Here is an 89,768-nt window from a genome sequence, read left to right on the forward strand (position 1 = left end):
GCAACAGGTGGTGCAAAGGTACCTAGGAAATTTTTTTTTCCTTGGTGGTTGATACTATTTTTTACACCGACACCAGAATCATTTTGGGAAAGCACCGTAGTGGGTATGCGAACCAATCGAATTCCACGGTGAGACACAGCAGCTACATATCCAACCAAATCAAGGATGGCCCCTCCTCCAATGGCAATGATATAAGAATGTCGATCAATGCCATAAGTATCCACAGCATTCACTAACGATTCCCAAAGTTTCGGATTATTTTTACACTCTTCCCCACCAGGAATAACCATTATATCACCCGTTAGCTGGACGATAGAACTCAATCCTTGGAAGTATTTTTTTATTTCTGCAATTAGATTTGGATAGTGTAAAGTAAGTCCCTCATCAAGAACTACCAACGCTTTTTTGATAATTCCCTCTTTCCGTTCGGAAATCAAAAAATTTTGTAAGCTAGTGTTCGTTAGTTGAAATATCCCCTTAGTAAATTGGACTGTATATCGGTAGGGGACTTGAAACTCAGAGGAAAGAGGAGGTAAAGAATCTTCAATCATAATATAACTTTAGGTAACAGAAAAGGTTTTTGCTAAAATCAAAGAAAGAGGTAACAAACAAAGGATGACAAACGCTATGGATAAAAATCCAAAACTTGCCGCAAACGAAGCATTTAGAAGGATTAGAGTAATTACAGCCATCTTCACCGCCTTACCAATCATAGGTCCTATCGGATTCTGGTAAGCACGATATAAAGGGGGAAACACCATTCCCAGATGCAGAAAAACAAAAGGGATACTCTGGAGTATATTTCCCAAACGAAATGATAAAAATGACATACAAAGGAATACTGTCAGATAAAAAAAACCGGCGAGTAAAAGGGGAGTTTTTTTCCCACCATGAACTTCATCCCGACTGATCATTGTTATGGCAGCTATATATAAAATCGGTAGAAAAGCAAGGGAAAGTTCGGAAATTTTGATTTCAGAAACCAAACTCATCCCAAGTATCAAATTACCACCACGGCACATCCCCATCACGATTGGCCCAAAAACAGAATGATGCTTCGCCAAACGATTGTAAGCAAGGATTAGGATAACAATTCCAGTGGCAATCCATCCACTTTCTATTTGGTATAAAAATGCAAAACCCATCCCTAACCCTAATAACAAACTCCCAAAAACCAAAGCAGATAGTTTGGATACTTTTCCACTGGGGATCGGACGTTCCGGTCTTTCTTTTAAATCAATAGAGACATCAAAAAAATCATTTAGAACGACACCTCCGCCATACAAACCGATAGTGGAGAGTAAAAGAAAAATGGGAGTATTGTCTTTCCAAACAAAACCAACGATAGCCATGCCGGCAAGAATATCAGCAAGGGCTGTCACTACATTTGCAGGTCGAAATAAAGTAATGTATGCTTTTACATTCATCTATTGGATCAGGAGAGAATTTTTGTTAATCACTGGTTGTTGGCCACCGCGAAGGATGGAGTTGCCATGAAACTTGGCATTCGGATCTGGTTGGGATTCTGTTTCAAAGTCAGTTACATCGATTTGTCCACTTTTTGCAAAGGCATCAATTGCATTTTGGTAAGTGACCATTCGAATCACTTCTGAAGGAATCCCTCTTTGTTTCATAAGCGCTGCTGTTTTTGGAATCGCAAGTGGATCTGAGATTCCCCAATCGGCACTCGAATTGATCATGATCCTTTCCGAACCGTATTTTTCCACAACGGCCACCATCCTCTCATTTCCCATCTTGGTAAATGGATAAATCGTAAAAGCTGCCCAAAAACCTTGGTCTAACACTGATTTCATGGTCTCTTCGTTATTATGATCCACAACAACAAAGGAAGGATCAAGCCCATGTTCCAAAGCTATGGACATACTCCTTTCAGTTCCTCTTTTTTTATCTCGATGTGGTGTATGGATTTGTACAGGTAATTTTGCATTTTTTGCAAGTTCCAGTTGCAAACGGTAGTATTTTTCTTCTAAGGGAGTTTGGTCATCAAATCCAATCTCACCAATGCCAACGACACCTTCTTTATAAGCAAATAAAGGTAAAATCTCCATTACCTCTTCCGCAAGACGTTCGTTATTTGCTTCTCTTGAATTTAAACCCATGGTGCAATAATGTTTAATTCCAAATTGGGAAGATCTGAACCTCTCCCAACCCACAAGACTACTGTAATAGTCCTTAAAGCTGGCAAGTCCCGTCCTAGGTTGCCCCACCCAAAAAGCAGGTTCTATGATTGCGACAATCCCTGCTTTTGCCATCATCTGGTAGTCGTCCGTGGTTCTTGATACCATGTGGATATGTGGATCGAAGAATCGCAGACCTTGGATTAGGTTTTGGTAGTCCTCCCACAACAAATCTCTGTGAGTCGGTAAATTTTCAGATGAATGGATGGATTCAAAATGTGAGGGATTCTTTGATGGTTCGTTTGGGTTTTGGCACATAGAAATTTTATTCAGGAATGGACTCTAGTTTAGACCAATCCAACTCTCCATTTTGTATCGATAATTCTAAGTCTGGGTATTTCAATAATAACGAATGAACCTGGGGATTTGTAGATTCAAAACAGACAAGTGCTGCCACTTCCCTTTCAGCTTTCAGTTCAGAGGTAAATAAAGTAATAAGTTTTGGGGATATTGATTCGTTCGCAAAGGGAGAGACAAGTCTCCAAATTTGCAGAGGAACTTTTCGGCCCGCAGCCAAACGTTCACTGATAAAATCAGAAACAGCTTCTGCGAGCTCTTTGTTTTTTCGCCTATCGATTCCGTAAATCCAATGGATTGGTTTTCCATTAAAAATGGTTTTTAATACCAGTTGGTTCCAAGCAAGTTCTGGAAAATAAAGTTCTGGATAAGGATTTAAAAGTGCAATGGCATCAAATACAAATCCCATATTGGAGCGTACTGCATCGGTAGCCCTTGGTAACCATTCCCAAGGATAGGGAAGAAGTGGCAATGCAGAATACAAAGCAACGAGTTCGTTTAACTCTGCTGTGTCAAATAAGGTCTCTATATTTTTAATAAATTGTTCTTTGGGTTCCGTAGGCAAATGCAACAACAACCAAACACGCGATAATCGAACTAAATTCCAACCGTCTACTTGAAATCCAACCTGGTGAGGGATCAAACATCCTTTGGATTTAGAATCATAGGAAACGATCTTTTTTGACAAAAATCGTGGTGCCGCCACAAATGCGGTCATCAAATCCAAAACATTCGATTTGACTTTCTCTTCTAACCATTCACGTTCTTTTTCTGTGGTTTGTTCAAAAAGGAATTGAGTTAAATTTTTTGGAATGTCTATCATAAGAAACTAATAATTGAAAACTTCTGACGTAGACGCCACTTCGTAAATCAAATATTCGGTTCCCAACTCTCTTTCCAAAACAATTGTCAAATTTTAATGATGATTTCCTGAAAATAAAACTCGAAGGTCCATAACTTAGATTACATTCGTTTCCATTCAATGAATATTGGTAATTCGGCATATTTCGAAAACAAAAAGGAAATTCTCTGAATGTCCACAGAAAGAGCGTTAACAAACGAAGAAGAAATTCTATTCAAAACCAAAGAATGGGTTTTGAAATCTGTGATTGGACTCAATCTTTGTCCTTTTGCAAAGCCAACATACCAAGCGAATACGATTCGTTATATTGTCAGTGGTTCAAAAACAAAAAAAGATTTACTTATCCACCTTGAATCTGAATTACAATTTCTGAAAGAGACCGACCCTCTCGTTACAGAAACCACCCTCCTTATCCATCCTTATGTTTTGGAGATTTTTCTTGACCAAAATGACTTTTTAGACGATGCTGATTTTCTCTTAAATCGATTGGATTTAGATGGCATTATTCAAATTGCAAATTTCCATCCACAGTTTCAGTTTGCTGGGAAAAATATAGATGACATAACCAACTTCGTTGGCAGATCTCCTTTTCCAATCTTACATTTGTTACGTGAAGATAACATCAGCCGAATTGTTGACTCTCATCCAAATATTGACAGTATATACGAAAACAATAGAAAAACAATGAGGAAACTAGGATATGACGGATGGAAAAAATTAGGGTTATAATATCTTTTACAATCCTCATCAGGAAATCTATTTCCTTTCATAAAAACCTAGGATTCCCACTAACTAATAAATATAAGATTTGAATGTTGTAACAATCTGTATCCACTGGCTCAAACATAGGTGGTATCAAATGTACGCTCGCAATCATCGAATCATTATTGGCCTTGTTTCACTAGGGATTTTCCTATCGCCTTTGGCAGCAGAATTGGACGCACAGTTCATCACTCCTGTTAAAAAGGAAGTTCCGCAAGAAACACCTCCTCCGCCCCCCACTCCACCACCGCCGCCACCTCCACCTGAAGAACCGACTGAATATGTGAGTCCACTGAAAGGCAATCTAACAGGGGAATATTTAAAAAGCCTTCAAGTCACCGCCAAACAAAGAAAGGCGCTTCAAGAGAATACAAACCTTTGGTTTGCTGATCGTTTTCGGGTTGGTTTTGGAATTCGACCTAAAGCAGATTCACTTTACAATACTGACTTCGATAAGTCGACACCTGACAATCGCAATACGGTAAGTAACCAAACACAGTTTTATTTAATTGGAGATTTATCTCCGAATGTTGCATTCAAACTTTCATTTCAAGATGTAAGACTTTGGGGAGGTGAAATTGTAAACGGATCTTCTGACCAAAAATTAGCTGTAATTCCCAATTCAGGAAATACAATCGATACCACCAAACAAAGAGAAGTTCCTCTCAATAACTATACAGGCTTTCGGGAAGCATTTTTAGATTTAAAAACAACCAACCAAATGTTTCGAGTAAGAACGGGACGCCAAATCCTAGACTATGGAGACGGAAGGATTGTAGGTTCCAGAAATGATAGTTTAAATGGGAATTCATTTGATGCCATTCGAACTACCATTACCATTCAAAAACAAAGTTTAGATTTTTTTGGTGCCATCATCGGATCGGAAAACAATTCCAATAGTATGGTTTCCAACAATTCTACTCGTGTTGGCGGAACTGGAAATGCTTCGTATTATGGCGCTCATTATGGATTCAAACCTTGGGAATGGTTAGGTATTGAAGTATATAACTTCACACTTTATAAACAAAAACAAAAAGCCACAAATACAACAGTCAATTATGGTTCGGACATTTATTACCGGGGACCAGACCAACTCAACACTTCAGGATTTCGCCTAACAAATCGAACGAAAGGGAATATGATCGCAAGCGAAACCGGGATTGACTGGATGGTCGAAGCCGCTTGGCAAACTGGATTTACAGGCGAACGAGTCTCACCTGATTGGCTAAACCAAACCGGCACCTACTCAACCGATAAAAAAACAGGACAAACACCACCTCATTCTTCACCTGTCCAATATAAATCAAACATTGTAGCTGTCCAGTTAGGATACACACCTGTGAAGGAGTTTCGAATTGGAGTCCAATATGTCCAGGCATCTGGAGATCCCAATCGAAATGATGGAAGTGTAGGTACTTACAATCCGCTATTTGCCACAAGAAGGATGGCCGGTGGGGGACTACCTTTCGCCGGTAACGGTAACTCAGGAATGGTTTTCTGGCAAAACATTAAAGACTATTCAATCAACATAAAATATGAATCTGCAAAATGGGGAACTTTTATTCTCAACCCACATTGGTATTATAAAGTTAAACTTCAAGATGGCTATTACGATAACAACAATTATGTTGCAGGGAGCAAAGCCACAGGTGAAACTGCTTCTACAGAAGACTATTATAACACGGAAGCTTATAATCCTAATCGGCCCAAACTAGGGAGGCATGTAGCAACAGAAATTAACTTTATTTATATTGTAACACCTTTTGAAAATGTTTCATTCTGGTTTGGCGCCAGTTCCATTTATGCAGGAGAAGCCATTCGAAACCAAAAGAACAATCCGTATGAAACTGATCCATACCATAGATACGACCTAAAGCCTAACTCTAGTTATTTTACAATTCAGAGTGTGTTTGCCATTTAACTTTTTTAAAAAATCTTGTAATGCTTCTTAAAAACCAGAGTGCCGCATACCATTCTGGTTTTCTTTGTTTCTCTCTTTATGTTTCAAGTTTAACTGCGAAAATAGGTGCTGCCATTATCTCCACAGTTTTGACCGGTGGTGCTGACCAAACCGATAGTTCTGGTTATGCAGGCTTTAAAGAAATCAACCAAACCGCAGAAATGATTGAGGAAACACGGTGGTCCTCAATTCCAATTCAATAAATAATCAGTATAACCTCTGTTCATTTTGTTAAGTGCGGAGGTTTATCTAGGCCATCTAAAATCAGATCCAAACCAAAATCAAACTTATGGAGCCCATTGTATTTTCCTGATACCACCTCTTTGGTTAAATTGCTAAGAAATGGATAGGGACTTGACTCCAAAATTGGCATAAACCCTTCTGCTTTTTCCGCATACTCATCAGGTTGAAATGGAAAATTCAATTCTTGTAATATAAATCCATAAGTATGGCTATCGATTGTATTGATGATGTGGTCGGCTGCTTGTAGTGAAAATCCAGCGGAATGTAGACATCCGAGTGTTGTATCAAAATAAGATAACATGGCTTTCCCCGTGTTGACTCGTGAGACAATTAATAGAGTGACCCAGGGATGTAAAATCAAGATATCACGAGCAGATCTTGCTCTTTTTTTCATTTCCTTTTTCCAATCACCACCTATCTTTGGTAATGTGATCTTTGAAACCACTAAATCTACCATTTCAGCCAAAAGTTCATCTTTGTTTTTAAGATGATTGTATAAAGACATTGCTTCGACACCCAATTGGAGTGCCAAATTTCGCATCGACAACTCTTCCAATCCAAACTCATCGGCCAGTTGGATTGCCACCTTCAAAACAAGTTCTTTTGAAAGAGTTTTTCTTCTTTTTTCAACAGTTTTTTTCCGACCTTTGCTTGGTTTAGTGCTCTTCTTTTTTTCCATATTACTCGGCATCTTTCTTATATCATAAAATCCACTATAAATCTATTCTAAAAAACAAAACAGATGAGAAATAAATTTCATTGACAGACTTACAGCGTAAGTATGAATATTCGTCAGGAGCCTAAGCATTGAAAGTCATCGCTGCAAGAAATTATGGTACACCAGAAGTACTTCGATTAGAAGAATGGGAAACACCTTCGCCCAAAAAAAATGAAATCAGAATCAAAATTTATAATACTTCCGTAAATTCGGGGGATTGGCGCATTCGTAAACCCGATCCCAAACTCGTTCGATTGTTTTTTGGGATCACAAAACCAAAACAACCGATTCTAGGAATATCACTTTCGGGTGTGGTTGATGGCATTGGTGCAAACGTTACAAAATTCAAAATCGGAGATAGAGTTTTTGGATCCACCGGAATGCAGATGGGGGCTTATGCAGAATACACCTGCTTACCAGAATCAGCGGTAATCATGATTCTTCCAAAAGAAATTTCCTTTCCAGAAGGAGCCGCCTTATCCTTTGGAAGTTTAACCGCCCTCGACTTCATTCAAAAATGTAATCTGCAAAAAAATCAAACCATCCTCATTTATGGTGCCTCCAGTTCTGTGGGTACTGCTGCCATCCAATTGGCAAAACATTTTGGTTCCCTCGTAACAGCTGTTTGCAGCATTGGAAATTTTGAATTAGTCAAATCTCTCGGCGCGGATTTTGTTATGGATTATGAAGGGTTTCATGAAGAATCACATAACAAAACTTATGATGTTGTCTTTGAATGCGTAGGTAAATCTTCCATTTCCTCCAACCTTCAGCATCTTACAAAAGGAGGAGTTTTGGTTTTAGTGGGGGCCTCATTTAAAGATATGTTTCAAGCAGTATTGATTTCCTTAACCAAGAAAATCAATATCAAATTTGGGCCAATTGCCGAGACGTTGAAAAATTTGCAATTTTTAGTGGAGTTAATCAAAATTGGAAAATTTAAAGTGGTGATTGATAAGTCTTATCCTTTAGAAGAAATGGCGGAAGCTCATCGGTACGTAGAAGCTGGGCATAAAAAGGGGAATGTAGTAATCAACATTGCCAGCTAATTAAAATTATACTATGACAAGGTAAAAATCCTACCGCAAACCATTACGGTAGGTCATCACAAATGGATTAATTGATTTTTTTGATTTTGTTTTGTTTTGCTGTTTCTATAAAGGTTAGGTCATTATAAGAATGATCCACTTTACAAACCTTTACATTGGCTGCAGTTGAACAAGAAGCTGTACCTGAAATTTTACAGCCTTTTGCTTCGCAGGCCTTTCTGTCCTTTCCCCTACACTGTTCACAACCGTTGGTACTTCCGTTTCCACAAAGAAAACAATCTTCTGCTACCAATGCGGTAGAAGCCAAAACCGTCATCAGCATAAAGCTAATCGTGACCAATGTTCTCATATTATCTCCTTCTTATCTGCTCGAAAAAACAGTAAGAGGATGAATTCTATAGGAAGCCAATGAATTCACAAACCAATTTTTCTTATTTCGGAATGGGTGGTAATACGTAAAATAGAATTGCAAAAAAATGACAAAGGCTTCCACTCAGGACAAATAAATGCCAAATCGCATGATTGAAAGGCAACCTATCCCATAGGTAAAAGATTACACCGACCGTATAACTAAGTCCACCCGCTACTAACCAAGAAATCCCCCCAACTCCAATTGCTGTTCGAATGTCTTTCACGACAAAAATGGCAAGCCATCCCATTAAGATATAAACAACAACTCGAGCTCCACTGTATTTGCCCGGAAACAATAACAATAGGAGAACGCCGGCAAAGGCAAGGATCCATACAATAAGAAATAGAGTCCAACCCCACTCCGAATGTTCACGCAAACTAACAAGCGTAAACGGAGTATACGTTCCTGCGATTAGCAGATAGATTGATGCGTGGTCAATCACCTTAAAAATACGTTTTGTAGCCGAATGGTAGATCCCATGATAAAGAGTGGAGGCAAGGTATAAAAGAATGAGTGTGGCACCATAAATGGCAGAACTAACAATATGCCAAACATTACCATACAGAACGGCCATCGTCAATAGAAGAGAAAGTCCGGCTATACTCAAACCCCCACCAATTCCATGTGTGACGGCATTCGCAATTTCGTGACCGATAGAATATTCGTGAATGGTGTCGATGAGTTCGGTCACGGATGGATTCGATTCCATAACCAAAGCTGGATTTAAATCAGATGAGGTTTGTTTGGCTATTTTTTTTGATTCGGATTTAGTAATTTGTTTGTTTACCGGTTTTGTAGTGCGGACCGATTTTTTTGCGGGTTTGGTTTTTGACTTTTTCGCTTTCATATACTTTAGTTAGATTAATCAAGATCGTATTTTTTTTACCCGTCAATCGAAAGAAATAATAAGGCTTGAAGTTGGGGGAAAGGGGAGCAAAGTTTTATAGAATGTACAGAATACATTCTGTTCTTATTTGAGGCGTAACATGCAATCCATTCCCAACAAGTCCTCTTGGTGGCAAAAATCATTAATTGAAACTTTAGACTCCTTATCAGTAAAATCTACAGGACTAAAAACAGAAGAAGTGGCAATACGCCTCAAACAATTTGGTGCCAATCGATTTATTGACCGCAAAGAAAAACCAATATGGCGCCAACTCTTATTAAGATTTAGAAATCCTCTAATTCTACTTCTACTCTTCGCAAGTGTTATCTCCGCATTTATGGGTGAAATATCAAATTTCATCATCATTTCAGTCCTAGTTTTATTCAGTGTTCTTTTGGACTTTATTCAAGAGCACAAAGCAGGAAAAGCCGCAGATAGTTTGCGACATTCCGTTTCCGTTCAAGCAACCGTAGTCCGCGATGGGCATGCCATAAGCATTCCTGTTTCGCAAGTAGTTCCTGGTGATCTTGTGTTATTGTCCGCAGGTGATATGGTTCCGGCTGATGGTAGAATATTAGAAGCCAAAGATTTTTTTGTCAAACAAGCACTCCTCACTGGTGAAACTTATCCTGTCGAAAAACATCCAGGAGAACTCGATGTTCTTTCTAACGATATCACTGAGGCATCCAATGCAGTATTTATGGGAACCACAATCATTAGTGGCAGTGCCAAGGTTCTAGTTGTAAACACGGGTGCCAATACGGCGATGGGTGCCATTGCAGATAGCTTAACTATAACACCACCAGCTAACTCCTTTGAGCTGGGAACGCAAAAGTTCGGTATTCTCATTCTGCGTATGACCGTTTTACTTGTATTATTTGTTCTCTTAGTAAATGCAATTTTACATAAACCATGGCTTGATTCATTTTTATTTGCAGTTGCTTTGGCGGTAGGATTAACACCAGAACTGTTACCGATGGTAATTTCCGTAACTCTCTCGCGTGGTGCTCTATTGATGGCCAAAAAAAGAGTAATTGTGAAACAGCTTTCCTCGATCCAAAATCTAGGATCAATGGATACACTCTGTACAGATAAAACAGGAACTCTCACGGAAGCAAAAATCAAATTAGAGAGACATATAAATCTTTCCGGGCAAATAAGTGAACGGGTATTAGAATTAGCTTACTTAAATAGCTTTTTTGAAACAGGATTAAAAAGTCCTCTGGATGAGGCAATTTTGGATCATGGAGAGATTGATATAAGCCTTTGGAGTAAAGTAGATGAAGTGCCCTTCGACTTTGAACGAAGGAGAGTATCTGTTTTATTAGACCATTCAGAAAAGAAAAATCGAACTCTTGTAGTGAAGGGGGCACCGGAGGAAATTATTCGGCTCTGCACAAATTACGAAACAGAAAAAGGTACCATTCAAACCATAGACATAGAAGCTATAGAAAAAATCCATTCAGTTTATACTTCCTTAGAGAAGGAAGGTTTTCGTGTCCTCGGTATTGCATGGCGAGAGGAATCGATGGATCATACACATGCGGTTGTGAGTGATGAATCAGAATTAATACTTTCTGGGTTTGCAGCATTTTTAGATCCACCCAAAGAAAGTGCGAAACTCGCCTTATCTTCGCTAAACGAAATAGGAATTACCGTTAAAATTATCACAGGTGATAGTGAACTAGTGACTGAACATGTTTGTTCTGAATTGAATATTCCAATTCTAGGAGTTCTCACAGGCAAAGAGATCGACAGTATAGACGATTCGGCACTGAGAATCAAAGTTGAATCTACAAATCTATTTTGCCGAATGAATCCTTCCCAAAAAAACAGAATTATTTTAGCTCTAAAACAAAGAGGTCATGTGGTTGGATATTTAGGTGATGGAGTCAACGATGCTCCTTCATTACATTCTGCTGATGTTGGACTTTCGGTGGACTCTGGTGTGGACGTAGCTAAAGAAGCAGCAGATATGATTTTATTAGATCATGATTTGTTTGTTTTGTATGAAGGGGTTATGGAAGGAAGACGGACTTTTGGAAATATAATGAAATATATCATGATGGGAACAAGTTCCAATTTTGGTAATATGTTCAGCATGGCAGGTGCCGCTTTGTTTTTACCATTTCTACCTATGTTACCCACTCAAATTCTTCTCAATAATTTTTTGTATGATATCTCCGAAATTCCCATACCTCTCGATGAAGTAGATAAGGAAGAACTAAAGGTTCCTCGAGTTTTGGATATAAATTTTATCCGAAACTTTATGTTAACAATAGGACCGATTAGTTCTGCATTCGATTTTCTAACCTTTTATGTGATGTTAGTTGTGCTAAAGGCAAACGAAGCCTTATTCCAAACAGGATGGTTTGTAGAGTCCCTTTGTACTCAAGTACTAGTTATCTTCATCATAAGAACCCGAGGCAATCCAATCAAAAGTAGGCCACATAGATTACTTGCTATTGTTTCAATAAGTGTCGCTGCCGTTGGAGCCTTTTTGCCATTTACACAATTAGGAACTTATTTCGGACTTGTACCTCCACCGATGGAGTTTTATGCAATTTTGGCGTCTATGGTTGTCATTTATCTTTTGGTAGTAGAAACTGCGAAAAGAATTTTTTATCGTTTTCAAAGCAGAAAGTAAAATCCAAGCGCCAGGGATCGAAGTGGAAATCCTTTGCACGATGTGCAAAGATTGGAACGGAGAGCCCGGTCGGATCCTCATTCAATTTATGATGAACCAACCAATGCGAGGCGCCCCAATCCTAATAGATGTTATTCGGAAGTTTTCTTATTCTTCTCGTCTTTTTTCTTTTTGGCTTCTTTAACCTTTTCTTTCATCGCCTCTTTTTTCTCTTCTCGTTTTTCCTTATGAGCCGCTTTCATCTCTTCTAAAGTTACAGATCCATCAGCATCTTTATCGATTTCGGTAAAAAAGCCATCATGGAATTTTTGCCATTCTTCTTTAGAGACTTTGTTGTCGCTGTTCGCATCCATTTTTTTGAAATGATCCCCTGCCATTGCATTTTTTCCATGGCCGTCGTGGTCGTGTGCAAAAACGGATGTTGCAATGATGAAAGCAACACTTGTAAAGATAGTTAGAATTTTTTTCATAAAAAACCTCGGCTTGAATTTAGAGGAGATTTTTTTTTCGTCAAGACCTTAGTTTACAATTTTTGACAAAATCAAACTGCAAAGGAAGAGACATAGGCAAAATACATATTTCCGAGCTTTACAAAAAATTTTGCCAACGGCATTCTTCTTTTTTTAGAACCATTGAGTTTTTTGTATCCTAACTTTGGATCTATGTTTATCATTTATAAATTCGATTTTGTGGATGAAACCATTGAAACAAAACATTTATTTCACCCTCGTATCCCTTCTCCTGTTTTTTTGGATTACCTTTTCGCTAAAGGCAACTCCCTTAACTACAGAAGATTGCCCCACACCTATAAATGACCATGATTGGCAAATTAGTAATTCTATGGATTTGGAATTTGATAAGAAGAAATTTTGTCACTTAGTGAGAGATATGGGATCGGAGGAAAGCGAACTTCATTCCTTTGTAATCGAACGCCATGGGAAATTAGTCACCGAGGTTTATAACACAAGGAAGGACAAACCATTTAACAAACGCTACGGTCTCAGATTCCCCTTCGATGGGGAAACAACTTTTGACTCGAACACCTTACATGATGTTCGTTCCGTGAGTAAATCGGTAACCTCTTTACTTTTTGGAATTGCTATTGATAAAAAAATAATAGATGGTTTGGACTCTTCTGTTTTATCCTACTATCCAGAATTGTCCATCTCCTATGACGACCCTAGACAAAAAATCACATGGAAACACCTCCTAACTATGAGTAGTGGATTAGATTGGGAAGAATGGAGGTATGGGTTTTATTCAGCGACGAAACTAGGCTCCTCTGGAAAAAGGATATTGCTCATTTTGTTTTAGACAGGGAGGTTTTAACAAAACCAGGAAGTAAATTCAAATACAATGGTGGAGGAACATCGCTACTTTCTGATATTTTAATAAAGAAAACAGGTAAACCTCTTACCATTTTAGCAAAGGAATGGTTGTTTGATCCCCTAGAAATCCAGAACTTTGAATGGGTGGAAGATAGAAATGGAAGAGCACTTGCTCACGCCGGACTCCGACTAAGACCAAGAGACATGCTAAAATTAGGCCGATTGGTTTTGAATCAAGGAATTTGGAAAGGAAAACAAATTGTTCCCAAACAGTGGTTAGATGAATCATTATTCCGGCAGATGGATTCCGAGGTTACCCTATTCCGCAAAGATGGGAAATCCTTAAGTTATGGTTACCAGTGGTGGCTCGGCGAAACCGTTTTAGGTAATAAAAGAATTCCCTGGTCTTTGGCACTTGGGAATGGAGGGCAACTCATCTTTGTGATTCCCACTTTTGATATGACGATAGTCACTACAGCCGGTGGTTATGGAGATCCGACACAGATCCAAAAGTCAATCGATTTAGTAGAGAATCTCCTAACAACCGTAAAGTGAATGAAGTATGATATTTACAGGGAACGACAGAAAAATGTGTTCCCTTATTAGCTCCAAAACTTAATAAATTTAATGCCCATATCCTTCAGGAGCAGGAATCCCTTTTTCAGCAGAACGACTTAAAGTCTCCCAATGTTTCCAAGTTTGAATTCTTTCGTTATATGTCTGTAATGCGATATCAAATACTTTACTTCCCAGAACCAATCGCAAAGGGGGTTCCTCTAAATTCACAAGTTTCAAAATAGTTTCTGCTGCAATCACAACATCCCCGGCAGCTAACGCAACAGTGGTGAATGCATACCCTAGTCCTTTACTCGCACCTGTAATCAGCCAGACTCTTTTATTTTCTCTGGATATATTAATCCCCTATCCAAAATTCTGAATTCGATACAAACAAGACTGAGCAATCGCTGCACTGTCGATGACATAGGCAAGACAATCTTTTTGCCAAACTTCCTTTGTATTAGAATCGGTGATTTTTGGAATCGCTTTTTCGTATAAAAGACTGCCTATGTACCGACACATTTGGATCATTAAATTTTCTGCAACAGTTTCCTTTCTTGTTTCCTCTTGGATGCCGCGCATTTCACGAATGGATTCTTCTAAAACACGTTCTTGTTCTAAGAGAAATTGCGAAGGCGTGGGAATCTCTGCTTTTAGTGAATTTAAGTACTTTCTGAAATTTCCATCCCCGGCCATACCCGCAAGGATGGCTCCTGTGGCAATACGAACATGGATTTGGCTTGTTCCTTCGTAAATGGTATTGATCCTTGAATCACGAAACATGCGAGAGATATCATAGTCTTCTGTGTAACCTGCACCACCAAACACTTGCACGGCGAGATTTGTACATTTATGTCCTTCCTCGGAACTATAGTACTTTGCCATAGGAGTGAGAGTGGAGGCAAGTGTTGACCAATACTTTACTTTTTCATCTTTTCTGATTTCTCTATCTTCTAAATTTGCTTTTTCCATTCGGATTTGGTGGTGTTGGTACATATCAATCACACGAGCCGTTTCGAGAGTAAGTAGTCTCATTGCATTGGTCTCTCGTTTGATTTTATGGATCATTTCTGCTACGGCAGGAATTTCACCAATAGGTTTTCCAAATTGTTTTCTTTCGTTTGCATACTTCACACATTCATAATATGCAGCAGCTCCCCCACCACAACCTCCAGAAGCACTGACAAGTCGCATAAAGTTTGTCATCCCTGCTGTATAACGAGTGAGTCCAAGTCCCTCTTCACCAAGGATTTCTCCATAAGTATTTTCATAGACAATCTCACAAGTAGGTGAGGCATGAATCCCCATCTTCTTCTCAATCCCTGCCACAAATACATCTTGGCTTTTCACAATAAAAACAGACAATCCCCGCGCCCCACCCTCAGATTTTCCTGTGCGAGCTAATGTAAGTAGGAGTGCGGGGTTCTCACCTAATCCACAACCTTGAGAAATAAATCGTTTGGTTCCGGTTAGGCGATAACTTCCATCTTCCTGTTTTACGGCAACAGTCCTTACATTATTAAGGTCGGATCCATAATCGGGTTCGGTGAGAGACATAGCAAACAAACATTCGCCTGTGGCAGCTTTGGTAGCATAGGTTTCAATCTGTTCAGGTGTTCCAAACCTAGCTACAATTTGAGCTAAGTTCAGTAAGGTGGTGGTCATACAAAAAGAGACATCGCCCCTTGCCATAAGCATCGCATATAAGGCTCCTACTGTTGCTGGGAAGGCGAGCCCCCCTGCCTCTCTTGAAATCGAATAGGGCATAAGGCCGGTGTTTCTAAATTTTTCATATATCTCTATAGTTTCTTTAGGAAAAATAACTTTTCCATTAGAATATTTTAATTCATTGCGATCCATGGTTTGGGATTTTTGAGACACATCTTTCCCAAAAAAATCTCCCATCGCATCTAAACTCGAAGTGTATAATTCCAAGGCTTCTTCTTTTGTAGAAGGTGCCATTTCAAATCTTGGGTTTTTTGTTTTAAGGAATGTTTGGTGGTCAATAAACCCTTCCCCTTCTGTTTCCCTTATGATTGAATCCCAATCGAGAAGTTGGTTAAAGATTACCTGTAAATCGACATCCTCTGAAAAATAATTATTTGCGATCATGTTTTTGTTCTCCTAATTAATGCTATATGCAGCTTCTAAACCTTCAGAAAAGGCTCGTTTGGCGTCGACGTTCTTAGAATCCTTTGCTCCACCAATGACTATGGTTGGTTTGTTAGGATATTTGTTTTGGAATTCCTCTAAAAGTGAAGTTTCTTTTTCCTGACCCACACATAAGATGATGGAATCACAAGGATACAAAAATTCTTCTCCATTTTTTAATTCAACTTTGAGTCCGTCTTTTGTCACTTCCTTGTAAGTCAGTCCGTGAAAGAACTCGACTCCTACCGATTCTAACTCTTGTTTGAGTGCCCAAAACGTTGTAGGCCCAAGCCCTGCTCCATGTTTTCCATTTCGACGAAACACTGCCACATCCCTTTTGGCTTTTTCTTTTTGTACACCTGCATCCGTAAACGAACTGATATTATACTTTTTATCATAAGAGGCAAGGGTCGGATCCTCTTCTTCTGTCAATCTATGTGCCACGTCCACACCAATCCCTCCTCCACCGATCACCGCCACTCGTTTGCCTGGTTGGAATTTTCCAGTAAGATACTCAGTATAATTTCCTGAGGGAAGATTTTCTAGTCCTTTTAAAGAAAACTCTCTAGGTTTCACACCACTGGCAAAAATTGTTACATCTGGATTTTCTGTTTCTAACAATGTTAGCGTTGCCGTTGTATTCAAACGTATTTCGACACCTAATGCGGGGAGTTCATTCGAAAAATAACGAATGGTTTCTTTAAACTCCGACTTACCAGGAATATGCGATGCCAATTGAAATTGTCCTCCAAGAACATTTGCTTTTTCGATTAAAATAACTTTGTGACCAAGACTGGCACTGGCACGGGCTGCTTCGAGTCCAGCAGGACCTGTCCCAATGATTAAAACTTTTTTTGGATCTTTTACTTTTGGTTTTTGGTATTCTAACTCATTGACCGCTTCCGGATTTACGATACAAGAAACGGATTTTTCTTGGAACGCATGGTCAAGACAAGCCTGGTTACAAGCTACACAAGTATTGATTCGATTGGACATACCCAATTGAAATTTTTTGACAATGAATGGGTCAGCCAAAAATGGCCTTGCCATAGAAATGATATCTGCTCTATTCTCATCAAACACTTGTTGCATGGTAATGGGATCATTCACTCGGTTGGAAGCAATGATAGGAACACCTGGAGTATTTTCTTTAATCCGGCTAGCGATAGAAACCCATGCCCCTCTTGGAACGAGTTGACTTATGGTTGGAATTCGTGATTCATGCCATCCGATGCCAATGTTGAGTGCAGAAACTTTTTCATCGCGCAGAGTTTGTGCAAGTCCCACTACTTCTTCAAATGCTGGATTTCCAGGAATGAGATCAATTCCAGACATTCGAAAGATCACAGGGAATCCTTCGGGTAATTGTTTTTTTACCGCACGTAAAACTTCTATAGAAAGGTTCATTCTCCTTTTAGTGTCCCCACCAAAATAATCATTTCGTTTGTTTGTCACTCCAGAAAAGAATTGGTTTAAAAGATACCCTTCACTACCCATAATTTCCACAGCTCCAAAACCTACTTCTCTTGCAAGTCGCGCTGCCTTTCCAAAATCTTCGACCGTATTCCAACATTCATCCTCGGAGAGTTCCTTTGGAACATAACGATTGATTGGTGCTCGAATGGCGGATGGGGCCACACAAGACCTGTTCGCCGCATACCTTCCCGCATGGAACAACTGGGCGCACATTGTCCCTTTTCCCTTTAGAAGTGAGTTCATTTGTTCTAACTCTTTGGCATGTTCTGTATTTTGGATGTTAAAAAAAGTATGAGAACCCTTTCCGATTTCATTCACACTGATCCCACCGGTGACAATGAGGCCCACTCCCCCTTCGAAACGTTTGCCATAGAACGCAGCCATTCGTTCGGCAGTACCCGTCTCTCCTTCTACACCGAGGTGCATAGATCCCATAATGAACCGATTGGGAAGAGTAAAATTGCCGAGAGATATGGGGGAAAAAGCTGTATTCATTCTGAAAAAATCCTCGCTTGAATTAATTTACCATTGGTAATATTTCGAAAAATTTGGGCAAGCCATAAATTACCATCGGTAAATAACTACTGGCAATCTAAAGCATAACAGCTAAAGATGGGGAAATGGTGGCTTCGAAAAAAAAATCCTCGCAAAAGAAACCCATGGGGGTGGGCCGACCTTCCAAAGAAAATGGGATGAACGTTAGAGAAGCTCTGATCCAAGCGGGAGTGGAACTTTTAGAAAACACAACACTGGAAGATATTTCTCTTCGCAAAGTGGCGGCAAAAGCCGGTGTTAGCCATGTCGCCAGTTACCATCATTTTGAAAATAAACATGCCCTTTTTGCTGCAATAGCAGAAATCGGATTTCAAAAGTATTTTGAAACCTACCAAAAAGAATTAGAAAAAACAGACCAAGACTTCAAAGGAAGATACAGAGCTCTGGGTTGGACCTACTTCCAATTCATTATGACAAACAGACAGTTCGCAAGAATCATGTTTGGTGGGACCGGAGTGGATGTGAAAACACACCCCACTCTTTTGGCTGTCTCCCGAAGAACCTACCGTCAGTTACATGAAATCATTCGTATGGGCCAAAATCTAGGACATTTAGAAAAAGGAAACACAAGGGAGAAAACCCTAGCTTCTTGGGCGATGATTCATGGAATTGCGATGTTGTTTTTAGAAGGTCGTTTGCAGATGAAAAACGATCTTGGTGAGATGGAAAAATTCATCCAAACAGTGACAGAATATGCCTACAATGGAATGAAATAAACGTCCGAGCAGAGTCACAAAACAAACATTAGCGGAAATAATGAAACTGGGAATTATGTCTCTTAACTAAGACCAACAAACAATGAACATTCGTTACTGTATGGAATGTTCGCAAAAAACAAAGGAAATTCATTGCTCATTGGATAAAAAAAGATATACTGACCTTCTTCGGTTATTATATGCGAAACAGAAATCGTTTTTTCAAAATCCCTCAACTACTCACCCTCTTCTTGATTATAATACAGTTCCATTGTTTATTAAACCCCATAGTGAGAGAGATTTTGGAATTAGATAGATCGAAAAAAGAAAACCAACTTCAAAATCTTTGGCTCCTATTAGGTAATCTTCCTGGCCCAGAGGCCACAATCACTCCATCGGTAGGAAATGTAATTCTTTCGAATGCACAAATCCGTGTTGTATTCAACAGGTCCATGGATACGGGTTCACTTTCCGCAACTCTGGGAATCCAACTAACACCGACTTGGTCAGATACAGTTACCGTCAATGATACAGTGACTCTTTCCGGCTCCATACCCACAGGAACCACCCCCTTCCGGTTGGATGCAATGGACACTTCGGGGATTCGGCTAACAACAATTAATGGTTTTTATACTGTCCTTTCCTCTAATACAAATTTATATTATGTGAGCACCAAAGGTAACGATGGAAATTCGGGAACCTCAATAGGAAGTCCTAAACTCACTATCGCTTCCGCCATTACAGGAGCAACAGCACCAGCAGCAATTTTAGTATCTGTTGGAAATTATTTCATCACTAAACCCGCAATGCCGAGTATTGTACTTACTGAAACCGTTTCCCTCTATGGAGGACTTAGTGACGACTTTTTAAACCGCGATCCAACTCAATACACTACTATGGTGGCCACAATCGATTCAAACTTTATCACTGATACTTATACAATAATTGCTGGAGCATCCATTACCCCAAACACGGTCATCGATGGATTTACGATACGAGGGCCATCCAATCCCAATGCTAGTGGAATGTCCATGGGGATTTCCTGTTCTTCTGGATCTCCGACCATCACAAACAACCGAGTCGAAGGTGGGGCAGTGAATCCAGCCTTCTCCATAGCCATCTTAGTTTCAGCATCCTCTGCATTGATTGCTAACAATCTCATTGCGGGAGGATCCTCGGTGGCTTCTTCTTCATTCGGAGTTTATATCCAAAATATCTCCTCTCCGAGTATTTTTGCTAATACCATCCTTGGAGGGAATGCACCTCTTGCTTCCTCACATGGAATCTACAATGCTCAGCAATCAAATACTCCCATCATCTTAGGGAATACTCTTTTTGGCGGAACGGGACTTATATCCTATGCACTGAATACAAGTCCACCTTCCAATCCAACTGTGATGAACAATAGTATGGATGGAGGAGCAGGTATTACCAGTAGAGCACTCTATTTTCCAGTAGGTGGAGGGATCTTCGGCAATTACCAAAATAATACACTCTTTACTACCGGCGGAACCAACCGGTATTGTGTGTATGAAGAAATAGGAGGAACCAATCCCTTGATTTTTAGTGGAAACCGTCTCTTTGATTGTCCGACGGCTCTCTACTTAGACGATGGTGCGACTGCCATAAACAATATCGGAACTATCAATGGTTGGACTGGCGGCGGCTCCACATATTCTGGTAATTACTGATCTTTACTTAGGCTCGCAAACTTCGGGTAGATAATTCTTCAGATAAGAAATGGTCGCTTTTTTAGTTTCTCCTACCATCCAAGGAGTGAAGTCTCCGTAGGTTCTGTAGGAATGTTTGAGTAGTGAATCTGCAATGGAAAAGGCAACTCCAAAGATTTGGTCAGCCTGTTCCAATTCCGGTAAAACAAACCGATCCATAAGACCTAACTTTGCTAAGTTGGCAAGTTTCGCATCCAACTCTTGGCCTACTTGGCGCATCTCTGGATTACTCATTCGGTATCCATAAATCAAACGTGGGAAAGCAATTTCTTTATTCGTCACTTCCACTGCTACGTCGATAGAACGTTCGATGTAACTCTCCCAACTAACAAACGTTTCTCTTCTCAGCAAAATTGATTTTTCAATAAGACTTTCTGAGTGTAATAATCGAATTCCATGGAAAATGGCTTCTACATTGGGGAAAAAATGGTATGCTGAGGGCCTGGGGATATTTGCTTCTTTGCAGATGTCCGCAAAACTAATCTCCTCGGGGGATTTTTCCCTGAGAAATTCCAAAGCAATTGTTAACAATTGCGTGCGTCTGTTTCTCCCTTGTTTGCTTGTAAATTTAAAAGGCCGAGAAGCAAGGTCAGGAGATAAGGATGCGTCTACCAATTTATCCATAGTACGAGCCTTACGTAGAATCTTACCTAGTCAATCCCGTTGTGAAAGAAAAATACCTGACCGTCTCCCGGTCAGGAAAGTGATTGTTCAGATATTACTGCACCGTGAAATTGTTTGTAACTCCTTGGTAGGCACTGATCGCTCCTGTCCATCCCGACTTCCAGTGTCCACGATGGCGGATACGGTAGGTCCCTTGCGGGAAGGAACTAGTCTTCCAGGAAACATTGATTTTGGAATTGGCAACTCCATCCCTTTGCCATCTGTAGGTGGTGGATGGATCATAATCCCGCGCCACAACAGTCCAAGTGGATCCATTTTGTTTTTCTATATCCACAAAGCTACTTCCGATAAGCATATTGTTTTTTGGATGCCCACCCCAGAATACGGCACTGACGGTAGCGCCACTACTATAAGACGCGGAGGGTTGAGTGACTACACTTCCAAAACTTTTAAAGAGAGGAACATCATCAAAAACCACTCCTGTTTGGAAAGTAGCTTGGTTGTTTGTTAGATCCGCTGGTGTTGGGCCTGCCGGAGAAGCACTTCCATTTCGCAAAGCAGTTGCTAGTTTCCCAAATTCTTGTTCATATCCATAAAGTGTGTTGGGTCCAAACTGAGTGGAAGCTCCTTCATACTGTTGGGAGGAGTATTCTTCTCTCGTAGTTAAATAGGAAGTATAGGAATTAGAAAGCCCTGCAATCACAGTGTATTCGTTTTCTAACACATTTTTCACAAGAGATCGAAGCCTGCGTCCAGCCATTGTTGACACTTCTGCCGGAATCGCAAGGATCGCTAAGTTACCAATTTTAATGATCTGCATGGGGATCACCGGTGGTGTCCAAGGATTTCCATCGAAACTAGCAACCCCTGTCGGAATGAGAACTGGTTTTTCTGCATGGCAAAGTTTGTAAGCTTCACTTGTAGATGCAGGCCAAAGAACACCAAGAAAACCTCCAAGGAAACTAGACTTAAAGGCATCAGCAGTGTTTGTATTCCAATCCAAAGAATCAACTGTCGTTCCTTCATCAAAAAAGTCCATAGAGACTGCATTGTCTTCCACACTACCGGCAGAAAAGGAAGCACCCATTCCCGCAGGACAAGTTGTGGTTCCTATACTACTCACATAAAGATTGGAAAAGTTAACATACGTATGGCGAAAGTCCACAGAACCCGTCAATTGTGTATTGGCACTTGAATAAAGCGATTGTGCTTTGTTGAATTGTTTTTCTCCAATGATGTTTTGTCTCGCATAGTCATTCACACCATCTGCTGGACCCCAGAGGTTAGGAGTTACATCTCCCGCATTGGACTGAGCGAAGGCAGCCACAAAGGTTTGGTTTGCCGAATAGTTAGCTCCTTTCGCCTTTTCAAATAAATAAGAAGCATAACCTTTGTTATCCCCTCCAATCAATTTGTTTGTAGGACCTACGTTTGTTGGGTGGACCGCAAACCAGTTTACCATTCCAAGTTCCCGACCATCGGCCGCTACCAGTTTCAATAGAGTCATAGTTTGGTCTACATTCGAAGAATAGTAACTTCTTTCTGCTGCAGGGTTTTTATCATAAGCAACCGCAGATCGGTTTTGGCTCGCATCAGTCAAATTCCCTTGGTTGATGTACACATTTCCTGGAACCAAATTTTGGTGGGCCAACTTAATGGAACGATAGATTCCATCTACAATGACATCAAAGTTTTCTTTGATAAAACCAGCGGTTGTGGCGTTGTATAAAAAATAATGTGAGTATCCACCGGGACCACTATGCGTATGAGTTGCAGAGAGGAGAACATTGGCCTGGTTGTAATAAGGAGATAGTTCCGAATCCAAAGCAATCTTTCGACTGACAGCTTGTTTGATGGATTGAAAAACCATTCCTAAGTCGGCACTCACAAACACCACTCGTTTGGATGCATCTCCAATGATATAAGCTCTGGACCAAAGTCGCATATAGATCCCTTCTGTTTTTTGCGCTGATTCGGCAAAACCCATCATCCCCACTTCAGCGGCAGGACCTGTGATGTCATAAATCCCAGCACCAACAAGATAGGGCGACGAACCAAGCGATGGCGCCACGGCACGACTGACTCCAGATGTGCCCACCGAATCAGAACCAACGGTGTCAGAAGCTGCAGAGTTTACCAAGCCGAGGATTGGTGATGGGGACGATTTTTGGTCTGAACAAGTCAAAACCAGAAAACAACAAACAATGGTTAAACCCAAGTGCACTCGGGAATCTCTTTTGGAATTCATATATTCTCTCTCCGAATCTAAATTTCTAAATGAAATCTTTTTCGCATCTATCCCTGGGCCGGAGGGACTCAATTCAGGCCAAATCCGGGTATGAGTCTAAACGATGTTAAAAATATGGCAACAAAAACAATCGACAACTGTCGGTTTTTATAGACCAGTGTTCAGAATTTTGCTACAAAGGAAGCGTAACTACCCTAAAGAATTCCACAGATTCTGACAGAAAGAACCTTTTTTCTCGGCAGGAGTGACGAAAAATCGCATCCTTAAGTCAGAACAAGGCAGGTCCTCACCCCCTTCCGAAACGATGATCCACATTTATGGTAATTTGATGGCATTTTTTTAATCGACGATTGTCGACCATTGTGCCCCAAGTGACCAGAGTCCCATTCCCCAAGGAATGCGAAAGAGAGGATCTATGAAATCAAAATGGAAAATCCAAACCGTCTGGTGGGCCGCAACCACAGTCTTATTGTCTGCAATGGCTTGTGCACCGACTAAGGATTCGCAAACACAGGCACTTGCCCTTCTTTTACCGGAGGTTAACCATCTGGCAGAGGCGAGTGGTTCGGGAACGAGTCTTTCCACAAGGACTCTCGCGACAGCCAGTTCTCTCCATAGTTTGGATTATAGTCTTACCTCAAACGAAAGAGAGATTTTGATTTCTGAAAAAACAAGTAACCAATTCACAGACCAAATCTTTGTGGATGGGCTCGGACGCGAAGTTTCGTTCCGAGGTTTTAATATCTCAGGAAATATGAAACTCGCGCAACATGGGTTCAAACCTTTTGCCAATGATTCTGATGCCGAGATTGCTTTTACAAGGCTTGGGAAAACCACAGGATCCAATCTCATCCGTTTTACAATCGCATGGGAAGGAGTTCATCCTGGTGTCGATACTATTGATTATTCATATCTTGATGCAGTCATCACTCAAATGAAAAAAGCGACCGCCAAACGAATGTACATCCTTCTGGACTACCACCAAGATTTGTTCTCTCGCCATCTCTTTAATAAAAACTCTTGGCATACAGGGAATGGCGCTCCTGCGTGGATCACAAAAGGAGGAAGTTATCCTACAGAGTACTGCGGAATTATTTGTGCGAGTTGGAGCCAAAACAATCTCACGAATGAAGCGGTTCGTAGGGCCTTTCGTAACTTTTGGAACAATGCTCCTCTTTCGACAACACAAGGAACTAGGAATATGCAAACAGAATTCCTTTGGCAAATCGCAAAAGCGACTTCCTACATTCGAGAAAAATTAACAGCTGAAGAATTTTCTTATGTTTTGGGCCTTGATCCTTTCAATGAACCCGTGGATGGAGGAATGGAAGGTCTAACACCGGCAGAGTGGGACAATCAAAAACTTTGGCCTATGTATAAAAAGATACGAACCATACTCAACCAAAATGGTTGGGAAAACAAATGGGTTTTTGCAGAACCTTTGGTGTTTTGGAATACTAACATTGGTTCGGCGATTGCTCCAGCCACCGGTGGTGGTCACTTGCTCACAACGCCGGGTCCTGGTTTTGTTTTCAATTCTCACTTCTATGATGCAGGACGGATGGGAACGGACTTAACAGGAATTGATAACGCCACTTATTTCAAGTACTTAGATGAAATCAGAAAGGAATCTAGATTTTTGAAAATCCCAGTTTTCTTAAGTGAATTTGGAATGTGGCTAAAAGGTACTGGTGCTAAAGACACAGCACGAATGATTAGCGCTGTTTACCAAGCCATGGAAGTATCCGATGGAAACCAAAGTTCAAAATCTAGGTTTGCTGATTTTTACAATCCTATTGTTTCGGGAACACAGTGGCATTGGGATTATTATTACAACAACCATGCTGAGTACATGAATGGAAATCCTTCAAAACTTGTCACAACGAAGGATGCATGGAATGAAGAAGACTTCTCCGTTGTGAAAAATTATGGAACTAGTTTCAATTTAGATGAACGTGTGGTGGGCCGGGCTTACTTTCGAAAGTCACAAGGCCGTGTCATGAGTAGCCATTACAATACAGTCGGCTCGGATACTTGGAATCAAGTTTTTTCTTGGGCGGCCATCAAACCGGGCAATACGGAAACCAAATACTTTGCAGGGAAAAAATTCCAACTTCTCATTTGGAAAGGAAGATTTTCCGATGCCCCTTCAGAAGTTTATCTACCTTCCCATTTTGATCCGACAAAGACCATCGTGATTTCTGAGAAAAGAATTTATAACCAAGGTCTACCGACTACACCTAACCAAGAACTAAACGAAGCTATTGTGATTCCAGATCGTGGCCGTGAGATTGGTTCTGGAAATATCGTACATATTTGGGATGATTTGGACTTAGAGGAAAATCCAAACTCGTCTTACCATTATGTTTTGATTGTAGATGGTAACGGTAGTTCCTACTCAACACAAACCCTCCAAGAGATCCAATCCAAACTGAACACACGAATTCTTTTAGAACAAAAGAGTCCGATTTATTTTACAGGAAAAATGACCTATAGTGGATATCCCACCGAACAGTAATTAACGATGGATGGATTGGGGTAACTGGATCCAATGATGAGTGTAAATGCTTTCATACAGCAAGAATACAATCCCAGGAAATCCATCCGCATAAAATGGAAGGCTCTAAAGGAAAAATAGATTTAGATCCACTAGAGTCCTTAGACTGCAATTTTTGATCTTTAGTAAAATTTTTCATAGAGGAATCTTAATTCTTTTTACTTCCAACATAACAGGCGTATGTATTTTTTAAATATAAATCGTGAATTTAAATTTTTACAAATTTACAGTGGAGAGGTGAAAAAGGGAATGTGTTCTTTATGGTGCCATTATCAATTCTCGATCTAGTTTTTATCAACGAAGGAAACAATCCAAGTATCGCTCTAGCCAATTCTGTCCGAGTCGCAAAGGAAGCAGAAGCTTTAGGTTACCACCGGATTTGGGTAGCAGAACATCATAACTTTCCCTCCATTGCCAGTGCCGCCACATCTGTAGTGATAGGTCATTTGGCTTCGCATACCAAATCCATTCGGATTGGTGCTGGTGGGATCATGTTGCCGAACCATTCCCCTCTTGTCATTGCAGAACAATTCGGAACCTTAGAAAGTTTGTATCCGGGAAGGATTGATTTGGGACTGGGAAGAGCTCCTGGAACCGATCAACTCACCTTACGAGCATTACGACGTGATCCCATGAGTTCACAACATTTCCCTGAAGATGTAAAAGAACTACTCACATACTTTGAAGAAGATCATAACCAATTACAAGTTCGCGCCATTCCTGGAATGGGAACTCATGTTCCTGTTTGGATTTTAGGATCTAGTTTATTTGGTGCTCAACTTGCTGCGATGCTAGGCCTTCCTTATGCTTTTGCTTCTCATTTTGCACCTGGAGCTTTAATGGAGGCCATCTCCATTTACCGAAAACAATTTAGGCCTTCCAAATATTTGGACAAACCTTATGTGATGGTGGGTTTGAATGTCATTGCCGCAGACACTGACACAGAAGCAAAATTTTTATTTACCAGCTCGCAACAATCCTTCACTCGAATCTTAAGAAATAGCAGAGGGACATTTCCCCCACCAATCGAGGATATAGAAACCTATTGGACAGAACAAGAAAAGGGAATCGCCTCACAAATGTTATCCTATTCTGTTGTGGGTTCCGCTGATACGGTACAAAAAGGAATCACCAAGATATTGGAAGAAACTAAAGCCGATGAGTTGATGACAGTGACTTCTGTTTATGATACGGATGCCAAAATTCATTCCTTAGAAATTTTAGCGAACTTAAGAACCCAAACATAGGTTCCCAAAAATGCAAAGAAATTCTTTTGGAGTAATTCTGTGAAACTTAGACCACATTTTTTTATTTTTCTATCCTCGGTGTTACTCATATTTTCCACAGAGTCTTGTTCACGGGGTTGGTTACGGACAAAAATCAAAGAACGATTCCAAAAGAAAATGGAAGAAAAACCTGCTCCGGTTGCTTCCTCTGACCTAACAAAAAAAATCGACAGCCCGGGAGATTATACATTCACCTTCTCTCATGGAGACATTCCTCGTTATTATAAAGTTCATGTTCCCAAAACTTATACCACAAACAAACCGACTCCTCTTCTTTTCGTATTTCATGGAGGTGGTGGTGATATGGAAATCCAATCCAACGAAGACTACTACCACCAGATTTCTAAATCAGAAGAGAACGGACATATCACCATCTTTCCCAATGGGTATAGCAAGTTCAAATCTGGCAAAATTGCAACATGGAATGCAGGCAACTGTTGTGCGGATGCTCGTGATAAAAAAATAGATGATGTTGGATTTGTAAAAGAAATTTTGAATCATACCACAAAACAACTGCAAATTGACAATTCCAAAGTATACGCGACGGGTATGTCCAATGGGGCGATGATGTCCTACCGTCTTGCTTGCGAAATGACAGACCGATTGACTGCCATCACTGCCGTTGCAGGAACTGATAACACCGTCACATGTAATCCCTCAAAACCAATTTCTGTATTGCATATCCATGCAAAAGACGATGACAAAGTATTATTCCATGGAGGAGCAGGATCTAGTTTTAGTGACAGGTCACTCGTAACCGATTTTATTTCTGTTCCCAAATCCATCTCTAAATGGGTAAAATTTAATGAGTGTAATCCAACACCCAAACGAGTATTAGAACAAGAAGGCGTCACCTGCGATGAATACAGTGAATGCAAAGAAGGTGTGAAAGTAAAACTATGTGTCACTGAATCCGGGGGGCACTCATGGCCTGGTGGTAAAAAACCTTCGCTATTTTTTGGAAGTGCCTCTCCCTCACAAGCGATCAAAGCAACCGATGTGATGTGGGAATTTTTTATAGGAAAGTAATTGGGGTAGAAGAATAGTCTGCGACAAAAGTTATACGAAGATTGAAAAACCCGTCTCAAATACGATTGGTTTGCAGATCCTTTGTCATCAATTTTACGAACCCTTCCTTGTCCTTTTTTACCTTCTTTAACTTTGTTTTTATATCTTTCGGAATCTCAAAATACTTTTCAGCCCAGATATAAATTTCGATAAATACAGGCATCAAATCGATACCTTTTTGAGTTAATTTATATATAACTTTCACTTTATTTTCTGGATGGCTTGATTTTTCGATGAGACCACCTTCTTCCAAGGACTGAAGCCTGGATGCCAAAATATTCGTAGCAATACCTTCCGGCGACTTCAGGAAATCTCCATAGCTAGATTTGTTAGAAAAAATAATATCTCTAATGATGAGAAGCGACCATTTATCACCCCAAATATCAAGGGCGCAGCTAATCGGGCAATCTGACCTTTTTTGATTCACTGGCATAAATTCATTTTTTTCAATTACTTGCAAAAAACAAGTAATTTTATTCCCAGATTACTTGCATTTTGCAAGTAATTCTAGTCAAAGATTACAGAAGTAGAAAATGATGGGACTTTTTTTTGAAACCAAAGATTTACTACGGCTACAATTTTTTTTAGAAATGAGACAAAACAATGAAACAAACAATTTTAGTAACAGGCGCATCCTCAGGTATCGGACTTCTCATCGCCAACAAACTTCACGAAAGCGGACATAGAGTGATCGGCACAAGCCGTAATCCAGAAAAACATAGCTCAAAATTACCCTTCCAATTATTAGAACTGGATATTTCTTCCGATAGTTCCATCGAATCCTTCACTAAGAAACTATTCAGTCACATTGATAAACTAGATGTTCTGATCAATAATGCAGGATATTTGGTAACAGGGCTTGCCGAAGAAACACCGATTGAATTAGGAAGAGAACAATTTGAAACCAATTTTTGGGGAACAGTAAAATTCACCAACCAACTCCTACCTCATTTTAGAAAACAGAAACAGGGAAAAATCATTACAGTTGGATCCTTTTTAGGGCTTATCGGACTTCCTAATGTTGCATACTACTCAGCCTCAAAACATTCTTTGGAAGGTTATTTTAAGGTACTAAGGTTTGAATTAAGTGGATTCAATATCAAAGTCAGTATGGTCGAACCGATGGCTTTCAAAACAAATATTGGAACTAGCGCTGTCGCGTCAAAAGTAATCATACAGGATTATGATCTATTTCGAAAACAGACAGCTGCCTTCTCCAATGAAGCGTTTGCCAATTCCCCTTCTCCGGAACCGGTCGTCGATACAGTAATCAAAATCATTGATAAAAAAAATCCAAAATTCAATTTCCCTGTAGGCAGAGGGGCTTCTTTGATTCTCACTTTGCAACACTTCGCATATAAAGTTTTTGAAAATTCGATTTTGAAAAAAATAAACAAAACAAAATAGTATGATTCAAGCCGGTTCAGGGTAAAAAGTCTTGGTGCAGACATTGTCATTGATTATAGGAAAGAGGACTTTGATGTGAAGGTTCAGTGAATGCTAACAAAACCTTGGGAGTGCAGTTAACAGCACACTAATTGATAAAACACTTCCAAGTTCCAATGATTTTTCCCTTTCGCAAAAGAACCACTTCCCCCATCTCGGCCATCACCTTTTCACTCTGTGAGGGACGATAAAAAACATAATCATCAGGTTGTAAGTCTGTCTTTCGGCTGCCGTTCAAAATTCCTTGGTTTGTACTTGCACCATACAGGCTATTATCAAAAAGTCCGGCAGGTGATTCTTTCTTTGCAAGATAAGCTCCGCCATAAGTAAAATAGGTAACCTGAAGATTAGGATTCCATAAGGGAAATAAAAAGGAAATCGATTCTAAAAAAGGAATCGTGGTTCCTTCTAAACGTTTCAAAACCGGAGCTGCAATAAAAAATGCTGGTTTGTGTTCCGCAAGTGTACTTACATCAAAATCAGTGGGCATAACCAGAGCCGAACCTACAGAGACATCATTCACTATTTTGTTATTCTTTTGATAGAAACGATAGGTTTTACTTCCAGCACCATTCAGAAGTAATTCTTTTGCAAATAAAGAAGGAAAGGATTGTTTTCCTGAAGTGACAAACTCCTCATACACAAATAAAGAAGATAAAATCGCTTTTTCAATAGCTTTGTTTTTATCACCTAACAGGCTCGGAACAGAAGCCACATGTGGCTCGTATCCCATAAAACCATCAAAGTTCAAAAAATTCTGATGGCTTGAAATGATGCCAAGAACATGATTTGTTTCTTTGGATTGCGTAAATCCACCACGATGAAGGCCAACATCAATTTCCAAAACTATATGTAACTTTATATTCTTTGTTTTAGCAAATTCTAGGTATTGGGTAAGCCTATTTTCTGTATCCACCAACCAATGAATCTTTTGAAACTTATCTGCTTTTGTTTTTCTGTAGATCTCCTCTAACGCCCGCAGAGGCATAGGTTTTCCTAAAAGAATATCATAGGAAGAAAATTCTGGATCAGCAAGTAACATCACGAGGTCACCAGAATGGAAAACCATAAGCCGATTGGTTTTGGTAGATTTAGTAATGTGGCGGAGAAGATCTAGAGAGGGAAGAGATTTCACAACAATTCGATAATGAAGTGGCGGTGGAATGTTTTTGGAAAGTGTGGTTAAGTTTTCATCCAACCGATCCAAATCCAACAGCACAACAGGTTTTCCAAAACCGTTCTCTTTTAGTTCTTTGTTGATTTTGGAAAAATATTCGCTGTATGCTGATCCTTCGTCTTTGGGTCTAATTACATACACAAAAGTTATGACGGCGATCAGGATTATACTGAAACGAAACTTACGAATTTGAAACATAAGCAATTATATACTATACCAGAATATACTTATATCTTAAATTTATCGATTTCCGATTTTAGTTCTTCCGCTAGAACCCCTAAATTGTTTGCGGCTGCCGTTACCTCTTCTGAGGATGCAAGTTGTTCTTCCGAAGAGGCCGCAATGGCTTGTGTGCTATCAGAGATTCCATTTGAAATTTGTGCTAGTTGTTCCGTTGATGCATTTAACTCTTCTGTGCTGGCAGAAATTTCTTCAGTAGTTGCGGAGACTCCTTGCATTTCATCAGTTACCTTTTCAATAGAACCTGCAATCCTTTCAAAAGTTTGCCCCACGTCATTGACCATCGAAACACCTTGGTCAACCTCTTTGGTACCATTTTCCATCATAGCCACTGCCGACTTTGTGTTCTTCTGAATTTCTCCGATCAAAACACTGATTTGTTTCGTTGCATCTTCTGATCGTTCGGCTAACTTCCTTACCTCATCTGCCACAACGGCAAACCCGCGTCCCTGTTCACCAGCTCTCGCCGCTTCAATAGCTGCATTGAGTGCAAGCAAATTGGTTTGACTAGCGATTTGATTTATGGTTTCTACGATTTGTCCAATTGCTTTTGAGTTTTCACCTAATACATGTATACTATTAGATATCCCACTCACAGAAGAATTAACAACTGACATTTGTTTAATGGTAGTTCCAATAACATCTCTTCCTTCTTGCACCTTTTCCAACACTTCGTTTGCCAGATCGGAAACAGTAGCTGTGGATTCTGCAATTTTTGCTACTGCCTGGGAATTTTCTAACATGGCCCGTTTGTTTTCTGTAAATGCAACTAGTTGTGATTCAGTGTTGATTGCAACTTGTTGGATTGATTTTGCAATATTTCCTGCAACAGCAGAAGAATGTTCTGCACTGGTATACATATCCTTTGCCGATTCAGCAACTTTGAATGATGATTTAGAGACATGTTTCATCATCTCGCGTAAGTTAGTTGACATTATATTAAAATCATCACCAAGGATCCCAAACTCATCTTTGAAAGCCAGATCTACTTTTTCTCGGAGATCTCCTTGGCTTGCTTTTTCTACAACAAACTTAATTTTTTGTATTCGCTTTGCAATGAATGAAGCAAGAATATAAGAGAATAACATGGATAAGGTTAAGCCGATTACTGCACTTAAGAGAAAAACAGTTTGCATGCCTCGCAATCTTCGTTCATATATAATTTGTTCTCTACCACCAGCCCCAATCACCCAGTTCCAAGGTTTATAATAAGCCTGATAGGCCATGAATGTATAAATAGGTTCCCCTGGGTTTTGCCAAATTTCTCGCAAAGGATATCCAGTGGCCTTTGGATTTCCCCAAGTATCTCGAACCGTATACTTTCCTTGGATTTGGTAATCCCAAATATTTACTCCTTCTAAATTGAATGGATGCATGGTTGCGATCCCTTCTGGTGTAATTCCCCAAAGATACATATAATCATTCGTAGACATTTTTGTTTTAGATATATCACGGTTTCCATCAGGCATCTTTGGACCGACAATATAGGTTTTGGCCATCTCCTGAGCTTCTTCCAAAGTCATATCACCAGCCTTTACTCTTTCATTTAAGGCATCCACAAGACCAACAGCGTCCTTTAGGACATTGGTAAACATCTCTTCGCCTACGTTCAAAACCTGTTCTTTCGCCGTTGTATAAGAGATATAGAAAATACAAGAAAGCACACTAGATAGAATCAAAAATATAAATAACATAAGTTGGCCTTTGATTCCGATCACCTTACTTTTGTTAATTTTAGATTTTAGAGTTGTTTGAGAGATGGGATTAGAATTTGTCATATAGAGTTTCTATTTATATGTATTAAAATTTATCTAACCAATCACTCATATTTTTAAGACAACTCTATATTTTCTTAAGTTTTCGATTGATTCCGTCTCATTTTTTAAGGACGATTCGTACTAATCACATATAGATGAGTCAAAATCCATACAAAGATTCGGAGCTGGACTTTGATCGGGAAGTTTTTGGGACAGGACTTAGGAAATCTACAGGATACCCTAGTTACGATTGAGTTTTAGAATCAGATTATTTTTTTCTAATTCTGCCTAGATTTCAAAAATCCCACTAATTTTGTCCACCCCACTGCTATAGTGGATCTTAGAGGTTACCACAACACTTTGGAATACATTGAATCATTACTCGAAGAATACTATGAACTATACCTAAATGGAACCTTTTATGAATTTGTTTATCCAGTTTTACTCTTATAAGGATTAGCAAAAAGATAACTAATATACGAAGGCTTCTGAACTAAAAAGAAGCTTTCAACTCAGCTCTTTTTCAAGCCTATCAAAACCTGCATTGGTTCCTTCGACTCGACCACGAACTTCCTCCTCGACAGAAAAATCGCCCAGATTTGGATCCTTTAATAGTACAATCTGTTCGGTAAAGACCATCCTTGTCCTTCCTACAATCAGGAGTTCAAAAACAACTGTGACCAAAGAAACGGAGATGCGAATCTCATTTACATACATACCAAAAGCATAAATAATTCGTTCATTCGTTACTATATCATAATAACGTCCCTCAAAAACATGCCGATTTCCTGAAGGGGTAAGCACAAGATTGGATTCCAAACCACCGATACTGAAGTCTAACGCATATTCTACGGTTTTCCAATCATCATGGCAGGCAAACCATCGTCGTTTGGAGTCGGCATTGGCCCAGGCAGCAAAAGATCTTTCTTTAGAAGCAGGAAGAATCCTTTCGATGGTAAATGTTGAGTGTGTCACTTGTCCTTCTTTCATTTTTATCCTAGTCGGAATTCTCATCCGATGTTTCTATTAAAAATTTATCAAGTTTGTCAAAACTGCGATTCCAAGCTGCTTTTCTTTCCGCCATCCAAGAATCAATTACCGATAGTTTTGTAGGATCCAATCTATATGTACGAACCCTACCTAACTTTTCGGAAAGAACAAGCCCTCCCTCTTCTAAAACTTTTAAGTGTTTCAAAACAGAGGGTAAGGCCATGTCTAGCGGTTCGGCCAATTCTTTGACAGAAGCGGGGCCCAAACTCAAACGTTCAACCATTCCCAAACGACTGCGATCGGCAAGAGCATGGAAGATAAATTCTAAACCAATAATTTTAGACTTCATAAATTTATAGTGATATTGGTGAATTGAATCTGGTTTGAGGCCTTAAGACTATCCATTTCGGAATCTTTTGGGGATTTGATCACTCAAAGGATACATATAAAAATATGGTTCTGCTTCAGCTATCGTGCGTTTGACGGAAGACCTTCCCAATAGATTTTCGAAGTAATTTGTAATTTTCGGGTGTGTGTTCCGAAAACTTACAATCGTATCTGCATAAAACAAAGCGGGGACTGCAGAACAATCGGCCATAGTAAAGTTTTCTCCTGTAATAAAACCTTGGGAACCCAAATGTTTCTCCACCATATCATAAGAAATCTTTAAGGTATTGTAGGCCTCTTCCACACCGAAGGCATCGTTTTTACCTTCGGGTCGCAATCGATCGACAACAATCTTCTGGATAGGGACACTTATGTACAAATCAAAGAACCTATCCCAAAGCCTTGCCTCTAAAGCTAGTTTACTCTCCTTAGGAATGAGTTTTTGGGGACCGGGATAGAATTCTTCCAAATACTCAATGATGATAGACGTTTCGGGAATTGTCTTTTCCCGTTTTCGATCCCGCAAAAGGGGAATTTTTCCCACAGGCCAAAAGGCAAAGAGGCAAAGAGTTCGGCGGCACTCGAATCTTCCTTTAAGAAGTCCACGATGCGAGGTTCAAATTCTGTCCCATTTTCATAAAGGGCGATGAGTACCTTATGGCAAAAGGAAGCGAGGGGGTGGATGTATAGAAGGAGATCTGGAGAGTGATAGTTATCCATTTGGAAAACTATCAAAAGACACGAATTTTTTGGCAAGCCAAATAGTTAACTAAATGGATAACTATTTTTCAAAAATCAAGTCGATGGAAAAAGGAAACACGCCCACTTTTCTTTGGTTTGGGCCTAGTTTTCATAAAAAAGAAAAATGAAAGCTAGTAAATTCGAAACATGACATTTGAGATAGGTCCATTCCTGCACTTATGACATCCAGGACATGGTAAGAAACCGGCGAGCATGTTACCTTGGGTGTATGAAAACAACCAATCCATCAATTCGACATTGGAAGGGACTTCGCCAAGGCGCCATTCAGTTTGTTCGTTGGAACCTTCCTGTTTTACTCATCACGGGACTGACTCTATTCCTTTTACAATGTGTAGGAAAGTCTTCGGAGGCGGAGACACATTTGGTTCCCATCCTGCTTGCTACAGAATCCAACGCGACTTCCCAACTAGGAGGCAACCAAGGTGGATCGGTGGGAGCAGAGTCTCCCATTGCAGTAGACGATCTACCGACAGGTATTCCGCTTCTCAATGAGATTACTTACATCACAAATGATGCCAATCCAGCAGATGATCCCTATTCTACAAAAGGTCTCTTACAATTTCAAAAAACGAGTGTTAGTTTCCAAAAACCAGTTCCAGCGAATACGGAGGTATCTCTCTACTTCGGGAAAAAAAATATGGAACTCCAACCTGATGGGACAGTCACGAATGCATTGGAATTCCTCAAACGTACCGCTGCCAACTACTCTGGTTATACTTATCTGACAGAAGCAGATAAAAAAATCAAAGTGATTGTTGTAGCAAAAAATGAATTTGGAATTTCCACAAAACAACTAACAATCGGGCATCCAAGAAAATGCAAGAATGCAATAAAGGTTTCTGGGACTGTTGGCGATTGTACTGACCATTGTTTTGATATAACTAAAATTGGTGATACAGTGGAGATTACTGCTAAATACAACCTTCCCGTTGATGGTATCTCCTTACACTTAGACATAGTCGGACTAAGTCCGAGAAATTTAACAGAGACCATTGCCCCAGCTGTTGATTTAGAGATTCCTATTCCTAAGGCTGGACTCCACACAGTCAATACTAGTTTCAACATACATGGTAAAGAATTCCTCTGTACGAAGGTTCAATCTTTACTCTTAATGGATCAACCCTTACGATCTGCACTCTTACAAGAGTATCTAAATATTCCAAATGATTGAGACAGATCTTAATAAATCCAGGTTTGTTTATTTGACAAAACTGCCAAATAACTTATCTGGATTCTTTACTAAACAGAAAGGCAAATTTCACTTTTCTATTTCTATGATTCATCTTTACTTTGTTTTTCTTTTTTCAACAGGATTCCTAACTAACTGCAGTTCCACCCCACTGGAAAACGTATGCGATGTAAGTTCCGAATCTTTTTCCAAAACTATATTAGCAAAACTAATCTTAGGTGACACAAGCCATAATTGTGTTTCTATGAATATATCAATTTCAATAAGTTTCACCGTTGGTGGAAAAATTTCCGGGCTTACTGGATCTGGATTGACATTGATTTTAAATCAAAAAGAAACACTCGCGATTCCCCCAGGAAGCAGAGAGTTTACTTTTCCAATCCAAATTCCTATTGGCTCTAACTACGAAGTAAATTTTGCGACTCAAGCTGAGGGTAACTTCTGTGAGTTGAAAAACGCCACAGGAAAGGTTACCAATAGGAATATACAAGATATAGAAATTAATTGTATGGCTTCCTGTATAAAATGTATTATATTTATAACCCAGAATGGCTACCCGGCTAATATTGGCAAAGCATCTAACTTTGATTCCAGTTGCCAGTCAGATCCAAACTACCCTGGCTCTGGTAATTTCAAAGCTATGGTCGTCGACGGAATATCACGAAGAGCAAGTATAACACCAAATATGGGGGACGGTCAGATCGATTGGGTTTTTAAAGCAAACCAGGCTTACATACGGCCAACCGGAATTCCTATAGAAACATCCAATGCCAATGGATTATTTACCACAACAATTTCTACACCAATTACAACAACTAGCTCTGACCATTGGACAGGACTCGAATCAGATTGGACAACATTTTACAATGGAACTAGAGCTTGTTTGAAGTGGACTACAAATTCCTCTAGCGAATTGGGAGTCGTAGGAGATGCTTATACTCAAGATATATTGACACTCACAGCAGGCAAAGGACTGCAACAATGTTCCATCAATCGCGAGTTAGTTTGTGTTGAACAGTAAACGAAGTTTAAATATAGCAGACTGATATTTATTTACCAGAATTGCCTTCTATTATCTTATGTTTAGATAAAAATACTGTCAATCTTTGCAATTGGTCTTTTGATGTTGAGTTGGATTCAGGTAGTACTTTTGCATAGATATTCTTCAAATGATTCCGTAATGTTCCATCCGAAACATTGAGAATCAAGCGAATGAACGAACGACTGTGACCTTCTGCAATCAACTCACAAATTCTAAGTTCTTGTTTTGATAAAGAAAAATCCCCAAGAGATAAAGAAAACGAAAGATTTGGTTTATTTTCTTTCAATGTTGTTTTCAATAAATAGGCAAAAAATAAAAGACCAACAAAAGTTGTTACAATGGATGTGACAAATTCCTTGAAGGGAAAAATCGGAAGAATTCCTAAAAATAAAATTCCAACAAATAAACCAACAGCAAGCGATATCAAAATCGAAGCAAATAAACTATATAAGCTCGGCCTAGAGGTATTATAGCGATTCAAATAAATAGAGAGTAACACAGAGAGAGTGGCATCCACTATTGGATGAAAAGGAGGAAAATCAAATCCATACATCGGCAAAAAATTGGAAAAAAGACCGAACCACCAAACGCATAAGGCAATGATAAATGTCTTACGATCAAAAAAAGGAATCCATTCCTGCGGAGATAGGACAAAATACAAAGACACCGCAATGGCGAAAAAATGGACAGATCCTCCAAGAATCCCACCAAATACGGTAAGTAATGGAGCCATTCCAAAAGAAAGTAACGAAAATCCATAAACAAAATTCTTTGGTATCGACGAACAAAGTAAATCGATGACTAAAGCATAAATGGCAATGATTATAGTAGCTTTATTGAATAACTTCCGGCCAGTACAAAAAGCACACAAAGCAACAAGCACAGGTGCCAAAAGAAAAAACGAATGGCATTGGAAAATCCAGAAAGCCAAACCCATAGTTTCATCCGGTGCAATGCAAAGCGCAGCGGTTGCTGCATTCTGAATTCCAATAGTGAAATAAAAAACGCTGAGTAACCGATGAAAACGATGGTCACGCGTTATATTTTCGATAAAACAGCTAACGTTTGCCAAAGAAGCAAACAGAGGCACCAAAAAGAATATATTGGTCAAAAGAGTTTCATCCTTCTATACAAAGAGAACAACTACCTAAGATTATTTTCCATTCAATTTTGAAATTTCCATATAAGAATTGATGAAAATACTACAATTGTTTGGCGGATTTATGAGGATACTATATCATCCAAAGCTCGGAAGATATTTAAGGGATATTCAGCAATTCGATTGCAAAGATAAAGATACCATTCTTTTCCATAAACAAAATATAATTTAGAAGGGTGACCCTCTGCTAGAAGAGCGGCTAACTGTTCAGTCTGAATTCCATATAAACTTTCAAATTCATAGGAATTGGGGGTTGGTTTGTATCTTTCAATTATTGCTTTTGTTTCTTGTTGAATTCTATGGTGGTGTGTGGCAATGGAACACTTATGGTTTTGGGATATCAGTTGCTCAACATAATCCAAGTAAACTGTATCTAATTCTTCTCCCCGAGAGATTGAGTGACCTGGCGGAGTTTCAAATGCACCTTTTACTATACGGATCCTTCCTTTGTCTAAAATGAGATCCTGAAAGTCTTCTTTTGACCTATACAAATAAGCCTGCAATGTGATGCCTAGATTATCATAAACTTTACGAGTTTGTTTATAAACATCGAGGATCGCATCTGTTTTTTCAGTATCTTCGGCACTTACGATCACTTCTATTTCCGCAGTCTTTGCTTCTTTACAGATTTTTTCTAAATTATCCCGACAAAAATCTTTCGAAAGTGTTAACCCGATATGAGATAAATCCAAAGAAATCGTAGAATGAAGATTTCGATTTTTAATTTCTTTCGCTATTCTGAAGAATTCATTAGTAACATCATTCGCTTCCTGGATTGTCTTTGTACTTTCTCCCATGAACTCAATCGAGCATTTAAAACCTGTTTGGTTCCCAACGATTACTTTTGGGATTGTTTCTTCTAATGTATCACCACCGATAAATCGATCGGCTGCTTTCTTCATAGTTTTAAAAAGAGTTTCGTTATTTAAAATAAAGTCTTTTGCATCAATACTCAATGCAGCTTTTCTTAGAGCTTTCGATCCTAATTGTAATAATTCATCCATCAGTTTCTATTTTAAATTCCTCTCCATTTTTACGATTTAAAAACTCCAAGTGAGTGCTTTGTATGATTTTGTAATTCGATATTCAAAGGCCAACTTTTCCATACATTGGTAACAAAGACAATCGGCAAATTGTAGAGCTAAATAGTCGCGTTCTTCCAAAGAAAGGGTGACTTTGGTGCATTGGCAAAGACTAATAGATCCAACTTTACATTCAAAAATTCGAGAACAATTGGGACAAATTTTCTCTTCATGTTTGGGTAAATCTTGTGTTGTGTCAGATTTTTTTTGGTTTGGTATTTTGGATTCTTCCAAGGTTTATCTCCTTAAACCCGAAATCACAGAATCTCTGTTTGGTGGAGGTTTTCGTCATTCCGGTATCATTTGTCCGGGGCCCTTTCGAAAAATCTAAGAACGAATGATCGTTTACGGGCGATTCATTTGTGGGAAGATCCGACTTTTCCATTAAAAAGTAATGGAATTTACGGTTGCACCGTCAGCTGAGGAATTTCACCTCATTCCTCCCGGAATGTATTCTATACAAACGATAGAGACCGTTTCTGTCAATCTTCTGTTCGTTATGGTTTCTTGTTTTTTAATCTTACCTAACTAAAAAATAAAAATTATACAATTCCTTAATCGCTAAGGGAAGGAAGGTCTTTCGATTTTAATAGAAACTCCGGAGGCATTTCATCTTTCAAATCTACACCCGAAAGTTTTCTCCGAATCGATTCCAGGACAAGATACATGGTTTTCGCTACGGCACTTTCAAAACCAAATCCACCAGGACGAACATTCGAAATACAATTTCGACTTTCATCTGTTTTACCAACTTGCGGACGATAGGTGATATAAACTCCCAAACTATCAGCAGAAGATAATCCCGGCCTCTCTCCAATCACGATAATTGAAATTTTAGAATTCAAAACCTCTCCGATTTCATCTCCAATGGCAACCCTTCCCCATTTAGAAAGGACCAGGGGGCCAAGGCGTAGGCCAGTTTTGTCTACAGCATCCAAAAGAATTTTATAAAAGGGAATCAAATTCTCATCAATTGCTTTTGCAGAAAGACCATCCACACCAATAAGAACCAAATCATATTCACCAGCGAATGGTTGTAACTTGGTAATAGATTCAGAGGACAACCTTCGCCCCAAATCGGGCCGCAATAAATACTCTTCTTTGGAATGCGCTTTACTTTCCACAAAGATACTGGGATTTTTTTTTGGTTTTCCTAGAGTTTCCAAATCCTCGAGTAACTTAAAAAAATTCGGACTCAATAATACAGCGTCTTTGGCTCTGGCATGATCCAATCGAAATTTTAACACTTCTTTGGTGGATATGGAACCTCCAAACCGGTGGAGACCGATCCGCGCATTACTAAATTGTTTCCATTCTTCTAAAAAAGCCATAAATCTATTATCCTAATAGTTCTTCGAGTAAACTCAAATGCCGATTCTCTTTTGGTAAAAATCCATTTTGATTTGAAAAAATCCCTCTATCGAGTAACCACCGTTCAAACTCAGGTGCAGGTTTTAGTCCGAGAACTTGCCGAAGGTACAAAGCATCATGGAAGGATGTACTTTGATAAGACAACATAACATCATCTGCTCCGGGAATTCCCATAATATACGTACAACCTGCAACACCTAACAGTGTCAATAATGTATCCATATCATCTTGATCTGCATCTGCATGGTTTGTATAACAAACATCCACTCCCATAGGAAGACCAAGTAACTTTCCACAAAAATGGTCTTCTAAACCAGCTCGAATGATTTGTTTTCCATTGTATAAATATTCCGGACCAATAAATCCAACAACAGTGTTGACTAGGAGTGGAGAAAACTCTCGTGCCACCGCATAGGCTCTTACCTCTAACGTCTGTTGGTCGATCCCATGATCTGCACCGGCGGATAAAGCACTGCCCTGCCCGGTTTCGAAGTACATTACATTATCTCCCACATTTCCTCGTCCCAACTCAAGAGCCATTTGTCTTGCTTCCTTCAAAATAGAAAGACTTACGCCAAAACTTTTGTTTAAGTCTTCGGTTCCGCCAATGGACTGGAAAACCAAATCCAAAGGGGCACCACGTTTCATTACTTCCATGGAAGTGGTTACATGAGATAAAATACAAGACTGGGTAGGAATGGAGTACTTTTGGATTAGATTGTCCAACATTTCGAGAAGGGCAATGGAGGTGGGAATGTTATCCGTTGCCGGATTGATACCAATCACTGCATCTCCACTTCCTAGAAGAAGACCATCCAAAAGACTTGCCGCAATGCCCTTCGGATCATCGGTGGGATGATTTGGTTGTAACCGGACGGAAAGACGACCAGATAAACCTAGAGTGTTTCTAAATTTGGTGATGACAGTTATTTTTTTACCAACTAAAATTAAATCTTGGTTGGACATAAGTTTGGATACAGCTGCTGCCATCTCAGGAGTGACCCCCCATCGAATGGAAGCAAGCACCTCGGCATTAGTTGTCTCAGCTAACAAAAAATCTCGAAAACCTCCCACAGTAAGGTGGGAAATCGAACCAAATGCTTCTTTATTATGTGAATCAAAGATTAAACGAGTCACCTCATCTTTGTTTGCTGGAATTAGCTCTACGTTTAAAAATTCGGAAAGATATACATCGGCAAGGGCCATTTGTGCGGCCACTCTTTCTTCTTGGCATGTCGCAGAGATTCCTGCAAGGACATCACCCGATCTATGAGGACTGGCCTTTGCCAAAAGGTCTTTTAATTCAGGAAAATGGTAGGTTTTGGCACTGAGGATAGTTTTGTAACCCATGGGTAGATTCTATCCGATTTCGCTGCTTTCGGATAGAACTTTTCATTAGGCTTTTCGGCTATCGAGCAATTTTGAACTAAATGGAAAGAACAGAATCCCTTTATGCTACGTTGCAAATGCCATAAGACACCATGATAAATTTAACAAACATTTGACGAAATTCAATCACCACATTTCTTTTTCTTCTGGTCTTTACATGTCTGGGTTAAAGTAAATCGAGTCAATTCGCACCCAGAGTCACTTACTTTCACAGTATAAGTCGACGGGTTGGACGGATTTTGATAAGTAGTTCTACGATCTTCTTTCATACAAGTGGGGTATGCGGTATAAACTGCTAATTCACAAAGGGCAGCCTCTTCTTTGGCTTTGGAACAATCCTTACCTATCGAAAGACCGCAGTGGAAACTCAATAGAGACAGAACTATCAAAACAATAATTCTAATTCTAAATAAAGATTTAGGGAAAAAAGATACGATAAAATCAATTAAAAACAAACATTCACCTTCCCGAATATAAGATATATCTCATATTTTCAATTCCTATTCTCACCTAATTTAAACACAACAAAACATTTGTTTTGCTGTGAATCTTTTTTGCCCATTTGCTCTTTGCAAAAACCCGCCTCAGATCTGGGATTCGGATTTTTTGGCTCGCAAACGCTTCCCCTATCCTAAAAAAACCCAAAGCTTTACCGGCCCTTTGGGCCCCTTAAAAAGAATTCGATTCAGTTTTTTTTTCCGTTCGCCTTGACAGAATCTCGATTTTCTGCCTCCAACAGCATAAATTTAGACTAAATCTAAAAAATAGCTTGCTTTCCATTGCTAGACTTATTCTAAATTTAAACTAAATCTAGAAATTGAAGGTCAATATGAGAACAACAAATATTTCTGCAATTGCTGTTTTGGTGCTAGCACTCAGCCCACTCGGAGCTGCAGACACCAAAGAACCTGCGAGTTCCATGGAACGCCAAAACATCTCCAACCAGTTTTGGTGGCCAGAACGACTCGATTTGGCACCACTCCGCCAACATGCGGCGGAATCCAACCCCCTGGGGCGACAATACAACTACTCTAAAGAATTCAAAGAACTAGACATCCAAGCGATCAAAGAAGAGATCAAAACTCTAATGAAAACCTCACAAGATTGGTGGCCCTCTGACTATGGACACTATGGACCGTTTTTCATTCGAATGGCATGGCATAGTGCCGGAACCTACCGAATCAATGACGGACGAGGTGGTGCGGGTGGTGGACAACAAAGATTTGAACCACTCAATAGCTGGCCTGATAACGCCAACCTAGACAAAGCACGCCGTCTTCTTTGGCCGATCAAAAAGAAATATGGAAAAAAAATCTCTTGGGCTGACCTCATGGTTCTCACTGGAAACGTAGCCCTCGAATCGATGGGATTCAAAACTTACGGTTTTGCCGGAGGAAGGACAGATGATTGGGAGGCCGACTTAGTCTATTGGGGACCAGAAAAAAAATGGTTAGCCGACGAAAGGTATGAAGGTGAACGCAAACTAAAAAATCCACTCGGGGCAGTTCAGATGGGACTGATTTATGTAAACCCAGAAGGACCGAACGGAAACCCTGACCCACTAGCAGCCGCTAAAGATATAAGAGAAACGTTTGGTCGAATGGCAATGAACGATGAAGAAACAGTAGCCCTCATTGCCGGTGGTCACACTTTCGGTAAGGCGCATGGAAAAGCAGATCCATCCAAACATGTGGGAAAAGAACCAGCAGCAGCGGGAATCGAAGAACAAGGGTTTGGTTGGAAAAATAACCTTAAAAAAGGAAATGCGGAGGATACCATCACCAGCGGACTGGAAGGTGCGTGGACTGCCAATCCAACAAAGTGGACAACACAATATCTAAACAACCTGTTTGGTTTTGAGTGGGTTCAAACGAAAAGTCCGGCCGGTGCCATCCAGTGGATTCCGAAAGATGGGGCGGGGGCCAATATGGTTCCAGATGCACATGACAAAACTCTTCGTCACGCTCCAATCATGTTTACGACTGACTTAGCTTTAAAATTCGATCCAAGTTACAAAGTCATCGCAAAAAAATTCCAAGAGAATCCAAAAGACTTCGAACTCGCATTTGCGAAAGCGTGGTTTAAACTCACTCACAGAGATATGGGACCTCTTTCCCGTTATATCTCCAAAGACTTACCGAAAGAACCTCTCATTTGGCAAGATCCACTCACCAAAGTAGATCATAAGTTAGTTGGTGCAAAAGAAATTGAGAGCCTAAAAGGTAAAATTCTAAAATCGGGACTTTCCATTCCTGAACTTGTCAGAACTGCTTGGGCTTCTGCTGCCAGTTTTCGCAGCACAGACATGAGGGGTGGAGCGAATGGTGCCAGGATCCGCTTAGCTCCTCAAAAAAATTGGGCAGTAAATGATCCGGAAGAACTTTCCAAAACATTAAAGAAATTGGAAGAAATTCGGTCTGATTTCAATGAATCAGGAAACAAAATTTCACTTGCCGACTTGATTGTGCTAGGTGGAACTGCGGCTGTCGAAGAAGCAGCAAAAAAAGCAGGGACCAAAATTGAAGTTCCTTTCACACCAGGTAGAACGGATGCCACTGCAGAACAAACGGATGTGTATTCCTTTTCTGTTTTGGAACCAAAAGCCGATGCATTTCGTAACTACTACGGAGTTGGCAACTCACTTTCACCTACAGAGATGTTAGTGGACAGATCAAACCTGCTGTCCCTGACCATTCCTGAAATGACAGTGCTTCTGGGTGGGATGAGATCTCTTGACGGCAATTCGGGAAAATCCAAACACGGAATTCTAACTAATCGGCCAGGGGTTCTCAGTAATGACTTCTTTGTCAACTTGCTCGACATGTCGACAAAATGGCAAAAGTCTCCACAAACAGAAGGTCTTTACGAAGGTATAGACCGCAAAACAGGCGCTAAAAAATGGACAGCAACTTCTGTGGATCTTATCCTTGGTTCGCATTCGGAACTTCGCGCCGTAGCCGAAGTTTATGCAGCTGATGATGGTAAAGAAAAGTTTGTAAAAGACTTTGTTAGCGCTTGGAACAAAGTGATGATGTTAGACAGGTTTGATGTTAAGAAGTAAAAATGGCCAAAACTTCACGTAAAACTTTCCTAACCAAGTCATTGTATTTGGTAACCTCTCTCTCACTGATTGAGAGGGGTTTGGGTTTGTCCTCGGAAGTGGTGGCAGAAAACAAACCTTCTGGATCCATTCCAGAGGGTTTCACCCCAGTCTCCGAATCTGATCCAACGGCCAAAGCCTTAGGTTTTCACCAAGATGCCAAAAATACTGATTTTACTCTTTATCCAGAAAGAAAGGAAACATCAGCGAAGAATCAATTTTGCAAACACTGTGCTCAGTATACAAAATTGAATGAGGGATGGGGGAAATGTAATATCGTCTCTTCAGGGATTGTATCATCGTTCGGATGGTGTTCTGCTTGGTCACAAAGATCATAAAAAATTTCCATCTAATCCACTAAAAAACCAGGTATCTAGATTACAAAAAGTCCCTGCGAAAACAAAATGCGCAGGGTTTTCTTGTTGTATATAAACTAAATTAAACCTGTTTAAGAAATCCTATTTCCAAACGCATTGAGTGAGATCCACTTTCTCAAAGACCCAAGGTTTGTGTGCATGTTTCGCATTTTTATCTTCGATCAAATCAAAGGACCCAGCTTCAGAAGAAATACTTTGGAAGTATAAAGTGAACGGTATGTTCTTCATCTGGGTTCGTTTGGGACAAAGTCCCACTCCCTCAGATTTCAAAAACGAGTAAGAAGTTCCCAAATCATCGCGAAACACCATCCCTTCTTTCAATACACAAACTTTTTTAGACTCTTTAGTATACAATTCCAACTGTGTTTCCGTATCTGAAACACAGACTTTACTGAGTACAACTACACCTAAAAATTCCGAATGAAGATTGCAACATTGTGGCGCAGGATTCCAAGCCCGTTTAGTAGAACCAACTTTTTCTATTTTTTCTGGTGTTATTTCTTTTATTGGTTCCGTAGAACAAGAATTCAATAAACCAGAAATACATACAAATATAAGAATATACTGCTTTACGCTATTATCAATCATTCAAGTTATCCTCAACTTCTAAAATAATCCAAGAAACATTCTACTCACTATAGGAAAATTCTTGTTTCTTTTCATCTCTTTTTTTGATGTAAGCGAACTTAAATTGACTTAAGATTTTCCATATATGGAAACTGATAGAATTTTTTAGGATTCAAACAAGCAGAAAACAATTATATTAAACCAGAGAGTCGTCAGCCATTACCAAACTTTCGCTCTCGGGATCACAAGCTGAATTTAATTTAGCAGAATTACAGTGAAGATTTACAGAAAGAAACCTGATACGCAAGAATAAACTAACAATATTGAATTGATTCTTCAACACACAAAACCTAAGTATGTATTCTAATTCAAGAAAGGAATTCATCATCCTGGGACGGGAATCCGGAGTGTTATCCGATATAAGCACTTTCAACAAAAATGATGCATATTAAATTCAATCGATGGTTTTCTCGTAGCACAATAAACCACGCCCAAGTCCTTATTGTGGCTCTATTACTCAACTCATGCCAAAGGATTATAACTGACGGCAGTTTACCGAAGGCAATCGACGGAAACATGATTCTCACCAAATCAATGTTACAAAGCCAAACTTCCATTAAACTAGATGGGGAATGGGAATTTTATTATCAAAAACTTTTAAATTCGGAAGATTTCAAAAGGACAAACTCAAAAATAGAAAACGAAAACCTCTTACTACCCGGTTTTTGGAATGAATTCGAACAAAAAGGAAAAACATACTCACCGCTAAATTACAGCACACTCCGTTTACACCTAATACTCCCAAAAGAATTCATCCATCAGCCACTAGCATTTTATATTCCACATGCATTCACCACTTATCGTATGTACCTGAATGGTTTTCTGATTTCTGAAAATGGGATCGTTGGTACATCAGAAAAAGAGACAAAGGAGTATTGGTTACCCAAGGTAGTATTTTTTTCTCCCGAATCCGAAACGATAGAAGTCATTATCCACGTAGCAAATTTCAAATCCTTAAACGCGGGCTTTCGACAAAGTATTGAAATTGGCACACAAGAATCCATGATACGAATTAAACAAATCCGGCTCGCGTTCGATGTTTTTATAATTTCCAGTTTATTTGTAATATCCCTTTACCACTTTGCACTATTTCTATTGCGAAAAAATGACCTAAGCCTCCTTTACTTTTCAATGTATTCTTTTTTCAGTTTAGTTTATAAAATCACAAGTGGTGAGTTTTTTTTAATTATACTGTTTCCGAATTTTGAATGGCTTTGGTTGATTAAATTATTCTTTCTTTCGATCTACTTAACCTTCCCACTTTTATTAAGCTTTATAGGCGAAGTTTTTCCTGATGAAACCAGCAAAACATCAAATTACATATTCCAATTTTTATTTTTTTCTTTTTCGATCGTAGTTTTAGTTCCTGAATCTAAATGGATAGAAGAAACACTATTTCCTGCTGAAATAGTGATGTTGTTTTGTTGTATCTATATTTGTTGGATTTTATCCAAAGCAGTTAGAAACAAAAAAGATAGTGCTCTCGGGTTTTTATTCGGATTCTTGTTTTTATTTTTGACTGTCTTAAACGATATCCTCTTTGAGAAAAATATTATTAAAACAGAAGTGTATGGTCCGATAGGAACATTTGTTTTATTTTTCTCCCAAGCTTTTTTCCTATCCAAAAAACATTCAAAACTCTATCTCACTATTGAAAAACAGAATGAAGAACTAGAACAATCAGTTTTCCTAAAAGATAAAATACATCATACGAACATTCATTCCAAAAGAATGGAACTAGAGTTATATAAAAAAACGATCCAGCCGCATTTTTTGATGAATTCTTTGTCTGCCATTCGGTATTGGGTTTCCGAAAATTCCGAAAAATCTGCGTCAATCCTGGACTCTCTTGTAGGAGAACTTCGTATCATTCTCAAAGTTGCCTCCAAACCATTAATTTCTATCGGTGATGAAATTGATTTATGTAAATACCACATTGAAGTAATGAAGATGCGGTTGGAAAAAGAATATAAATTCAAAACATTTGGGATCGATCCGAAAGAGCTCATTCCGCCTCTTATTTTCCATACCCTAATTGAAAATGCCTTCACGCATGAAGATTCTCCAAAGGCAAAACTGAGCTTTGGGATCTTTAAAAAAAATACAACAAAAGAAGAGAAAATATTTACCTCTTATTGTTTTATTGTGTATCACCACGAGAAAGGAAAAAAGACAAATCCGTCAAAAAGTGGATCAGGCACGGGCCTTGAGTATATAAGACTTCGTTTAGAAGAATCCTTTGCGGGCAATTGGTCGTTAACTCATGGAAAATCTAGAAACGGTTACCGAGTTTTAATCCAAATTAGAAAAAAATAAAATGCAAATATTGATTTTAGAAGATGAACCAGTTCATGCAAAATACCTGACAAAGTTGTTAACTTCAATTTGCGGATCAACAATTAATGAAGTTAAACATGTGACCTCTATCGATGAAGCCGATGTTTATTTAAAACAATTTCATGCTGATATATTCTTTTTAGACCTTAACATTTTCGGATCCGATGGATTCGAAGTTTTGGATAGAATCCCAACCACCACTATACACACAATTATTGTCTCAGCTAATACAGATAATGCAATCCGTGCTTTCGAATATGGAGTTATAGACTTTATCGCAAAACCGGTGTCAGAAGATAGATTGCGATTATCTCTGGAAAGACACTCCCTTTTTGTAAACACCTACCAAATAGTTGGCAAAATCCAAAGCAATACAAAATCTCGTTTATTACAAGTAGATCTAGATAGGCTTCAAAATCGATTGTCTCATCTTATGGAAGTTCAGAAGATTTATCTGAACGAAAATCTTTCTCTTGAAGTTTTGGCCGAAGAACTTGAGTTACATCCGAGACAACTTTCCGAATTTTTAAATGGGAAGAAACAAACAACTTTTCATTCGTTTCTACACAGCTACCGAATCAGAGAAGCAAAAGATCTTTTGATCAAATACCCAGAAAAAAATGTAAGTGATATTGGCTTTGAAGTCGGTTATAAATCACTTTCAAGTTTCTATGATGCTTTCAAAAAAGAACTAAAAATCACTGCTTCCGAATTTAGACAAAGAACTTCCCTATCATAAAAATCTAATTCCAATAAATTCATTTTTTTTCTAAAAAGGCGTCCTATAACTCCAATTTGTCCCAGCCCTCGGCTAGAATCAGATCCAGAAGAGGCTAATTATGGAATATATCGAATCACTATTGGATGAATACTTTGATCTCTCCCAAACATTGGGAAATTTGGGTGGGCCCGAAAAAGCTATCGAATTGTACGACGGGTTATTAGGTCTTGAAGAAGAAATCTGCTGGGAATGTTCTCTGCCGGCATCTACAAAGTATAGGGGACTTTTCCGCATGATCCCCAAAGATGTATCAAAAGAAGATTACATTAAAACCGCAGTCCAAACGCTATCGAGAGAAAAGGCGAGATTTTTCTATTCGCCAAACAATGGTCTATTCGAAACATTTAAAGCTGCGTAATTTAAAATTGCCAGGGAAGTCTATGCAACTGCTAGTTGTTTTATTTTTCTGGCAAGACCGTCCTAAATCAAGGAGTGGTTAAACACAAATCACAATTTCCACATCCGTCAAAGGAGGAATCAAAATATCCATGAATGAATTTTCGTCTACAATCAATTACTTTTGTATACATCAACGTTTGGTACAATCTCTTTTGAGAGTCTTTCTTTTTTTCTAACAATTCAGATTCTGAAAAAATTGAATCTGACCAAGGGGCTTCTATTTGTAATGTCCCTCTTTCGAGATCTCCGGATATCAATCCTTTGTTGGCCAGTAAATTGAGTGCCGTTTGAATTCGATGATCTCCTCTGTTTTTGAATGTCATATAGGCTTGTAAGGTACCATAATCCAATCCAGACAATTCGTTTTCTTTTAACAAAAGAAATCCAAAAAGTTTTTTCAAATACAATCCATCTGGATTTTGCCATTCAATAAATTCCATTTGAACAGATAGGTCTTCTTGGCAATAATAAAGTTTGCAAAAGGAAGGATCTCCATCCCTCCCAGCACGACCGATTTCTTGATAATAGGATTCAATACTTCCAGGAATCTGAGCATGATAAATGTTGCGAATATTAGGTTTATCGATACCCATTCCAAATGCATTCGTTGCGAGCAGAATTGTCTCTTCTGATTTAAGAAACAAGGATTGCACTTTATTTCTTTGTTCAGGAGAAAGTTTGCCATGATAGACCAGGTGTCTTTTTTGTCTGGTATCTAGCCAATGGCTGAACTTCTCCAAATCCTGAATCAAACTAAAATAGATAATGCTTGGTCCTTTCGAATTCTCCAAATCTTCAAAGATTGAATTGTATTTTGATTCCGTATCAAAACAATCCACCACAGATAATTTTAAGTTGGGCCGAAATAAACCATCATCAAAGATTCGTATTTTTTCCTTTGGGATTCCCAATTGTGAAACAATATCTTCCTGCACTCGATTTGAGGCCGTAGCGGTAAGTGCAATCGTGGTTGGATATCCTAATACCTCGCGAAACCAAGAAATTTTTGTATAATCCGGCCGGAAGTCATGGCCCCATTGACTAATACAATGAGCTTCATCTATGGCAAGAAGAGAAATCTTTTGTGTACTCAATGCATCCAAAAAATCTTTTTTTTGGAATCTTTCCGGTGAAACATATAAAATTTTATAATCACCTGATCTTAGTTTGGAATAACGCTCCAAACGTTCGGATTTTCCCAAACTGGAATTAATAAACTCAGCAGAAACACCTTTTCTTTGTAATGCGGTCACTTGATCCTTCATTAGTGCAATGAGTGGAGAAATGACAATACAAACCCCAGGCAAACTAACCGCAGGAATCTGGTAACATAAAGATTTCCCCATACCCGTCGGCATGAGAACAAGAGCGTTCCCACCGACTAAGATATGTTTAATTATTGTTTCCTGTTTTCCACGGAAATCGGAGATACCAAAAGTATTCTTAATACTCTCAAGATCCAAAGAAACCACCTAGGTTGGGGACAAATTCAAATATATAAATATTAATATCTATCAGAGTATCTACTTTGCAATTTTTAGCCGAACTGCATCCATAACTTCCTCCAAAATAGAAGGATCATCAATCGTTGATGGAATAGAATAAGTTTCCCCATCAATCATCTTTCTCATTGTTTTACGAAGGATTTTACCAGAGCGCGTTTTTGGTAGTCTTTTTACAAATACCACAATCTTTAATGAGGCAATCGCACCAATTTTTTCTCGGATTCGATGAGTCAAATCTGATTCAATTGATTTTGGATCAACAGTAATTCCGTCCTTACAAACTACGATAGCAATCGGAACTTGACCTTTTATCTCATCGGCAATGCCAATCACTGCCGACTCAGCAATGGAAGGATTTTCAGCCACAATTTCTTCCATCTCTCCCGTAGAAAGTCTATGGCCTGCCACATTAATTACGTCATCAATTCGTCCTAAAATAAAAAGATAACCATCTTCATCGAAATAACCGCCATCACCAGTTAAATAATAACCAGGGTAATGCGAAAGGTAGGAGGATTCGAAATTGGAATGATCATTCCAGAGTGTTGGTAAACAACCCGGTGGCAAAGGAAGTTTGATTACAATATTTCCCTTTTCTCCTTGTTTCAATTCATGTCCTTCTTCATCAAGAATGCGGACATCAAATCCATTGACTGGCTTTGTCGCCGAACCAGCTTTAGTTGGAAGCGGAGACGCACCCATCATGTTGGCAGCAATTGCCCAGCCAGTTTCTGTTTGCCACCAATGATCCACCACGGGGACTTTCAGTAGTTCACAAGCCCAATCGTAAGTGACAGGATCTGTTCGTTCCCCTGCTAAAAACAAATATCGCAATGAGGATATATTATATTTTGATAATTCCTTACCATCAGGATCTTCTTTTCTAATGGCACGAAAAGCAGTTGGCGCACAAAACAATGTCTTTACATTATATTCTTCAATGATCCGATAAAAAGCTCCCGCATCTGGTGTCCTCACTGGTTTTCCTTCGTATAACACTGTGGTGCAACCGTAAATTAAGGGAGCGTATACAATATAAGAATGTCCCACAACCCAACCCACATCGGATGCGGCAAAAAAAACATCTCCCGGTTTCATATCATAAATCGCTTCCATTGAATAGTGCATTGCAACCGCATGACCACCGTTATCTCGCACAACTCCCTTTGGTTTTCCTGTAGTCCCGGAAGTATAAAGAATATATAAAGGGTCTGCTGCAGATATTGGAACCGACTTCTTATGACCTGCTGTTTCCATCAACTCATCCCAATCAAAATCCCTACCGGTATGCATAATTACTTCTAAATTAGGACGAGATTTGAGTATGACATATTCTGGTTTATGAGTGGATAAGTGCATTGCTTCATCTAACAATGGTTTATAAGGTATAATTTTTGATACTTCAACACCATAAGAAGATGTGATGACAATTTTTGGCCTACAGTCGTCTAACCTAACAGCAAGTTCATGAGGTGCAAATCCCCCAAAGACAACAGAATGCACTGCACCAATCCTTGCACAAGCCAACATAGAGATGAGTGCTTCCGGGATCATAGGCATATAGATCACCACAGTGTCACCCTTCTTCACCCCCAAGGAGTCCAAGGTAAAGGCCATCTTTTCGACTGATTCTAAAAGTTTGCGATAGGTTAGTTTGGTTTTTGATTTTGTAACAGGAGAATCGTAAATGATGGCAATCTCTTCACCTTTACCTGATTCTACATGGTGGTCCAACGCTAAATAAGAAGTATTTAATATTCCGTCAGGAAACCAATGATTGAGTCCATCATCACTAAGCCCATAAGCTTTCGTTGGCTTTTTTTGCCAAGGAATCCGATCAACGAGAGACATCCAAAATTTCATTAAATCTTCGCTGTGAACCAGTTGTTCCATTTTACCACATCCTAATTGTTTATAAGATGCAAATTCCTCAAAAATCCCAACTACAAATTTTATAGAACTATCAAAAACGAATCTGCGTAGGTTTCAAAAAACTTAGATGTCTCTGATACCAAAATACAATTAAATTATAATCATTCCAATTTTTAACGCTAAAAATGAGTTCGGATCTCTAGGAAAATTCATGGGTAAGTTGAAAGACTTCTATCGGCCTTATCTTTCCTTTTACTGTTTCCTCTGCGACAAACTTTGTATGAAAAACTTCAGGATGTTCTAAATGATCGAGAGTCGCGCCAGAAACAAGAATATCAACAGAATATTTTTTTGTTAATCCTTCCAAACGACTAGCTGCATTGACTGTATCGCTAATGACAGTAGAATCCATCCTTCGGTTTTCTCCGATCGTTCCAAGCATCAAAGGACCAGTATGAATTCCAATACCAAACTCAATGGCCTGATAACCTCCTCTGACTCTACCGTCATTGTATTCCTTAAGTGCCTGCCTCATTGCAATTGCTGCCGCCAACGACTCGTCAGGTGGTCCAGGAAAAAGTGCCATCATCCCATCACCTAAGTATTTATCAACAAATCCGTTATGGTCTCTGATGATAGGACCAAACAACTTAAGGAATGAATTTATAAATTTAAAATTTTCCTTTGGACTCATCGACTCAGACAAACCGGTAAAGTTTCGGATATCCAGAAAAAATACGGTCATTTTCATTTCAGAAAAATCACCTAACACGATTTCCGTGATACTTGTTTTGTTTAAAAATCCCAGAACCTCCCGAGGAATGAATCTTTCGAGAGAAGAATTTATCTTTTCTAAGGCAGCAGAATGCATCTCGCTAGTAGCAAATGCGTTTGCAAAAAGACGTGCCACAACCAAAGACTGTGCCAATAAAAAAACAAGTGTTCCTATATTTACCAAAGAAGGTAAATTCCAAAAGAAATGACTTTTTACAATATCAAGAAAGACTGTTAACAAAAAGAGGAAGGTGCCTCCTACAAACAATCCAGCACCTGGTTCTTTATGAAGCAGAGCTCGACCAACAGTAATTAAACTATAAATTCCGAATGACAAAAGTAGAAGTTGAAATGGAACAAGTAACGTTGTTGTCCAAACAATCGGTGCAAAGAGATTTACAATAGCATAGGTTATTCCTCCAAAAACAGTCAGGAATGTTGCTGGTCTATAGGAATGTTTTGGATACAACCGATCTACGAATGCCGCAAAACTAACAAGAGCCAAAGCCATTGTGGCATAAACTCCACGAATCACAAAATACCAACTAACGTCAGGGAATATTTCCAAAAACAATGTTTCGCTATAAAGAGTGGAACGAAAAGAGATCATCAGACAAAATACACCAAACCAAAGCGGAGCTCTATTTTGACTTCTAAAGAAAAACGAGCCACAATGATAAAGACCCATAAGAAAAATGGCTCCAAAAAGAAATGCCTCCCATACCACTGCTTGAGTTCGAATCGTTTGAATTTGTTCTATATTACCTAGGGCCAAACTATAATAAATACCTCCAAATTGATCATCCCAATTAGAAACCTCCATCTTTAAATCAAGTTCAGTTTTTCCGTTAGCAGGAATTAATATAACTCTCGGTCGATAAGAAGGTGAACCACCTTCAGCTGAAGAAGAAACCTTACCTTCTTTCGCAATTATTTCTTCATCAACTGACAGAGAAAAGGCGGTCCCGATCAATGGGGACAATAATGCTAAATGAGTAGAGTTCTTTGGTAATTTTATTTTTAACCGATAGATTCCGTAACCCATCGGAGTTCCATGAAATCCTTTTGTAGAAGGTACCTCCCAAGGGATTCCGTCCAAAGTCCATTCCCCATCGAGGGATACGGTTCCCTGATCCCAAGACCAATCACCCAAATCCATTGTTCCGTCAAAGGCACGTGGACTCTGCGATTGCCCAGAATGTGGCGAACACAAAGAACAAAAAAAGAAAATCATCAATACAATCGTATTTCGAATCGATGTGAACATTTCCTGGAAAGTTAAAGAATCGCTAACGATTGTCAATCGAATTAGAATCTTTATGATGATCTGACGAAATCTCAAAGCATTTACGATTCAGTTCCATACATAATCGGAAATGATCTTGGGGGATTAAGAATATCTTAAATTACTTTTGCTATGAATTTAGACTTGGTCTCTCTAAATATACGGTAAACTACTAATAATAAGAAATGAATCGATCTGAACTAACATCTGGTGGCTTTGGAGCATTTGAATTCGAAATTGCTATTATGTGTATGAGACTAGATCCTACCCATTGAAAAGGAAAGTGAAATAACACAAAGGTTCGCAAATGGCTATTAGTAGGACGACACTCAGCAGAAGAAGTATGTGAACATCAATAACCTGTTTTTGTTCTTATCAACCGTGTATTGTTTGGTGATCTTTTCGAAATTTGCTTTATTAAGTCCCGCTGTAATTGTATACTTTCTTAATTTTAATCAGTAGGTTCCATGAAACTAGTTTTTACATTTTTAATCTTCGCTCTCCCTTTGTTCGCAAAAACCAACCTCCCCATTTCTTTTGAGGAAAATGGCCTCTATGGTTTTAAAAATAAATCGGGCAAGGTAATCATCAAAGCTCAATACCAACAAACAATGGATTTTACAAAGGAACAGGTAAGTTTTGTTGTTTCAAATAACAAATGGATTTGTATTGATTCAAAAAACAATATCCTACTAGAAACCTTTGTCTATGACAATGGACCCGATTATTATGCAGAAAACCTAGCTCGATTTGTAGAAAACAAAAAGTTTGGATTTTTTAATTCCCGTTGTAAAAAATTAATCCCTGCCCAATACGATTTTGCTTTTCCATTCGAAAATGGTTATTCCATAGTATGTCATGGATGCGAATCCAAGTTAGATGGGGAACATAGTAAAATCGTCGGCGGAAAGTTTGGAGTCATCAACCGGAAAGGAAAAACAGTATTACCAATAGAGTATGATTCTATCAATTCGATTGATGGGAAAAATAGGACGGCAAGTGTAACGAAGGACCAAAAGAAAACAATAGTAAACTTATAACAAAAAAGTATTGCCAACAAAAATAATCTTGCGGATGTATCAGGAATATCGCGATACAATGGAAAGGTTTTTGTTGGCGTATCCTCTTATGGTATGGCCGTAAATCCGGAAGGGCTATTTGTAGTCACCGGCAGATTTACCTCCGTGAATAATACTTTAGCCAATGAAATAGTAGCCATAAACTTAGGAAATGACCGAATTCTGCCTTCGAACCAAACACAAACCTGAAGGCGGATACTTCCGAGCCGATCTACCTAGTTTAGAATGAATGTAAATGATTAAGATTATAGGACTTTTACTGAACGAATTACCTATCTCATCAATAGAGTTCCAATGATAGATTCAAAATAAACCTGTGACAGTATCTTCGGTGATTCCATCATGGCAGTGACGGATGGAATACCAATTTAGGTTTTGTTTGAAATGAACTGGAAACTATCTATATGGTTGGCCTTTCTTTGTAGTTGTGCACCTCTTACTTCTGTTTCCGAAACACCCGCCGCAATCCAAGGCCAACTGGATGTAACGTCCTGGGATTTTAATCAGAACCTCCCCCTTTCTGGTGAATGGACTTTTCATTGGAAAGAATTGATCCAACCAAACACACTTGTTTCAAAAAATATATCAAATCATAAAACTTTATTCAAGGATCCTCCATCCCCTAATACTTTCCTAACAATTGGAGAGAGGTGGAAAAATAAATATGAAGGAACCGGATACTCTACTTATCAGCTAAAGATTCTATTACCTGAAACGGCAAAAGAAAACATATATGCTCTCCGTTTTTTCCAAACAGGGGGAGCAGCAATGTATATTTATGTGGATGGGATTTTACAACTGGAACTGGGGAAAGTTGGTAAAACAAAGGAAACCATGGTTCCTACTCGTAGTTCTGGAATGATCGTCATTCCTCACCCTAATGCAGAAATCAACATCTTAGTCCAAATTTCTAATTTCTACCATGACGACGGAGCATTCTGGTATCCACCAATATTGGGACTTTATAAGAACACCAACAAACAAATACTAAATGAAGCAGTAAGAGACTCCCTACTCACTGGGGCATTATTATTTATGGCATTCTATCATTTTGTAATATTTTTATTCAGAAGAACCCGATCATTGATTTTCTTTTTTGGGTTATATAGTTTTGTCATTGCATTACACTCTATCTCATTAAATGGCGACTCCTTATACTATTTATTTCCAGACGTTCCTTACCGTTTGGCCTTTGCACTCTCTCTGATCTTTTATCTTACGATGCCTCTATACCTTTCCTTTCTGAATTTATTGTTCCCCGATAATTTTTCGAAAAAGATTATAAACTTCTTTATAATCACATGTTCTGGTTTATTTCTTTTTGTATTAGTAACACCATCTGAACTTGGATCCCAAACCACTTTTTATGGATTGTTCTTTAGTATCTTAGGATTACTCTATTCCATTATTTGTATTATTTATGCGGCCTTCCAAAAAAGAGAGTTGGCCTTACCACTGCTTTTGATCCAAATCTTTTTATTTGTAAGTGCGATTAATGATACTTTGTATTTATACGGTGTTCTAAACTATTTTTTGATTTTAAAGTATTCCTATCTATCAACAGTATTATTCCAATCACTCATCTTAGCTTCTTTTTTCACAAAATCTTTTATTAAAACGGAAATATTAGGAAAAGAGCTTACGAAGCTAAATGAATCTTTAGAAAAAACAGTAATCCTCCGCACAAAAGAATACAAAGAAGCAAAACAAATTGCTGAAGAAGCTAATGAATGGAAAGATAAATTCATCTCCCTTGTTGCCCACGATCTCAGGTCTCCCTTAAGCACCGTTTACTCTGCGTTAACCATAGTAACAGATAAAGATTCAACAGAAGAAGAAAAAACTCATATATTCAAACAATTATTTGTAATATTAGAAAATGCAATGTCCACTGTAGAACATTTACTAAACCTAAACCGGTTCAACAAAGGGAAAATTCATTTAAACTTAGCGCAGATCAAGTTCCTAGGAATGTTACAGCCGTTAATCGATTCATTTTCATTAGAATTACAGAAAAAATCAATACAAATGGATTTCCCCATTTCAGAATCCGCCACCGTTTATGCAGATAAGTCCATACTCATTGAAATCCTTCGAAACGTGATTGCTAATGCAATAAAATTCAGCAACCCTGGAGGCTGGATCCGAATCACATTTCTCGACACCGAAAAGTTTACAGAGATCACAATAGAAGACAATGGCCCAGGAATTCCTTTAGAACGCCAAAAAGATTTGTTTTACAAACAAATGACTTCACCTGGCAGTCAGGGAGAAAAAGGATTTGGAATTGGATTGAAACTTTGTTTTGAACTCATCCGCCTCCACCAAGGAAACATTCAAGTTCAGTCGGAAGAAGGAAAGGGCAGCCGATTCACTTTAGAGTTTCCCAAAGAAAAGTTACGATAGAAAAAACTTTTTTATCATCATAGCTTTGTAACAAATGAATTCGTATACATCGATGGGTTTCGCATCAAAGATGCACAAGAACTAGACAAAATGATACAATGTTCTAATTTCTACTTAGCTACATTTTTTTAACAAAAAGGCTTGTCAGACTTCAAAAGTCGTTACAAGTATTGCGTTCGATGAAAATTAATCCCCGGATGCTTTTTTTGTTTCTTTTCTTTGCAGGAATTTCCTGTGCACCCGATGGATTTGGCAACCAAAATGTAACCAATCGTTTCGAATTCTTTTTAGACAAGAATACAGAAATTCCCTTTGGACAAATTCAAAAAATACATACTTGGAATCCAATTTCCGAGAACCAACTTTCTTTTAATTTTACTAATGATGTCATTTGGCTACGAGGAAAAACAACCGATGAAGGATTCTCGCAAGGAAGAATCCTTTCTTTAGAATGGAAAGCCCTTGATGAAGCCATATTATTTTTTCCAGAGAGTCCCAAAGAATACCAAACATATAAAACAGGAGACACAATCCCTAAATCAAAATGGACATTGCCAGAAGCACTTTACCCCAGCTTCCTAATTCCAAAACAGAATAGAGGCGAATATTTTTATATTCGAATCCAATCCAAGTCCATAATCTCTTTTCCCATCCTTTCCTTGGATGAAAAAACACTTCACAAACGTATGATCTTAGAAACTGCAATCACGTGGATGATTTTAGGAGTTTGTGCCGTGATGTTTGTGTTCGCGCTATTCTATTTTTTTGCTTTTAGGTTAAGCGAATTTTTCTTTTATGCTGCGTATGTAGTCTGCACTGTGTTATGGTACAATGGTCAATATGGGAATGCTTATGATGTCCTTTGGCCAGAATCTCCTTGGTGGCAGAACAAAGCCATATTAACATTTTCTACTCTTGGAATTCCTTTTTCGTTCCAATTTGTAAGAATGTTTTTAAATACAAAAGCAAACAATCCAAGGATTGATAAAATTTTACTGATCATGGGTATTGTGGCACTCTTTTGTGTTCCAGCGATTCTTATAGCGCCTACAACTAAAATTTTTTCTAGGATCGCCACTTATATCTATCTGATCTCCATTCCCCTCATTCTTGGAACTGCATTACGAAATTATTTCAAAGGGGAAAAACGAATCCTTTTCTTTTTGATTAGTTGGGGAACGTACTTTATCATTAGCTACAATACAATGTTTTATCTTTTGGGGATCTTACCTTATTCCACTCCCCTTCTCTACTCTGCTGTGTTTATATTTCCCATCGATTTATTTTTCCTATTGTTCAATCTATTACAAAAATATGAAAAACTAGAAGACGAAAGAAACGAAATCCTCCATCGCATCATAACCTTAAATACTGATTCCGACAAAAACACGCGTTATGCGAAATCAAAACTAAACTCAGTCAATACGGAAGAATCACTTGCGAAATTAGAATCATGGATGCTTGCGACGAAACCTTATTTAGATGAAAAACTAGATTTAGAAATTGCTTCTCGGGCAGTAGGCCTGACAGTCCAACAAACTTCAGAACTACTGAATTCCAAACTAGGGGTTAGTTTTCGCAGTTATCTGAATGGATTTCGGATTGCAGATGCCAAAAAAATCTTAAAAGACAAACCAGAGATGTCTATTCTTTCCATTGCTTATGCGACAGGTTTTGGATCCAAAACTGCCTTCAATGTAGAATTTAAAAAAGCAACGGGTGTGAGTCCTTTGCAATATAGACAATCGGAAGAGGCAAAAAATCTTTAACAACCATTAGGGGCCTAATATCGGTGATCCCTGATACACTTGATTCACTGCCGTAGCACTGAGAACAGAGCCAAAAACACGAAATCCATCAATGCCACCGTGGTACCAATACCCACCACCCCAACTTCCGAAAGTAATTCTTTGTAAAATTGTGTCTACAGCACCAGAACCAGTCGTGGCTGGTGTCCCCAAAAAGGTACCATTGGTATAAAAGGAGGAATTCGTTCCGTCAAAAACGATACAAATATGTGTCCAAGTACCCGCGGGCGGAGCATAGGTTTGTTTCGCACTAAAATTGGCTCGAGTAAAATATAACCCAGTAACTCCTGCTGTATTTTGTAATCCAAACCCGCAGGCATTATTAAAAAGCGTACCATAAGAAAAGATCAATTCCTGCACCCCAGATCCGAGGAGGGCGTCTGGCCTCAGCCAAATACAAATGGTTCTTGGCAATGTCCCGCTTGGCAACATACTATCTCCCCCAATTTGGGAACCGATATCCGTATTATTGAGATGTACTGCCCCATTCGTATCCCCTTCATATCCAGTTATTTTGGAAAGAGTAGGGCCAGCTGTTAGAGTTAATGGCTGGATGCCTGAATTCTCAAAAGATCCATTAGTAAATTTCAAATGGACTAAGGATCCAATTTCAACACCGATACGAAGGGTTGTACTCATTTCTCCTGTACTCGTTGTTGCCGTGACCTTATAATCCGCATAACCTGTGATTGTTGTTGGAGAGCCAGAGATTTCACAAGTTTCATTGTTTAGGGTAAGTCCCGTCGGGAGTGTAGGTGTTACTTTGCATGTTATGATTTGACTGCATAAATCTGATTTGATAGAAACCGGAAAATTTTGTCCCAAAAGGTAAGTGTTCTGCGGATAGGATAACGAAGTATTTCCAGTACAGAGAAAACAATCCTTACCTTTTACGAGACAGGCAAGTATTTGTGTTTCATTAAACTCTCGACTATGAACATCCCCTGCATTATTAAAATCAGAAGGTTTACAATCCAAAATAATAAAAATTAGGAAGAGGATTGTGTAGGATAAATTACTAAACTGTCCAAGGAAATGAAAACGTTCGCATATTTGTTTTTTCATCTTGGCTCAAGAGTATAAGGTATTTGTGCTTAGCAATCGTTCGGGTATATATTTCCGAACGGAAGAATCAAAAAAAATTTGATTATTTCGAAATCATAAAAAACAAGCGGATAACAAAATTCCTTACCAACTATTGGTTCTCTTATCGATGGCTATTCTAAGTATGCAATTCCTGTTTGATAAACCTGACCGATTTGTTTGGCACTTAAAGCAATATCATAGATCCGCATAGCATCGGAATCGCCCCACCAGTAGTATGGCAAACCCCCACTTCCGGTCCAAGTCCCAATCACAAAGGCTCCAGAGGTCGTATTGAGTGGCCCCGAACCGCTAAAGGTCGGACTGCCGATCCAGTTTCCATTCACATAGAGACTTGCCGTATTTCCTCCGTTATAGGAAGCGCATAAATGCGTCCAGGTGTTCAGTGGTACTGTGTAATCGGCAAGGGCATCATAACCAAATCCTAAAAAGGAAACTTTATTTCCTGTAGCCGTGGAAAGTGATAACACAGAAGCATTCGCGGTTGTAGTAGAGCCATACCGAAATATCAATTGATGAGAGCCATTGGCAGGAAGCTGTGTAGGTTTGATCCAAGCGCACATGGTTCGTGGTTTTGCTCCCATAGGCAAACTGGCATCTTGACCTGCATCCGAGGAATAATATCGGTTATTCGTATCGAAATTTAAGCCTCCGTTGACATCACCGTCTTTCCCTGTTGTCCAATTGGGCACCCATTCCTGGCTAGATAAATTAAAAACTACTGGTCCCGAATTCACCAAGGAACCATTGGTAAAATCCAATTGCACTAATGGTTGGATTGGCACACCAACCTCGCGAGTACAAAACGGACCAATTAACAAACAGTTTAGTATTTGCGTTTCATTAAATTCTCGACTGTGAACATCGTTTGCGTTCTCCAAATCGGAAGGCCGACAAAAGATAACAGAAAAAACAATCAAAAGTAAGAAAAAACGGGAAATGTTGTATGGTTGTTTTTTCATCTTAGTGAACAGTATAATAGATCAATGCGAATCAGTCGTTCCGATATATACTTCGGAACAAAAGAATCGGAAGTTTTTTTAGGATCCCAATGAGGTTCTGAATGGATGTCTGCCGTATCCCTTGTTTTTGAAAATACCAAAGGCAAAATTGCTTCGATTCTTATTTTTCGAGATTTTGTTTCTGTCATTGACAAACCTAAGATTAGGAAATAAATTTACTAGACAATCCGTGATCATAAAAATCATTAAAATAGCAATTTTAGTTTTGATTCTCGGTCATGATTGCAAACCTACCGAAGTTTGTAATATAAATGACTCCGATTCACCATGTGGTTTGAACAATATTTTGGTGCAAACCGATTGTACTGTCACCTCTACACCTCCATCCAAACCACAAAATCTTTCTGGATCCCCAAATAATGGACAAATTGTACTCAACTGGAATCAGCAAACGGGAAGCGGATCACTTTCAAGCGCTTCTTTGACCTGTGCAAGTCCCTATTCTTTACTTTGCATCGAACAGTAAAATTACTCTGGAAAAGAGAAATCAGGGACATTCAAACGATTGAGATTATTATCCGATCCAATGAATCTGGGCGCAGAAATTTCTTGCTTCTATACTTAGGCTCTTGAAACTAAGATAGGTCACGGACATCCTATATGAAGAGATTTACATTACCTTTGGTATTTCTGATCCTCTCTTCTTGCCGATTCCCTTCCCTGGAGCGTGACCCACTCGAATTTCTCGCTTTCCTTCGCTTTTTCTCAAGTTCACAATTTACAGGACATAGTATAGGCGGAGCCGTATCTGGACTCAGCACAGGGGCTTCGGTCACACTCACAAACAACCAAGATTCGGTAACTGTTACTAGCGATGGAAATTTCACCTTCCCCAAAAAACTAAGTTCTGGGCAAAGTTACAATGTCAGTCTAGTAACAAATGGCTCAGGCCTTTCCTGCACGATAACCAATGCCCAAGGTGTTGTCCAAAGTAGTAATGTAAATAATATTAACGTCACCTGTGGATGGGGTACCAATTTCTATGAAGTGGGAGTCAATGTCTCAGGACTCAGCGGTACAATCTCTGTCCAAAACAATGCCGAAACTCTCAACATTGCAACAACTGGCCTCACCAAATTTACTACACTCATATCCACTGGCTCCAACTATGCGGTGACAATCACCTCACAACCATTAGGTACGGTTTGTTCGTTTGATGATCCAACACTTACTGTAGGAACCATGGCGGCAGCCAATGTTACATTATTTATAACATGTATTACAGGATACATTGTGGGAGGAAACATCCATCCGACCCCAAGTGCTGATCTCGGAACCAATCTCATCGGCAGGCAAACCTTAATAAATACAAAAGTCGGTTCTTTTCCAGTCAACGCCGGTGGTGCCGGAGCAGTAACAGGTGGAGCAGCAGCCAGTGCATCACCTACAATTGCTCGTTTTAGCGGGCCCAACATGATCACAACTGATGGTAATTTTATTTACCTAGCAGACTCAATCAACGCAGTCATTCGTAAAATCGATAAGTCCAATGGAACGACTACCATCCTTGCCGGAGGAAATTCTGGTGGTGGGACAGTATGTCCAGGAACTGTTACGACTAATTGTAAAGATGGTGTAGGAACTGCCGCAGAGTTCAACGGAATTACCGGCCTCACCACCGATGGGAATAATTTATTTGTATTAGAATCTTCAGGAAGGCGGATTCGAAAGGTCAATCTTTCAACCTCCGTTGTATCCACATTTGCTGGAACCGGCAATGCCGCTTCTGCGGACAACGTTTCTGGAATTCTTGCCTCTTTTAATAATCCTTCTTGGATTACTATGTACAATAGCAATCTCTATGTTGTAGATCGTGGTAATTGCACTATTCGCGTTATTAACCCTACCACAACAGCCGTTAGCACTATTGCTGGTGTTCCTACAATTTGTAGTTTTGCCGATAACCCAACAGGAACTAACGCTCGTTTCTTGTCACCCATTGGAGCAGTTGGCCTTGGAGGTTATCTTTATATAACAGATCTTGGTGGAGGTGGCGGACATAAAATTCGCAGACTTTCCCTGAGTGGAACCAATGCAGTAGACACAATTGCTGGTGATGGAGTGCAAGCATCTACAGATGGAATCGGAACGGCAGCACAGTTCAATGACCCACATGGAGTAACTACAGATGGAACCAATTTATTTATTTCTGAATGGTCTGGTCATAGAATTAGACATCTCAATATAGCAACAGGGAAGGTCACAACCTTAGTAGGAAGTGTCTCTGGGTATGCAGACAATACCGGTGGGAATGGTCTTTTGAACTTTCCTGGCTATTTAATATCTGATGGACTGAATATTTATATTTCCGATACCGGAAATCACTCTCTTCGTTACTTGGAGCCTTCAGAATTATTACGTTATACGTTTGACGGAAACACAAACGACTCCATTGGGACAAACCATGGTCTCATCACAGGAGCACCCACACCGACGGCAGACGAAAATGCTCTCCCCAATGGAGCTTATGAATTCCATGGAAGTGGAGAAATCATTCAATCCACAACAAATATAACTCCTGCAATTACCGGCAATTTAACCATCTCAGCTTGGGTGTACCCAGCAGGAACAGATTCAGCCGCTACTCAATTTATATTCTATCGTGGACTAGGTGGTAGCAATGGATATGGACTCGCCTTTGAAAGTGTGGGGACCTCACGAAGATTGTACGTCTCCCTTGGTGCTGTTGGACCAAGTGGATTTACAACAATGCGGTTACCTCTGAACCAATGGTCACATGTTGTACTCCGACGTTCGAATCCCAATTGGCAAATTTACATCAACGGCAAACCGGATTCGATTGTTTTTACGACCAACCCTATCGCGCCAGCTAACACTTTCAAGGTGGGAGATGCGGGCAACGGAAATTATTTCAAAGGAAAAATTTCTGACGTTCGTTTTTTCAATGGAGCTCTCGACAATGATTCCATCCAAAAGCTTGCTATCCAAGTCCCCTCAGGGCTTATCTCCTACTTTCCATTCAACGGTAATGCAAAAGATTATGGTAACTTTCATAATGATTTGAACATAACGGGAGCCGCTATAACCACAGATCGGAATGGTCACCCAAATGGAGCTTACTATTTCAATGGTGCCTCCTTTATGCAAAAATTAAATCCCAATGGTTTACCCACAGGAAGTAGCGCAAGAACCATTTGTGCCTGGTTTAATAAATCAAGTTCCATAGGTGAATACATTGTTGGATTTGGAACCTTTGTAAACTTACAAGGAAATGGACTCGTGGTTTCCGATACAGTCACAGGAATGTTTGGTGTAGCTGATGATGTCACAACATTTCACGAAGGATTTAGGAACCAATGGATGCATCTCTGCGGAACTTATGATTCTGCTAACGTGAGAGTTTATGAGAATGGTGTCTTACGTGCTTTTGGATCTAAAGCTTGGTCCACTGTTCCCGGTCCAAGTCTTGAAATTGGAAGACGGCTCGATGGAGTTGGAAACTTTTCAGGTGATCTAGATGATATTAGAATCTATAATCGTGTCCTTTCTGATACGGAGATTAGAGTTCTATCAGGGCATTATCCTACGCAAGTCAGCAGTTGGAATCCATCGATTGCTGGTAGTAGATTGAAATTTTTCCTAATGCCAGAGGCAGCTTCCTTTGGTCCGGGTGCCTGTAGCGGAGGAACTAATTGTATTGGTGTTTGGGATGATAGGAGTGGGAATGGGTATCACGTCAGTCAAGCGAGTGCTGCTTCACAACCAAACTACAACCTAACAGGAATTAACGGATCTCCTGGCGTCCGTTTTTTGGACGGTCCGGCGACCTATTTATCGAGAGCTTGCACCCCTGATTTAAATTCGACTTCCAATACAATTTTTGTTGTGTTTAACGAAGCAAACTCAACTAGTAACGATGGGATTTTTCATAATGGAACGAAACTCCTCTATTTACCAGACAATGCAGGAAATCTTCTAAGCCTTTTTGATATTCAACTTAATACTGCAAGATTGGTTTCAACAGCAAATTACAATACTGCCAATGTTCCCGTTTTGATGTCCTTAGATTTCGATGGATCATTGGGAAATATCTATAAAGGAGGAGCTGTCGTTGGTTCCAATTCTACCACCGGTGGAACATACAATTGTTCAGCGGGGGACCTAAGTATAGGTAGATTTTTATGGGACACCGGCACCTATCCGACCAATGGAGATTATTTTGACGGTTTACTCGGAGATATGATTTATTTTGACCAAGTCCTTAGCACAAGTGACCGGGAAACTGTAGAGTGTTATTTATCCAATAAATACAATCTGCCCGTAGGTCACTCCTGTCCTTAAGAATCGGTCCGACCACCTAACAAATTTGCATTGAACTATAATCACGTTACCCAAATTCATTTCTTCACCATCTGAAATCCTAGAAAAACCATCCAAACTAACCAACACAAACTCCCCATAAGACCAGCGAGAGGAACCTCACTCAGTTCAGGAATCACAATGGCAAACAATTCCAATTGCGCTAAAAGGTAAATGAATGAAGAGACAAACCCAAAGAAAGCAATCCATTTAGGGAAAATATGGTCTTTCCGGATGATAAAAGAAATGATCGCCATCCAAAATATTGTAAATAGTTGACCCAAATGTTCACCCAGCAAAACACCGAATAGGTGGTGGATTGTTTGGAAATTCACCAAAATTGCTTCTTTCATCACACTAGATGTATTCGGATCTGTATAAAGATGAGAAAAGACAGGAATCACAAACACCCATCGCAAAAGTCCCATGAGTTGGAAAAATAGTGCTACAATTCCCAATGTCGTTGCCGTGAGGGATATAAGTGGGCTTTTTGCTTGAGTGACCTGATACAAACTAAGATAACTAAAGAGAAGTGGCAGACCCGAAATTCCAAAAAACCACCAAGTCCAAATAAGTGTTGCCCCTCCTTTCTGGAATTCCAATAAAATCTCACCGGCCGGCTTTCGTAAAATATCCGGATATTGAAAATTCATAATCAACATTGTATAAGGAATCTGGATAAGAAACGGTATAAAGATAAATATCATACCCGCATAACGATTTAATTTCATGGAACCACTCTTCATTACTTTCTAACCAAGTAGGATAAAACAAATTGAATCCTTTGTCGTCCCACCCCATAGGATGGGACCTTTCTTTTTCAAAAAATTTCTATCAATCCTTCGATACTCTCGCAGTTTAGGATTAGTTTTCAAATGATTGGATCAATCTTACTTGGTGCTGGTTTTATGCAGTCTGTTTTCCTTGGCTTGTATTTCTATCGCCAAGAAAATACGGGGAAACCATTCAGTCGTGATTTGGGATATTTTTTCTTCTTTCTTTCCTTGATTATGTTATGCAATCTTGTTTACTTTTCGGGAAACCTTAATGAATTTCCTCATCTAATCAAAACTGGGTATCTATTTGGATTTAGCATTGCTCCCTTCTTTTCATTTGCAGTGACAAGATATTTTGGGATTCCCAAAGAAAATAGAGTTTGGTTCGGATTATTTTTGTTAGTACCAATTCTTTTTTTTGTGTTTCACATTCCCTTTTTTTTCTCAAGTGGAGAGGATAAAATTCGTTCGCTCGCGAACATTCCTCAAAACGAAATATTCAGTGATTCAAATCAGTTTCAAATGATGACACTGGCTTTTTCACTTGTAGTTTTTTCTCGAACTTATTACCGATTTCGATTAGTCCTGGAAGAATTTTCTGAGGACTTCTATTGGGAGGGAAAACTTTTTTATCGTTACGTATTGATTCTGATCTTCTGGTTGTTTCTTTGTATTCTGTTTTGTATTTTTTTCCCAGGTAGAACTTCCGAAAGTATTTCTAACCTAGGTTTTTCTGTTTGGGTTCTTGGTTTTGCGTGGCACAGAATCTACCTAGACCAAAAACAAAATGAGATAAACCAAAGTTCTGAAAAAAACCAAACTACTACGAAATACCAAAAATCTTACTTATCAGAGGAAAGATTAAATGAGTTAGGGAAGAATTTAGAAAATTTATTGAATGATAAAAATTTGATTTTAGATGGAGATCTTAGCCTTTCCAAGATTTCAGAAATTCTGGGACTCTCTCCTCATACCACTTCTCAAGTTTGTAATCGATACTTCGGCCAAAGTTTAATTGAAATCATCCGAAACAAAAGAATCCAATTTGCTAAAAAAGCTCTTACTGAATCGAACCTTCCTATACTTCGTATTGGCTTTGATGTTGGTTTCAATTCCAAAAATGCTTTTATCAGGGCCTTTAAGGAATTAACCAATCTAACACCCTCCAACTATCGAAAAAAATTCTCCACAGAGCCAAAAGAAAGAGATCCTTAATTTTAACTCTGCAGAAAAAATCGCATCGTTTTATTCTGAAATTTTCTTCTTCTCTTTTAGGTTCAATGCGATGAAAAAAGAAATTCCGCAAGTGATCATTCCAAATGCATACACTGCCGCATAACCAAAGTAATTTGCAACAAACCCTGCAAGGGGGCCTGTAACTCCTAAGGCGAGATCAAAAAAGGCAACATAAGCACCAAGAGCAACACCCCTAAATTGTGGTTCCATATTCTTGACTGCTTCCACACCAAAGGCAGGAAAAACAAGAGAGTATCCAAATCCAGTGAGTGCAGCTCCCACAAATGCAACCGAAGAGGAATTCGCCTGCCAAAGCAAATATTGTCCTAAAATTGCCACAGCAGAAAAGATAAGGGCAATGGTTCTTCCACCATATTTGTCTACCGATTGAGCAAAGAAAACCCGAGCAAGGACATAAGCAGTTCCAAAGATTGCCATAACCCAATGGGCGTTCCCCCAACCCTTTTCTTTAAAAAGGAGTGTGCTAAATCCAGCAATTCCAGCAAAACAAACGGCTGCAAAAAATAAACCCGTCCCCTGTTTCCAAACACGAGGAACCACTTGATAAAAAGGGATTCTTGCAGTTCCTGTTACGGGAGTCGCAGGAACAAAATACGAAATGATTCCAGCAATGAGAGGCAAAAGTATCGCAAAAACCATCCCACCTTGAAATCCAAAATCTTTCACAACCAAATAACCGAGTGGTGCCGAGATCGCAATGGCCCCATACATAGCCATTCCACTCCAAGCCATCACTTTACCAGCATTAGTTGGTCCAACCAACCCCACTCCCCAGGAAAGTGCCCCCGTAATCAATAGACTTTCAGAATATCCCAAAATCATACGGCCCAATAGTAAACTCACAAGACCAATACTATTGTTAAAAAAGACTCCTCCTATTGTAATCAAACCAGAAATGACTGCAAAAGAAAGTCCTCGTATCACAGCAACTTTTGGCCCTTTTAAATCCGAAATCGTGCCCGAATGGTGTCGACTAATCAGAGTTACAAGAGATTGAGTTCCGAGTATTACTCCAAGCCAAACATCACTTAAGCCAAAAAAACCTTTTACAAGACCTGGCAACGTAGCAATAGGTATCCCAACAGAAAAAAATCCAAAAAGAACAATCAAAGCAATGGTCAATATGTATTTCATCATAGATTCCTTTACTTGAGTTCCCAAGGGAATAAGGCATTAGAAAGAATTGCTGATCCATAAAGCCCTAGTCCATAAACTGTGTGAATGGCTAAGTTTCTTAATCGAACTTGGTTTGGTTTCGGAGCTTTGGAAGCAGCAATTCCAATTCCCATAGCAGGTTGCATTAAAAACCAAGGTGCAAGTATGGTTCCAACACCCACAAGAATTGCTGGAACCAAAGTAGGATTTCTTAACCAACCTTCTCCCCAAATGCTCGGCAACAAAAATGAAAAGAAAATCCCAATGGCATAATGCACAACCCAACCAATCAAAGTTTCTCCTGCAATGGCCTGGCTTTTAGCGATCCCATCGTGAAAAAATTTTCCCCGAAATGTGTGTCCCACCAAACGTCCCAAAAGCCCAAGATCCAGTGAACTAACCCCCATTGTCTTTTGCAAAAAAAATCGCCAGACATCCATTGCCATGGTGGCTCCAATCCCAATTCCGAAGACCTTCCAACAACTTTCTAAAAGAAAATCCATATTTTCCCTCCAACAATACATTCTATCATTCAATTACTTTATTGATTGATAGAATGTCTAGAGCTTTTTTGAGGAACTTTTGCAAAAACTCTTGCCACAAAAAGAACATATGTTGGGATAAGATCGAAAATGAGCAGTTTAGAAACCATTCCACGTATGAGTGAAGTCGCCAATATGTTAGGAAATGAATCGCGACTTATCTTACTCCAGCTTTTGTCCGAAGGGGAAAAGTCAGTAGAAATCCTTTCGGAGCAATCAGGCATTCCCGTGGCCAACACTTCACAACACCTACAAGCTCTAAAAAAAACAAACATGGTGACCACCCGCCGCGAAGGGAAACGAATCCTCTATCGATTGGAATCAGGCCCAATTAAAGAATTATTTTTGGCTTTAGAAAAGTTCGCCGTTTTCAGCAAAGCACAGGGACATGCTCTTTTAACAGGTATTACACCTATTTCAAAAAATAATCTTACAGTCAGCGAACTCCAAAAAAAAATAAAGAAAGGCGGAAACATTCTTATTGATGTTCGATCAAAAGAAGAATATAAAAAAGGGCATCTCCCCGAAGCAGTAAACATCCCTTACTCTGAACTTACTACCCACAAATTTCCTAAAAACAAAGAAGTAATTGTGTACTGCCGAGGTCCTCTCTGTTTACTATCAGTCAACGCAGTCAATCTTTTGAAATCGCGTGAAGTTAACGTATCCCGTTTTGCTCCAGGATACAGTGGTTGGATCGCAAACGAAGTTTGATCAAAAGAAAACCTATCCATTTCAAAAATTAATGTAAAACAGCAAGAATCGGGTTTTCACATCTCAAGATTTGTTCTAAACTCTTAGCAATCAATTTTAGGAGATGAGATGAAAACATTTATTTTACTGCATGGATCCTACCACGGTGCTTGGAATTGGCACAAAGTAGTTCCACTGCTTCATAACAGCGGACACTCTGCGATAAGCATTGATATGCCTGGGCATGGTCTTGATAGAAAGAAAATACACTCGGCATCACTCAAGGATTATGTAAATAAAACCATAGAAGTTATCCAAGCAGTAGAAGGGAAGGTGGTCTTACTTGCTCACAGTCGAAATGGAATTGTGATTTCCCAAGTCGCAGAAATAATTCCAGAAAAAATTGAGAAATTAATCTTCCTTGCGTCGTATTTAATTCCAAATGGAAAGTCTATGATGGAATATGCTCTCCTCGATCGAAAGTCATTAGTGATTCAAAACACAGTTCCCAAAATTTCTATAAAACTAGTTAGTCGATTGATCAAAAACTATACTGGTTATAAAAAAACATTGATCGATCTATTTTTACCAAAAAAATTCAGAACCCATCGGTTGAGCCAACACATCTTCCAGGAAGCACTCTATCATGATTGTCCTCCTGAAATCCTTGAGTTAGCCAATGTATTACTCACAGCGGAACCAAACTTAGGTGGTTTCGAAAAATTGAAGTTAACGGCAGAACGTTATGGCAAAATTCCTAAAATATACATCGAATGTTTGCAAGATAGAGCCGTTACACTCTTTCTCCAAAGGAAAATGCAAAAAGATTCGCCCTGTGACCAAGTTTTTCAGATAGATTCCAGCCACTCGCCATTTTTTAGTAAACCAGAAGAATTATGTGATATACTGAAAGAAATTGCTAAGGAGTAATGTATGTCTGAATTTCTTTTGATTTTTACCATGGTTATCCTCTCTCCGGATAAAATCATACTCACTATGGAAAAGGTAAATCTTGTAAGTAAAACCAGTCTAGAAATCCAACAATTTCAGTTCGAAAATACTGAAGTTGGTTTTTCAGCCGCCGATAGGGAGCAAAAAAGACTACGGAAAGACCTTCACCTCCCGGCTTCAGATTGTTTGGTGGTATTAAACAAAGAGAAAAAAGGTTTCATCCATGTGGGCCTAAGCCACCTTGGCAACTTACCCGAAGCTGCCAATATCACAGAACCTAATATAGAAAAGATTGTCGCACTCTGTCGAATGAAGAAAGCAAAGTTTTGAACTGTATTTATTTCGATTCAAACCAATCTTATCGAAACTGAAATCCATACTGGTTTTGGCTTTCAAAAATCCCCAACCGAATGTTTCCAATCTTTTCAAGTGGGCTTGTGATCTTCAAAAGAGAATTGGGACTTACATGAAGATAAATCATTGTGCTCTTGATGTCTGCATGACCTAATAGTTTTTGAATGTAAACTAAACTATACCCATCCTCTAAAAGATGAGTGGCGAAGGAATGCCTAAGTGTATGTACTGTGGCATACTTTTGAATTCCCGATAAGTTTCGAATCTTCTGAAATGCTGCTTGCACAGTGCGAGGACTAATCGGAACATCCTTTCCTTTCTGCGAAAAAAACAAATATGTTTTTGGATTATAAATTTCCATATACTGTTTAAGAAGCAATGCCGTTTTGTCTGCTAAGATTGCATACCTGCCATGACCTCCTTTTCCTGAAGAGATAAAGATTGCCTTTCTTTCAAAATCAATATCCACTACCTGAAGTTTAAGCACTTCTCCAATACGAATTCCCGAAGAATACAGTAAGGTGAAAATAGATTTTTCACAAACAGAACGACAATTGGTAAGGAAAGAAGTTACTTCGGCTTGGCTAAATACAGCCACAACCGTTCGTTTTCTTTTAGGGAAAGGAACTAGTTCCAACATATCTTTACGATCAAGAAGAGAATAAAAAAACAAAAAAGCACTATAAAAGACAACCAAAGAAGAATCAGACTTATTTGCCTGTCTCATATTCAGAAAAAAATCATATATATCCGAGGGTTCCAAATCCAAAGGGGACTTTTGAAAGTACCTTGCCAACCGGGATAGACACATCGTATAACTTCGAATTGTCTTTTTTGCATACCCATGCACCGTCATATCTGAAATCATTTTATCTTTTAACATACCCATTTGTACAGGGGACAGAATGTACAGAGTTAGAAAAAGAAATTAAAATGATTTCATATCTTTAAATTTGGTTATGGATTTTTCAATAACTCAACAATCTTTTGGTGTCCATTTTCCAAAGCTAAACTGAGTGCAGTTTGTCCTTTTTTATTTTTAAGGGAAGGATTTGCATTTTTTTCTAAAAGGAATTTTACGATTTCAAAACTACCATCTCTTGCTGCTAATAACAAAGGAGTTTGGCCTTCTATCGTATCAGGACGGTCGAGATTACTTCCAAGAGAAACTAATTCTTTTACAATTGTCTCATTTTTAACTAAAACCGCGACAATCAGAGGAGTTTGGCCAAATTCATTGATCGCCTCCAAATCTGCCCCTGCCTTAACAATCGATTTTACAAATTCTAAAGAACCGCCTTGAATGGCCCAAAATAGAGGTGTATATTTATGTTCATCTATTTCATTCACATCGACTCCCGTTAGGCGGAGTGTATTAAAGAGGAAAATGTGGTTTTCTCTTGCGGCATAAATCCAAAACAATTTTCTTCTTCGGGAATAATCCAAAAAGAACAAACTTATCAATACAAATAATACTAAAAACGTACCGAAAGCTCTTTTGGCGGCAAATTTTGTATCAGGATGGAAGAAAAAATCTGAATTTTCACCCAGTAGTTTGATAACAGATTTGTATTTTCTAACAATCAAATATACTAATATTGCATTGGTCGGCAACGTGAAGGCAACCAGGTAGGGAATATTGACTATTTTACCATTCCCTGCATACAAAACAAAATAAATAGGGAAAAGAGCGATAAGAAAGGTATAAATTGTAATACTCTGAGCAATATATCTTTTTGCAGAACCACCCTTTGAAAGTAGAAGTCCTCTGTGAAAACTCATCAACTGCAATAGGAAGGAAGAAAGGATTGCCCAAACAACCGAACTTAGAATTTGCAAGGAAGGGAGTGGAATGGGCATGTCCCAACGATTTTTACTCATCCCTACATATAGGCCCGCAAGAATGGCGACCCCACCGACGAACCAAAGCGAAAAGAAAATCCGAATCGAATGTCTCGCTCGTTTCATGCGAGAAATTTTATCCTCGACTATATCTTCTTCACCAAGAATTTCCTCCACCGCAGAGGCAGCACGTAACATTCCTAAGACGGAAACACCAATATAAAAACAGAGAAACGAAACTGCCAAAATATTTCGTTTCCAAGATACATCACTGGAGGTATATCTAACTAAAACAATCAAGAGGATTGTTAAAATAGGTGGGGTAAGTAACCTAATTATAGAAATTAATCCACCGCGAAATGGATTCATCTGAGGAAGGATTTTTTCTGCATTCATATTATTTTGCCACCCCTTTGGCCCCTTCATCTTTCAAATTCAAAATATAATTAGCTACGGCTGTTAATTTTTCATTTCCTAAATATTTTTGCGAAGGCATCTCAATAAAACCCTCTCTCACCTTCTTTGGCATAGAGGCAAAGGAAACAACTCCATATACATCTTTTTTATATTTTTCTTGTATTTCTCTGATAGGAGGTCCAACGGTTCGAATGGTCATGGAGTGGCAACCGGAACAAACAGCACCGAACACTTGTTTCCCTAACTCTCTCGCATCTGATTTGGCTTCTCCATCCCTTGGATCTCCAATCATCGTTTTGATTTTTTCTGTGTTTTCTGTTGGTTTGCAGATTCCATAACTACTTGTTCCAATTTTTGTGACTGCATCTGGAGCAATCAAACAATTGTCTTTTCCTTTCCCAGAGGCAACAACATCATACCCATCGGGAAAGATTCCCACCTTCCCACCATTTGGTGATTCAGGGATTGGGTTTCCAGAGAAAACGATTCTGATCACATAAAAAAGCCAAGAAACAATATCATCCCATTTGCGAAAGCCGTTATCGATAAAAACATTTTCTAAAATCTTATTACGATCAGGATTTGGTTCCACATCTGGATCCGGTGACTTCGAGTTAGGAAGTAAATTGTTATCACCGATTCCAATCCCCGCAAAACTATTTCTGCGTATGATATTCCCCTCAATGGTTACTTCATCGCCAGCCATCACTCCAATTCCAATCCCAGGAGGAACTCCTGCCACTAGAGCTCCCGGTTCTGCAAAATTTCTATGGTTGTTATCAAATATGAAATTTTTTCGAATGATTACGTTTTCCACTTTTTTTAAAGGAAGCCCTGGCAAAGCAAAGGCAACGATTCCCGCCGAATTATCGTAAACAGTATTCCCTTCAATCAGTACATTGGTTGAATTTTCTATTTCTATTCCAATGACACTTCCATAAACTTCGTTACGCCTAACATCCACATTATGGCACATTCCGATGTAAATTGCCGCATCAGCAATTCCTACACTAACCGTATCTTCAACGAGAACATTGGTACCCATCGTTGGATAAATTCCATAGATCCCGGTATTTTCTACAATGAGTTTGCGCATAATGATGTTTCCTGCCCCTTGGGTCATCACACCGTTTGCTTTGTAATTTTTAACATGAAAGTTTTCTATGAGAAAGTTGGCACCGGATCCGATCACACCATCGTTTAACTTTCCTTCTCCATCCAAAATAGGCCACTTACCGTTAACAATCACACCCGATAAAGTAAAATGAGTTTTGTCCACAAACAAGAACTCATGATAAATGCCAGGAAACACTTTAACTGTATCGCCCTTCTCGAGTGAGTCGATTGCCTTTTGAATGGATTCCCCTTCGTGAACTTCCACCGTGCGTGAAAAAACCTGAGAGCTAAAGAAAAAGAGGAACCAAGTAACAACCCATAGGTGGAAAATGTTTTTTTGATTTCGACTAAACTGGATAGATAGGAATGACTTTGTAAAACTCATTATTTTATGGAACTCCGATGGTGGTATGATTCAAATTCTAGTGCAACTGGTAAACCGGACGGAACCGACTTGGGAAATTTTGGCATGTTCGCTTCATCATTCAACGTTTTTAAAAACGCGACAAGAGATGTAATTTCATTTTTGTTCAGACCCATTTTTCTTACATGCCAATGAATTCGGAGATCACTCGGAGCCCCGTTCCCCCTGCCTCCGCCTTCATTATAAAAATTCACAACGTCTTCTAGGGTTTCTAAATTCCCAGAATGCATATATGGGGCGGTCTTAGCAATATTTCTTAACGTAGGAACACGAAAAGATCCCCTGAGTAATTCCTGTCCCGTGATCGTTTCTCTTCCATAATCTCTCTCCGTCCGGTCAAGGACTCCTATGGTAGCAAACACATTGTTTGTGAACATGGGTGGCGGGTGGCATTCAGCGCACCTTGCCACAAAAGAACGAAAGACATTATAACCTAACAGCTCTTCAGGACTCAAAGCTTCCTTTTCTCCCGTTGACCATTTATCAAATCGACTACTGAAGGAAACAAGTGACTTTTCAAAGGTAGAAATGGCATCAATGACTAAAGGAGCTGAGATTTTTTTTCCTTTTGTTCCATAGGCCTGACGAAACATTTTTTGATAGAAAGGAATTTCGTTTAACCGAGATTCAATGATTTCTTTTGAACTTCCCATTTCCTCTGGCGAATAGAGTGGTCCTTCCGCTTGGTCTTCTAGATTAGAGGCTCTCCCTTCCCAAAATAGATTTTTCATATAAATGACATTCCATAAACTGGGCGCCGATCGTTTCAGAATTACACCACCACTTCTGGTTGGCCCATACCCTTTTCCATCTTTTCCCATACTTTGGCTTCTACCATCCGATAAACTATAAGCTGGGTGGTGACAGTGGGCACATGACAGTTGTTTATCGCCAGAGAGGATGGGATCGAAAAATAAATATCTCCCCAAATCAATCACTTGGGGATCCAGTTTGACTTGGGGAAGAGTTTGCCCAAGTCCTCCATTTTTCTCTAAAGAATTTACATACTGATAATTAATGACACAATACTCTTTCTCTTGTTTCCATCCCGAGGGACAGAGGGAGGAAAGACGGAAATCAGAAGGAGGCTCTACGACCTCAAACTCAGATACTTCTTGAATGATTCTAGATTCTACTTTCGAGCAATCACAAACCAATAGAACTGCAGCAAAGAATCCAAAATAAAACCGATACTTCACAAGACAAAGGAAACATAGAGAGTAAAGATAGAAATCATTTTAATCCATCGAATCAAAAGAAAACCGACAATTTTGCCATAGAAAAAAATCCCCCTCGAACCACTCATTGATATATATCAACCCTACTCTTTCTTATCTGCTTACGATTCTCCTGACATCCTTATTCTAGTTTTGCTTGAAACAAAAGAAAACCTAAAGTAGCAAATACTCCTCCGAAAAAAATAAACAACTCTGGACCGAATGAACCTGTCTGCCAATTAGCACCGACTAGCAACAAATATACGATTGGAGCAATGTATTGATTAGCAAATAAACCTGCAAATGTCAATTGGTTGGTAAGTCCTCCTTTCAGAAATTTCCAAAGGAATAAGTTTGGATTGTTTAGGATTGTAGAAAGAGCAAGGGTAGCCATAAAAACCATTTCCAATAGGGAAATTCCCACTCTTGGGTCTATGGACATACTGAGGTAAGTCGGATTTTGGAAAATATGACCAATCAGACTCATTCCCCCTGGAACCAGCGCTAGGTGAATTAAAATATCATCTAAAATCCATGCACTTTTCGGAGTTTTTCTGAGATACAATAGGATTTCATAAATACTAAATAATACAAATCCTGTGGAAGTAAAGATGGAAGTCATAACCAAGGAAGACTTGGGATTGATATGAACAGCAGGTGCAGATAACAACATCAATATGGAAGAAATATTCCCACCCCCAACAATCATTAATAATGCAAGATTTGCTGTAAATGGCCAAAGATGAAAATGCCTCGTTGCCAAACGCAAACCAACTATCACGAAAAGGGAAATGGCTGAAAAAATTGACAATACAGGACCATCTGTACGGTAAAACAATGGTGATCCAAAAATCCAAGCAACTAAGACAACAAACGAACCGATTAAAACCACAATGTCAAGAATCTCAGCCCAGGTCAAAAAACGTTTTTCCATAGAAACCTCTTATCCCTCTAAACTGCATTGATTGGCCATGGTTTGTTTATTTTTGCAAACAAAATTTGACCGATAGAATCTCTGATTTTAGTTCGGGAAAGGTTGGAAATTCTTCGCCGATATTTTCATCTTAGAAAAACTATTAGGAAGATTCTTTCCCATCGGTTTCTACTGCTCCACACAAAGGAGCGAGTGGGAATTATTACAAAGATTGGATGCGGCTCCAATCATTGGATTTGTGCTTTGATCATTTAGTGTTCCAACAAATGAGTTTGATCCATCGATCCAATTGTCACAATGAAGGCTCGTTTCCGTTGTCCAATTTGCATTGAACCCAAGCCAAGTTGTAACGCTAGGAATTGATACTGGATTTGTTTGAGTCATGAGTAGTCCATTACTGTTTGTTGTACCAATAGCAACAGCATCTGCAACACGAACATAACTACTGTTTGGTTTCATAACCCAATCCAGATGCTCCGAAGCACCACCGCCACAGTTTGCAGTAAGGCATGCTCTTCTAACAATTGCATCAGAAAGAAACGCCTTATAGGTACCAGAATTCGGTTTATTCGTATCTAGCGCACATTTGCTGTCGGCACCGGAAATTCCTCCCAATCCTCCGGAATACGGAACGGCAGTTATGAATATTCGGCACGGGTTACAAGGTAAAACTGCGGATGCCTCATTCTTCCTATTCGCATCGCAATAAGCATCTTTATCGTTTGTTGCTATTTTTACAAAAAGACCTGTCGTATAATCCTTAGATAAAGGGTCGCAGGGATTGTTCATCTTTAGATCCGCACAACTGAAAAGATACAGAGAGAACAAAAAAAGTTGAATCCTGTTCTCGAAAATCAAGTTTCTTACAGAATTTGTACCTTTTTTTGACATACGAGTAAGACCTTTTACTTCAGTTTCAAACTAAGTCAATAAATTTCAGTACCATCTATTATTTTGTGTAGCGAATTGATAGGGAAGTGATTCCAATGATCGCTTCTTGTGAGAGAAATAGGGGCGTTCCCAATCCGACTGGTGTTTGGTATTTTAATCTCGTTAGGGTCGGACTCTTCCGGGGTGCGCTAAACGCTCCCGTCACCCACCATCTAACGATGGCAGGGGATCATAGTCTTCAACTTCGAGCTATAGCATGCTATTAGTTAACTTTGCCTTGGCCCACTCGTTTTTCGTCAAATTTTCTTCTTGCGAATCAAAGAGATTCGGTATAAACATTTCATTGCATATACGGAATAAAATGACTCCCATTAGAACCTATTTACTCATCCTTTTTTCTTTTATTGGAATCGGAATTTCATTAAATTCAGAACCATTGTCGGAGACGAATCAAAAAGCGATTGATGCCTTTTACCAGAAAAACTGGTCTCAGGCCGAAATCTGGTTCAAAGAGAGTTTAAAGAAAAATCCAAATGACCCATACGCAAACTATAACTTGGCATGCGTTTACACCATCCTACTAAGTCAATGCGAGTATTTGACAGAAGAACAAGACGTTTTTCAGTTATTAAATCATGCAGTCACATATAAAAAGTCTTACAAAAGTTTGATGCTTAAAGACAAAGATCTTTCCTTACTTCGTAATACATACAGATTTAATGAAATTGCAGGTTTAAGTCCAAAGGAACTCTTTACAAATATTTTTTGGTTTGGTCCCAGTCCCGGTGCTTATGGGCCAGTATCAGAAATCAAGTTTGATGCTAATGGTTCCTTTGAACTCACTTTGGTGGAATTTCGGGAAAGTGACGGTGCTCTGGAAAAACCAAAGTATCGAGGAAAGTATCAATGGATTTCCGAAAAAGTCCTTCAATTAGAATTTCAAAAACTTCCTTCCTCACTTCCCAACCAAACAAAAAAAAGGCAAGCCCGTTGGAACAAAAATAGCCTCGAAATCGATGGCTTTGAATACCAATTTACAGATTCACCTGACCGTTGTTCTGCGTAGAATGTCTCACTACCTAAATCGTGACATTTTTGCTTTCGGCGTTTTTTTCGCACTAGGAGATGATTTTTTAGGCTCGGAACGATTGCCTGAATCACTTGGCTTTCTTTTTTCCGATTGCCCTTGACTCCGATGTGAGTTTTGTTTGGAGTTCTTCTGTGAGTTCGCATTACGGCCAGAAGAATTATTTCCCGATTGTGAGGGACGTCTATGACCTCTATTGCCGCCACCTCCTGATCCATGAATTTTGGGAGCTTTGCCTGTATGCGATTCAACCCGCGCTGCATGGAAAGGATGGTCCCGATCCACTGGGATCGAAATTCCAATTACTTTTTCAATGTCTTTGATCAGTGATCTTTCGTCTGCCTCTGCGATTGCAATGGCAATTCCATTTTTCCCTGCACGTGCTGTACGGCCAATTCGATGTACATAGGTTTCGGGAACATAAGGAATCTCATAATTAATTACATGGGTGATGTCATCGATGTCTATTCCTCGGGCAGCCAAATCGGTTGCGACAAGGGCTCTGTTTTTTCCCGAACGAAAATCTTCTAAGGCTCTTTGTCTAGCTGATTGACTTTTATTGCCGTGAATTACATCAGTTTTGATTCCACTTTTGTTCAAGAGTTCCGAAATTTTATTTGCTCCATGTTTTGTTTTGGTAAAGATAATAGTTTTTTTAAAATTTTTATCTTTAAACAAATGAAGGAGAAGATTTTTTTTATCTGCAAGTTCTGTATACATTACAGATTGTGAAATTAGTTCTACTGTCGACGAAACAGGTGTTATATCGATACGAATTGGCTCTACCAAAATTGAGTTTGCCAATTTTTCTATTTCAGATGGCATCGTTGCAGAAAAAAACAAATTCTGTCTGCGCTTCGGAAGAAAGGAAATGATTTTTCGAATATCATGGATAAAACCCATATCCAACATCCTATCTGCTTCATCTAACACAAATATTTCGAGATTTTTCAATGTTACCAAATTTTGGTTCATCAAATCGACCAGGCGACCAGGCGTGGCAATGAGCACATCCAATCCGCTTGCAATGGCCTTGGCTTGGGGATTTTGTCCCACACCACCAAAAATTACTGCCGTTCGAATTTGAGTATATTTTCCATATAAAACAAAACTTTCATGGACCTGAATGGCAAGCTCACGAGTGGGAACTAACACAAGAGATCGTGGTTGTTTTGGATTTGGTTTTGCCCTCGTGGAAATTAAATTTTGGATCATAGGCAAAGCAAAAGCAGCGGTTTTACCTGTTCCTGTTTGAGCACAACCTAACAGATCGTGATTGTCTAGAAGTAAGGGAATGGCTTGGATTTGGATGGGTGTAGGTTTAGTATAACCAGTCTCAACGACTGCTTTTTGGATGGATCGATCTAATTTCAGATCTGAAAACGTTTCAATTTGTTTTTGCAAAATATGCCTTCGTGTCTATCCTCCTAAATTAAGAAAAGCAGTCTATTTGGATAGGTCAAAAATTTCTCTTTTGGATGTTCGAAATGAGAACATGGGTAAGGCGAACAAGATTAATTTGGTATTTTCCGACAGTTTTCCATATTAGATGAAAGGTAAACCAAGGGTATCTCTTGCGGAAAAATGGAACATACATTTCAATCAAGGATCTCGGAAAGCGTAATCCAAAACAAATTCCTTTCAACGATTTCTCTTCTATTGTCACTACGCCTGGTTTATATCGAATTTAGGACAAATTTCTAAATAGGCGGAAGTATTTATTTTAACTTCCTCAATGCCCTCACATCTTCAATATCCTGGGCTCTGTTTGTTTTTGATTTCATTCGTATTAAATCTTCCAAACTAATTACGGGCAAAGGTCCGAAATCGGTTTTCGCTTGTTCAATTTTACAATTGCGAATGTCTTCTGTAAGGATGATGTCTAAACTTTCCCTTTGTCTCTCTGGATTTACAAAATTCCAAGCAATGAGATTCTTTTCTCTTTGATACAATTCTAAATTTCTGAAAATTTCCATCGCAGAAATTGGCAAGATGGATTTTAATCCAATGGATCCAAGAATCGATTCCATTTTTAGAAAATTTTCTTCACTAATTTCCGTTATCACATCCAAGTCAAAAGTTCCCCTAGCAACTCCATGGATTGCCACTGCGTAACCACCAACAATAGCAAAAGGAATTCCTTCTTTTGAGAGTTTATCTTGGATTTTTTTTAAGAACATAAGGATTAAAATTATATCTGTAATGAAACTTGGGTTACTTTAAGTTCCTGATACGGATTCCCAATCTTTCAAATACTGTTTTTGCTTTTCTAAAAAAACTGATTCGGGCAAAAGCAAGCGGTATTCCTCTAAGAACTCTAACCGATCGTTAAGAGTCAAAAGTTTGTTTTTCTCAATATACCCATCTTCTAGCTTTTGAAATGCCATTCGAAAAAAATACCTAGCTTAGCTTACTATAGGCATTCGATGAAATCAAACTGATTTTGCAGTCCCCTGGGCATAAAAAAAGCCTCAAAATGTCTTCCCACTCCTGCTCGACTGGAACGGGTTCTAACTCACCCCCGTACCATCCCTTCCAAAATCTCCCCCCTCTTCTCCTCCGCCTTCCCAATGCCCCCTTCCAAATCATCGCATAACGCCATCAGCTGGTCTACCTTTTCCACAATCCGTTTTTGTTCCGCCATGGGAGGAAGAGGGCAAATTAACTCTGTTAAAATACCTAAATTAATATTTTTCTGTGCGGTAGCAGGTGCAAAATTTTCCAAGTGCTCCTTTGCAGTATCAATAAACATTTTCACATACTTGGAAGTATGATATCCCGAGAGCGAGGTAAATCCGACAACACTGTCCGGAAAGCATGCAGAAATTGACAGGAAACCGGTTTCAGCTATATTTGCAGCGATTGTTATACAAAGTGTTCCAGGATCCCACATTCTACTTTGGGCCAATCCGAATTCATTATAATAGTTACTAACTGATGATATACTATCCTTATTTTTCTTTGCTGCTGATACATCCCCTGTTTGAACCAGTGGGTATTTACCATTTCTAAATAATTTAATATCATTTCGTGGTCTATGTTTTGATTTCCCTCTCTCTAGGACCCCCACCTCCCCCAACCGCACCCACTCCCATCCCTTCGGTATTACAAACGGCTTCTCCTCTTCCTTCACGGATGGCAAGGCATCACTCTTCTTAATCTTCCCTTCCGCCACCAAACGCGCCTTCTCCGCTTGGATCTCTTTCAAGAGCTCACTCGCCGGCTGGTCATTAGGATCATGAGGAACCAACTTCCCCATCACTGCCAATTGCAAAACTGCCTTCCGCAATTCTTTGACATTTTCTTTTACCGCATAGAGTTCGTAGAAATGCGTGGTAAGAAAATGGAATTGTTTTTGGAAGACCGCATGCGTTTCTGCTTCGAGCATTTGTGTGATGACGGATTGGTGGAGGTCTTTTCGTTTGGCGTCTTTGGATTGTTTCAGCCGTTCCAGCTCATCGCATAACGCAAGGAGTTCGTCGATCTTTTCTACGATTCGTTTTTGTTCGGCGAGGGGAGGAAGGGGAAAATATCGATGAAGCACATCATCCCGACCGATACCAGGTATAGCAATGCCAGTCGCCAATTCCTGAAACTTGGCAAACATTACATTCAAATAGTAACCCAAATACTGCTTATTCAATTTCCAAACGCGAAGTGCCATCAATTGCCGACTAATAGCTGCTTCATCTTGAATTACTATATTAGTTTTTCCGATACCAGCACCTTTAACCGTAAGTAAGATATCCCCTTTAAGTGCTATTGCACGCCTTATATTTGTCCAACGATTACCTATCGGACTTATATCACCGAAATCCGCCGGTCCAGTGAAGTATGGAATTCCGTTTTGATTTTCATTATATTCATTTGAACGTAGATGCTGTCCTGAAATTAATTCGATACACTCCCCCAACCTCACCCACTCCCATCCCTTCGGAATCGCAAATGGCTTCTCCTCTTCCTTTACGGGTGGCAGTGCCTCACTCTTTTTGACCTTCCCTTCCGCCACCAAACGTGCCTTCCCTGCTTGGATCTCTTTTAAAAGTTCACTCGCGGGTGGGTCGTTTGGATCTTGCGGAACCAACTTCCCCTGCATAGCAAGTGTTAGGATGAGTTCGCGGAGTTTTCTGATTCCGTTTGGGTGTTCGAGGGCTGTGTCAAAATGGGTTTGGAGGAGTGGGTTCATGGGGAGACCTCCCAGTGTCCGCCTTTGTCGGGTCCGATGCGTTTGATTTTGCCTTCGGATTGCAAGGTTTTTAAGTTTTTCTCTACTGCTCTGGTAGTAAGTCCAGTTTCACTCGCTAAATCGGATATCGTGGCTCCTGGATGATTACGCAGGAACTTCGCAATTTTCTCCGAACTTTTCTCCGAACTTTTCTCCGAACTTTTCTCCGAACTTTTCTCCGAACTTTTCTCCGAACTTTTCTCCGAACTTTTCTCCGAACTTTTCTCCGACATCGGGAAGGTGATTCGGAGAAAATTGGCACTAAAATGGAAATGCTCTCTGGGATAAGTTTGGAGAATTCTGGGTAAACCTGATCCGAGAAACTCAACGATTCCCAAATCTTTAAAAACACGCATCAAAACTTTGTTGCGGGGTTTGGAGTAACCTTGAAAGAATTCGTCCTGTTCCTTTCCTGGTGAGACGATTCCCGCGGAGGTGATTTCCAATCGGTCGGAGAAAATTTCAAATTTGGGAACTAGTTCGCCCGCATAATCGTTGTGAACAATGGCATTGATGATCGCCTCACGTAAGGGAACGATTTCCCATAACGGTGTATCGATTCTTTCCTTTCCTGTGATTTCTGTTTGGATCCGATTTTCAAGTTCCAATTTGTCCAAAACCATCTTGCAGGTTTTTACGAGACATACTCTACCATACTCTTTGGATTCGATCAGTTCGACTCGGTCTTTGCCCGCATACTTAGCAACTTGCACCGAATTTCCATTTTCATCAGACAGTAAGTATGCGGCATAATTAAGTTTTCCATCTTCATCCAATAGTTCTAGGTTGGATAAAAATTGATCGCCGAGCGTAAGTTTGTGTTCTTGGTAATAAATTTTAAGCTGTTCAAAACGAAGGTCTTGTCTGGGAGATCTGATTTTCGTAAGAGAAGGATTCAGTCTTTTTTTAAGTAGTTCCTCTATCATTCGAGTCGGCATAGATTCCGTCGCATTGCCCACTCGGATAAAACAGCCGGCCTCGGAGAGTCCCGCCTTTTTTAAGTAATACGGTTTTTCTGGGCCAGAGGCCACATTGATTTTTAAAACATCCAATCCATCTCTACTTTCATGGATTAAATCAAACAAACCAAGGATAGATGGCAAAATGTTATTCTTTAACCGATCTTTTACCTTCAATTGTGTTTCATCAAATTGCGAAAGACCTAAAGCTTGATGAGTTTTGTCATCAATTCCCAAATAAAGAATTCCACCATCTTTAGAATTGAGAAAACTGATGACCACTTTCTCTAAGCTATCATTCAATTCCCTTTTGTACTCAATCCGATTCGATTCCATCAAAAATCTATTGGTTCCCCAATGCTAACATCAGCTCTTGTTTCAGCTTGTCTCTAACCTTGTTTAGATCAGCAGAAATTTCTTCATACTCACGCGCGAGTTCCTCTGGATCACGGTGCACTACATCCACCACATGCGGATTTTTAAAATCCAGATTATAATTACGAGCCGCGATGTCTTTAGCACTCACCTTCCAGGCAAATTCCGTTTCTTTTCGTTTGTTCCACCATTTTTTCTCGAGGTCAAATTCCGCAATCGTCAAAGGTTTTGAACGTGAATACGATTTGTACCCAGATGGATACGGGTGTTCAAAAAACCAAACCTGTTTGGTGGGACCTCCCTTTTCAATAAAAAGAAGGTTGGTATTGATCCCCGTATATGGGCTAAACACACCTTTGGGAAGGCGCACAATTGTATGTAAGTTAAATTCTTCGAGTAACTCTCGTTTGAGATTGGTTTTCGTACCTTCTCCAAACAAAAATCCATCAGGTAACACCACTGCCGCACGACCCGTATCATGTTTGAGTAGGTGCATGATGAGAGCCATAAACAAATCAGCAGTTTCCCGGGTTTGGTATTTTTTAGGAAAATTATTCTCAATTCCATCCTCTTCCATTCCGCCAAACGGAGGATTGGTGATGATAATATCTACTCGATCTTTTGGAGAATAATCTTTTAAGGGACGACTGAGCGTATTGTCATGAAGAATATTTGTCGGAACTTCAATCCCGTGAAGCATCATATTGGTAAGTGCCAACATATGCGGAAGTGGCTTTTTCTCAACACCATGGATGGTCGTCTGCAAAACCTGTTTGTCTTTAGGTGATTTGACCTGCTTTTTTAAATGTTCGATGGATGTGGTAAGAAACCCGCCAGTCCCACAAGCCGGATCCAAAATCGATTCACCGAGTTTGGGATCGATGATGTCCACCATAAACTGAGTTACAGCTCTTGGAGTATAGTATTCACCAGCATTCCCTGCCGATTGCAAATCAGCCAGAATCTTTTCATAAATATCATTGAACAAATGTCTGTCGGTGGAGTTATTAAAGTCCAAATCTTCTTCAATGGTGTTGATCACCTGTCGAAGTAAGGTGCCCGATTTCATATAGTTGTAAGCATCTTCAAAAACACTACCAACCACTCTTCCTTGCGCGCTCACACCAGCCTGTGTTGCCAGTTTCTTTAATGCCGGGAAAAGATTGTTATTCACAAAATCAATGAGTTCTTCCCCAGTCATCCCTTCGGAATTGGAAGCCCAGTTACTCCACTGAAAGCGCGAGGCAAGTGGGGATTTATAATCTTTGAGGGTCAGTTTCCATTCTTTTTCTTTGTCATCAAAAATCTTTAAAAAGAGTAACCATACCATCTGGCTGATTCGTTGAGCATCTCCGTCGACACCCACGTCTTTTCGCATAATATCTTGAATCGATTTGATTAAGGTTCCGATTGCCATACTGTCTAAATCAATCCTTGTTTACGCTGTCTCAAGGTACAGTGCATTTTCTAACGATGTAATGGCTTCATTGTATTTTTCTAATCCACCAAAATGGGATATAATTTCCATCGGTGTACCAAATTCTGTAAAAGGGTTGATGGTGAGAATTTGTGTTTCCTCGATCTGAACCACACCCGAATCGGCATACTTATCAAGAAGCGCATCCAGCACTTTCCGCACGGATTCTCCATATTTTTCAAAGTATTTTGCTTTTTTGACTCTCTCGGCACGCTCCTTTCGAGTTAACGGGCGTTTGTCCCAAACTACATGGCAGATCAAATCAAAAGAATCCAATTCTTTTCCTACGTCTTCCGCCAATGCCTCAAAGAAAACTCCTTGATTCGATAACTCCTCAAGGATGGCTTGTTTTCTATCGGCGGCATTCCATCGTTTCCGGAATTCCTCTAAAGTTGAGTATTCTTTTGTCACCGTCTTTCTTGTATAATCTTTCAAAGACTCGGTAACTAGTTTTCCATTAGCATCAAAGTATTGTACCCGTTCCGAGGCCACGCGCACTTCCACACTATCCACATAGTATTTCAAAGCCTTAGGGCGGGGTAAGTCCCCATCACCATCTTCTCCATTCGGAATACCAATATCACCTAACTCTGAAAATTCGCTTCCAAATTTTGACTCATCCGTCTCCGATCCTTCTGTTACCTCGATTTCTTCTTCTGTGACATCCGGCGGAGTCACTGGTTCATCCGGTTTTGGCTCATAGATTTGCACGGGATCTCCATCAAAATCTGGATCGGCAAAGAGTTCCGTAGCACGTTTAAAGTCCATAATGGTAAAATAGTATTTATCAAAATCTTCGTTAATGCGTGTTCCGCGACCGATGATTTGTTTAAATTCTGTCATCGACTGGATATGTTGGTCGAGGACAATGAGTTTACAAGTTTGTGCATCAACACCTGTCGTCATGAGTTTGGAAGTAGTAGCAATCACAGGGTATTTCGATTCAGGAAAAATAAAATTATCTAATTCCTCTTTTCCTTCTACACTATCCCCAGTAATCCGCATTACATACTTACTATTTTGGCTCGCCAAATCACTGTTTTCATTGACCAGAGCCTGCCTCATGCGTTCTGCGTGGTCAATGTTTTCACAAAACACAATTGTCTTTTGGAACCTATCATTTTGTTTTAAGAATTCACTGATCTTGGATGCGACTAACTCTGTACGTCTGTCTAAAATGACTCTCTTATCAAAATCGCTTTGTTTATAAACTTTATCTTCAATTTCATTGCCATATTTATCTACCATACCCTTCTCAGGTCGCCATCCCGATAAATCTTTGTCCAAATCAATACGGATCACTTTGTAAGGCGCCAAAAACCCATCTTCAATCCCTTGCCGTAGTGAATACGTATATACTGGTTCCCCAAAATAATGAATATTGGAAACATCTTTGGTTTCTTTCGGAGTCGCAGTTAAACCAATTTGTGTGGCAGAAGTGAAGTATTCTAAAATCGCCCGCCAATTAGAGTCTTCTGCTGCACTTCCTCTATGGCACTCATCCACAACGATCAGATCAAAAAAATCTGGCGAAAATTGTTTATAGATATTTTGATCTTCTTCTGTTCCCGTCACAGCTTGATAGAGAGACAGATATATTTCATAAGATTTGTTCGCTTGTCGTTTTTGAATTTTGGTCATTGCTGATCCAAAAGGTTTAAAGTCATTAGTCATCGTTTGGTCGACTAATATATTCCGATCAGCCAAAAATAGGATTCGTTTTTTGGTCTTGGATTTCCACAACCGCCATATAATTTGGAATGCTGTGTATGTTTTTCCTGTTCCTGTTGCCATAACAAGGAGTAGGCGTTTCTGGCCCTTAGCGATGGCTTCAATCGTTTTGTTAATCGCTAAAATTTGGTAGTATCTTGGTGATTTATTACTCCCATCACTATGATAATCTTGAGTCACAAGTTCTTCTTGTATAAGACTCAACCCCTGTGCATCTTTCCACATCCGCCAAAGTGATTCTGGACTTG

77 protein-coding genes (2 of these 77 only partly in view) are annotated in these 89,768 nt (G+C 39.3%); 29 read left to right on the forward strand and 48 right to left on the reverse strand.

Annotated elements, in window-relative coordinates:
* The 4 genes in view from LEP1GSC195_RS05115 to LEP1GSC195_RS05130 are tightly spaced (at most 9 nt apart) and all read right to left on the reverse strand, a layout consistent with a single transcriptional unit that may run on beyond the window.
* Positions 1–551 carry the start of a 3-dehydroquinate synthase gene (locus LEP1GSC195_RS05115; protein ID WP_015680277.1) on the reverse strand. It extends 613 nt beyond the left edge of the window, so the window shows 551 of its 1,164 coding nt (coding positions 1–551); the start codon lies at positions 549–551; its stop codon lies off the left edge, out of view.
* A 9-nt stretch (positions 552–560) separates the two neighbouring features.
* A complete protein-coding gene (eboC, locus tag LEP1GSC195_RS05120; RefSeq protein WP_015680432.1) occupies positions 561–1,427 on the reverse strand; it encodes a UbiA-like protein EboC in 867 nt (288 codons plus the stop codon).
* Positions 1,428–2,456 (reverse strand): TatD family hydrolase, encoded by a 1,029-nt coding sequence (locus LEP1GSC195_RS05125; RefSeq protein WP_015680368.1) that lies wholly within the window; start codon positions 2,454–2,456, stop codon positions 1,428–1,430. It abuts the gene before it with no gap.
* 7 nt (positions 2,457–2,463) lie between these two features.
* Positions 2,464–3,318, reverse strand: coding sequence for an EboA domain-containing protein (locus tag LEP1GSC195_RS05130; RefSeq protein ID WP_015680301.1), 855 nt, complete (start codon positions 3,316–3,318; stop codon positions 2,464–2,466).
* A gap of 210 nt (positions 3,319–3,528) precedes the next feature.
* On the opposite strand from LEP1GSC195_RS05130, the gene LEP1GSC195_RS05135 reads away from it, so the two are divergent.
* The 3 genes from LEP1GSC195_RS05135 (at position 3,529) to LEP1GSC195_RS05145 (ending at position 6,282) form a co-directional block, all read left to right on the forward strand.
* On the forward strand, positions 3,529–4,086 hold the full coding sequence (locus LEP1GSC195_RS05135; protein ID WP_015680305.1) for a DUF1415 domain-containing protein: 558 nt from the start codon (positions 3,529–3,531) through the stop codon (positions 4,084–4,086).
* A gap of 130 nt (positions 4,087–4,216) precedes the next feature.
* On the forward strand, positions 4,217–6,040 hold the full coding sequence (locus LEP1GSC195_RS05140; protein WP_015680431.1) for an alginate export family protein: 1,824 nt from the start codon (positions 4,217–4,219) through the stop codon (positions 6,038–6,040).
* Positions 6,041–6,060: 20 nt separating this feature from the next.
* On the forward strand, positions 6,061–6,282 hold the full coding sequence (locus LEP1GSC195_RS05145) for a hypothetical protein (protein WP_040506381.1): 222 nt from the start codon (positions 6,061–6,063) through the stop codon (positions 6,280–6,282).
* Positions 6,283–6,302: 20 nt separating this feature from the next.
* On the opposite strand, the gene LEP1GSC195_RS05150 is transcribed toward LEP1GSC195_RS05145, so the two are convergent.
* Complete coding sequence (locus LEP1GSC195_RS05150) at positions 6,303–7,001, reverse strand: TetR/AcrR family transcriptional regulator (protein WP_015680353.1); 699 nt, start codon at positions 6,999–7,001, stop codon at positions 6,303–6,305.
* Positions 7,002–7,129: 128 nt separating this feature from the next.
* Between LEP1GSC195_RS05150 and LEP1GSC195_RS05155 the strand changes: the two genes are divergently transcribed.
* Positions 7,130–8,089 carry an NAD(P)-dependent alcohol dehydrogenase gene (locus LEP1GSC195_RS05155; protein WP_015680350.1) on the forward strand — a complete coding sequence of 320 codons (960 nt, stop codon included), beginning with the start codon at positions 7,130–7,132 and terminating at the stop codon, positions 8,087–8,089.
* Between the two features lie 67 nt (positions 8,090–8,156).
* Here the strand turns inward: LEP1GSC195_RS05155 and LEP1GSC195_RS05160 are convergent, their stop codons facing one another.
* Both LEP1GSC195_RS05160 and trhA read right to left on the reverse strand, forming a co-directional pair.
* On the reverse strand, positions 8,157–8,438 hold the full coding sequence (locus LEP1GSC195_RS05160; RefSeq protein ID WP_040506382.1) for a hypothetical protein: 282 nt from the start codon (positions 8,436–8,438) through the stop codon (positions 8,157–8,159).
* An 82-nt stretch (positions 8,439–8,520) separates the two neighbouring features.
* A complete protein-coding gene (gene trhA / locus LEP1GSC195_RS05165; protein WP_015680480.1) occupies positions 8,521–9,348 on the reverse strand; it encodes a PAQR family membrane homeostasis protein TrhA in 828 nt (275 codons plus the stop codon).
* 139 nt (positions 9,349–9,487) lie between these two features.
* Between trhA and mgtA the strand changes: the two genes are divergently transcribed.
* Entirely contained in the window at positions 9,488–12,034 is a 2,547-nt protein-coding gene (mgtA, locus tag LEP1GSC195_RS05170) for a magnesium-translocating P-type ATPase (RefSeq protein ID WP_015680252.1), read from the forward strand.
* Between the two features lie 131 nt (positions 12,035–12,165).
* Here mgtA and LEP1GSC195_RS05175 read toward each other — a convergent pair whose 3' ends face one another.
* Complete coding sequence (locus LEP1GSC195_RS05175; protein ID WP_015680232.1) at positions 12,166–12,504, reverse strand: EF-hand domain-containing protein; 339 nt, start codon at positions 12,502–12,504, stop codon at positions 12,166–12,168.
* A 232-nt stretch (positions 12,505–12,736) separates the two neighbouring features.
* On the opposite strand from LEP1GSC195_RS05175, the gene LEP1GSC195_RS20155 reads away from it, so the two are divergent.
* Positions 12,737–13,348, forward strand: a complete 612-nt coding sequence (locus tag LEP1GSC195_RS20155) for a serine hydrolase (RefSeq protein WP_269571209.1) — start codon at positions 12,737–12,739, stop codon at positions 13,346–13,348.
* A complete protein-coding gene (locus tag LEP1GSC195_RS20160) occupies positions 13,276–13,917 on the forward strand; it encodes a serine hydrolase domain-containing protein (RefSeq protein WP_269571210.1) in 642 nt (213 codons plus the stop codon). Before LEP1GSC195_RS20155 ends, LEP1GSC195_RS20160 begins: the two co-directional genes overlap by 73 nt.
* Before the next feature lie 69 nt (positions 13,918–13,986).
* Here LEP1GSC195_RS20160 and LEP1GSC195_RS05185 read toward each other — a convergent pair whose 3' ends face one another.
* The 3 genes from LEP1GSC195_RS05185 to LEP1GSC195_RS05195 all read right to left on the reverse strand — a co-directional run bounded on the left by LEP1GSC195_RS05185 (position 13,987) and on the right by LEP1GSC195_RS05195 (position 18,042).
* Positions 13,987–14,178, reverse strand: coding sequence for a hypothetical protein (locus tag LEP1GSC195_RS05185; protein ID WP_015680483.1), 192 nt, complete (start codon positions 14,176–14,178; stop codon positions 13,987–13,989).
* Positions 14,179–14,283: 105 nt separating this feature from the next.
* Entirely contained in the window at positions 14,284–16,032 is a 1,749-nt protein-coding gene (locus LEP1GSC195_RS05190; RefSeq protein ID WP_015680460.1) for an acyl-CoA dehydrogenase family protein, read from the reverse strand.
* 12 nt (positions 16,033–16,044) lie between these two features.
* Positions 16,045–18,042, reverse strand: coding sequence for an oxidoreductase (locus LEP1GSC195_RS05195; protein ID WP_015680316.1), 1,998 nt, complete (start codon positions 18,040–18,042; stop codon positions 16,045–16,047).
* A gap of 125 nt (positions 18,043–18,167) precedes the next feature.
* Here LEP1GSC195_RS05195 and LEP1GSC195_RS05200 point away from each other — a divergent pair, with 125 nt between their 5' ends.
* Positions 18,168–18,818, forward strand: a complete 651-nt coding sequence (locus LEP1GSC195_RS05200) for a TetR/AcrR family transcriptional regulator (protein ID WP_015680462.1) — start codon at positions 18,168–18,170, stop codon at positions 18,816–18,818.
* 281 nt (positions 18,819–19,099) lie between these two features.
* Positions 19,100–20,488 carry a hypothetical protein gene (locus LEP1GSC195_RS05205; RefSeq protein ID WP_232227696.1) on the forward strand — a complete coding sequence of 463 codons (1,389 nt, stop codon included), beginning with the start codon at positions 19,100–19,102 and terminating at the stop codon, positions 20,486–20,488.
* A 3-nt stretch (positions 20,489–20,491) separates the two neighbouring features.
* Here the strand turns inward: LEP1GSC195_RS05205 and LEP1GSC195_RS05210 are convergent, their stop codons facing one another.
* Together LEP1GSC195_RS05210 and LEP1GSC195_RS05215 are read right to left on the reverse strand one after the other, a co-directional pair.
* Positions 20,492–21,151: a TetR/AcrR family transcriptional regulator gene (locus tag LEP1GSC195_RS05210; protein ID WP_015680285.1), complete on the reverse strand. Its 660-nt coding sequence runs from the start codon at positions 21,149–21,151 to the stop codon at positions 20,492–20,494.
* 94 nt (positions 21,152–21,245) lie between these two features.
* Positions 21,246–23,399, reverse strand: coding sequence for a neutral/alkaline ceramidase (locus LEP1GSC195_RS05215; protein WP_040506384.1), 2,154 nt, complete (start codon positions 23,397–23,399; stop codon positions 21,246–21,248).
* A 415-nt stretch (positions 23,400–23,814) separates the two neighbouring features.
* Here LEP1GSC195_RS05215 and LEP1GSC195_RS05220 point away from each other — a divergent pair, with 415 nt between their 5' ends.
* The 3 genes from LEP1GSC195_RS05220 (at position 23,815) to LEP1GSC195_RS05230 (ending at position 28,271) form a co-directional block, all read left to right on the forward strand.
* Entirely contained in the window at positions 23,815–25,917 is a 2,103-nt protein-coding gene (locus tag LEP1GSC195_RS05220) for a cellulase family glycosylhydrolase (protein ID WP_015680230.1), read from the forward strand.
* Positions 25,918–26,216: 299 nt separating this feature from the next.
* Complete coding sequence (locus tag LEP1GSC195_RS05225) at positions 26,217–27,203, forward strand: LLM class flavin-dependent oxidoreductase (RefSeq protein WP_015680424.1); 987 nt, start codon at positions 26,217–26,219, stop codon at positions 27,201–27,203.
* Between the two features lie 39 nt (positions 27,204–27,242).
* Positions 27,243–28,271 carry an extracellular catalytic domain type 1 short-chain-length polyhydroxyalkanoate depolymerase gene (locus LEP1GSC195_RS05230; RefSeq protein ID WP_015680451.1) on the forward strand — a complete coding sequence of 343 codons (1,029 nt, stop codon included), beginning with the start codon at positions 27,243–27,245 and terminating at the stop codon, positions 28,269–28,271.
* Between the two features lie 55 nt (positions 28,272–28,326).
* On the opposite strand, the gene LEP1GSC195_RS05235 is transcribed toward LEP1GSC195_RS05230, so the two are convergent.
* Positions 28,327–28,743 carry a winged helix-turn-helix transcriptional regulator gene (locus tag LEP1GSC195_RS05235; RefSeq protein ID WP_015680328.1) on the reverse strand — a complete coding sequence of 139 codons (417 nt, stop codon included), beginning with the start codon at positions 28,741–28,743 and terminating at the stop codon, positions 28,327–28,329.
* Between the two features lie 170 nt (positions 28,744–28,913).
* Here LEP1GSC195_RS05235 and LEP1GSC195_RS05240 point away from each other — a divergent pair, with 170 nt between their 5' ends.
* Positions 28,914–29,717 carry an SDR family oxidoreductase gene (locus LEP1GSC195_RS05240; protein ID WP_015680381.1) on the forward strand — a complete coding sequence of 268 codons (804 nt, stop codon included), beginning with the start codon at positions 28,914–28,916 and terminating at the stop codon, positions 29,715–29,717.
* Between the two features lie 127 nt (positions 29,718–29,844).
* Here the strand turns inward: LEP1GSC195_RS05240 and LEP1GSC195_RS05245 are convergent, their stop codons facing one another.
* From LEP1GSC195_RS05245 to LEP1GSC195_RS05265, 5 genes are all read right to left on the reverse strand, one after another.
* Positions 29,845–31,131: an alanine racemase gene (locus LEP1GSC195_RS05245; RefSeq protein ID WP_015680453.1), complete on the reverse strand. Its 1,287-nt coding sequence runs from the start codon at positions 31,129–31,131 to the stop codon at positions 29,845–29,847.
* Between the two features lie 29 nt (positions 31,132–31,160).
* Complete coding sequence (locus tag LEP1GSC195_RS05250) at positions 31,161–32,951, reverse strand: methyl-accepting chemotaxis protein (protein WP_015680312.1); 1,791 nt, start codon at positions 32,949–32,951, stop codon at positions 31,161–31,163.
* A gap of 486 nt (positions 32,952–33,437) precedes the next feature.
* A complete protein-coding gene (locus tag LEP1GSC195_RS05255; protein ID WP_015680234.1) occupies positions 33,438–33,920 on the reverse strand; it encodes an SRPBCC domain-containing protein in 483 nt (160 codons plus the stop codon).
* A gap of 7 nt (positions 33,921–33,927) precedes the next feature.
* Positions 33,928–34,269 (reverse strand): ArsR/SmtB family transcription factor, encoded by a 342-nt coding sequence (locus tag LEP1GSC195_RS05260; protein ID WP_015680315.1) that lies wholly within the window; start codon positions 34,267–34,269, stop codon positions 33,928–33,930.
* A 48-nt stretch (positions 34,270–34,317) separates the two neighbouring features.
* Complete coding sequence (locus LEP1GSC195_RS05265) at positions 34,318–34,833, reverse strand: glutathione S-transferase family protein (RefSeq protein WP_015680491.1); 516 nt, start codon at positions 34,831–34,833, stop codon at positions 34,318–34,320.
* Positions 34,834–35,277: 444 nt separating this feature from the next.
* Here LEP1GSC195_RS05265 and LEP1GSC195_RS05270 point away from each other — a divergent pair, with 444 nt between their 5' ends.
* Positions 35,278–36,240, forward strand: a complete 963-nt coding sequence (locus LEP1GSC195_RS05270; RefSeq protein ID WP_015680254.1) for a hypothetical protein — start codon at positions 35,278–35,280, stop codon at positions 36,238–36,240.
* Positions 36,233–37,279 (forward strand): DUF1554 domain-containing protein, encoded by a 1,047-nt coding sequence (locus tag LEP1GSC195_RS05275; RefSeq protein ID WP_084597393.1) that lies wholly within the window; start codon positions 36,233–36,235, stop codon positions 37,277–37,279. Before LEP1GSC195_RS05270 ends, LEP1GSC195_RS05275 begins: the two co-directional genes overlap by 8 nt.
* 28 nt (positions 37,280–37,307) lie before the next feature.
* Here the strand turns inward: LEP1GSC195_RS05275 and LEP1GSC195_RS05280 are convergent, their stop codons facing one another.
* The 6 genes from LEP1GSC195_RS05280 to LEP1GSC195_RS19805 all read right to left on the reverse strand — a co-directional run bounded on the left by LEP1GSC195_RS05280 (position 37,308) and on the right by LEP1GSC195_RS19805 (position 42,756).
* The gene (locus LEP1GSC195_RS05280; RefSeq protein ID WP_015680405.1) at positions 37,308–38,411 is read right to left on the reverse strand and encodes a helix-turn-helix transcriptional regulator; all 1,104 of its coding nucleotides are present in this window, start codon (positions 38,409–38,411) and stop codon (positions 37,308–37,310) included.
* Between the two features lie 110 nt (positions 38,412–38,521).
* Complete coding sequence (locus LEP1GSC195_RS05285) at positions 38,522–39,463, reverse strand: proline dehydrogenase family protein (protein WP_015680329.1); 942 nt, start codon at positions 39,461–39,463, stop codon at positions 38,522–38,524.
* A 36-nt stretch (positions 39,464–39,499) separates the two neighbouring features.
* The gene (locus LEP1GSC195_RS05290; protein ID WP_015680438.1) at positions 39,500–39,775 is read right to left on the reverse strand and encodes a cysteine-rich CWC family protein; all 276 of its coding nucleotides are present in this window, start codon (positions 39,773–39,775) and stop codon (positions 39,500–39,502) included.
* A 320-nt stretch (positions 39,776–40,095) separates the two neighbouring features.
* Positions 40,096–40,872, reverse strand: coding sequence for an ethanolamine ammonia-lyase subunit EutC (gene eutC, locus LEP1GSC195_RS05295; RefSeq protein ID WP_015680308.1), 777 nt, complete (start codon positions 40,870–40,872; stop codon positions 40,096–40,098).
* Positions 40,873–40,879: 7 nt separating this feature from the next.
* Positions 40,880–42,262 carry an ethanolamine ammonia-lyase subunit EutB gene (locus LEP1GSC195_RS05300; RefSeq protein WP_015680346.1) on the reverse strand — a complete coding sequence of 461 codons (1,383 nt, stop codon included), beginning with the start codon at positions 42,260–42,262 and terminating at the stop codon, positions 40,880–40,882.
* 161 nt (positions 42,263–42,423) lie between these two features.
* A complete protein-coding gene (locus tag LEP1GSC195_RS19805; RefSeq protein WP_198012769.1) occupies positions 42,424–42,756 on the reverse strand; it encodes a hypothetical protein in 333 nt (110 codons plus the stop codon).
* A 374-nt stretch (positions 42,757–43,130) separates the two neighbouring features.
* On the opposite strand from LEP1GSC195_RS19805, the gene katG reads away from it, so the two are divergent.
* Together katG and LEP1GSC195_RS05310 are read left to right on the forward strand one after the other, a co-directional pair.
* Positions 43,131–45,362 carry a catalase/peroxidase HPI gene (gene katG, locus LEP1GSC195_RS05305; RefSeq protein WP_015680495.1) on the forward strand — a complete coding sequence of 744 codons (2,232 nt, stop codon included), beginning with the start codon at positions 43,131–43,133 and terminating at the stop codon, positions 45,360–45,362.
* A gap of 2 nt (positions 45,363–45,364) precedes the next feature.
* On the forward strand, positions 45,365–45,739 hold the full coding sequence (locus tag LEP1GSC195_RS05310; protein ID WP_015680366.1) for a high-potential iron-sulfur protein: 375 nt from the start codon (positions 45,365–45,367) through the stop codon (positions 45,737–45,739).
* Positions 45,740–45,859: 120 nt separating this feature from the next.
* Here the strand turns inward: LEP1GSC195_RS05310 and LEP1GSC195_RS19810 are convergent, their stop codons facing one another.
* Positions 45,860–46,366: a hypothetical protein gene (locus LEP1GSC195_RS19810; protein ID WP_015680293.1), complete on the reverse strand. Its 507-nt coding sequence runs from the start codon at positions 46,364–46,366 to the stop codon at positions 45,860–45,862.
* A gap of 555 nt (positions 46,367–46,921) precedes the next feature.
* Between LEP1GSC195_RS19810 and LEP1GSC195_RS05320 the strand changes: the two genes are divergently transcribed.
* The 3 genes from LEP1GSC195_RS05320 (at position 46,922) to LEP1GSC195_RS05330 (ending at position 49,881) form a co-directional block, all read left to right on the forward strand.
* Entirely contained in the window at positions 46,922–48,721 is a 1,800-nt protein-coding gene (locus LEP1GSC195_RS05320; protein WP_015680397.1) for a sensor histidine kinase, read from the forward strand.
* Position 48,722: 1 nt separating this feature from the next.
* Positions 48,723–49,481, forward strand: coding sequence for a helix-turn-helix domain-containing protein (locus tag LEP1GSC195_RS05325; RefSeq protein WP_015680439.1), 759 nt, complete (start codon positions 48,723–48,725; stop codon positions 49,479–49,481).
* A 100-nt stretch (positions 49,482–49,581) separates the two neighbouring features.
* Complete coding sequence (locus LEP1GSC195_RS05330; RefSeq protein ID WP_015680489.1) at positions 49,582–49,881, forward strand: hypothetical protein; 300 nt, start codon at positions 49,582–49,584, stop codon at positions 49,879–49,881.
* 67 nt (positions 49,882–49,948) lie between these two features.
* Here the strand turns inward: LEP1GSC195_RS05330 and LEP1GSC195_RS05335 are convergent, their stop codons facing one another.
* The 3 genes from LEP1GSC195_RS05335 to LEP1GSC195_RS05345 form a co-directional block, all read right to left on the reverse strand.
* The gene (locus tag LEP1GSC195_RS05335) at positions 49,949–51,385 is read right to left on the reverse strand and encodes a RecQ family ATP-dependent DNA helicase (RefSeq protein WP_015680311.1); all 1,437 of its coding nucleotides are present in this window, start codon (positions 51,383–51,385) and stop codon (positions 49,949–49,951) included.
* Between the two features lie 60 nt (positions 51,386–51,445).
* On the reverse strand, positions 51,446–53,320 hold the full coding sequence (locus LEP1GSC195_RS05340) for an acetate--CoA ligase (protein WP_015680408.1): 1,875 nt from the start codon (positions 53,318–53,320) through the stop codon (positions 51,446–51,448).
* Positions 53,321–53,498: 178 nt separating this feature from the next.
* Positions 53,499–55,340 carry an adenylate/guanylate cyclase domain-containing protein gene (locus tag LEP1GSC195_RS05345; protein WP_156827634.1) on the reverse strand — a complete coding sequence of 614 codons (1,842 nt, stop codon included), beginning with the start codon at positions 55,338–55,340 and terminating at the stop codon, positions 53,499–53,501.
* A 485-nt stretch (positions 55,341–55,825) separates the two neighbouring features.
* Here LEP1GSC195_RS05345 and LEP1GSC195_RS05350 point away from each other — a divergent pair, with 485 nt between their 5' ends.
* The 3 genes from LEP1GSC195_RS05350 (at position 55,826) to LEP1GSC195_RS05360 (ending at position 60,612) form a co-directional block, all read left to right on the forward strand.
* Positions 55,826–56,398, forward strand: a complete 573-nt coding sequence (locus LEP1GSC195_RS05350; RefSeq protein ID WP_015680434.1) for a WG repeat-containing protein — start codon at positions 55,826–55,828, stop codon at positions 56,396–56,398.
* A gap of 423 nt (positions 56,399–56,821) precedes the next feature.
* On the forward strand, positions 56,822–58,843 hold the full coding sequence (locus LEP1GSC195_RS05355) for a sensor histidine kinase (protein ID WP_015680384.1): 2,022 nt from the start codon (positions 56,822–56,824) through the stop codon (positions 58,841–58,843).
* A gap of 197 nt (positions 58,844–59,040) precedes the next feature.
* Positions 59,041–60,612 (forward strand): 7TM diverse intracellular signaling domain-containing protein, encoded by a 1,572-nt coding sequence (locus LEP1GSC195_RS05360; protein ID WP_015680256.1) that lies wholly within the window; start codon positions 59,041–59,043, stop codon positions 60,610–60,612.
* Positions 60,613–60,618: 6 nt separating this feature from the next.
* Here the strand turns inward: LEP1GSC195_RS05360 and LEP1GSC195_RS05365 are convergent, their stop codons facing one another.
* The 3 genes from LEP1GSC195_RS05365 to LEP1GSC195_RS05380 form a co-directional block, all read right to left on the reverse strand.
* Positions 60,619–61,716, reverse strand: a complete 1,098-nt coding sequence (locus LEP1GSC195_RS05365; RefSeq protein WP_015680429.1) for a LamG-like jellyroll fold domain-containing protein — start codon at positions 61,714–61,716, stop codon at positions 60,619–60,621.
* A gap of 152 nt (positions 61,717–61,868) precedes the next feature.
* Complete coding sequence (locus tag LEP1GSC195_RS19815; RefSeq protein WP_015680410.1) at positions 61,869–62,717, reverse strand: LamG domain-containing protein; 849 nt, start codon at positions 62,715–62,717, stop codon at positions 61,869–61,871.
* A complete protein-coding gene (locus tag LEP1GSC195_RS05380) occupies positions 62,714–62,905 on the reverse strand; it encodes a hypothetical protein (RefSeq protein ID WP_040506395.1) in 192 nt (63 codons plus the stop codon). Before LEP1GSC195_RS05380 ends, LEP1GSC195_RS19815 begins: the two co-directional genes overlap by 4 nt.
* A 472-nt stretch (positions 62,906–63,377) precedes the next feature.
* Here LEP1GSC195_RS05380 and LEP1GSC195_RS05390 point away from each other — a divergent pair, with 472 nt between their 5' ends.
* On the forward strand, positions 63,378–67,079 hold the full coding sequence (locus LEP1GSC195_RS05390) for a LamG-like jellyroll fold domain-containing protein (protein WP_015680341.1): 3,702 nt from the start codon (positions 63,378–63,380) through the stop codon (positions 67,077–67,079).
* Between the two features lie 56 nt (positions 67,080–67,135).
* Here LEP1GSC195_RS05390 and LEP1GSC195_RS05395 read toward each other — a convergent pair whose 3' ends face one another.
* A complete protein-coding gene (locus tag LEP1GSC195_RS05395) occupies positions 67,136–67,828 on the reverse strand; it encodes a DUF4386 domain-containing protein (protein WP_232227698.1) in 693 nt (230 codons plus the stop codon).
* A gap of 144 nt (positions 67,829–67,972) precedes the next feature.
* On the opposite strand from LEP1GSC195_RS05395, the gene LEP1GSC195_RS05400 reads away from it, so the two are divergent.
* Positions 67,973–69,088 carry a helix-turn-helix domain-containing protein gene (locus LEP1GSC195_RS05400; RefSeq protein ID WP_015680278.1) on the forward strand — a complete coding sequence of 372 codons (1,116 nt, stop codon included), beginning with the start codon at positions 67,973–67,975 and terminating at the stop codon, positions 69,086–69,088.
* A gap of 30 nt (positions 69,089–69,118) precedes the next feature.
* Here LEP1GSC195_RS05400 and LEP1GSC195_RS05405 read toward each other — a convergent pair whose 3' ends face one another.
* Positions 69,119–70,267, reverse strand: a complete 1,149-nt coding sequence (locus LEP1GSC195_RS05405; protein WP_232227699.1) for an MFS transporter — start codon at positions 70,265–70,267, stop codon at positions 69,119–69,121.
* Between the two features lie 8 nt (positions 70,268–70,275).
* On the reverse strand, positions 70,276–70,788 hold the full coding sequence (locus LEP1GSC195_RS05410) for a DUF2938 domain-containing protein (RefSeq protein WP_015680395.1): 513 nt from the start codon (positions 70,786–70,788) through the stop codon (positions 70,276–70,278).
* A 129-nt stretch (positions 70,789–70,917) separates the two neighbouring features.
* Between LEP1GSC195_RS05410 and LEP1GSC195_RS05415 the strand changes: the two genes are divergently transcribed.
* The 3 genes from LEP1GSC195_RS05415 to LEP1GSC195_RS05425 all read left to right on the forward strand — a co-directional run bounded on the left by LEP1GSC195_RS05415 (position 70,918) and on the right by LEP1GSC195_RS05425 (position 72,801).
* A complete protein-coding gene (locus tag LEP1GSC195_RS05415; protein ID WP_015680369.1) occupies positions 70,918–71,541 on the forward strand; it encodes an ArsR/SmtB family transcription factor in 624 nt (207 codons plus the stop codon).
* A gap of 108 nt (positions 71,542–71,649) precedes the next feature.
* On the forward strand, positions 71,650–72,450 hold the full coding sequence (locus LEP1GSC195_RS05420) for an alpha/beta fold hydrolase (RefSeq protein ID WP_015680330.1): 801 nt from the start codon (positions 71,650–71,652) through the stop codon (positions 72,448–72,450).
* Positions 72,451–72,453: 3 nt separating this feature from the next.
* On the forward strand, positions 72,454–72,801 hold the full coding sequence (locus tag LEP1GSC195_RS05425) for a hypothetical protein (protein WP_015680251.1): 348 nt from the start codon (positions 72,454–72,456) through the stop codon (positions 72,799–72,801).
* Positions 72,802–72,829: 28 nt separating this feature from the next.
* Here LEP1GSC195_RS05425 and LEP1GSC195_RS05430 read toward each other — a convergent pair whose 3' ends face one another.
* From LEP1GSC195_RS05430 to LEP1GSC195_RS05455, 6 genes are all read right to left on the reverse strand, one after another.
* Complete coding sequence (locus tag LEP1GSC195_RS05430) at positions 72,830–73,708, reverse strand: tyrosine-type recombinase/integrase (RefSeq protein ID WP_015680270.1); 879 nt, start codon at positions 73,706–73,708, stop codon at positions 72,830–72,832.
* A 74-nt stretch (positions 73,709–73,782) separates the two neighbouring features.
* Positions 73,783–75,063, reverse strand: a complete 1,281-nt coding sequence (locus tag LEP1GSC195_RS05435; protein WP_015680362.1) for an ankyrin repeat domain-containing protein — start codon at positions 75,061–75,063, stop codon at positions 73,783–73,785.
* 1 nt (position 75,064) lies between these two features.
* Positions 75,065–76,585 (reverse strand): parallel beta-helix domain-containing protein, encoded by a 1,521-nt coding sequence (locus tag LEP1GSC195_RS05440; protein WP_015680413.1) that lies wholly within the window; start codon positions 76,583–76,585, stop codon positions 75,065–75,067.
* Positions 76,585–77,823, reverse strand: coding sequence for a cytochrome-c peroxidase (locus tag LEP1GSC195_RS05445; RefSeq protein ID WP_015680237.1), 1,239 nt, complete (start codon positions 77,821–77,823; stop codon positions 76,585–76,587). The genes LEP1GSC195_RS05440 and LEP1GSC195_RS05445 overlap by 1 nt, the downstream gene beginning before the upstream one ends.
* 160 nt (positions 77,824–77,983) lie before the next feature.
* On the reverse strand, positions 77,984–78,775 hold the full coding sequence (locus LEP1GSC195_RS05450) for a hypothetical protein (protein ID WP_015680283.1): 792 nt from the start codon (positions 78,773–78,775) through the stop codon (positions 77,984–77,986).
* Positions 78,776–78,943: 168 nt separating this feature from the next.
* Positions 78,944–79,564, reverse strand: a complete 621-nt coding sequence (locus LEP1GSC195_RS05455) for a DUF1554 domain-containing protein (protein WP_232227700.1) — start codon at positions 79,562–79,564, stop codon at positions 78,944–78,946.
* A gap of 463 nt (positions 79,565–80,027) precedes the next feature.
* On the opposite strand from LEP1GSC195_RS05455, the gene LEP1GSC195_RS05460 reads away from it, so the two are divergent.
* A complete protein-coding gene (locus tag LEP1GSC195_RS05460; protein WP_015680404.1) occupies positions 80,028–80,732 on the forward strand; it encodes a tetratricopeptide repeat protein in 705 nt (234 codons plus the stop codon).
* A 9-nt stretch (positions 80,733–80,741) separates the two neighbouring features.
* Here LEP1GSC195_RS05460 and LEP1GSC195_RS05465 read toward each other — a convergent pair whose 3' ends face one another.
* The 7 genes from LEP1GSC195_RS05465 to hsdR all read right to left on the reverse strand — a co-directional run.
* Positions 80,742–82,157, reverse strand: coding sequence for a DEAD/DEAH box helicase (locus LEP1GSC195_RS05465; RefSeq protein ID WP_015680263.1), 1,416 nt, complete (start codon positions 82,155–82,157; stop codon positions 80,742–80,744).
* A gap of 314 nt (positions 82,158–82,471) precedes the next feature.
* Positions 82,472–82,933 (reverse strand): hypothetical protein, encoded by a 462-nt coding sequence (locus LEP1GSC195_RS05475; protein ID WP_015680445.1) that lies wholly within the window; start codon positions 82,931–82,933, stop codon positions 82,472–82,474.
* A gap of 39 nt (positions 82,934–82,972) precedes the next feature.
* Positions 82,973–83,140: a hypothetical protein gene (locus LEP1GSC195_RS19820; protein WP_015680411.1), complete on the reverse strand. Its 168-nt coding sequence runs from the start codon at positions 83,138–83,140 to the stop codon at positions 82,973–82,975.
* A 128-nt stretch (positions 83,141–83,268) separates the two neighbouring features.
* Positions 83,269–84,939, reverse strand: coding sequence for a restriction endonuclease subunit S (locus LEP1GSC195_RS05480; protein WP_015680347.1), 1,671 nt, complete (start codon positions 84,937–84,939; stop codon positions 83,269–83,271).
* Positions 84,936–86,273, reverse strand: coding sequence for an RNA-binding domain-containing protein (locus LEP1GSC195_RS05485; RefSeq protein ID WP_269571211.1), 1,338 nt, complete (start codon positions 86,271–86,273; stop codon positions 84,936–84,938). The genes LEP1GSC195_RS05480 and LEP1GSC195_RS05485 overlap by 4 nt, the downstream gene beginning before the upstream one ends.
* A gap of 7 nt (positions 86,274–86,280) precedes the next feature.
* The gene (locus LEP1GSC195_RS05490; protein WP_015680468.1) at positions 86,281–87,729 is read right to left on the reverse strand and encodes a type I restriction-modification system subunit M; all 1,449 of its coding nucleotides are present in this window, start codon (positions 87,727–87,729) and stop codon (positions 86,281–86,283) included.
* Positions 87,730–87,750: 21 nt separating this feature from the next.
* Positions 87,751–89,768 carry the 3' portion of an EcoAI/FtnUII family type I restriction enzme subunit R gene (gene hsdR, locus LEP1GSC195_RS05495; RefSeq protein WP_015680386.1) on the reverse strand. The gene runs 388 nt beyond the window's last position, so 2,018 of the gene's 2,406 nt are visible here — the last part of the coding sequence; its start codon lies off the right edge, out of view; the stop codon is at positions 87,751–87,753.

The sequence above is a fragment of the Leptospira wolbachii serovar Codice str. CDC genome (assembly GCF_000332515.2).
Taxonomy (GTDB): Bacteria; Spirochaetota; Leptospiria; order Leptospirales; family Leptospiraceae; genus Leptospira_A; species Leptospira_A wolbachii.

Excerpts from the sequence above, each read along its gene's own strand:
- eboC (WP_015680432.1), bottom strand. The coding sequence starts at position 1,427 with ATGAATGTAAAAGCATACATTACTTTATTTCGACCTGCAAATGTAGTG.
- LEP1GSC195_RS05125 (WP_015680368.1), bottom strand. The coding sequence starts at position 2,456 with ATGTGCCAAAACCCAAACGAACCATCAAAGAATCCCTCACATTTTGAA.
- LEP1GSC195_RS05130 (WP_015680301.1), bottom strand. The coding sequence starts at position 3,318 with ATGATAGACATTCCAAAAAATTTAACTCAATTCCTTTTTGAACAAACC.
- LEP1GSC195_RS05135 (WP_015680305.1), top strand. The coding sequence starts at position 3,529 with ATGTCCACAGAAAGAGCGTTAACAAACGAAGAAGAAATTCTATTCAAA.
- LEP1GSC195_RS05140 (WP_015680431.1), top strand. The coding sequence starts at position 4,217 with ATGTACGCTCGCAATCATCGAATCATTATTGGCCTTGTTTCACTAGGG.
- LEP1GSC195_RS05145 (WP_040506381.1), top strand. The coding sequence starts at position 6,061 with ATGCTTCTTAAAAACCAGAGTGCCGCATACCATTCTGGTTTTCTTTGT.
- LEP1GSC195_RS05150 (WP_015680353.1), bottom strand. The coding sequence starts at position 7,001 with ATGGAAAAAAAGAAGAGCACTAAACCAAGCAAAGGTCGGAAAAAAACT.
- LEP1GSC195_RS05160 (WP_040506382.1), bottom strand. The coding sequence starts at position 8,438 with ATGAGAACATTGGTCACGATTAGCTTTATGCTGATGACGGTTTTGGCT.
- trhA (WP_015680480.1), bottom strand. The coding sequence starts at position 9,348 with ATGAAAGCGAAAAAGTCAAAAACCAAACCCGCAAAAAAATCGGTCCGC.
- mgtA (WP_015680252.1), top strand. The coding sequence starts at position 9,488 with ATGCAATCCATTCCCAACAAGTCCTCTTGGTGGCAAAAATCATTAATT.
- LEP1GSC195_RS05175 (WP_015680232.1), bottom strand. The coding sequence starts at position 12,504 with ATGAAAAAAATTCTAACTATCTTTACAAGTGTTGCTTTCATCATTGCA.
- LEP1GSC195_RS20160 (WP_269571210.1), top strand. The coding sequence starts at position 13,276 with ATGGAGGTATGGGTTTTATTCAGCGACGAAACTAGGCTCCTCTGGAAA.
- LEP1GSC195_RS05190 (WP_015680460.1), bottom strand. The coding sequence starts at position 16,032 with ATGATCGCAAATAATTATTTTTCAGAGGATGTCGATTTACAGGTAATC.
- LEP1GSC195_RS05195 (WP_015680316.1), bottom strand. The coding sequence starts at position 18,042 with ATGAATACAGCTTTTTCCCCCATATCTCTCGGCAATTTTACTCTTCCC.
- LEP1GSC195_RS05200 (WP_015680462.1), top strand. The coding sequence starts at position 18,168 with ATGGTGGCTTCGAAAAAAAAATCCTCGCAAAAGAAACCCATGGGGGTG.
- LEP1GSC195_RS05210 (WP_015680285.1), bottom strand. The coding sequence starts at position 21,151 with ATGGATAAATTGGTAGACGCATCCTTATCTCCTGACCTTGCTTCTCGG.
- LEP1GSC195_RS05215 (WP_040506384.1), bottom strand. The coding sequence starts at position 23,399 with ATGAATTCCAAAAGAGATTCCCGAGTGCACTTGGGTTTAACCATTGTT.
- LEP1GSC195_RS05220 (WP_015680230.1), top strand. The coding sequence starts at position 23,815 with ATGAAATCAAAATGGAAAATCCAAACCGTCTGGTGGGCCGCAACCACA.
- LEP1GSC195_RS05225 (WP_015680424.1), top strand. The coding sequence starts at position 26,217 with ATGGTGCCATTATCAATTCTCGATCTAGTTTTTATCAACGAAGGAAAC.
- LEP1GSC195_RS05235 (WP_015680328.1), bottom strand. The coding sequence starts at position 28,743 with ATGCCAGTGAATCAAAAAAGGTCAGATTGCCCGATTAGCTGCGCCCTT.
- LEP1GSC195_RS05240 (WP_015680381.1), top strand. The coding sequence starts at position 28,914 with ATGAAACAAACAATTTTAGTAACAGGCGCATCCTCAGGTATCGGACTT.
- LEP1GSC195_RS05245 (WP_015680453.1), bottom strand. The coding sequence starts at position 31,131 with ATGTTTCAAATTCGTAAGTTTCGTTTCAGTATAATCCTGATCGCCGTC.
- LEP1GSC195_RS05250 (WP_015680312.1), bottom strand. The coding sequence starts at position 32,951 with ATGACAAATTCTAATCCCATCTCTCAAACAACTCTAAAATCTAAAATT.
- LEP1GSC195_RS05255 (WP_015680234.1), bottom strand. The coding sequence starts at position 33,920 with ATGAAAGAAGGACAAGTGACACACTCAACATTTACCATCGAAAGGATT.
- LEP1GSC195_RS05260 (WP_015680315.1), bottom strand. The coding sequence starts at position 34,269 with ATGAAGTCTAAAATTATTGGTTTAGAATTTATCTTCCATGCTCTTGCC.
- LEP1GSC195_RS05270 (WP_015680254.1), top strand. The coding sequence starts at position 35,278 with ATGAAAACAACCAATCCATCAATTCGACATTGGAAGGGACTTCGCCAA.
- LEP1GSC195_RS05275 (WP_084597393.1), top strand. The coding sequence starts at position 36,233 with ATGATTGAGACAGATCTTAATAAATCCAGGTTTGTTTATTTGACAAAA.
- LEP1GSC195_RS05285 (WP_015680329.1), bottom strand. The coding sequence starts at position 39,463 with ATGGATGAATTATTACAATTAGGATCGAAAGCTCTAAGAAAAGCTGCA.
- eutC (WP_015680308.1), bottom strand. The coding sequence starts at position 40,872 with ATGGCTTTTTTAGAAGAATGGAAACAATTTAGTAATGCGCGGATCGGT.
- LEP1GSC195_RS05300 (WP_015680346.1), bottom strand. The coding sequence starts at position 42,262 with ATGGGTTACAAAACTATCCTCAGTGCCAAAACCTACCATTTTCCTGAA.
- katG (WP_015680495.1), top strand. The coding sequence starts at position 43,131 with ATGAGAACAACAAATATTTCTGCAATTGCTGTTTTGGTGCTAGCACTC.
- LEP1GSC195_RS05310 (WP_015680366.1), top strand. The coding sequence starts at position 45,365 with ATGGCCAAAACTTCACGTAAAACTTTCCTAACCAAGTCATTGTATTTG.
- LEP1GSC195_RS19810 (WP_015680293.1), bottom strand. The coding sequence starts at position 46,366 with ATGATTGATAATAGCGTAAAGCAGTATATTCTTATATTTGTATGTATT.
- LEP1GSC195_RS05320 (WP_015680397.1), top strand. The coding sequence starts at position 46,922 with ATGATTCTCACCAAATCAATGTTACAAAGCCAAACTTCCATTAAACTA.
- LEP1GSC195_RS05325 (WP_015680439.1), top strand. The coding sequence starts at position 48,723 with ATGCAAATATTGATTTTAGAAGATGAACCAGTTCATGCAAAATACCTG.
- LEP1GSC195_RS05330 (WP_015680489.1), top strand. The coding sequence starts at position 49,582 with ATGGAATATATCGAATCACTATTGGATGAATACTTTGATCTCTCCCAA.
- LEP1GSC195_RS05340 (WP_015680408.1), bottom strand. The coding sequence starts at position 53,320 with ATGGAACAACTGGTTCACAGCGAAGATTTAATGAAATTTTGGATGTCT.
- LEP1GSC195_RS05345 (WP_156827634.1), bottom strand. The coding sequence starts at position 55,340 with ATGTTCACATCGATTCGAAATACGATTGTATTGATGATTTTCTTTTTT.
- LEP1GSC195_RS05350 (WP_015680434.1), top strand. The coding sequence starts at position 55,826 with ATGAAACTAGTTTTTACATTTTTAATCTTCGCTCTCCCTTTGTTCGCA.
- LEP1GSC195_RS05355 (WP_015680384.1), top strand. The coding sequence starts at position 56,822 with ATGAACTGGAAACTATCTATATGGTTGGCCTTTCTTTGTAGTTGTGCA.
- LEP1GSC195_RS05360 (WP_015680256.1), top strand. The coding sequence starts at position 59,041 with ATGCTTTTTTTGTTTCTTTTCTTTGCAGGAATTTCCTGTGCACCCGAT.
- LEP1GSC195_RS05365 (WP_015680429.1), bottom strand. The coding sequence starts at position 61,716 with ATGAAAAAACAAATATGCGAACGTTTTCATTTCCTTGGACAGTTTAGT.
- LEP1GSC195_RS19815 (WP_015680410.1), bottom strand. The coding sequence starts at position 62,717 with ATGAAAAAACAACCATACAACATTTCCCGTTTTTTCTTACTTTTGATT.
- LEP1GSC195_RS05380 (WP_040506395.1), bottom strand. The coding sequence starts at position 62,905 with ATGACAGAAACAAAATCTCGAAAAATAAGAATCGAAGCAATTTTGCCT.
- LEP1GSC195_RS05390 (WP_015680341.1), top strand. The coding sequence starts at position 63,378 with ATGAAGAGATTTACATTACCTTTGGTATTTCTGATCCTCTCTTCTTGC.
- LEP1GSC195_RS05395 (WP_232227698.1), bottom strand. The coding sequence starts at position 67,828 with ATGAAATTAAATCGTTATGCGGGTATGATATTTATCTTTATACCGTTT.
- LEP1GSC195_RS05400 (WP_015680278.1), top strand. The coding sequence starts at position 67,973 with ATGATTGGATCAATCTTACTTGGTGCTGGTTTTATGCAGTCTGTTTTC.
- LEP1GSC195_RS05405 (WP_232227699.1), bottom strand. The coding sequence starts at position 70,267 with ATGATGAAATACATATTGACCATTGCTTTGATTGTTCTTTTTGGATTT.
- LEP1GSC195_RS05410 (WP_015680395.1), bottom strand. The coding sequence starts at position 70,788 with ATGGATTTTCTTTTAGAAAGTTGTTGGAAGGTCTTCGGAATTGGGATT.
- LEP1GSC195_RS05415 (WP_015680369.1), top strand. The coding sequence starts at position 70,918 with ATGAGCAGTTTAGAAACCATTCCACGTATGAGTGAAGTCGCCAATATG.
- LEP1GSC195_RS05420 (WP_015680330.1), top strand. The coding sequence starts at position 71,650 with ATGAAAACATTTATTTTACTGCATGGATCCTACCACGGTGCTTGGAAT.
- LEP1GSC195_RS05425 (WP_015680251.1), top strand. The coding sequence starts at position 72,454 with ATGTCTGAATTTCTTTTGATTTTTACCATGGTTATCCTCTCTCCGGAT.
- LEP1GSC195_RS05430 (WP_015680270.1), bottom strand. The coding sequence starts at position 73,708 with ATGTTAAAAGATAAAATGATTTCAGATATGACGGTGCATGGGTATGCA.
- LEP1GSC195_RS05435 (WP_015680362.1), bottom strand. The coding sequence starts at position 75,063 with ATGAATGCAGAAAAAATCCTTCCTCAGATGAATCCATTTCGCGGTGGA.
- LEP1GSC195_RS05440 (WP_015680413.1), bottom strand. The coding sequence starts at position 76,585 with ATGAGTTTTACAAAGTCATTCCTATCTATCCAGTTTAGTCGAAATCAA.
- LEP1GSC195_RS05450 (WP_015680283.1), bottom strand. The coding sequence starts at position 78,775 with ATGGAAAAACGTTTTTTGACCTGGGCTGAGATTCTTGACATTGTGGTT.
- LEP1GSC195_RS05455 (WP_232227700.1), bottom strand. The coding sequence starts at position 79,564 with ATGAACAATCCCTGCGACCCTTTATCTAAGGATTATACGACAGGTCTT.
- LEP1GSC195_RS05460 (WP_015680404.1), top strand. The coding sequence starts at position 80,028 with ATGACTCCCATTAGAACCTATTTACTCATCCTTTTTTCTTTTATTGGA.
- LEP1GSC195_RS05475 (WP_015680445.1), bottom strand. The coding sequence starts at position 82,933 with ATGTTCTTAAAAAAAATCCAAGATAAACTCTCAAAAGAAGGAATTCCT.
- LEP1GSC195_RS19820 (WP_015680411.1), bottom strand. The coding sequence starts at position 83,140 with ATGGCATTTCAAAAGCTAGAAGATGGGTATATTGAGAAAAACAAACTT.
- LEP1GSC195_RS05480 (WP_015680347.1), bottom strand. The coding sequence starts at position 84,939 with ATGAACCCACTCCTCCAAACCCATTTTGACACAGCCCTCGAACACCCA.
- LEP1GSC195_RS05485 (WP_269571211.1), bottom strand. The coding sequence starts at position 86,273 with ATGGAATCGAATCGGATTGAGTACAAAAGGGAATTGAATGATAGCTTA.
- LEP1GSC195_RS05490 (WP_015680468.1), bottom strand. The coding sequence starts at position 87,729 with ATGGCAATCGGAACCTTAATCAAATCGATTCAAGATATTATGCGAAAA.